This is a genomic window from Actinoallomurus sp. CA-142502 (assembly GCF_050936355.1).
Lineage (GTDB): Bacteria > Actinomycetota > Actinomycetes > Streptosporangiales > Streptosporangiaceae > Actinoallomurus > Actinoallomurus iriomotensis.
Genome location: NZ_JBNJMY010000001.1, coordinates 2,298,007 through 2,410,766, shown reverse-complemented (window position 1 = coordinate 2,410,766; position 112,760 = coordinate 2,298,007). Strand labels below are relative to the sequence as shown.

The 112,760-nt window shown below is 69.5% G+C and carries 106 protein-coding genes and 2 tRNA genes (2 of these 108 only partly in view); 44 read left to right on the top strand and 64 right to left on the bottom strand.

Going from position 1 to position 112,760, the window contains the following annotated elements; genetic code table 11:
- Positions 1–1,137: the 3' portion of a dolichyl-phosphate-mannose--protein mannosyltransferase gene (locus ACQEV1_RS11770; RefSeq protein WP_349497948.1), read on the top strand. 369 nt of this gene lie to the left of the window's left edge; only the last 1,137 of its 1,506 coding nucleotides appear in the window; its start codon lies off the left edge, out of view; the stop codon is at positions 1,135–1,137.
- Positions 1,128–2,108 (top strand): magnesium transporter CorA family protein, encoded by a 981-nt coding sequence (locus ACQEV1_RS11765; RefSeq protein WP_285618805.1) that lies wholly within the window; start codon positions 1,128–1,130, stop codon positions 2,106–2,108. The genes ACQEV1_RS11770 and ACQEV1_RS11765 overlap by 10 nt, the downstream gene beginning before the upstream one ends.
- Here the strand turns inward: ACQEV1_RS11765 and ACQEV1_RS11760 are convergent.
- Both ACQEV1_RS11760 and ACQEV1_RS11755 read right to left on the bottom strand, forming a co-directional pair.
- Positions 2,105–2,617, bottom strand: a complete 513-nt coding sequence (locus ACQEV1_RS11760; protein WP_433405883.1) for a Uma2 family endonuclease — start codon at positions 2,615–2,617, stop codon at positions 2,105–2,107. The two genes, ACQEV1_RS11765 and ACQEV1_RS11760, sit on opposite strands and share 4 nt — an antisense overlap.
- A complete protein-coding gene (locus ACQEV1_RS11755; RefSeq protein WP_433393671.1) occupies positions 2,607–3,521 on the bottom strand; it encodes a threonine/serine dehydratase in 915 nt (304 codons plus the stop codon). The genes ACQEV1_RS11760 and ACQEV1_RS11755 overlap by 11 nt, the downstream gene beginning before the upstream one ends.
- A 159-nt stretch (positions 3,522–3,680) precedes the next feature.
- On the opposite strand from ACQEV1_RS11755, the gene ACQEV1_RS11750 reads away from it, so the two are divergent.
- On the top strand, positions 3,681–4,082 hold the full coding sequence (locus tag ACQEV1_RS11750; protein WP_285618809.1) for a luciferase family protein: 402 nt from the start codon (positions 3,681–3,683) through the stop codon (positions 4,080–4,082).
- Here the strand turns inward: ACQEV1_RS11750 and ACQEV1_RS11745 are convergent, their stop codons facing one another.
- A complete protein-coding gene (locus tag ACQEV1_RS11745; protein WP_433393669.1) occupies positions 4,083–5,189 on the bottom strand; it encodes a glycosyltransferase in 1,107 nt (368 codons plus the stop codon).
- Entirely contained in the window at positions 5,182–8,004 is a 2,823-nt protein-coding gene (locus ACQEV1_RS11740; RefSeq protein ID WP_433393667.1) for a bifunctional glycosyltransferase/CDP-glycerol:glycerophosphate glycerophosphotransferase, read from the bottom strand. Before ACQEV1_RS11740 ends, ACQEV1_RS11745 begins: the two co-directional genes overlap by 8 nt.
- A gap of 119 nt (positions 8,005–8,123) precedes the next feature.
- Here ACQEV1_RS11740 and ACQEV1_RS11735 point away from each other — a divergent pair, with 119 nt between their 5' ends.
- A complete protein-coding gene (locus ACQEV1_RS11735; protein WP_433405881.1) occupies positions 8,124–8,792 on the top strand; it encodes a response regulator transcription factor in 669 nt (222 codons plus the stop codon).
- A 7-nt stretch (positions 8,793–8,799) separates the two neighbouring features.
- On the opposite strand, the gene ACQEV1_RS11730 is transcribed toward ACQEV1_RS11735, so the two are convergent.
- The 3 genes from ACQEV1_RS11730 to ACQEV1_RS11720 form a co-directional block, all read right to left on the bottom strand.
- On the bottom strand, positions 8,800–10,098 hold the full coding sequence (locus tag ACQEV1_RS11730; RefSeq protein WP_433393665.1) for a histidine kinase dimerization/phospho-acceptor domain-containing protein: 1,299 nt from the start codon (positions 10,096–10,098) through the stop codon (positions 8,800–8,802).
- Positions 10,099–10,179: 81 nt separating this feature from the next.
- Complete coding sequence (locus ACQEV1_RS11725; protein WP_285618812.1) at positions 10,180–11,697, bottom strand: LCP family protein; 1,518 nt, start codon at positions 11,695–11,697, stop codon at positions 10,180–10,182.
- A 214-nt stretch (positions 11,698–11,911) separates the two neighbouring features.
- Complete coding sequence (locus tag ACQEV1_RS11720; protein WP_433393662.1) at positions 11,912–13,441, bottom strand: LCP family protein; 1,530 nt, start codon at positions 13,439–13,441, stop codon at positions 11,912–11,914.
- A gap of 233 nt (positions 13,442–13,674) precedes the next feature.
- Between ACQEV1_RS11720 and ACQEV1_RS11715 the strand changes: the two genes are divergently transcribed.
- A complete protein-coding gene (locus ACQEV1_RS11715) occupies positions 13,675–16,395 on the top strand; it encodes a DEAD/DEAH box helicase family protein (protein WP_433393660.1) in 2,721 nt (906 codons plus the stop codon).
- A gap of 9 nt (positions 16,396–16,404) precedes the next feature.
- Here the strand turns inward: ACQEV1_RS11715 and ACQEV1_RS11710 are convergent, their stop codons facing one another.
- The 13 genes from ACQEV1_RS11710 to ACQEV1_RS11650 all read right to left on the bottom strand — a co-directional run bounded on the left by ACQEV1_RS11710 (position 16,405) and on the right by ACQEV1_RS11650 (position 31,076).
- A complete protein-coding gene (locus ACQEV1_RS11710; protein WP_285618816.1) occupies positions 16,405–17,034 on the bottom strand; it encodes a nuclear transport factor 2 family protein in 630 nt (209 codons plus the stop codon).
- A gap of 118 nt (positions 17,035–17,152) precedes the next feature.
- Positions 17,153–18,442, bottom strand: a complete 1,290-nt coding sequence (locus ACQEV1_RS11705; RefSeq protein WP_433393658.1) for a hypothetical protein — start codon at positions 18,440–18,442, stop codon at positions 17,153–17,155.
- Positions 18,443–18,468: 26 nt separating this feature from the next.
- Positions 18,469–19,728 (bottom strand): ATP-grasp domain-containing protein, encoded by a 1,260-nt coding sequence (locus ACQEV1_RS11700; protein WP_285568847.1) that lies wholly within the window; start codon positions 19,726–19,728, stop codon positions 18,469–18,471.
- 27 nt (positions 19,729–19,755) lie between these two features.
- Entirely contained in the window at positions 19,756–21,009 is a 1,254-nt protein-coding gene (locus ACQEV1_RS11695; RefSeq protein ID WP_433393655.1) for an MFS transporter, read from the bottom strand.
- The gene (locus ACQEV1_RS11690) at positions 21,006–22,268 is read right to left on the bottom strand and encodes an ATP-grasp domain-containing protein (RefSeq protein ID WP_433393653.1); all 1,263 of its coding nucleotides are present in this window, start codon (positions 22,266–22,268) and stop codon (positions 21,006–21,008) included. Before ACQEV1_RS11690 ends, ACQEV1_RS11695 begins: the two co-directional genes overlap by 4 nt.
- Before the next feature lie 48 nt (positions 22,269–22,316).
- On the bottom strand, positions 22,317–23,417 hold the full coding sequence (locus ACQEV1_RS11685; protein ID WP_285618822.1) for a hypothetical protein: 1,101 nt from the start codon (positions 23,415–23,417) through the stop codon (positions 22,317–22,319).
- Positions 23,414–24,829 carry an iron-containing redox enzyme family protein gene (locus ACQEV1_RS11680; RefSeq protein ID WP_433393651.1) on the bottom strand — a complete coding sequence of 472 codons (1,416 nt, stop codon included), beginning with the start codon at positions 24,827–24,829 and terminating at the stop codon, positions 23,414–23,416. Before ACQEV1_RS11680 ends, ACQEV1_RS11685 begins: the two co-directional genes overlap by 4 nt.
- Positions 24,826–25,941: a 50S ribosomal protein L11 methyltransferase gene (locus ACQEV1_RS11675; protein WP_285618825.1), complete on the bottom strand. Its 1,116-nt coding sequence runs from the start codon at positions 25,939–25,941 to the stop codon at positions 24,826–24,828. Before ACQEV1_RS11675 ends, ACQEV1_RS11680 begins: the two co-directional genes overlap by 4 nt.
- 49 nt (positions 25,942–25,990) lie before the next feature.
- Positions 25,991–26,383, bottom strand: a complete 393-nt coding sequence (locus tag ACQEV1_RS11670) for a Rieske 2Fe-2S domain-containing protein (protein ID WP_285568834.1) — start codon at positions 26,381–26,383, stop codon at positions 25,991–25,993.
- An 80-nt stretch (positions 26,384–26,463) separates the two neighbouring features.
- The gene (locus ACQEV1_RS11665; protein ID WP_433393648.1) at positions 26,464–27,855 is read right to left on the bottom strand and encodes an iron-containing redox enzyme family protein; all 1,392 of its coding nucleotides are present in this window, start codon (positions 27,853–27,855) and stop codon (positions 26,464–26,466) included.
- Between the two features lie 773 nt (positions 27,856–28,628).
- Complete coding sequence (locus ACQEV1_RS11660; protein ID WP_285568829.1) at positions 28,629–29,102, bottom strand: carboxymuconolactone decarboxylase family protein; 474 nt, start codon at positions 29,100–29,102, stop codon at positions 28,629–28,631.
- 413 nt (positions 29,103–29,515) lie between these two features.
- Positions 29,516–30,133, bottom strand: coding sequence for a hypothetical protein (locus ACQEV1_RS11655; protein WP_433393645.1), 618 nt, complete (start codon positions 30,131–30,133; stop codon positions 29,516–29,518).
- Positions 30,134–30,194: 61 nt separating this feature from the next.
- Positions 30,195–31,076 (bottom strand): hypothetical protein, encoded by an 882-nt coding sequence (locus tag ACQEV1_RS11650; protein WP_433393643.1) that lies wholly within the window; start codon positions 31,074–31,076, stop codon positions 30,195–30,197.
- A gap of 223 nt (positions 31,077–31,299) precedes the next feature.
- Between ACQEV1_RS11650 and ACQEV1_RS11645 the strand changes: the two genes are divergently transcribed.
- A complete protein-coding gene (locus tag ACQEV1_RS11645; RefSeq protein WP_433393641.1) occupies positions 31,300–34,254 on the top strand; it encodes an amidase family protein in 2,955 nt (984 codons plus the stop codon).
- 144 nt (positions 34,255–34,398) lie between these two features.
- Here the strand turns inward: ACQEV1_RS11645 and ACQEV1_RS11640 are convergent.
- The 7 genes from ACQEV1_RS11640 to galU form a co-directional block, all read right to left on the bottom strand.
- Positions 34,399–34,472, bottom strand: a tRNA-Ala gene (locus ACQEV1_RS11640).
- 150 nt (positions 34,473–34,622) lie between these two features.
- A complete protein-coding gene (gene sepX, locus ACQEV1_RS11635; protein ID WP_433393639.1) occupies positions 34,623–35,246 on the bottom strand; it encodes a divisome protein SepX/GlpR in 624 nt (207 codons plus the stop codon).
- Between the two features lie 169 nt (positions 35,247–35,415).
- Entirely contained in the window at positions 35,416–36,030 is a 615-nt protein-coding gene (locus ACQEV1_RS11630; RefSeq protein ID WP_285568816.1) for a GNAT family N-acetyltransferase, read from the bottom strand.
- Between the two features lie 60 nt (positions 36,031–36,090).
- Positions 36,091–36,570, bottom strand: coding sequence for a MogA/MoaB family molybdenum cofactor biosynthesis protein (locus tag ACQEV1_RS11625; RefSeq protein WP_285620113.1), 480 nt, complete (start codon positions 36,568–36,570; stop codon positions 36,091–36,093).
- Entirely contained in the window at positions 36,570–37,064 is a 495-nt protein-coding gene (gene moaC / locus ACQEV1_RS11620; protein ID WP_285620114.1) for a cyclic pyranopterin monophosphate synthase MoaC, read from the bottom strand. The genes ACQEV1_RS11625 and moaC overlap by 1 nt, the downstream gene beginning before the upstream one ends.
- Positions 37,061–38,269 (bottom strand): molybdotransferase-like divisome protein Glp, encoded by a 1,209-nt coding sequence (gene glp, locus ACQEV1_RS11615; protein WP_285620115.1) that lies wholly within the window; start codon positions 38,267–38,269, stop codon positions 37,061–37,063. Before glp ends, moaC begins: the two co-directional genes overlap by 4 nt.
- Positions 38,266–39,174 carry a UTP--glucose-1-phosphate uridylyltransferase GalU gene (gene galU, locus ACQEV1_RS11610; protein ID WP_285568808.1) on the bottom strand — a complete coding sequence of 303 codons (909 nt, stop codon included), beginning with the start codon at positions 39,172–39,174 and terminating at the stop codon, positions 38,266–38,268. Before galU ends, glp begins: the two co-directional genes overlap by 4 nt.
- A 111-nt stretch (positions 39,175–39,285) precedes the next feature.
- On the opposite strand from galU, the gene ACQEV1_RS11605 reads away from it, so the two are divergent.
- The 4 genes from ACQEV1_RS11605 (at position 39,286) to ACQEV1_RS11590 (ending at position 43,003) form a co-directional block, all read left to right on the top strand.
- Complete coding sequence (locus ACQEV1_RS11605) at positions 39,286–39,873, top strand: 5-formyltetrahydrofolate cyclo-ligase (protein WP_285620116.1); 588 nt, start codon at positions 39,286–39,288, stop codon at positions 39,871–39,873.
- 94 nt (positions 39,874–39,967) lie between these two features.
- A complete protein-coding gene (locus ACQEV1_RS11600) occupies positions 39,968–40,978 on the top strand; it encodes an NAD(P)-dependent oxidoreductase (protein WP_433393635.1) in 1,011 nt (336 codons plus the stop codon).
- A gap of 104 nt (positions 40,979–41,082) precedes the next feature.
- A complete protein-coding gene (locus ACQEV1_RS11595) occupies positions 41,083–42,564 on the top strand; it encodes a potassium/proton antiporter (RefSeq protein WP_285620120.1) in 1,482 nt (493 codons plus the stop codon).
- A 97-nt stretch (positions 42,565–42,661) separates the two neighbouring features.
- Positions 42,662–43,003, top strand: coding sequence for an FmdB family zinc ribbon protein (locus tag ACQEV1_RS11590; protein ID WP_285620121.1), 342 nt, complete (start codon positions 42,662–42,664; stop codon positions 43,001–43,003).
- Between the two features lie 40 nt (positions 43,004–43,043).
- Here ACQEV1_RS11590 and ACQEV1_RS11585 read toward each other — a convergent pair whose 3' ends face one another.
- Positions 43,044–45,104 carry an MMPL family transporter gene (locus tag ACQEV1_RS11585; RefSeq protein WP_433393632.1) on the bottom strand — a complete coding sequence of 687 codons (2,061 nt, stop codon included), beginning with the start codon at positions 45,102–45,104 and terminating at the stop codon, positions 43,044–43,046.
- A 133-nt stretch (positions 45,105–45,237) separates the two neighbouring features.
- Here ACQEV1_RS11585 and ACQEV1_RS11580 point away from each other — a divergent pair, with 133 nt between their 5' ends.
- Positions 45,238–46,056, top strand: coding sequence for an S-methyl-5'-thioadenosine phosphorylase (locus ACQEV1_RS11580; RefSeq protein WP_433393630.1), 819 nt, complete (start codon positions 45,238–45,240; stop codon positions 46,054–46,056).
- A 240-nt stretch (positions 46,057–46,296) separates the two neighbouring features.
- Entirely contained in the window at positions 46,297–46,881 is a 585-nt protein-coding gene (locus ACQEV1_RS11575; protein ID WP_285620126.1) for an RcpC/CpaB family pilus assembly protein, read from the top strand.
- Here the strand turns inward: ACQEV1_RS11575 and ACQEV1_RS11570 are convergent.
- Positions 46,862–49,009 carry a hypothetical protein gene (locus ACQEV1_RS11570; protein WP_433393628.1) on the bottom strand — a complete coding sequence of 716 codons (2,148 nt, stop codon included), beginning with the start codon at positions 49,007–49,009 and terminating at the stop codon, positions 46,862–46,864. The genes ACQEV1_RS11575 and ACQEV1_RS11570 overlap by 20 nt on opposite strands.
- Positions 49,010–49,212: 203 nt before the next feature.
- On the opposite strand from ACQEV1_RS11570, the gene ACQEV1_RS11565 reads away from it, so the two are divergent.
- Positions 49,213–50,028, top strand: coding sequence for an SDR family oxidoreductase (locus ACQEV1_RS11565; protein WP_433393626.1), 816 nt, complete (start codon positions 49,213–49,215; stop codon positions 50,026–50,028).
- A 127-nt stretch (positions 50,029–50,155) separates the two neighbouring features.
- On the opposite strand, the gene ACQEV1_RS11560 is transcribed toward ACQEV1_RS11565, so the two are convergent.
- The gene (locus tag ACQEV1_RS11560) at positions 50,156–50,515 is read right to left on the bottom strand and encodes a hypothetical protein (protein WP_433393624.1); all 360 of its coding nucleotides are present in this window, start codon (positions 50,513–50,515) and stop codon (positions 50,156–50,158) included.
- 172 nt (positions 50,516–50,687) lie between these two features.
- On the bottom strand, positions 50,688–51,281 hold the full coding sequence (locus ACQEV1_RS11555) for a TetR/AcrR family transcriptional regulator (protein ID WP_433393622.1): 594 nt from the start codon (positions 51,279–51,281) through the stop codon (positions 50,688–50,690).
- 154 nt (positions 51,282–51,435) lie between these two features.
- On the opposite strand from ACQEV1_RS11555, the gene ACQEV1_RS11550 reads away from it, so the two are divergent.
- From ACQEV1_RS11550 to ACQEV1_RS11540, 3 genes are all read left to right on the top strand, one after another.
- Positions 51,436–52,680, top strand: coding sequence for an FAD-dependent oxidoreductase (locus tag ACQEV1_RS11550; protein ID WP_433393620.1), 1,245 nt, complete (start codon positions 51,436–51,438; stop codon positions 52,678–52,680).
- Positions 52,677–53,951: a M24 family metallopeptidase gene (locus ACQEV1_RS11545; protein WP_433393618.1), complete on the top strand. Its 1,275-nt coding sequence runs from the start codon at positions 52,677–52,679 to the stop codon at positions 53,949–53,951. Before ACQEV1_RS11550 ends, ACQEV1_RS11545 begins: the two co-directional genes overlap by 4 nt.
- Before the next feature lie 128 nt (positions 53,952–54,079).
- Positions 54,080–54,289, top strand: a complete 210-nt coding sequence (locus ACQEV1_RS11540) for a hypothetical protein (protein WP_433393616.1) — start codon at positions 54,080–54,082, stop codon at positions 54,287–54,289.
- 90 nt (positions 54,290–54,379) lie between these two features.
- Here ACQEV1_RS11540 and ACQEV1_RS11535 read toward each other — a convergent pair whose 3' ends face one another.
- The 3 genes from ACQEV1_RS11535 to ACQEV1_RS11525 all read right to left on the bottom strand — a co-directional run bounded on the left by ACQEV1_RS11535 (position 54,380) and on the right by ACQEV1_RS11525 (position 58,058).
- A complete protein-coding gene (locus ACQEV1_RS11535; RefSeq protein ID WP_285620134.1) occupies positions 54,380–55,804 on the bottom strand; it encodes an ATP-binding protein in 1,425 nt (474 codons plus the stop codon).
- Positions 55,801–57,435, bottom strand: a complete 1,635-nt coding sequence (locus ACQEV1_RS11530) for an FAD-dependent oxidoreductase (protein ID WP_433393613.1) — start codon at positions 57,433–57,435, stop codon at positions 55,801–55,803. Before ACQEV1_RS11530 ends, ACQEV1_RS11535 begins: the two co-directional genes overlap by 4 nt.
- A gap of 248 nt (positions 57,436–57,683) precedes the next feature.
- Entirely contained in the window at positions 57,684–58,058 is a 375-nt protein-coding gene (locus tag ACQEV1_RS11525; RefSeq protein WP_433393611.1) for a hypothetical protein, read from the bottom strand.
- 61 nt (positions 58,059–58,119) lie between these two features.
- Between ACQEV1_RS11525 and ACQEV1_RS11520 the strand changes: the two genes are divergently transcribed.
- Entirely contained in the window at positions 58,120–59,178 is a 1,059-nt protein-coding gene (locus tag ACQEV1_RS11520) for a D-alanyl-D-alanine carboxypeptidase family protein (protein ID WP_285620139.1), read from the top strand.
- Between the two features lie 274 nt (positions 59,179–59,452).
- Here ACQEV1_RS11520 and ACQEV1_RS11515 read toward each other — a convergent pair whose 3' ends face one another.
- Together ACQEV1_RS11515 and ACQEV1_RS11510 are read right to left on the bottom strand one after the other, a co-directional pair.
- A complete protein-coding gene (locus tag ACQEV1_RS11515; RefSeq protein ID WP_433393609.1) occupies positions 59,453–60,115 on the bottom strand; it encodes a choice-of-anchor P family protein in 663 nt (220 codons plus the stop codon).
- 79 nt (positions 60,116–60,194) lie between these two features.
- Positions 60,195–60,950, bottom strand: a complete 756-nt coding sequence (locus ACQEV1_RS11510) for a L,D-transpeptidase (protein WP_433393607.1) — start codon at positions 60,948–60,950, stop codon at positions 60,195–60,197.
- A 1,019-nt stretch (positions 60,951–61,969) separates the two neighbouring features.
- Between ACQEV1_RS11510 and ACQEV1_RS11505 the strand changes: the two genes are divergently transcribed.
- Complete coding sequence (locus tag ACQEV1_RS11505; protein ID WP_433393605.1) at positions 61,970–62,356, top strand: SCO5389 family protein; 387 nt, start codon at positions 61,970–61,972, stop codon at positions 62,354–62,356.
- Positions 62,357–62,443: 87 nt separating this feature from the next.
- On the opposite strand, the gene ACQEV1_RS11500 is transcribed toward ACQEV1_RS11505, so the two are convergent.
- The 3 genes from ACQEV1_RS11500 to ACQEV1_RS11490 all read right to left on the bottom strand — a co-directional run bounded on the left by ACQEV1_RS11500 (position 62,444) and on the right by ACQEV1_RS11490 (position 65,149).
- Positions 62,444–63,415 carry an ATP-binding protein gene (locus ACQEV1_RS11500; protein ID WP_433393603.1) on the bottom strand — a complete coding sequence of 324 codons (972 nt, stop codon included), beginning with the start codon at positions 63,413–63,415 and terminating at the stop codon, positions 62,444–62,446.
- 484 nt (positions 63,416–63,899) lie between these two features.
- Positions 63,900–64,316 carry a Fur family transcriptional regulator gene (locus tag ACQEV1_RS11495; RefSeq protein WP_433393601.1) on the bottom strand — a complete coding sequence of 139 codons (417 nt, stop codon included), beginning with the start codon at positions 64,314–64,316 and terminating at the stop codon, positions 63,900–63,902.
- Between the two features lie 35 nt (positions 64,317–64,351).
- Positions 64,352–65,149 (bottom strand): TrmB family transcriptional regulator, encoded by a 798-nt coding sequence (locus ACQEV1_RS11490; protein WP_285568748.1) that lies wholly within the window; start codon positions 65,147–65,149, stop codon positions 64,352–64,354.
- Positions 65,150–65,389: 240 nt separating this feature from the next.
- Between ACQEV1_RS11490 and ACQEV1_RS11485 the strand changes: the two genes are divergently transcribed.
- The 3 genes from ACQEV1_RS11485 to ACQEV1_RS11475 all read left to right on the top strand — a co-directional run bounded on the left by ACQEV1_RS11485 (position 65,390) and on the right by ACQEV1_RS11475 (position 70,359).
- Positions 65,390–67,330: a putative Ig domain-containing protein gene (locus ACQEV1_RS11485; RefSeq protein ID WP_285620148.1), complete on the top strand. Its 1,941-nt coding sequence runs from the start codon at positions 65,390–65,392 to the stop codon at positions 67,328–67,330.
- A gap of 178 nt (positions 67,331–67,508) precedes the next feature.
- Positions 67,509–68,921, top strand: a complete 1,413-nt coding sequence (locus ACQEV1_RS11480) for an amino acid permease (RefSeq protein WP_285620149.1) — start codon at positions 67,509–67,511, stop codon at positions 68,919–68,921.
- Positions 68,922–69,033: 112 nt separating this feature from the next.
- Positions 69,034–70,359: a S41 family peptidase gene (locus tag ACQEV1_RS11475; RefSeq protein WP_433393598.1), complete on the top strand. Its 1,326-nt coding sequence runs from the start codon at positions 69,034–69,036 to the stop codon at positions 70,357–70,359.
- A gap of 15 nt (positions 70,360–70,374) precedes the next feature.
- On the opposite strand, the gene ACQEV1_RS11470 is transcribed toward ACQEV1_RS11475, so the two are convergent.
- Complete coding sequence (locus tag ACQEV1_RS11470; RefSeq protein ID WP_433393596.1) at positions 70,375–71,595, bottom strand: cytochrome P450 family protein; 1,221 nt, start codon at positions 71,593–71,595, stop codon at positions 70,375–70,377.
- Positions 71,596–71,813: 218 nt separating this feature from the next.
- Between ACQEV1_RS11470 and ACQEV1_RS11465 the strand changes: the two genes are divergently transcribed.
- A complete protein-coding gene (locus tag ACQEV1_RS11465) occupies positions 71,814–72,773 on the top strand; it encodes a helix-turn-helix domain-containing protein (protein WP_433393594.1) in 960 nt (319 codons plus the stop codon).
- A gap of 20 nt (positions 72,774–72,793) precedes the next feature.
- On the opposite strand, the gene ACQEV1_RS11460 is transcribed toward ACQEV1_RS11465, so the two are convergent.
- Together ACQEV1_RS11460 and ACQEV1_RS11455 are read right to left on the bottom strand one after the other, a co-directional pair.
- On the bottom strand, positions 72,794–73,765 hold the full coding sequence (locus ACQEV1_RS11460) for an aldo/keto reductase (RefSeq protein WP_433393592.1): 972 nt from the start codon (positions 73,763–73,765) through the stop codon (positions 72,794–72,796).
- Positions 73,766–73,836: 71 nt separating this feature from the next.
- Positions 73,837–74,499: a GntR family transcriptional regulator gene (locus ACQEV1_RS11455; protein WP_433393590.1), complete on the bottom strand. Its 663-nt coding sequence runs from the start codon at positions 74,497–74,499 to the stop codon at positions 73,837–73,839.
- A gap of 222 nt (positions 74,500–74,721) precedes the next feature.
- On the opposite strand from ACQEV1_RS11455, the gene ACQEV1_RS11450 reads away from it, so the two are divergent.
- The 5 genes from ACQEV1_RS11450 (at position 74,722) to tsaA (ending at position 79,665) form a co-directional block, all read left to right on the top strand.
- Positions 74,722–75,447, top strand: a complete 726-nt coding sequence (locus tag ACQEV1_RS11450) for a DUF969 domain-containing protein (protein WP_285620160.1) — start codon at positions 74,722–74,724, stop codon at positions 75,445–75,447.
- A complete protein-coding gene (locus tag ACQEV1_RS11445) occupies positions 75,444–76,412 on the top strand; it encodes a DUF979 domain-containing protein (RefSeq protein ID WP_433393588.1) in 969 nt (322 codons plus the stop codon). The genes ACQEV1_RS11450 and ACQEV1_RS11445 overlap by 4 nt, the downstream gene beginning before the upstream one ends.
- An 11-nt stretch (positions 76,413–76,423) precedes the next feature.
- Complete coding sequence (locus ACQEV1_RS11440) at positions 76,424–77,428, top strand: DUF2891 domain-containing protein (protein WP_433393586.1); 1,005 nt, start codon at positions 76,424–76,426, stop codon at positions 77,426–77,428.
- Between the two features lie 81 nt (positions 77,429–77,509).
- Positions 77,510–79,081, top strand: a complete 1,572-nt coding sequence (locus tag ACQEV1_RS11435; protein ID WP_433393584.1) for an MFS transporter — start codon at positions 77,510–77,512, stop codon at positions 79,079–79,081.
- Positions 79,082–79,323: 242 nt separating this feature from the next.
- Positions 79,324–79,665 (top strand): tRNA (N6-threonylcarbamoyladenosine(37)-N6)-methyltransferase TrmO, encoded by a 342-nt coding sequence (gene tsaA / locus ACQEV1_RS11430; RefSeq protein ID WP_433393582.1) that lies wholly within the window; start codon positions 79,324–79,326, stop codon positions 79,663–79,665.
- On the opposite strand, the gene ACQEV1_RS11425 is transcribed toward tsaA, so the two are convergent.
- Entirely contained in the window at positions 79,662–80,600 is a 939-nt protein-coding gene (locus ACQEV1_RS11425) for an NAD-dependent epimerase/dehydratase family protein (RefSeq protein ID WP_433393580.1), read from the bottom strand. The genes tsaA and ACQEV1_RS11425 overlap by 4 nt on opposite strands.
- A 128-nt stretch (positions 80,601–80,728) precedes the next feature.
- On the opposite strand from ACQEV1_RS11425, the gene ACQEV1_RS11420 reads away from it, so the two are divergent.
- Entirely contained in the window at positions 80,729–81,139 is a 411-nt protein-coding gene (locus ACQEV1_RS11420) for a MarR family winged helix-turn-helix transcriptional regulator (RefSeq protein ID WP_285620170.1), read from the top strand.
- Positions 81,140–81,226: 87 nt separating this feature from the next.
- Entirely contained in the window at positions 81,227–82,216 is a 990-nt protein-coding gene (locus ACQEV1_RS11415; protein WP_433393578.1) for a LacI family DNA-binding transcriptional regulator, read from the top strand.
- Positions 82,217–82,237: 21 nt separating this feature from the next.
- Here ACQEV1_RS11415 and ACQEV1_RS11410 read toward each other — a convergent pair whose 3' ends face one another.
- From ACQEV1_RS11410 to ACQEV1_RS11400, 3 genes are read right to left on the bottom strand one after another with little or no spacing between them, the layout of a single operon-like run.
- Positions 82,238–83,065, bottom strand: a complete 828-nt coding sequence (locus ACQEV1_RS11410; protein ID WP_285568708.1) for an ABC transporter permease — start codon at positions 83,063–83,065, stop codon at positions 82,238–82,240.
- On the bottom strand, positions 83,022–83,828 hold the full coding sequence (locus ACQEV1_RS11405) for an ABC transporter ATP-binding protein (protein ID WP_285620173.1): 807 nt from the start codon (positions 83,826–83,828) through the stop codon (positions 83,022–83,024). Before ACQEV1_RS11405 ends, ACQEV1_RS11410 begins: the two co-directional genes overlap by 44 nt.
- 13 nt (positions 83,829–83,841) lie before the next feature.
- Positions 83,842–84,327 carry a MarR family winged helix-turn-helix transcriptional regulator gene (locus tag ACQEV1_RS11400; RefSeq protein ID WP_285568704.1) on the bottom strand — a complete coding sequence of 162 codons (486 nt, stop codon included), beginning with the start codon at positions 84,325–84,327 and terminating at the stop codon, positions 83,842–83,844.
- Between the two features lie 69 nt (positions 84,328–84,396).
- On the opposite strand from ACQEV1_RS11400, the gene ACQEV1_RS11395 reads away from it, so the two are divergent.
- From ACQEV1_RS11395 to ACQEV1_RS11385, 3 genes are read left to right on the top strand one after another with little or no spacing between them, the layout of a single operon-like run.
- Positions 84,397–84,567, top strand: a complete 171-nt coding sequence (locus ACQEV1_RS11395; protein WP_433393575.1) for a hypothetical protein — start codon at positions 84,397–84,399, stop codon at positions 84,565–84,567.
- 11 nt (positions 84,568–84,578) lie between these two features.
- On the top strand, positions 84,579–85,286 hold the full coding sequence (locus ACQEV1_RS11390; protein ID WP_433393573.1) for a pyrimidine reductase family protein: 708 nt from the start codon (positions 84,579–84,581) through the stop codon (positions 85,284–85,286).
- 36 nt (positions 85,287–85,322) lie between these two features.
- Complete coding sequence (locus ACQEV1_RS11385; RefSeq protein ID WP_433393571.1) at positions 85,323–86,093, top strand: glycosyltransferase; 771 nt, start codon at positions 85,323–85,325, stop codon at positions 86,091–86,093.
- On the opposite strand, the gene ACQEV1_RS11380 is transcribed toward ACQEV1_RS11385, so the two are convergent.
- The gene (locus ACQEV1_RS11380; protein WP_433393569.1) at positions 86,061–86,804 is read right to left on the bottom strand and encodes an SDR family oxidoreductase; all 744 of its coding nucleotides are present in this window, start codon (positions 86,802–86,804) and stop codon (positions 86,061–86,063) included. The two genes, ACQEV1_RS11385 and ACQEV1_RS11380, sit on opposite strands and share 33 nt — an antisense overlap.
- A 127-nt stretch (positions 86,805–86,931) precedes the next feature.
- On the opposite strand from ACQEV1_RS11380, the gene ACQEV1_RS11375 reads away from it, so the two are divergent.
- A complete protein-coding gene (locus ACQEV1_RS11375) occupies positions 86,932–87,828 on the top strand; it encodes a helix-turn-helix domain-containing protein (RefSeq protein ID WP_433393567.1) in 897 nt (298 codons plus the stop codon).
- Between the two features lie 52 nt (positions 87,829–87,880).
- Here ACQEV1_RS11375 and folP read toward each other — a convergent pair whose 3' ends face one another.
- Positions 87,881–88,687 (bottom strand): dihydropteroate synthase, encoded by an 807-nt coding sequence (folP, locus tag ACQEV1_RS11370; RefSeq protein ID WP_285620182.1) that lies wholly within the window; start codon positions 88,685–88,687, stop codon positions 87,881–87,883.
- 188 nt (positions 88,688–88,875) lie between these two features.
- The gene (locus ACQEV1_RS11365) at positions 88,876–89,961 is read right to left on the bottom strand and encodes a hypothetical protein (RefSeq protein WP_285620184.1); all 1,086 of its coding nucleotides are present in this window, start codon (positions 89,959–89,961) and stop codon (positions 88,876–88,878) included.
- A 695-nt stretch (positions 89,962–90,656) separates the two neighbouring features.
- On the opposite strand from ACQEV1_RS11365, the gene ACQEV1_RS11360 reads away from it, so the two are divergent.
- The 5 genes from ACQEV1_RS11360 to ACQEV1_RS11340 all read left to right on the top strand — a co-directional run bounded on the left by ACQEV1_RS11360 (position 90,657) and on the right by ACQEV1_RS11340 (position 95,136).
- A complete protein-coding gene (locus ACQEV1_RS11360) occupies positions 90,657–91,064 on the top strand; it encodes a peptidase inhibitor family I36 protein (RefSeq protein WP_433393564.1) in 408 nt (135 codons plus the stop codon).
- Positions 91,065–91,093: 29 nt separating this feature from the next.
- Positions 91,094–92,029 (top strand): hypothetical protein, encoded by a 936-nt coding sequence (locus tag ACQEV1_RS11355; RefSeq protein WP_433393562.1) that lies wholly within the window; start codon positions 91,094–91,096, stop codon positions 92,027–92,029.
- A gap of 83 nt (positions 92,030–92,112) precedes the next feature.
- Positions 92,113–93,234 (top strand): peptidoglycan-binding protein, encoded by a 1,122-nt coding sequence (locus ACQEV1_RS11350; RefSeq protein ID WP_433393560.1) that lies wholly within the window; start codon positions 92,113–92,115, stop codon positions 93,232–93,234.
- Positions 93,235–93,251: 17 nt separating this feature from the next.
- Positions 93,252–93,932 carry an ABC transporter ATP-binding protein gene (locus tag ACQEV1_RS11345; protein WP_433405879.1) on the top strand — a complete coding sequence of 227 codons (681 nt, stop codon included), beginning with the start codon at positions 93,252–93,254 and terminating at the stop codon, positions 93,930–93,932.
- Entirely contained in the window at positions 93,919–95,136 is a 1,218-nt protein-coding gene (locus ACQEV1_RS11340; RefSeq protein WP_433393558.1) for an ABC transporter permease, read from the top strand. The genes ACQEV1_RS11345 and ACQEV1_RS11340 overlap by 14 nt, the downstream gene beginning before the upstream one ends.
- 15 nt (positions 95,137–95,151) lie before the next feature.
- Here the strand turns inward: ACQEV1_RS11340 and ACQEV1_RS11335 are convergent, their stop codons facing one another.
- Positions 95,152–95,586: a hypothetical protein gene (locus ACQEV1_RS11335; RefSeq protein ID WP_433393556.1), complete on the bottom strand. Its 435-nt coding sequence runs from the start codon at positions 95,584–95,586 to the stop codon at positions 95,152–95,154.
- Between the two features lie 433 nt (positions 95,587–96,019).
- On the opposite strand from ACQEV1_RS11335, the gene ACQEV1_RS11330 reads away from it, so the two are divergent.
- From ACQEV1_RS11330 to ACQEV1_RS11320, 3 genes are all read left to right on the top strand, one after another.
- Positions 96,020–96,092, top strand: a tRNA-Arg gene (locus tag ACQEV1_RS11330).
- Positions 96,093–96,397: 305 nt separating this feature from the next.
- Positions 96,398–98,488 carry a GNAT family N-acetyltransferase gene (locus tag ACQEV1_RS11325; RefSeq protein WP_433393554.1) on the top strand — a complete coding sequence of 697 codons (2,091 nt, stop codon included), beginning with the start codon at positions 96,398–96,400 and terminating at the stop codon, positions 98,486–98,488.
- Positions 98,485–99,045 (top strand): ASCH domain-containing protein, encoded by a 561-nt coding sequence (locus tag ACQEV1_RS11320; protein ID WP_433393552.1) that lies wholly within the window; start codon positions 98,485–98,487, stop codon positions 99,043–99,045. The genes ACQEV1_RS11325 and ACQEV1_RS11320 overlap by 4 nt, the downstream gene beginning before the upstream one ends.
- 56 nt (positions 99,046–99,101) lie before the next feature.
- Here ACQEV1_RS11320 and ACQEV1_RS11315 read toward each other — a convergent pair whose 3' ends face one another.
- From ACQEV1_RS11315 to ACQEV1_RS11265, 11 genes are all read right to left on the bottom strand, one after another.
- Positions 99,102–100,517 (bottom strand): tyrosine-type recombinase/integrase, encoded by a 1,416-nt coding sequence (locus tag ACQEV1_RS11315; protein ID WP_433393550.1) that lies wholly within the window; start codon positions 100,515–100,517, stop codon positions 99,102–99,104.
- Positions 100,518–100,768: 251 nt separating this feature from the next.
- A complete protein-coding gene (locus ACQEV1_RS11310; protein WP_433393548.1) occupies positions 100,769–102,316 on the bottom strand; it encodes a YfjI family protein in 1,548 nt (515 codons plus the stop codon).
- Positions 102,313–103,239, bottom strand: coding sequence for a bifunctional DNA primase/polymerase (locus tag ACQEV1_RS11305; RefSeq protein WP_433393546.1), 927 nt, complete (start codon positions 103,237–103,239; stop codon positions 102,313–102,315). Before ACQEV1_RS11305 ends, ACQEV1_RS11310 begins: the two co-directional genes overlap by 4 nt.
- Positions 103,236–103,544, bottom strand: coding sequence for a hypothetical protein (locus ACQEV1_RS11300; RefSeq protein WP_433393544.1), 309 nt, complete (start codon positions 103,542–103,544; stop codon positions 103,236–103,238). The genes ACQEV1_RS11305 and ACQEV1_RS11300 overlap by 4 nt, the downstream gene beginning before the upstream one ends.
- A 167-nt stretch (positions 103,545–103,711) precedes the next feature.
- The gene (locus ACQEV1_RS11295) at positions 103,712–103,984 is read right to left on the bottom strand and encodes a hypothetical protein (protein ID WP_433393542.1); all 273 of its coding nucleotides are present in this window, start codon (positions 103,982–103,984) and stop codon (positions 103,712–103,714) included.
- A gap of 142 nt (positions 103,985–104,126) precedes the next feature.
- Positions 104,127–106,274 (bottom strand): cell division protein FtsK, encoded by a 2,148-nt coding sequence (locus ACQEV1_RS11290; RefSeq protein ID WP_433393540.1) that lies wholly within the window; start codon positions 106,272–106,274, stop codon positions 104,127–104,129.
- On the bottom strand, positions 106,274–107,479 hold the full coding sequence (locus tag ACQEV1_RS11285; RefSeq protein WP_433393538.1) for a DUF2637 domain-containing protein: 1,206 nt from the start codon (positions 107,477–107,479) through the stop codon (positions 106,274–106,276). Before ACQEV1_RS11285 ends, ACQEV1_RS11290 begins: the two co-directional genes overlap by 1 nt.
- Positions 107,476–107,634 carry a hypothetical protein gene (locus ACQEV1_RS11280; protein WP_433393536.1) on the bottom strand — a complete coding sequence of 53 codons (159 nt, stop codon included), beginning with the start codon at positions 107,632–107,634 and terminating at the stop codon, positions 107,476–107,478. Before ACQEV1_RS11280 ends, ACQEV1_RS11285 begins: the two co-directional genes overlap by 4 nt.
- Entirely contained in the window at positions 107,631–108,212 is a 582-nt protein-coding gene (locus ACQEV1_RS11275) for an NUDIX domain-containing protein (RefSeq protein ID WP_433393534.1), read from the bottom strand. The genes ACQEV1_RS11280 and ACQEV1_RS11275 overlap by 4 nt, the downstream gene beginning before the upstream one ends.
- Positions 108,212–108,517, bottom strand: a complete 306-nt coding sequence (locus ACQEV1_RS11270; RefSeq protein ID WP_433393532.1) for a WhiB family transcriptional regulator — start codon at positions 108,515–108,517, stop codon at positions 108,212–108,214. The genes ACQEV1_RS11275 and ACQEV1_RS11270 overlap by 1 nt, the downstream gene beginning before the upstream one ends.
- A gap of 88 nt (positions 108,518–108,605) precedes the next feature.
- Positions 108,606–108,758: a hypothetical protein gene (locus tag ACQEV1_RS11265; protein WP_433393530.1), complete on the bottom strand. Its 153-nt coding sequence runs from the start codon at positions 108,756–108,758 to the stop codon at positions 108,606–108,608.
- A 225-nt stretch (positions 108,759–108,983) separates the two neighbouring features.
- Here ACQEV1_RS11265 and ACQEV1_RS11260 point away from each other — a divergent pair, with 225 nt between their 5' ends.
- Genes ACQEV1_RS11260 through ACQEV1_RS11250 form a run of 3 tightly spaced genes read left to right on the top strand, consistent with a single transcriptional unit; the run spans position 108,984 to position 110,596 of the window.
- Positions 108,984–109,181 (top strand): hypothetical protein, encoded by a 198-nt coding sequence (locus ACQEV1_RS11260; protein ID WP_433393528.1) that lies wholly within the window; start codon positions 108,984–108,986, stop codon positions 109,179–109,181.
- Entirely contained in the window at positions 109,178–109,729 is a 552-nt protein-coding gene (locus tag ACQEV1_RS11255; RefSeq protein WP_433393526.1) for a DUF6879 family protein, read from the top strand. Before ACQEV1_RS11260 ends, ACQEV1_RS11255 begins: the two co-directional genes overlap by 4 nt.
- 9 nt (positions 109,730–109,738) lie before the next feature.
- A complete protein-coding gene (locus ACQEV1_RS11250) occupies positions 109,739–110,596 on the top strand; it encodes a helix-turn-helix domain-containing protein (RefSeq protein WP_433393524.1) in 858 nt (285 codons plus the stop codon).
- Between the two features lie 499 nt (positions 110,597–111,095).
- Here ACQEV1_RS11250 and ACQEV1_RS11245 read toward each other — a convergent pair whose 3' ends face one another.
- From ACQEV1_RS11245 to ACQEV1_RS11235, 3 genes are all read right to left on the bottom strand, one after another.
- Positions 111,096–111,611, bottom strand: coding sequence for a hypothetical protein (locus tag ACQEV1_RS11245; RefSeq protein WP_433393522.1), 516 nt, complete (start codon positions 111,609–111,611; stop codon positions 111,096–111,098).
- Positions 111,612–111,901: 290 nt separating this feature from the next.
- Positions 111,902–112,591 carry a hypothetical protein gene (locus ACQEV1_RS11240; protein ID WP_433393520.1) on the bottom strand — a complete coding sequence of 230 codons (690 nt, stop codon included), beginning with the start codon at positions 112,589–112,591 and terminating at the stop codon, positions 111,902–111,904.
- Positions 112,592–112,602: 11 nt separating this feature from the next.
- Positions 112,603–112,760, bottom strand: partial view of a hypothetical protein gene (locus ACQEV1_RS11235; protein WP_433393518.1) — the end only. Its footprint extends 487 nt past the window's final position; 158 of the gene's 645 nt are visible here — the last part of the coding sequence; its start codon lies off the right edge, out of view; its stop codon occupies positions 112,603–112,605.

Below are 112,760 nucleotides of genomic sequence, written 5' to 3'. Positions count from 1 at the left end.
TCGGTGCTCATCCTGGCCCGGGTCGCCCGCCGGATGACGCGCTCGACCCTGCTGGGCACCGCCGCCGGCCTTCTGCTCGCGCTGGACGGCATGGAGCTGGTGACCAGCCGCACCGCGATCCTGGACATCTTCGTGATGTTCTGGATCCTGGCCGGGTTCGCGTGCCTGGTCATCGACCGCGACCGCACCCGCGCGGCGCTCGCCGCCAAGGTGATGGAGACCGGCAACGAGAGCGAGTTCGGCCCCTTCGTCATGCACTGGTGGCGCCTGGCCGCCGGGCTCTGCCTGGGCACGGCCGTGGCCACCAAGTGGACCGGGATCTACTACATCGCGGCGTTCGGCATCATGGTGCTGATCTGGGACATCGGCGCGCGGCGCGCCGCCGGGGTCCGCCAGCCGTACGCCGGGGGCTTCCTGCTCGACGCGGTGCCGGCGTTCGTGTCGCTCGTGGTGGTGAGCGGCGTCACGTACCTCGCGTGGTGGAGCGGCTGGATCTTCAACGCGGGCGGCTGGGGCCGCGGCCGGGTGTCCGGCAACCCGATCACCGCGTTCGTCCAGGCGATGCCGCGGCTGTGGGACTACCACCAGCAGATGTGGCACTTCCACACGACGCTCACCGTCAAGCACGACTACCAGTCCTGGCCGTGGAACTGGATGTTCCTCAAACGGCCGGTGGCGTTCTACTACACCGAGCCGTCGGGCTGCGGCGCGAGCAAGTGCTCGCGCGAGGTCCTCGGCATCGGCACCCCGGCGATCTGGTGGATCTCGATCATCACCCTGCTGGTCATCGCCGGCTGGTGGCTGGTGCAGCGCGACTGGCGGGCCGGCGCGGCGGTCGCGGGCTTCCTGGCCGGCTGGCTGCCGTGGTTCTACTTCGGCCTCGGCCACCGGACGATGTTCCTGTTCTACGCCACCCCGATGCTGCCGTTCATGGTGCTGTCGATCGTGCTGGTCATGGGCATGCTCATCGGCCCGGCCGACGCGGTGCCGATCAGACGTGTGATGGGTGCGGCCGCCTGCGGGGCGTACGTCCTGCTCGTGCTGGCCAACTTCTACTTCCTGTATCCCATCCTCACCGGCCAGATCCTGCCCTATGACGCCTGGCACAGCCGGATGTGGTTCGACTCGTGGATCTGAACGCCCGCACCCGCGTCTGGCGCCGCGGGAAGCTCGAGGAGGAGAACTTCCCCGCCGCCCGGATCAGCGACTACCTGGCCGAGCCGGACACCGTCGTGTGGCTGGACCTGTGCCACCCGGACGACGGCGGCCTGGACCTCATCAGCGAGGAGTTCGGCCTGGACCCGCTCGCGGTCGAGGACGCCCTCAGCCACCACGAGCGGCCCAAGCTCGACCGCTACGACGGACACCTGTTCTTCAACGCCTACGCCGTGCACCTCAGCGAGGAGAGCGGTGAGCTGGCCACCCACGAGATCTCGGCGTTCATCACCGACCGCGCGCTGGTGACCGTACGGGGCGATGAGGAGTTCGACCTCGACGCGCTGCGCCGGCAGTGGGACTCCTCATCCGACCTGGCCGAGCACGGCGTGGCGTACCTCCTGCACGGGCTGATCGACCTGATCGTCGACGGGCACTTCGCGGCCGTCCAGGCGCTGGACGGCGCGATCGACGACCTGGAGGAGCGCCTGTTCGGCGACGAGGTGCCCACCAGGGAGACCCAGCACCGCGGTTTCCGCCTGCGCAAGAGCCTGACCCTGCTGCGGCGCGTCGTCCTGCCGATGCGCGAGGTCGTCAACACCCTGCTCCGCCGCGACCTGCACGTGGTGCCGGAGCCGATGACGCCGTACTTCCAGGACGTGTACGACCACGTGCTGCGCGCCACGGAGTGGACCGAGAGCCTGCGCGACGTCGTCACGAGCCTGCAGGAGACCCGCATCGCGCTGCAGGGCAACCACCTGAACCAGGTGATGAAGAAGCTGACGGGCTGGGCCGCCGTCATCGCGGTCCCCACGGCCGTGACGGGCTTCTACGGCCAGAACGTCCCGTTCCCGGGCTACGACAAACAGTGGGGCTTCGTGGTCAGCCTCGCCATCCTCATCGTCACCGCCGTAGCCCTGTACACCATCTTTAAAAAGCGCGACTGGCTCTAGATCCGGTTCATCTGCGTGAGATCGATATCAATGTCGAACGGGACCGTGAGCTTCAGCAGGTCGTGGTGAATGCCGGTGAGTGAGTACGACCGAGTGGCGGGGTCCAACTCGTACACGTAGATGGTCGGCCGTCCCTCCGTGTTCTCCACCCTCCAAAAGTGGGCTATCGCGGCAGCCGCGTAGAGCTGCGGTTTCCGCTCCCGATCCCTGACCTCCGAGTCCGGCGAGACCACCTCGACCGCGAGCACGACGTCGGAGGGTTGAAAACTGGTCTTCGTCGTGTCGAGGGCCTCCTCGGTCCTGACCACGACCAGATCCGGCTCAGGGCGTTGACGTTTCCCCAGCGTGATGGTCATCTCCCGACGCACTCGCAGATGCTCGGGGACGAGCGGGCGAAGCGTGGTCTCCAGCAGAGAGATCGCCATCGTGTGGAAGTTGGCCTGGGGGCTCCCAAAGACAAGGCTGCCATCGATTAGCTCTGTGTGACGGTGACCACGGTCAGGTGAGATCGGCGGGGTCGGTGTTGGCGCCGCAGCAGATGACGGCGACGGTCTCGTCGGTGGACGGGGTATAGGCGCCGGTCAGGAGGGCGGCGTAGGCGGCGGCGGTGCCGTGCTCGACCACGATGTGGTGGTCCTGCCACAGGGCGCGGCGGGCGGCGATCACATCGGCGTCGCTCACCAGGATCGACTCCACGGCCGTGCGGCGGGCGACCGCGTACGGGATGTCGCCCACGCGGCGGGCGCCCAGGGAGTCGGCGGCCACGCCCGACACCGGCGCGTCGACCGGGCGGCCCGCCGCCAGTGCGGCGTGGAACGACGGGCAGGCGTCCGGCTCCACCGCGACCACGCGTGACCGGCCCTCCAGCGCCGCCGCGATGCCGGCCATCAGCCCGCCTCCGCCGACCGAGACCAGCACCGTGTCGACGCCGCCCGTCTGTTCCTCCAGCTCCAGCGCCAGTGTTCCCTGGCCCGCGCAGACCTCCGGCTGGTCGTACGGGTGGCCGAACAGGGCGCCCGTGTCGGCCGCGCGCTTCGTCGCGGCCTCGTACGCCTCGGCGTACTCGCTGCCGACCTGGCGTACGGAGGCGCCGAGCGCGCGCAGCCGGGCGACCTTCACCGGGGGCGCGGTCTCCGGGACGAACACCTCCGCACGCGCGCCCAGCTCGCGGGCGGCGTACGCGAAGGCCAGGCCCGCGTTGCCGCCGGACGCGGCGATCACTCCCGCCTCCGGGAGGCCGTCCGTCTCGGCCGCCGCGAGAACCCGGTTGAAGGCGCCGCGCGCCTTGAACGAACCGGTGTGCTGGAGCTGTTCGAGCTTCAGCCACAGCCGGTCGAGCCGGAGTACGGGGGTCCGCAGCACCCGCGAGTCGATTCGGGTCCGGGCCGCCTCCACGTCACCACGAGAGATCACCCATCCACCGTACCGGTCCGCGTAGGGCCGCTTTTCGGACGACCGTCCACGTACGGTCGTCGGCGCGGTTACCAGGAGACGAAAAATGGCCAAGTCCGCTCATAACAATTGGGATGCGGGCTCTTATGAAGAAACAGCGCGACACGGGATGCTGGTGCCGTGAGGGGCCCAGCGAAGACCCGCAGCGCGGCCGAGAGAGTGGCCGCTCAACTGGCGACCTGGCCCGGGCTGTCGGCCGGTCGCCCCTCCTGCGGCACCGGGCGGAGCTTCAACTTCCGCGGCGGCGAGATCCTCCACCTGCACACGGGCGAGGAGGCCGATCTCCGCCTGTCCCGCGGCTTCGTCGAGCGTCTGGACACCGTGCTGGTCGACAGCGGTCAGGTCGTCGTACGGCCCGGCGACGACTGGGTGACCGTGCTGCTCGACACCGACACGGCGGGCGCCATCCTGATCAGCCTGATGAGTCTGGCGATCCGCGCGGCCGAGGAGCCGGTGCCGGCCCGCCCCTGCACGTGGGAACGCACCCGCCCGCGGCCCCGGCTGCGCGCGCCCTGGGGCTGATCAGCGGTCGACCAGCTCGAACATGCGCTCCCAGCGGTCGGTGACCATGTCGGCGGAGAACCGCCGCACCGAGGTGCGGGCCTGACGGCCGAGCTTGGCGCGCAGATCCTCGTCGCTCATCAGGCGGGCGAGCTGTTCGGCGAACTCCGTCGTGTTTCCCGGCCGTACGAGCAGCCCGTCCGACTCATGCGTGATGAGTTCGCGGACGCCCGGCGCGCAGTCGAACGCCACGGTCGGCAGGCCGTAGGCCATCGCCTCCATCACCGACATCGGGAAGCCCTCCATGCGTGAGGACAGCGCGAAGATCGACGCTTCGTTCAGCGCGCCCTCGACGTCGGCGGTCGCCCCGGCGAACTCCACCGTCTCATCGACGCCGAGGTCCGACGCCTGGTGGCGCAGAACCTCCTCGTCGGGACCGGAGCCGTACAGGCGCAGTCGCCAGTTCGGGAAGCTCCGGGTCACCTCCGCCCACGCCTCCAGCATCATGTCCTGCCCCTTCTCGAAGGACAGGCGGCCGAGCAGTTCGACCACGGGCCGCGACAGGTCCGGCAGGGTGGACGGGACGACGTGGAGCGGGTTGGGCATGAAGTCGGCGTTGGACATGTGGTCGCGGGCCCAGGAGTCGGCGTCCTCGGTGCTGAGCACGAGGAACCGGTTCACGTCGGCGAAGTGGCGTTTCACCCGCTGGTACCGCGAGGAGGCCTTGGTCGCCTGGTAGGACTCGTGGCTCATGCCGATGACCGGCATCCCGGCCGTGTCGGCGAGCGCGACCCATTCCATCGCCCACACCTGCGCGGCGATGATGACGCCGCCCGGCCGGGCGGCGCGGAACAGGCGGCTCAGCCTGGCCGCGCCGCGCCGCTGCACCGAGCGGCGGCGCATCACGCGCAGCCGTCCCCCGCTGCGGGACGGCGGCGGGGTGTCGTGCAGGACGCTCAGCTCGTACGGCAGGTCGCGCCCGTAGTCGTGCGGCTCGGCGGCGTGCGTCACGCCGATCACGTGCACCCGGTGACCGCGGGCGGCGAACAGCCCGCCGACGTGGTGGACCCATCGTTGCAGGCCGCCGAGTTCTTCGTGGTTGTTGCAGACGATGAAGATGTCACGCATTGGAATCCCCCGTGAAGAAGCGGTCGACGACCTGCTTGGCGGCGGTACCCCGGTCGTATTCCCCGTACTTTTCGAGAAATTCACGCCTTTTCTTGGCGTACCGGGTGGTGAGGCCGGGCAGGTCGGCGAGCGCGGCGAACAGCTCGTCAGGCTCGCTCAGCACCGGTCCAGGACCCTCTTTGCGCAGGTCGAAGTAGGTGCCGCGGGACCGGACGTAGTCCTCGAGGTCGGGGGCGAAGAACACTGTGGGGCGATCGAGCAGGGCGTAGTCGAACATCAGCGACGAATAGTCGGTGACGAGCGCGTCGGAGAGCAGCAGCAGCGACGTGACGTCGTGCACCGCGCCGACGTCGCGGACCACGCCGCGCAGGCTCGGCGGCACGACCGCGGTGTTGAGGTAGTGCGGGCGGACCAGGAGCACGTGGGTCTCGCCGAGCTCCTCGGCGAACTCCTCCAGGTCGAACGGCATCTCGAACTTCTTCTGCGCCTTGCCGTTCGCCCCGGCGCGGAACGTCGGCGCGTACAGCACGACCGTGCGCTCGTCGCCGGTCAGCTTCAGCTCTTCGGCCAGCTTGGCCGTGTCGCCGCCGTTCACCAGGGCGTCGTTGCGGGGGTAGCCGCTGCGGATCAGCTCGGCGCGCACGCCGAGGCCCTTGGCGAGGGTCCGCGCGTCGTGCTCGGAGCGGATCAGGAAGGCGTCGTAACGGTCGATCGTCCGCTGGAAGCGCGACCGCCTGGCCTTGCTGCCGCGCTTGAGCTCCGGATCGTCGAACCCCATCCGCTTGTACGCCGAGCCGTGCCAGGTCTGGATGTAGGTCGTCTGCGGCCGTTTCGCGGCGTCCTGCGGGAAGCCCTGGTTGTCCACCCAGTAGCCGGCCCGCGCGAGCGCCAGGTAGTACTGCCAGGACCCGCGGCGCACGAGCCTCGCGTCCTTGGGGAAGCCGGCCGGGCTCTTGGCGTACGACCAGATCGCGGTGTGCTTCCCGCCGGACCTGCGCAGCTCTTCGTAGATGTACTTGGGGTTGTCGGAGTACTGCTTGCCGAGGTGGCTCTCGAACACGATCGTGTCGCGCCGGATCGGCAGCCGGACGAACAGCCGGTTGTAGACGGCGATCTTCGTCTTCCGGCGGGTGAAGACGTCACGCCACCGTCGTTCGGCGCGCAGCAGCGCGGTCCACCACCGGCGTCCGCGCCCGGTGGCGGCGAACCTGCGCAGCGTCGCGAGCGTGACGCGGCCGGCCCACCCGTACGCGACGAGACGGAAGGCCATCTCCCCGTTCTCCGGGATGTACGCCTCGAAGTGGTCGCCGGCGAGGCGTGTCAGGCGCGGCCGTACCGGCACCGACATCTCCATCGGCTGGTTCGCGAACAGCCGGATGAACAGCTCCTCGTCGCCGGCCTCGAGCCGCAGGCGCAGGCCCCAGCTCTGGTCGAGGAAGCCGAGCGGCCGCACGTCGCGGCCTGGCAGGACCTCGGCCGTCCAGCGCAGCCGCCCGTCCAGGTGCGTCACCTCGGCCGGCACGGCGAAGAACCGGCCGGTCCGGCTGCGGTCGCGGAACTCCAGCCGTGCGCTGAGCGGGACGCCGGCGCCGATCCGGTCCAGCGGGTTGACGACGTCTCCGGCGAGCCGGAGCACGCGCCCGTCGCGCACCATCTCGGTGACGCTTCCGCCGGGGTTCAGCGACTTGAGGGGCAGCGAGTGGATGCCGAGCTCGGTGACGTCGAGGATCCGGCGGCCCTGTTCGGTGTCGAGGTGGTCGCCGGACCAGTAGATCCGCCCGTCGCGCTCGACCAGCGGCGCGGTCAGCCGTGGCTTGCCGGTCTTGCCCTTGCCGACGTAGTCCGCGGCGCTCACCGCGCCCTCGTAGTCGCCCTGGGCGACCATGAAGCCGATGATCGCCTGGAGCTCGTGGGCCTCGTCGTACGCGCGCGGGTCGATCGTGGCCATGTACTCGCGGGCCAGGGCGAGGAACGCCTCGCGGTAGTCGTCGTCGCGGCTGCGCAGACCCCGGACGTACAGCAGCAGGTCGTGGTTGAGGAACTTCACGTCCTTGGACAGCTTGAGATCGTCGGCGCCGTACCGCGCATAGACCGCGTCGATGCGCCGGAAGATCTCCAGCCGGTCGGAGAAGTTCCGCAGCTCGGCCCGCTGGTTGGTGATCGAGAGGGTCTCGGCCTTCTCGTAGATCATCCAGTTGTAGACGCGGTGCGGGATGATGGCGATCTTCCGCGCGGCCAGGTACGCCTGCGTGCTGAACAGCAGGTCCTCATAGTGCAGGCGTTCGACGAACCGCAGGCCCTCGCGGTCGAGGAAGTCGCGCCGGTAGAGCTTGTTCGTGGACAGGGTGTCGTAGAGCAGCTCGGGGTACTCCCGCACCGAGGCGTACACGCCGCGCTCGCGGTAGACGCCGCGGTACCAGACGCGTTCCTCGTCCTTGTCGGGATAGACGCGCCAGCAGCAGCCGGAGACGAGCTCGGCCTCGTGCTCCTCGGCGGCGGCGACCAGGTTGCGGCAGGCGTGCCGATCGAGCGTGTCGTCGCTGTCGAGGAACATCAGGTACGTGCCGCGCGCCGCGGCGATCCCGTCGTTGCGCGGCTGCCCGCAGCCACCGGAGTTCTCCGCCCGGTGGATCACGCGGACCCGGTCCTCGGCCATCGCCAGCTCGTCGGCGACCGCGGCGGTCCCGTCGGTGCTGGCGTCGTTGACGATCACCACCTCGACGTCACGGTGAGACTGGCCGAGCGCGGAGCGCACGGCGGCCGGCAGCCGATCGGCATCGTTGTAGACGATGACGATCACGCTGACGTCTGTCATGAAGGAAACCCCTCGAACTCCAAGAGAATGAACACATTCCGCGGACACGTCGTAACCGGCTAACGAATGATCGACTTGGGGGGATCCTTAGGATCTGAGATGTGCCGCGTGAACGCATCCTGATCGTCGAGGACGACTCCGTCATCGGGGCCGAGTTGCTCAAGGCCCTGTCCGCGAGCGGCTACGACGCCGCGCTCGCCACGAGCGGCCGGTCCTCCGTCGCCGACGCTCTCGCCCATCCGCCGGATCTCATCCTGCTCGACCTCGGGCTGCCGGACATCGAAGGCGTCGAGCTGTGCCGCCGGCTGCGCGCCGACCTGCCGCAGACCGTGATCGTCGTGCTCACCGCCCGTACGGAGGAGTTCGAGGTCGTGGTCGCCCTCGACGCCGGAGCCGACGACTACCTCACCAAGCCGTTCCGGCTCACCGAGCTGGTCGCGCGGATCCGCGCCCACCTGCGCCGACAGAGCGCGGTGCCGGGCGACTCGGTCGTCTCGGTGGGTCAGGTCCGCGTGGACCTGCCCGCACGCCGGGTGCACGCCGCCGGAGCCGAGGTGCTCCTGCGGCCGAAGGAGTTCGACCTGCTGGCGGCCCTGGTGACGCGCGCGGGCGAGGTGGTCACCCGCGAACAGCTCATGGACGAGGTCTGGGACGAGAACTGGTTCGGCCCGACCAAGACCCTCGACGTGCACGTCTCCACCCTCCGCCGGAAGCTCGGGTCGTACGCGACCATCACGACTCTCCGCGGGCGCGGCTACCGGTACGAACGCGACGCGGACGGGGAGTGATGAGCGGTCAGGACGGTGACTGATGGCGGCTACCGTATCCACCCGCGGGCAAAAGCAAGCTAAATGTGGGGGGCGAAGAACGTCGCAGGATGAGGCGGCCGCCCTCCGCTTCGGCCAAGGAACGGGCAAGCGCGAGCCCGATGCCGTGCCCGTCGGCCGGCGCGCGGAAGACGTCGACGCCGTCGGGCACCCCCGGGCCGTCGTCGGTGACGTCGATCGCCAGACCGGAGCCCAGGTCGGTCGCGGACACCGTGATCGGCGGCCGGCCGTGCGTGACGGCGTTGTCCAGCAGGACCCGCAGGATCTGCCGTACGGCCGCGAGTGAGGCCCGCACCTCCGGCAGCTCGTCCGGCACCCGCACGGTCACGTCCGTACGGGTCCGGACCTCATCGAGCAGGGCCCGCACGTCCAGCACGCCGTGGTCGCCCGCGCTGCCGCGCGACAGCCGCACCAGGTCCTCGATGATCTCCTGCAGGTGCTCGCCGCGATCCAGGGCGGTACGGATCACCGCGTGCGGATCGTCCTCGGCCAGTCCCGCCTCCAGCCCGAGGAGCAGGCCGGTCAGCGGGGTGCGGAGCTGGTGGGAGACGTGCGCGCTGAAGGCGCGCTCACGGTCCAGCACGTCGCCGAGCCGCCGGGCGGTCGCCTCCAGGGCGCGGCTCGCGGCGTCGGCCTCCCGTACGCCGACCGTCCTGGCCCGGATGGAGAAGTCGCCGCTGCCCAGGGCCTGCGCGTCCCTGGTGAGGCGTTCGAGCGGCGCGGCGAGGCGGCCCGCCTGCCGCCGCGCCACCACGGCCGCCAGCCCGACCACGAGGATCGCCAGCGCCGCCATCAGCAGCCACGCCCGCTCCACCCGCGCCGAGATGCGGTCGTACGGCATCGCGACCCGGATCACCGCGACGATGGACTCGTCGGAGGGCACCGGCGCGGACACCGTCAGCAGCCCGTGCTCGACCGCTTCGTGGACGTGGCCGTCGTCCGCGTTCCCGGCGACGGGCGAGTAGTCCGGCCCGCGGCCGGTGACGCGCCGTCCGTCCAGGGTGTAGACGCCGACGGTCAGGCGCCGGGACATGCGGGTCACGATCGGCACCGGCCGGGGGTCGCGCGCGATGGAGTCGGGAACCTCGGCCGAGATGCGCGTGGCGTCGCGTTCGAGCGAGACGACCGCCTCGTCGCGGTACAGCCGCTGGAGCACCACCGCGAGCGGGAGCGCGAACAGCACGACCGCCGCCGCGGCGACGCCGACGATCGCGACCAGCACACGGCGCCGCAGGGGACGGCCCTCCGCCGGGGGGTTTCCGGTCATCCGGTCATTCTGCCCCCGGTCCGGCGGTGCCCCTGCCACCCTGCGGCAGGGGCCGTCTCAGAGGAGCCGGGGGCCGGTGCGTCAGCCGCAGACGTTCTTCAACGACGTCGCGCCCCCGGAGGAGGACGACTTGGCCGAGGGTGAGGCGTTCGCGCCGGCACGCCTGGCCTTCGTGGACGTGCTCGCGCTCGGAGTGCTCGCCGGCGCCGCCGTCGCGGGTTTCGTGCTGTTGGCGATGGCCTTCGCGGCCGCCTGGCGCATGACCGTCAGGCTCGGCTCGTAGACGTGGAACCCGGCGACCTTGCCCGGGTTGTAGGGCATGCTCTGGATGTCGGCGCCCTTCTTGACCGTGCCGGACAGCTTCACCAGTGCGGGCAGGAGCGCCGCGGGAATGTTGGTGGAGATGGTGTTCTTGGCGGCATTGGCCAGCTTCTGGAAGTTGGCGACGACCTTCTGCGGGTCGGCCTGGTCCGCGATGTCCTTCATCAGGCACTTCTGCCGGTCCATGCGGTGGAAGTCGTCGTCCGCGTCGCGGGAGCGGCCGTACCACAGGGCCAGGTTGCCGTTGAGGTGGTGCGTACCGGCCGAGAGCCAGCCCGTCGGCGGCTTCGTCTGGACGCCGTTCACGATCTCACCGCCGATCGGCAGGCGCTTCTCGACGTGCACGGTCACGCCGCCCATGGCGTCGACGATGTCCTTGAACCCGTTGAGGTTGACGAGCACGTAATAGTCGATCTTCAGGCCGGTGAGGTAGCCGATGGCGTCCCCGACCAGGTGCGGGCCGCGCTGACCCCTCTTGTATCCGGGCTCCAGCTCGGGATGCCGCTCGCCCTGGATGTACAGCTCGTTCAGCAGGCCCTCGCCGCCGGGGTGCTGGGGGTTCGCGGCGTCGCCGGTGTAGCCGTAGGGCCACAGCTTCCGCATCTTCGGCGGCACGGGGAACTTCTGCAGGCTGCGCGGCAGGCTGAGCAGCACGGTGTTGCCGGTCTTGGTGTCGATGCTCGCGACCGTCATGCTGTCGGTGCGGATGCCGGTACGGTCGGCGCCGCCGTCACCGCCGAGCAGCAGCACGTTGATGCGCGGCTTGTTCTTCCAGGGGTCGGACGCGTTGACGGCGGTGTTGCCGTCGCCGGCGAAGATGCTCGACAGGGTGTCGCGCAGCACGTACGTCGCGTTCGCCGCGTACACCAGCGGCGTGCAGACCATCAGCGCCATGATCACGACGAGGGCGCCGGAGGTGATCCGCATCGCGGTCGGCAGCCCCGGGGGCCGCACCACCTGGAACGAGCGGATCACGATCACCGCCCACGCGATCGCGAGCACGATGATGCCCGCGATGATGACGTTCAGCCAGGTGTCCTGGACCACCATCTCCTTGAGCTTGTCCTGGAAGGCAAGCCCGACCGTCGCCGCGCTGAAGATGAGGGCCGCGAGCAGTCCCATGAGAGTGAAGCCCGTGGCGCGGCGGCCCGCCCAGATGTGCGCGATGCCCCAGACGACGGCCGAGGCGACAGTGAGTCCCAGGGCGCGCCAGAGGCCGGCGACCGGGATCGGCTCACGGCCGTTCACCGCCCGTCCTCCGTACTGCCGCGGTGCCATGAAGTCTCCTGATCCTCTGCTCGTGGCCGGTCACAATTGTGATGAGCGCGCGATGCAACACCGTGCGAAAGGCAAAGTGATTGAATGGAAGCATTCAGTAACACTTGGCGAGGTTTGATGGATCGTACCGTACGTATGACCACACCTGCCGCGATTGCCCGGTAAGGCCCGCTCACCACGTTCGACGCCGTACGCATGGTCGGTTACGCCTGCCTCAGCCGCACGCCGTCGTCAACGAGACGGCCTTGCTCTTGTGCCGTCCGGAGCTCTTCGAGGCGCTCGGGCTCGTGCTCGGGTCCGCGCTCACGCTCGGGTCGGCGCTCGTGCTCGGGTCGGCGGTGGCGCCGGGGCTGGCGGAAGGAGAGGCGGAAGACGTGCGCCGCGCCTCCTCGCTCTCGGCGATCGCCTTGGCCGCGGCCTGGCGCATCACGCGCACGTCCGGCCGCACGTTCTGGAACTGCGGCGGCACGTACATCAGGCTGGTGATCTGCGCGCCCTGCTTCATGGTCCCGGACAGGCGGACGAGCGCGGGCAGCATCTCCGCCGGTATGTCCGTGGAGATCGTCTTCTTCGCCGCCTCGGCGAGCTTCTGGAACTTGGTCAGCACCCGCTGCGGGTCGGCCTGCTCGGCGACGTCCTTCATCAGGCACTTCTGCCGGCCCATGCGGACGAAGTCGCTGCTCATGGTGCGCGACCGTCCGAACCACAGGGCCTGCTTGCCGTTGAGCCTCCGGTCGCCGGCCTTCAGCACACCGGTCGGCGCGCTGCCGTCCTCCGGCCCGCCGTACGGGATGTCCTGACCGATGTGCACCTTGACGCCGCCCATCGCGTCGATGATGTCGGCGAACCCGAACAGGTTGACCAGGACGTAGTAGTCGATCGGTTGCCCGATGAGGTAGGAGATCTCCTCGCTGACCAGCGCGGGGCCACGGCGGCCCTTGGCGTAGCCGGGCATCATCGACTTGTCGTCCTCGGCGTCCTGGTACAGCTCGTTCAGCAGCCCCTCGTCGCCGGCCGACACCCCGGTGAACCCGCTCGGCCACCGCTTGCGCAGCCGGGGGACCACCGGGAAGTACTGCAGGTTGCGGGGGAGGCTGAACAGCACGGTGTCACCCGTGTGGGTGTCGATGCTCGCGACGGTCATGCTGTCGGTCCGCACGCCGACGCGGTCGCCCGCGCCGTCCCCGCCGATCAGCAGGATGTTGACGCGCGGCTTGTCCTTCCACGGATCGGCGACGTTCTTGACGACCGGCGGCTTCGCCTGGTCGGCATGGAAGATCGTGTGGATGGTGTCGCGCAGGGTGTAGGTGTCGCGGGCCGCCCAGACGAGCGGCGTGCAGACGCCGATGACGAGGACGACCACCACGCCGCCCGCGAGCACCCGCGGCAACACCGACAGGCCGCGCGGCCGCACGATCAGGTACGAGCGGACGACCACGGCCGACCACACGAGCGCGAGCAGGAGGATGCCCCCGATGATCCCGGCCAGCCAGTCGCCCTGGACCGCGACCTGCTTGAGTTCGTCGCGGAAGTCCAGCACGACGATGACGGCGCCGCCGATGACGAGCGCGAGGAGCGCCATGAGGAGCGAACCCACGACGCGTCGCCCCGTCGCCAGGTGGGCCACGCCCCAGACGACGGCGGAGGCGATCGTCAGCCCCAGGGCATGCCAGACGGAGCCCTCCCGCTCTTCCCCGGACGCGCCGTCCACGTCATCGTCGGCGGGGGAACCGACTCGCCCCATATGCACTCCTCTGTCCCAGACCGGGACCATAGGTCTCAACCTGTACGAGACGCGTAAAAGCCCCGTGCAGATTGCGAAGTGAACGAGGCAACACGAACGGTGACCCTAGCGGCTGATCTACGCCGATGCGCACATCCTCGGCGGATGCCAAGGTGTTACGACGATCCGCAATTGTTTTCGTCACTTTTTGGGATCCCTGCGGGCGAGGGCGCGGTCCGCCGCGGACTGCCATCATGACGCGGGTGACCGCCGGCTTCTCCCGTACGCACTGGCCCGGAACCCTCCGGCCCTACCAGGCGACGGCGCTCGACCGGCTCGACGCGGCCTGGGCCGGCGGACGCCGGCGCGCGTGGGCCGTGCTGCCGCCGGGAGCGGGCAAGACGCTCATCGGCCTGGAGGCCGCGCGGCGCCTGGCGCGCAAGGTCGTCGTGCTGGTCCCCAACACCGCGATCCAGTACCAGTGGCTCGCGCACTGGCGGCGGTTCACCCCCGCGACCGCGACGGCGGGCGCGGACCGGTCCCTCGGCGCGGATGTCACCGTGCTCACCTACCAGTCGCTGGCCATCTTCGACCCGGACGCCGAGACCGACGACGAGGGCCGCGCCCGCGGCCCGATGCGGCGGCTGCACGCCAACGGCCGTGAGCTCATCGAGCGGCTGGCCGGCGCCGGGCCGCTCACCCTGGTGCTCGACGAGTGTCACCACCTGCTCGACGTCTGGGGCCGTCTCGTCGCCGAGGTCCTCGAACGCCTGCCCGACGCGATGGTCCTCGGCCTGACCGGGACCCCGCCGGAGTCGCTGTCCCCCGCCGAGGCCGCGCTGGTCGACACGCTGTTCGGCACGCCGATCCTCGGCGCGTCCATCCCGGCGCTCGTCCGCGAGGGCCACCTCGCGCCGTTCGCCGAGCTGGCCTGGCTCACCCCGCCCACCGCGGTCGAGGCGGACCACATCGCGGGCGAGGCCGAGCGCTTCGCCGAGCTGACGACCGACCTGGTCACCTCGACCGGCTTCCTGACCTGGCTGGACGCCCGGTTCACCGCGAACACGCACGCGGTGCCCTGGACGCGTACCGAAAAGGACGAGCCGCGGCTCGCCGCCGCCGCGCTGCGCATGCACCATGCGGGGCTGCTCGGCCTGCCACCCGGCGCACGGATGCGCGAGGAGCACCGGCACGTGCCGTCCGCCGACGACTGGGTGGCACTGCTGGACGACTACGTGACGCGCGCCGCGCCCGGCGCGGACACCGTGGAGGCGATCCGGCGGGCGCTCCCCTCGGTCGGGTACACGCTGACCCGACGGGGCGTACGGGCCGCGTGGTCGCCGGTGGACCGGGTGCTGGCGCGCAGCGCCGCCAAGACGTACGCGACCGTGGAGATCGCCGCCGCCGAGGGCGCCGCGCTCGGCGAACGCCTGCGCGCGCTCGTCCTGTGCGACCACGAGCGCGCCGGGGCGCGGCTGCCCGCCCGGCTGCGCGGGGTGCTGGAGGCGGAGGCGGGCTCGGCCTGGCTCGTGCTCGGCAACCTGGTGGCCGACGAACGCACCGCCCCGCTCGGCCCGATGCTCGTGACCGGCCGTACGGTCGCCGCCGGACCGGCCACGGCGCGGGCGTTCCTCGCCTGGGCGGACCGGCCGGACCTGTCGCTCACCGAGGACGGCGGCGTGTGCGTCATCGGGGGCTCCTGGTCGGCCCGCACCTGGGTGCGCCTGGTCACCGCGTTCTTCGAGGAGGGGCACTGCCGGATCCTCATCGGCACGCGCGCTCTGCTCGGCGAGGGCTGGGACGCCCGCGGGGTCAACGCGCTCATCGACCTGACCTCCGCCACCACCACGACCTCGGTGGTGCAGACGCGCGGGCGCGCCCTGCGGCTCGATCCGTCCTGGCCGGAGAAGGTGGCCAACGTCTGGACCGTCGTCTGCGTCGCCGACGGCCACCCGAAGGGCGCGGCGGACTGGCAGCGGTTCGTCCGCAAGCACCGCGGCTACCTGGCCGCCGCACCGGACGGGGAGATCGTGTCCGGGGTGGCGCACGTCGACGCGGTGTTCTCCCCGTACGCCCCGCCGGCGCCGGGTGAGCTCGACGCGGTGAACGCCGCCATGCTCGCGCGGGCCTCGGCGCGCGAGGCGACCCGCGAGGCCTGGCGGCTCGGCACCGGGTTCCGTGACGAACTCGTGCACACCCTGCGGGTGCGCGCGGCCCGTACGGCGGGCGCGCCGGTACGAGAGGAAGAGGCGGCACGTCCGGAGCCGCCGCCGGTCGTGCCCGCGGCGGCGTGCGCGGTCCCGGCCCCGGCCCGCCCGGTGAGTGCCGCGACGGCGCTCGCCCTCGCGGGCGGCGGCGCGACGCTCCTGCTGCTGACCGTACTGACCTGGGTCGCCGTGCTGCTCGGCCTCCCCCTGCTGGCGACCGGAACGTTCCTGGGCGTGCGCCGTGCGCGTGCGCTACGCCGGGCGGAACGCCTGCTGGAAGAGGCCGCGGGCGATCCTCCGCTGCTGCGGTTCGCCTGCGCCGTGGCGGACGGACTGCTCGCCACGGGCCTCTCCCGCCGCGGGGCCGAGGGCGTCGTCGCGCGGGTCGAGCCGGACGGGTCCTACCGGCTGTCGCTCGCCGACGTCGACACGGTGACCTCCGAACGCTTCGCGCTCGCCCTGGACGAGGTCCTCTCCCCGATCGCCGCGCCGCGCTACGTCATGCCGAGGTACGTCCTGCGCTCCGCTCCGGTACAGGAGTGGCTGGCGGGTGCCGCGCGGGCGGACGGCGTCGTCTACCACGCGGTGCCGGCCGTCCTGGGCCAGAACCGGGGCCGCGCCACCGCCTTCGCACGGGCGTGGAACACCTGGATCTCGGCCGGCGAGCCGGTCTACGCCAACACTCCGGAGGGAGAGGGCGTCCTCGCCACCCATCGGGGTGAGGACCCGCTGTCGGCCACGACCGTGCTGCGCGTGGCCTGGGACTGAGCGAGCGCGTCACCCGTGGGCGGGACCGCCCGCCGCCCGCCGTTCGTCCGGACGCAGCCATGCACGGGCGGCGGCGTAGAGGGCGGCGACGAGCTCGGGCCTGTCGTCGCCGGGGACGTCGTCGGGCAGCCGCCCGTTCCCGCCGTAGGCGAGGAACTGGTAGGAGCGCCGATACGCGGCGGTGTCCTCCGCGGAGATGGCCAGGCGGTCGGCGGGGAACACCGGCCTGATCACGTCCTTCTCGTAGATCGCGTCCATGCTCGCCAGCTTCCACCCCTGCCGCGTCCGCACGACGCGGGACAGCAGGCGCACGCTGATGACCGCGTCGACCCACATGCCGGCGGCCTCGATCCGCAGCTCCACCAGCGCCGGGGTCTCCGCCAGCGCCCGGTCCCCGTGCACGGTGACCACACTCGGCGAGAGCCGGTGCGTGGACGACGCGGAGGGGTCCCAGTCCCGGGTCCGGGAGCTCTCGACATAGTCGTCGATCGACCCTTCGAACCAGGTCACCCGGAGCCGGGCGTCGTCGGTGAACGCCGACCGCATGGCGTCCCACTCGCCGCGGTCGCGCCAGTACCGCTCGCGGCAGACCAGGTCCTGGATGGCCACCATGTCCGACCACACGGATTCGGATCGCATGGCTACGCCCCTCGCGTCAGCTTGCAATTACCTCCACGCTAAATAGTTCCGTCATGGAGTCAATTGCAGGCCGTGCCGCATCTGCGGAGACGGACCCGGGGCCGCCGCCTCAGAGTGGTCAGTAGTGGAACGCCGAGGCCACCTTGGCTCCCTTGCTGCCCAGGTTGACGACGGAGCCCGATCCGGGCGGCACGGCACGGCAGAGCACGCCGCCGTACCCGGCGGGGAAGGCGAAGATCCCCCAGACGGCCCGCCAGTTCTCGACCTCGCCGGTCTCGGGGTTCAGGACCGGTTCCGGGATCGGGTCGACGCGACGCTGCACGATGTGGTCTCCGCCCTGGCAGGCGGCGACCGTCTCGGCCCACTCCCGGTCGGTCTGCTCCCAGCCGACGCGGATGCCCTGGCCCGCCAGGCCCGCGAACGGCTTGAGGATCATCTGCTCGCGTTCGGCGCGTACGAGGTCGGCCAGCTCCGGGGTGAGGGTCCGCGTCCAGGGCAGGATGCGGTCGATCAGCGCGTTCTCCTCCACCGACAGGTCCGCGCGGAAGTCGGGGTCGGAGACGAGCGGCAGGCAGGTCTTGAATGACAGCAGCGCGCTGTTCAGGGGCAGCCAGAGCACGACCTCGCCCTTCTCGTGCGCGCGGGTCACCAGTTCGACGTACTCGTCGTTGCGCGGGTCGCGCGCCACCTGGTTGACCGAGAAGTAGCGCAGCAGCAGGTCGACCGGCCGGTCCCGGAGGTACACCCGGCCGCCCTCGACCCGCACGTCGTCGAGTTCTCCGTACACCGTCTCGACGCCGTACCGCCCCATGGTCTCCTGGAAGGAGCGGTGGAGGGACTCGTAGTAGGCCGACATGCCGCCGACGGCCTCCACCGAGGCGACGACCGGCGACTCCTTCCCCGTGGCCTCGGCGAACTGCCGGGCCATGGCCGCCGGGGTGTCGACGTGCGTCAGGCCGTGTTCGGCCGCGAACTCGGCGAACGGCTCCATGGCGAGCAGTGACCGGTTGATCTCGCTGACGTCGACCCCGCCGAGCTCGCTGCCGACGTTGAACTCCAGCAGCCGGAAGTCCGTGCCGTCGTCGTAGAGGTCGGCCCGGCCGTACAGAGGCTGCTCGCCGGTGAACCGCGTCATCAGGCCGGTGCGCCGCTCGTCGGCGCCGATCGCGGCGCAGTACGCGCGCACGTCGCCGCCGAAGAGCCGGTCCGGCAGCGACACCATCAGGTCGAACAGTCCGGCGACGTCGGCGGCGGCGCGACGGATCCGGTCCTCCGCGCAGAACAGCGGACGCGGCAGGAAGTACTTGCCCCAGGCCGCGTACAACGCCTCGGGGAACTCGGCCTTCGTCATGACCTCGCGCAGGCCCGCGTCCGCCGCGCAGGCGTCCAGGTACTTCTCGGTGACCATCCGTGGCTCCTCGTCGTCGGGGGTGGTCAGGCGTCCGGGGTGACGATCAGGTCCTTCTCGATCTTCCGGATGGCCTCGCGGTCGGCGTGGATCTGTTCGCTGCTCTCGTGCGCGAGGATGATGTAGCCCATGGTCATGCTGGCGAGCAGGTCGGTGCTCGCGTCCACGTGGTCACCGGTGCGCACGACGTGCACCGGCGAGTGGTAGCTGGGCAGCTCGCGGGCCAGGTCGTAGATCTCGGCGTTGCGCACGACCCCCGTCGAGTGCGACATCAGGAACACCGCCATGACGTTGCGCCGGAGGGTGTACCCGGGCGGCAGGTCGGCGCCGAGCCCGCGGCACACGTCCACGATCCGGGTGACCTGACTCCCGCCGGTGCCGATCTCGGTGACGGCGGGGTTGCCGGCGCCCGCGAGCCGCGCGTTGACCTCGACCAGGCGCGGCCCGTCCGGCGTCATCATGATCTCGGTGTGCGCGGCCCAGTTGCGCAGCCCGACCGCGTCCAGCGCGGCGAGCCCATAGTCGATCAGCTCGCCGTAGGCGTCGCGGTCGTACGGCAGCCACTCGACGCTGTCGTAGACCGCGATGCCCTCGCCGAACGGGACCCGCTTGTACTTGATGATGTCGGTGATCGAGTGCCGCCCGTCGTGGCTGACGGTGTCGACGGCGTACTCGGTGCCGGTCAGCTGCTCCTGGACGAGCACCTCATCGGCCACCTCGTCGAGCTTGTTGCGGGTGCCGAGCAGCGCGTCGAACTGCTCGCGCCAGCCGCGCCCGCCCGGCGCGCGGCTCACCCCGATGGTCCCCGCGCTGCTCGTCGGCTTGATCACCAGGTCCCTGCCGGTCAGGCCCTCGCGCTCGATCCAGGCGGCCACCTCGTCCGCGTCGGACGTGCAGATCTGCCGGGGGATCGGCAGTCCCGCGGCGGCGACGGTCTGGTGCATGAGGTACTTGTGCCGCCGGGCGTCCACCAGCTCGCGGACGTTGGACGACTCGGGCGTCAGGGCGTCGGACAGGTCCTGCGCCAGGTGCAGCGCCGACTCCAGGCCGGGGATGACGCCGATGGGGTTCAGCGCCCGGAGCCGTTCGGTCGTCTCGGCCAGGTCACCGTGGTGGTTGACGATCACGTCGAAGTCACCGGGCACGTGGGAGGAGAACAGCGACCCCCACGCCGGGACGGCGTAGTCCAGCACGGCCACCGGGCTGAGGCCCGCCTTCCGCAGCGCCGGCGCGATCATCGCCGCCGAAGTGAAGGGTTGCACGATCGCGACGACTGGTCTGTCCATGGCTTTCACCTTTCTTCTGGGTCTGGTCTAGGCGTCGGCGGAAGAGGCCAGGGCGGGCTCGGCCGCCGCCGGCGCCGGACTCCGGCGGCGCAGCCCGGCGCCGGCCCCGACGAGCACCGCGCCGGCCAGCGCGAAACCTCCGGTGAGCACCCACACGCCGGAACCCCAGGCGTGCCACCCGGCCGTGCCGATCATGGGGCCGGCGGCGTAACCGACCTGCTGCGGCACGGTCGCCGCGCCGATGTAGCGGGCGCGCAGGGCGGGCGGCGCGACCAGACCCGGGTAGGCCATCATCGACGGCGCGGCGACGACCTCGCCGAACGTCCACATCGCCGTGCCGAACACGAGCATCGCCACGGGAGTGGGCCCGGTGTAGATCAGGTGACCGACGCCCAGCATCGCCATTCCGGCCGCCATGGGCACCCCGATCGGCAGCCGCTGCGTCCACTTGGACAGCAGCACCTCGCACGCGATCACGATGAACCCGTTGACGGTCAGCAGGGCGGCGTACACCTGCGCGCTGTGCCCCGTCCCCTTGACGAACAGCGGCAGCGCGGCCGAGCTCTGGATGTAGGCGAGGGCGGTCAGGAACAGGCCGAGCACGACGAGCATGAAACGCCGGTCGGCGAGCACCCGCCCGTAGCCGGGGCGTTCGCCGTCGTCCGCGGCCTTCCCGGCCGGGACCGGCTCGCGGCCGGGCCTGAGCGCCGCGAAGGCGACGACGCCGAAGGCCAGCGAGGTCGTGGCGTCGACGTAGAACAACGTGTCGTAGGACGCGTAGGCCAGCAGGAGGGCGGCCCCCACGGGACCGACCGTCGAACCCACGTTGAACGTGAGCCGCAGCAGCGAGAAGACCATGACGTGCTGGTCCTTCGGCGTCAGCTCGACGATCCACGCCATGGCCGCGGGCCGGTAGGCGTTCGCGGTCAGGCCCGCGCCACAGGCCACCAGGGCGCCGACCCACACGTTGGGCACGTGCACGATGGCCGCGGTCAGCACGGCCGTGCCCGCCATCGAGCCGACGATGACCCAGCGGTAGCCGATGCGGTCCGCGACCGCGCCGCCGATCGCGGACCCGGAGATCCGCCCGACCATCACCGCGGCGAGGACGACGCCGCTCTCCCCCGCGCTGAAACCCCGCCCGGTGAGGAACAGCACCAGGAACGCGTTCAGGAACGCGGCGAGGTTGCTGATCAGGTTGCCCAGGAGCAGGATCCGGACCGGTCCGCTCATGGTCCGCAGCGTCGACAGGACGGTGGGATGCGGCTCCGCTGCACTCATGACGCCGGCTCCAGCGGGGTTCCGGTGAAGGTGAAGAACCGTTCGGTGTCGGCGACGGCCGCGCGGGTCTCCGCGAGCGTCTCCGCCACGGCGATCACGTAGCCGCTGCGGGCCAGGCCGCGCGGTGGCAGCCGTACCTGCGCGCCGGGCTGCGTCCCGACCTGCATCTCGACGATGGGCGGACGCAGGAACTCCCGGTGCGCCTCCGCCGAGGTGACCTCCATGTCGTACGGCGGATAGGCGAACCGGACCGACGCGGCGAGGAGGGGCCCGGGGTGCGACACGTCCGGCGCCCGGCCCGCGACGGCGTCGGCCGCCGCCAGCGGCGCGTCGACGCCGGACGTCAGCCTGCCCAGGTGCGGGATCATCCCGCCGCCGAGCCGCGCGTTGATCTCGACGACGTGCATGGTGCCGCCGGTGAGCTTGAACTCGATGTGGGTGTAGCCGTCGGTGAACCCGACCGCGTCGTGCGCGCGCTGGGCGATGTCGAGCATGAGCGGGTCGGTGAGCAGCGGGTCGTTCGCGTCCACGTCGTGGCCGACCTCCTCGAACGCGAACCGGCCCTCCCCCAGGACCTTGCGCGCCACGATCAGCGGGGTGCAGACGCCCCGGTGCAGCACGCACTCGACGGAGACCTCGGGACCGTCGAGGAACTCCTCCACGATCACGTAGTCCTCGAACTGGCGGATGCGGCCCATCCGCACCCCGTCGGTGAGGGCGAACGCCGCGTCGAGCGCCTCCGGCCGCTCCACCTTGCGCACCCCCATGCTGCCGCCGAGGTTGCGGGGCTTGAGGATGACCGGGTAGCCGATCTCGGCGGCGAACGCGCGGGCCTCCTCCAGGGACGAGACGGGCTTCGAGGCGGGCTGCGGGAGCCCGGCCTTCCGCAGCGCCTCGCGGGTCGCGCTCTTGTCCCGGCAGCGCGCGACCGCGTCCGGGGTGAAGGTGGTGAACCCCAGCGCGCCGCTCAGGTACGCCGCGGTCTCGACGTAGACCTCGTCGTAGCAGTACACCCCGGCGATCTCGTGGTGTTCGGCCACCTCGCGGGCCGCCGCCGTCAGCTTCTCCAGGTCGAGGCAGTCGACCACGGTATGCCCCACGATGTAGGGGTCCTCCCACGTGGGCGGGGCCGGGTTCAGCAGCCACAGCCGGTACCGCGCCGACACCGCCTCCAGGATGTAGGCGCGGTAGACCCAGTAGCTGCTCGCGACGAGGAGGAGGAGCGGGCGGTCGTCGTCCGCCGGCGGGCGGTGTGACATGTGGACCTCGATCGGGGTTGGAGGGAACGGGGACGGCAAGGTCCCGGGCTAATCGGTGAAGTAGTCCTCCGGCTCGCCCCGGCGGCGGACGTCGAGGGTGGCGCAGTGGAAGCCGCCGCCGAACGTGTTGACCGTGCGGAACGGCACCGGGATGGGCGTGAACCCCTCTTTCTCCAGCAGTCGCAGCAGCTCGGTCTCCTGGGCCTCCACGAAGATCCGCTCCTGGTCCAGCATCAGCGTGTTCATCGCGATCCAGCGGCTGCAGAAGTACATCGTCTGGTCCGCCGGGATGGCCGGCTCGGGGCAGACGATCATGTCCCAGCCCCGGAACATCTCCGGTGGCTCCGGCACGCGCTCGGGGTTGATGAGCACCTTGCCCGGCCGCAGCGGGACGAATGTGGCGTTCATGTGCATCGGGTGGTCGTCGACGAAGGCCACCTCGCGCACCCGGAACCGGTCGCCGAGCAGCCGGCGTACCCACTCGATGCCGAACCGGTTCGTCACGTGGCTGCGCTGCACGAGGATGTCGCGGCCGAACCGCATGAAGTCGCCGGCGTCCAGGATCGGCTCGAACTCGGTGATGACCGAGGTCTCCGGCGGGAACGGGTTCTCCTTCGACGGCCCGCCCGCGGGCTTGGCCTCGGCGTAGCGCGGGTTGTAGGACGCGTCGGTCAGCTCCGGCTTGGGCGCGGCGACCCAGCCGGCCCCGCGCCGGAAGTAGTCCTTGAAGATCGTGCGGAACGGATGCGTGGCGAAGTAGTACGACCGCCAGCCCATCGTCGCCTCGACGATCGTGTCGCCCGCCACCAGCGCGATGTCGCGCGGGAAGGTGTGCGACGAGCCGCCGGTGGACTGCCACGCCTGGGTGCCGAAGGAGTGCGACTGGTCCACCGGGTCCGGGCGGCGTACGGTCACGCCCTCGCCCTCGAGGATCCGGGCGAACCCGTCGAGTTCCTCGCGTGCCGCCTCGACCTGCTCGGCCGGGAACGCCCCGCCGCCGTTGCGGCGGTAGAACTCCCAGGCCTCCGGGGGCACGGTCGCCTCGATCGCGGGGTGCCACGGCGGCACGGCGGCACCGTCGATGACCCCGACGATCACCTCCTCCAGCGGGTCCCACTCGTTGTAGGAGCCGACCGGGTTCGTCGTCACGTCAGGTTCCCTTCGAGAGTCCGTACGGCCACGTCGGCCGTTGCCGAGACCACGGTGAGACCGTGCAGCCGCGCGCGCGGCACGAGCAGCGCGTCGCCCCTGCCGAGCCGGTGCGGGCGGTCGGTCGCCCACGCGTGCACGTCGACCTCGCCGTCGGTCACCTCGATGACCCGGTCGGCGTCGTGCACGCGCGTGGTGAACGGGTCGCCGGGCCGCAGCCTGCGGACCTCTTCGTCGTCGCGCGTCGAGGTGGCGAGGGAGGCGCCCAGGCGGGTGTGCTCCTCCAGCGTGTCGGCCCAGCGGATCTGCGCGCGGAAGTCCTCATCGCCCAGGCGCAGCAGCAGCTTGGTGTCCTCGATGCCGCGGACCAGCTCGGGGATGACCAGCTCGCCGTGCGCGCGGGCGAAGCCGAGCAGCAGGTTCTCGTACGTCATCCGGCCGTGGTGGATGTCGATGTGGGCGTGCTCGTCGCAGTACTTGGTGTCGACGCGGTCGCCGAACACCGCGCGCAGCATGGCGCCGGTGTCGGCGAAACCCTGTGCGAACAGCCACTCCAGGTACGTCACCGCGGCCATGTAGCGGAACACGCCGCGGTGGTCCTCGGTGAGCCAGTTGAAGTAGTTGACGCCGACGAGCGAGCTGGTCAGGTAGAAGTTCCAGTACGCGTGCAGGTCCGTGCGCAGCCCGACGCTGGCGAGCATCCCCTTGAAGATCGTGCTGTGCTTGGCCGGGTAGAGCCCGTACCCGAACTCGTCGTTGAAGATCTTGAACAGCTCGGACTGCTCCACGCCGTACGAGCCGCCGAGGTTACGCGCCATCGCCGAGGCCTCGGTCAGCGCGTCGAGGGCGAGCTGGATCAGGTGCATCCCGGCCGCCTCCTCCGCGTGGCGGCACTCGGTGATCGCGCGCATGGTGCCGCTCACCGGCGCGCCCGTGTCGACCGCCGGGTTGTTGCCGGTGTGGTCCGCGGGCGCGCCCGCGCCGCCGACCTCGCCGAGGAAGTACGCCTGCAGCTCCTCCAGCGTCCGTACGGGCGGCACGGTCACCGCGTCGTCGAGGAAGGAGAACGCGTAGCGCTCCAGGCCGGGCCGGATCGTGTCGCGCAGCCCGCGTACCTCGTCGGAGTAGAAGAGGTCGAAGTCCTCCTTGGCCGTGGCGAGCCCGGCGGGAGGCAGCAGGATCATGTCGCTCTCGTACGCGTTGCACAGGATCCGGCCGGCGACGAGCTGGCGGTACCCGAGGAACTCCGCCTCCGTGGCGGGCGTCGAGAAGTCCAGGTCGCCCACGCCGGTCGAGCCGACCGGCCGGCGGTAGGGGTTGCCGGTGATGTAGACCTCCGGCCCCGGCCGGAACACGCGCTGCGCGCAGTAGGCCTCGATGGGGCCGCCGTCCACCCCGGTGGTGATCGTCATTCCGCGCCTCCGTCCATGGGGGTGCGCACGCCGCTGGCGACGGCGGTGAAGTGCATGTGCACGCCGTCGTGCCGGGCGTCGAGCAGGAGTGGTTCGTCCGGCTGGACGTGGATGGGAACGGGCAGGCACTGGATGGCCTGCTTCCAGTGGGTGTTCGGCGTGCTCGGGGAGTTGGTGAGGCTGATGCCCGGCACCAGGTCCAGCTCGAACCAGAACACGACCGCGTGGCAGGTGCCGGCCGCCGACGGCGGCACGACGAACTCCGCGCGCCGCGGCTCGGCGGTGTCGCGGTAGAAGTCGAAGCGGAAGACCTCGATCGGCTCCGACAGCATGCGGTGCTCGTGGTGGCGCAGCCGCGAGTCGAAGTACTCGATCGAGGACAGCTGGTTGAACTCGGTGAGGTCGAAACCGTACAGCTGCCCGACGTGGTTCTTGCGGTACAGCGACGGGCTCTCCACGAGCTGGGCGAACACGCGCCCGCCGGACGGCAGGATGATCGCGTCGTCGGTGAGCAGGTGGTCGCGGGCGTGCGCGATCGTGGGCAGAATGCCCTCGCCGAGCAGCGCGCAGTCGACCGTCTCGGTGACCAGCACGTCGGCGCGGCGGGGCAGGTCCTCGGGCACGCGCATCCGGGTGGACATCTTCGGCACGACCGTGATCACGTCGTCGTGCCCGGCCTTGTGGATGACCCGTCGCGCGACCTCGGCGACCGGGTGCTGGGCCTCACAGGCGACGATCTGCCGGGCGCCGGCGCGCGCGGCCATCATGGACAGCAGCCCGGAGCCGGCGCCGACGTCGAGGACCAGGTGCTCGGGCGAGACGACGTGCCGGATCGCCTTGTCGTACAGCTCCGAGCGCAGCTCGTCGTGGAGCATCTCCCAGTGCCAGCGCGGCACGCTGCGACGGATCGCCCGGTTGTGACCGATGAGCGCCCGCCAGTTGCCGCCCTCCACGCCGAGGACGAACTCGAACGCCTTGGCCGCCTCGTCGTACCGGCCCTCCTCGTACAGGGCGCGCCCCCAGTCGATCAGGCCCTCGACGTTCGGTCTCCCCGCCTCCCGCCGAGCCTCGGCGGCGTCGATCAGGCTCCCGGCCTGGACGTCGTCTTCCATCTTCGATCACCCGTTTTCTCTGCCGTTGACCCGGCGAATCGTCGATCGGCTACTCGTGTACGCCCGCCGCCGCCGGCGGGCAGGGCACCGTCTTCGCCTGCTCGGCCTCCGGGGGCAGGTTGGCCAGAATGCGCTTGTGGATGACGGTGATCGGCGTGTCGGCGTCCACGTCGGGAAGCATCACGACCGCCTCGTCACCGCTGCGGACCATCGGCACGGAGGTGCGTTTCACCGCCGCGGTGCCGACCTTGGTGCCGTGCCAGGGACAGACGAGCCGGCGGCCGTCGGGGGTCTGGCGGCTCAGGCTGAGCGGCCCGCCGCGGTGGGGACACCAGTCGCGGACGAGCAGCGGCCGCCCGTCCGGCTCGAACACGAAGTACCGGTGGTGCCCCACCAGCACGGTGTTGTGCCTGCGCAGATCCATCACCACGACGCGACTCATCGGCTCCTCTTCTGTGGGCGTGGGGGCATGCTCGGGCCGGGTCATGCCGGTCGGCATGACCCGTGAGGGGAACCCGGGGCTTATGTCGTGGGCTCGTCGACGACGGGGTGCAGCAGGTAGCGGCACTCCGGTGACACGGCCTTGATCCCGTACACCCGGCCCGCGAGGATCAGCACGGCGTCGCCGCGTACGAGCCGCTCCGGCTCGCCGGTCGCGCTGGTGACCAGGTCGGCCTCTCCCGCGTCCAGGGCGAGGACCACCGCGCCGTCGTGGCTGCGGGTGCCGAAGGGGCCGTCCGCGTTCGCGCGTACGGACCGGGGCTCGCCGGTACTAGCGGCGGCGGCGAGTTCGCGGTGGCGCGGGATGTCGTCGGCCCACCGGATCTGGGCGGCGGTGTCCTCCTCGAACCAGCCGCCGACGAGACGCGCCTCGGCGATGCCGCGCATGAGCTCGGGCACCACGCCCGGCCCGTGCTTCTCGGCCAGCGCCAGCAGGACCTGCTCACGGGTGATGCGCCCGTGGTGCTCGTCGATGTGGGCGTGCTCGTCGCAGTAGTGCAGGTCGACGTCGTCGCCGAAGATCTCGCGATAAACCTTGATCATCTTCACGAACGCGGGCGCGAAGACGGCCTCCGCGTACGTGACCGCGCCCGCGTAGCGGAAGAACTTCGCGTGGTCGCGGGAAAGGTAGTAGTAGAAGTTGTTGGTGGCGAGCGGCCCGGACAGGTAGAAGTTCCAGTACGCGTGCACGTGCGTCGCCATGGCGCGGCTGCGCAGCATCTTGGCGAAAATCGTCGTGTGCTTGGTGTCGTGGACGCCGTAGCCGAACTCGTCGATGAAGATCTTGAACAGCGCCGACTGTTCGGGGCCGTACGCTCCGGCGAGGTTGCGCGACATCGCGGACGCCTCGGTGAGCCCGTCGAGCGCGAGCTGGACGAGGTAGGTGTCGGCGGCCACCTCGGGCCGCCGGGCCGCGGCGATGGCGTTCAGCGCCGGCGACTCTCCCTGTTCGGACTCGTCGGTCACGTGCTGGAAGTAGGCGTCGAGGACGTCGACCGTGCAGTTTCCGCTGACGTCCACCTCGTCGGCCAGGCAGCCGAAGGCGAACCGCTCCAGGTCCGAGATCGTGGCCTCGCGCAGATGACGGAGCCCGGTGCCGTAGAACTCGTCGAAGTCGCCGCGGAGCTCGGTCAGCCCCTGTTCGGGCAGCAGCACCGTCTCGGCTTCGTAGAACGTGCCGAGGAGCCGATGCGCGGCCAGCGACCGGTACGTGGCCCAGTCCCGCGCGGTGAGCGCACGGGCGAAGTCGATCTCGGGAAGCGTTTCCGGCGCGAGCATCCGCCGGTACGGGTTGGGCCCATGCAGCACGTGACGGTCGCCGCCGAACAGCGGATTTCGTGCGAATGTCAGGGCACGCTCGGAAAGGGTCTCGGTAACGGCGCCCACCGGTACCGAGACATGCTGAATTGTCATTTATCGACCGTCCAACAAGTCTAAATCGGTGTGGATTAGACGATGATCGCGTCTGTCGAGGATCGCCCCACTTAACGCGAGACAACGACCTTCAGCTCGGGCGCGGCGCAAACATAGTTGCGCTGCGCAATGGATGTATTACCCAAGGAGGGATCCACTCCTTGGCTTGACCTGGCGGGCAGATTAACACCTGAAATGAGCTCGTCGGTATAACGTTCCGGAAACGCAAAAAGGGGGCATCTCGGCATCTTTCGGACGTACTTCACATATCCGGCAAAGGTTCCAGTTCCGGCGTTACGCGGTGGGAGCTCGCCCCGGCGGACGGGCGGACGCCGAACGGGCGCGAGGCTGACGAAAGCAATGACCAGCTGGTCAGAGGCAGAGTCGAGGAAGGTCGAGCGCCTCACCTGCGCGAATTCGAGGCGCCGTCGGCCGGCGCGACGGAACGGAGCGGTTCCGCGGCCACCGTACACCCGTGGTCAGGCACGCTGACCACCATGGTCAGGTAAAGAAATCAGGAACCCGTGAGGCCATTGAACGCGCCACAGGCAAGGGAAGGATTACGGGAAACGGTGGCCATATCCGGCCGACGCCCGCCCTTACCCGCGCGTCCGGAGCCGGTAAAACCCGCACCGAACATGTCGTGACGAAACTTTCACGGACGGCACTCTCATATCCATTCCGTATAAGCGTCGTCACAGAATGAAAAGTGCGGCGGGATATGCCGGGCCGACTCCAGGGCCGGCCCGGCCTGCCGCGGGACCTGCGACGGCTCAGCCGAACTGGCCGGGCTGGTAGTCGCCCGCCGGCTGCTGGACGATGACGTTCAGCCGGTTGTAGGCGTTGATGAGGGCGATGAGCGACACCAGGGCGGCGAGCTGCTCCTCGTCGTAGTGCTTGGCGGCGTTCGCCCAGGCCTCGTCGGTTACGCCACCGGCGGCGTCGGCGAGACGGGTGCCCTGCTCGGCGAGCTCCAGGGCGGCCCGTTCGGCCTCGGTGAACACCTTCGCCTCCCTCCACGCCGCGACCAGGTTGAGCCGAACCGAGCTCTCACCCGCGTGCGCCGCGTCCTTGGTGTGCATGTCGAGGCAGCCGGCGCAGCCGTTGATCTGGCTCGCGCGGATCTTCACCAGCTCCTGCGTCGTCATCGGGAGCGGCGAGTCGGTCAGGACCTTGCCCGCCGAGTTGATGTACTTGCCGAACTTCATCGCGACGGTGCTGCCGAAGAGGTTGAGACGGGCTTCCATGGTGATCTCCTTGCCGTTCTCGGACTACACGTGGTTGACGGAACGGCGCGCCGAGATGTGACACCGCCACGATGTGACCCACGTCTCCCCTGGCTCTTTGGCACGTCTGCCGGATGTCGGGACGCGGCCGGCCTCGGGCGACGGGGTCGCCGTGCACGCGCACGGCCACCGCACCGGCCGGCCCGTCATAGGCGCGGGTTCTCGGCACTCGGAGAACCGGACGTGCCGGACCGGGCGACAGGCGGTGTTGGTCTCCGGGGGTTCTCCTGACAGAAGAAATCTCTTCTCACAGAAGAAGCCCGCCAGCGGCTACCCCTGCCTCCGGCGCGTGATCCACAGGCGGTGACGCATCACCAGGGATCACACGTCCAGGAGGCGGTCCTCCCCGCCCGCTGAAACGCTTCTCGCCGGCGTCAGGCCGTCATGGCCAGCCGGGCGGCGAGCAGCGCGCGTCCGGTGGCGATCAGGCGGTCGGTCTCCTCGACGTCGTACCAGTCCCCGTACGGGTGGCCGGCGACGCCCAGTTCGCAGAGCAGGGTCAGCCCGCCGATCTTCCGGGACAGCTTGTGGCACGCCCACTTCACCGAGGTCTCGGCGTTCGCGTCGGCGAACCCGGACGGGGCCTCGGCGACCTCCGCCGCGATGTGGTCGCGGTTCGGCGCCAGGCCCGGGTCCGCCATGAGACGCGACACGGGCGCCGCCGCGCCGGCCTCGTCACCGTCCAGCCGGCAGATGCGCGCCTCGAGCGCGTTCATCGTGACGACCGGACTCCAGACGTTGTAGTTCGGCAGTCCGGCGCCGCCCGGCGGGGGGACGACCGAGGTCACCGACCGCAGCACGTCGAGAGCCTCCGTCTCGCGGTCGAGCGCCCACAGGTAGCGCGCGAGGTCGGCCTGCTCGTACAGCTCCTTCATCCGGGTGTGCGACCACCGACGGGCCAATGACGTCTTCACCTTGGCGAGGTATCGGTTCTCCTCGTGGGCGGGCAGCGCCGCCCGCGGCGGCGCCACCGCCGTCTTCGCCCGTGCCATGACCGCATTCTCCCTGAACCGGCCTTATGGACGTCGCGGCGCGGGCCGATCGGGTGAGCCGTCAGGTCGTCAGCCGCAGGCAGGCCTCTTCCCACGGCCGGATGACCTTTTCCTCAAGGCAGGCCACGATTATCGGGTGCGCGAAGAAGGTCCGGTACCACTCCTTCACACCGATGTCGATCGCCTCGAGGGCGATGTGACGGTCTTCCGTCTCATAAGTACTGGGCAGCTTTCCGCTCTTGACCAGATTGTAGACGGCCACGGCCACCGAATTAGGTGGCAGAACGATCTGCTTCACTCCTTCGTCGAAACCCTTCGTCCCGATGTCCACCTTGACTTGCTTGAGGTCGAAACCGACCTCGACCGGCTTGTTGAGTCCCCTGTCCCACTTCGTCTTCATCTTCGGGCCCATGAGCCCGGACTCGGCCCATGCATGGCCCTCTACGTCCCTGATGGCCTGGATGACCGGGGTGACGGCGTCCTTGGTCTGCATGGTGGGGCCGGAGTACAGCCTTCCGTCGAGCGTGTTGGTGTACAGGGCGCCGGCCACGCCGGAGATCCGGACCCCGGTGATCCCTTTCTCGCTGAGAGCGGTACGGATACGGGAGACGAGATTGTCGTCCCCGGTGCGCCCGGCCGCCGCGAAACAACTCCACAGCAGCACCTCTGTGTCGGGGCCGACACCACGCTCACCATCGGCGAGATCCGCGATCAGCTGGCTGGCGTCGACCTTGAGGAGTTCGCCACCGGGGTGTCCGTGGCCGAGGAACAGTACCCTCTCGCGACCCCGGAAATTCGTATGCCCAGGGACGTACCGTTCCTCAGGACCCTTCGCGACCTCCCGCGCCATCGGCACACAGGCGATCGTCAGCGGGTCGTTCCACAGATCCTCGGCAGTAACGATCATTTTCGAATTCCCCTCGCTCTCCGCATCGGCCTCCACACTTTGGATCGCCGGACTTTTCCTCACAACTTACTTTTTGGGAAGAGTCGCCTACCCAACAGCGGCATCGGTTGGGCCATCACGAGCGGCTGTACCGAGCGAGCGTTCATGACGCCTGCGATTATTTCCTCCACTTTTGGGCCATGGCGGTGGCCCGCACCTGCTGATTACCGTGGCTTAGCAAAATGTGATCTTGGTGGAGCGGCGGTCGGCCGGTTCCACGATGACGCAGCGGGAAGGCGGCGGCTGGAGGCTCGGGGTGGAGGGATTCGCTGTCGCTGCGGGGACCTGGGTGGAGGCGGGGACGAAGATCCGTGACGCCGCGGAGGTCCTGGCGTGCGGGCGTCGGGCCGGGGAGGGTGTTGAGGCGTTCTGCCGGGCGGTGGGAGGGCCTTCGCGGTTCGGCACCGATGATCTGGGGCGAGCGTTGTTCGAGGGGGACCGGGAGTCGGGCGCGCCGGGGTTCGCCGGGCTGCGGGACGGGCTCTTGAAGGACCTGACCTGGACCGTGAACCTTTTGCGGGCGATGGCCGCGGGTCTGGTGGTGGCCGGGGGGACGTACCGGGAGGCGGACGGGACGATCGTGGAGGGGCTGGGCGGGCCGGGCCCGGCCGGGCAGGATCCGCCCCGGTGGGCACGGATGCCGGAGTCCTATGTCCTGCCGCCGGTCCCGGGTGGCCTGCCGGCCGCGGCGCCTGCGCCGGATGTGTGGGCCTGGGCCGAGAAGGTACTGGGGTGGTGCGGGGTACCGGTCGCGTGGCCCGAGGGCGACCTGACCGCGCTGGCCGATCTGCGCGATGCCGCGCTGTCGATGAAGAGCGTGCTCGACGAGGTGGCCGAGGAGGTGGCCGGGCACGCCAGACGGGTCGGTGACGGATCCGGTGCGGCGACCGAGGCGTTCGCCGCGACCGCGAACGTGGTGCACGGCGAATCCGGCCTGCTGAGGTCCCTCGCGCACCGGTGCGGGGAACTGGCACGCTACTGCGACGACAGCCGGCGCGCGATCATCAGCGCACGGTGGCAGTGCGTGGCCACGGCGGTGTTCGTGGTGGCGCTGACCCTGCTCGCGGGTGCGCTGGGCCGCTGGGTCCAGGGCCTGGTCGCGCGGTTGATCAAGCTGGAGGGCGCGGCGCTGTGGATCGCGCTGCGGGTGATCCGGGACGCGGTACTGGGAATGGCGTTCACGGCCGGGACCGGGGAGATCGGTCTGCTGTTCCACGGCGACGGCCTTGATTTCGGTGCGCTCGCCCGCCTGGCGCTGGAAGGACTCCTCGTCGGGGGGCTGACCGGCTTCGCCGTCCACGGGGCGCTGCCGGCCCTGCTACGGCGGTCCCCGGCGCTGGAATGGCTGTCGCGGTGGAGCCGGTCCCCCGGCGCACGAGGAGTCACCACCCGGTACGCGCTGTCCGGAAGCGCCGGCACCGCCGCGATCTGGACCGCCGGAGGACTCACCGGCCACGGCTGGGGTCTCGACCAGCTCCAAGACGCCGCCAAATACGGCTTCGGCATGGCTTTGACCGGCGCCGGAACCGAACTGGCCGGCCACCTCTTCCACCACTCCCCATCCGCACCACCGGCGGGACCGGTCCACAGCACGGCACCCGGTCCGCTCGACGGCCCGGCCACCGTGGGGCTCGGCGGCGTCCACGACCACCCGCTGAGCGCTGGCCACGATCACGTGGTGAGCCCCGGCGACCTCACCGCCAGACTCGATGCCGGGGGCGGAGCCCCCCATCTCCGCGACGTCCCACCGGCCTTCCCGGAGACGATGACCGTCCAGGACCTGCGAACCGAGATGGCCGCCGGCCGGCTGACCTCAGAAGAACTGACGCAGCGGTGCCTGGCCCGCATCGACGCGATGAATAAGGAACTGGGCGCCGTCATACCGTCCTCGCTGAACCGGGACGCGGTCCTCGCCCAGGCCCGCGAGGCCGACCGGGTCCGCGCCTCCGGCGTCGACCTCGGCCCGCTGCACGGCATTCCCGTCCTGGTGAAGGACAACATCGACACCCGTGATCTGCCGACCACGGCGGGTTCCTTCGCCCTGCTGCACAACAAACCCTACGCGGACGCCAAGGTGGTCACCCGGCTCCGCGACGCCGGCGCGATCATCCTCGGCAAGACGAACCTGTCCGAATGGGCCAACTTTCGTTCGGACACCCCCCGGCACGGCTGGAGCGCGACCGGCGGCCAGACCAGGAACCCCTACGTCCTCGACCGCAGCCCGTCCGGGTCCTCCAGCGGCTCCGCGGTGGCGGCCGCCACCGGCATGGCGCCCATCACCATCGGCACCGAGACCGCCGGCTCCATCGTCTCTCCCGCGGCGATGAACGGCGTGGTGGGTTTCAAACCTTCTTTGTGGCGAGTCAGCGCGCACGGCGTCGTGCCGGTCTCACTCTTCCAGGACACCGCCGGGCCGATCACCCGGAACGTGGCCGACGCCGCGGCGGTCTTCGAAGCCATCGCGACCACGTCCGAGCCGATCCGCCTGAGCCCGGACCTGCCACCAGGAACGAGGATCGGCGTGTGGAGCAGGCCCGGAAATCATCCCGAGGTGGACCGCGTCCTCGCAGAGACGGTCGAAAGCCTCCACGAACTGGGCGCCACCACGGTCACCGTCGACGTGCCCATGCCCGACGCATCGGCCCTGCTGCCCCACGAGTTCAAGCAGGCCATCAACGCCTACCTGGCCACGACCGGCGGCGAACACCCGCGGGACCTAGCCGAGTTGATCGCCTTCACCCGGGCTCACCCTGGAGAACGCTCGTCGGAGTTCGGGCAGGGCATCTTCGAAAAGGCCCAGGACTCGGACACGCTCCGCTCCCCGCGCGAGTGGAAGGAGGAGCGCGAACGGATCACCGAGCAGGCCCGTCAGGACCTCGACCGCATCCTCGACACGCACCACCTGGACGCGATCGTCGCCCCGACCATCGCACCCGCCGACAGAATCCTCGACAAGATCCAACCTCTCAGGCGCCCAACCTGCGACCCTCCGGCCGTCGCCGGATACCCGAACATCAACGTCCCGGCCGGCTACGCCGAAGGCGAGCTCCCCATAGGCGTCTCCTTCATGGGACACCAGAACGCCGACGAGAAGATCCTCAGCCTGGCCTACGCCTTCGAACAGGCCACCCAGTCCCGCCGCCCCCCGAAATACCTCCCCACCCTCCCAAAATAGGAGAGGCAGCACTGAGACCCCAGCCCGAGGGGGCGTGGGGGGCGCCAGCCCCCCACATCGGGGGGCATGGGGGGTCGTCCCCCCAAAAAAAATAGCGGGCCACCGGAAAGGCGCCAAAAGCGCCGAACACGATGGCCCGACTCGTGGAGCTGAGGGGATTTGAACCCCTGACCCCCTCGATGCGAACGAGGTGCGCTACCGGACTGCGCTACAGCCCCAACGACGCAGTAAGGCTAGCAAACATTCGGCACTGCTCGCGCATCCGAGGGGGCTCGGAGACCCCGTGAATGACATCGCGGGCCGCCGGGACGCGCCGACGGCACCGGTCCGGTGGCCCGCCTCGTGTCGCGGTCGGCCGTACGGAGGGGTCAGTCGCCGACCGCGCGGCGGTCGGTGTACTGGTCGTAGACCTCTTCGTGCGCCCAGGCGGGGAGTTCGATGACCTCCGCCGTACGGGCGGCCTCGGCCTCCCGCTCCTGCTGTTCCTCGGCGGCGCGCCTGGCCGCCGCCGCGCGGGCGGCCGCGGCGCGGCGGCGCATCTCCTGGCGGCGGACCTGGTCCATGCGGACGGCGACGCGGAGCAGGGAGAGGTGGCCGGCCAGCAGCAGGACGGGCGGGATGGTGAACCACCACGGCGCGGCGTGCGACGCGGCGACCACGATCGCGGTCAGGGTGAGCAGGCTCAGGCCCAGCGTGCGGCGACGGCGGCGGGCGATGACGGCGCCCCGGGTGACCCGGCGGCGCCGGGTCTCACGAGCCACAGAGGCCTCAGGAGCCACAGCGGCCTCATGGGTGGACGGCGCGTCCGCCTCCGGAACGCCCTGCTCCGCCTCGGGCTCCTCGTACGCGAGGTCGTCGGACGCGAGCGCCTCGGAGTCGGTGCGACGGTGCAGGAGGCGGCCGATGCCGTCGCCGTCGCGGCGGAGCCACATCGGCACGAGAACGACGCCCCAGACGGCTACGATCGCCAAATAGAGGACTGCACTGCTCATCAGCCCTCCCCATTGCCGCGTCCAGGCCCGCGCCGACCTTGGATACGCGCGCGCTCACGTCCCGCACGCTAGGACCCACAGTCAGTGGTTGACGAGCATTCGGGGCGGTGTGTCGCGAGATCGGGCCGCACATAAACGTCGGGATACCAATCTTTTGCGATCCGCCGGTTCAGCGGGGAAAAGCCTGCCGCATGCTGGCTCGCCAGCGGGACATCAGTCCGCCGGGTACATCTTCGGTGGTCAGGGCATAACAGATGTGGTCACGCCAGGCTCCGTCGATGTGCAGATGCCGCTGGCGGACGCCTTCCTCGCGGAATCCGAGCTTTTCCACGACTCGGCGGCTCGCGGCGTTCTCCGGCCGGATATTGGCCTCGACGCGGTGGAGCCCGACGTTGAAGAAGCAGTGGTCGACGGCGAGGGCCACCGCGGTCGGCATCACGCCCCGGCCGGCGACGGTCTTGTCGACCCAGTAGCCGATCTGCGCCGACCGCGCGGAGCCCCACACGATCGCGCCGATGGTGAGCTGACCGGCGAAGTCACCGCCGTACGTGACCACCCAGGGCAGGGCGAGGCCCTGACGTGCCTCGCGGCGCATCGTCTGCGCCATGCTGAGGTAGGGGCCGATCCCGCTGCGGAACAGGGGCGTCTCCGGGTTGGTGGGTTCCCAGGGGCGCAGCCATTCGGCGTTGCGGATCCGCACCTCGCGCCAGATGGAGGCGTCGCGAAGACGCAATGGCCGGAGCCCTACCGGGCCCTCGGCCAAGGTGGCGGGCCAACCCCGCATACGATCCACCCCTCCATGATTCCCCCGAGACTCGCCGCGCGCCACCATCGGCCGGGAGACTCAGGAGGTGCGGGGGTGGTCGCCGCCGCGGATCTGGTCGACCGCGTGCCGCAGAATTCCGGCGAGTACCGCCATGCCGTCCTTCACTCCCCCGGCCGAGCCGGGCAGGTTGACGATGAGCGTGCGGCCGGCCACGCCGGCGAGGCCGCGGGACAGCACCGCCGTCGGCACCTTGGCGAAGCCGGTCAGACGGATCGCCTCCGCGATGCCGGGCACCTCACGTTCGATCACCCGGCGAGTCATCTCCGGCGTCAGGTCCATCGGCGTGAGCCCGGTGCCGCCGCTCGTGATCACCGCGTCGTACTCCGCGGCGACCGCCTCCCGCAGCGTCTTCTCGACGGACTCGCCGTCGGGGATGACGACCGGATCGCCGGCCTCGAAGCCGAGCTCGCGCAGCCCGGCGACGATCAGTGGCCCGGAGGTGTCCTCGTAGACGCCCGCCGACGCCCGGTTCGACACGGTGACCGCCAGGGCCCGCATCAGCGCTCCTCTCCGCCGGGCCGCCGCCAGTGACCGGTCTTGCCGCCGGTCTTCTCCTCGACCCGGACATCAGTGATCACCGCGGCGGGATCGACGGCCTTGACCATGTCGATCAGTGTCAGAGCCGCGACGGAGACGCAGGTGAGCGCCTCCATCTCCACGCCGGTACGGTCCGCGGTGCGCACCTGGGCCTCGATGGCCACGCCCTCGTCGCGTACGGCTAGGTCCACGGTCACGCCATGGATGGCGATCGGGTGGCAGAGGGGCACGAGGTCGGGGGTGCGCTTGGCCGCCTGGATACCGGCGATGCGGGCCACGGCCAGGGCGTCGCCCTTGGGGACGTCTCCGGCGCGCAGGGCCGCGACGCAGTCCGCCGACAGGCGTACGAAACCGCTCGCGGTGGCGGTGCGGGCCGAGATCTCCTTGGCGGAGACGTCGACCATGCGGGCCGCGCCGGACTCGTCGAGGTGGGAGAACCCGGAAGGATCCGTCATGGCAGCCTCAGAACCTCGACCCGGTCGCCCTCGGACAGCTCCGTGACGTCCTCCCCCACCACGATCAGGCAGTTGGACGCCGAGAGCGCGAAGATCTGGTGTGACCCCTGGCCCTTCGCGGGGCTCACCTCGTAGTCGCCGTCGCGGTAGCGGAGATCGCCGCGCAGGAAGTGCCGCAGCCCCGAAGGGGACCTGACCGGCGAGGTGAGGCGCGCCGCCACGGTCGGCAGCGGCTCCGGGGGCAGGCCCTGCAGGGCGCGCAGCGCGGGCCGTACGAAGATCTGGAAGGACACGAAGGCGCTGACCGGGTTGCCGGGCAGTGTGAACACCGGCGTGCGGTCATCGAGCAGGCCGAACCCCTGCGGCTTGCCCGGCCGCATCGCGATCTGCTCGAACCTCATCGTGCCCAGGCCCGACAGGACCTCCTTGACCACGTCGCGGGCGCCCATGCTGACCCCGCCGGAGGTGATGACCAGGTCGGCGAAGCCGAGCTGTTCTTCAATGCCGGCGAGCACCCGGCGCGGGTCGTCGCCGATCACTCCCTGCCGGAAGCCGACGGCTCCGGCCTCGGTGGCGGCGGCGGTCAGCGCGAAGCCGTTCGCGTCCCAGATCTGGCCCGGACCGACGGTGCCGCCGGGTTCGACGAGCTCGCTGCCGGTGGACAGCACGACGACGCGCGGGCGCGGCCGTACGGAGACGCGGGCCCGGCCGACCGCGGCGATCATGCCGATCTGGGCCGCGCCCAGGCGCGTGCCCGCCTCCAGCACGGTCTGGCCCGCGGTGACGTCCTCGCCGCTGCGGCGGATGTAGCGTCCGGCCTCGGCGGCCTGCCGGATCGAGACCTTGGCCGTGCCGCCGTCGGTCCACTCGACCGGCACGATCGCGTCGGCGCCGGCCGGCATCGGGGCACCCGTCATGATCCGCGCGCACAGGCCGGGCCGGATGGCGTGGGTGTCCTGGTCGCCGGCGGCGATGTCGCCGACGACCGACAGAGTCACCGGCGACGTCTCCGACGCCCCGGCGACGTCGGAGGAGACGACGGCGTAGCCGTCCATGGCGGAGTTGTCGAACGGCGGCAGGTCGACGGGCGCGGTGACCGGCTCGGCCAGCACGCCGTGCACCGCCTCCAGGAGGGCGACCTCCAGAGGCGGCAGCGGGCGTGTCGCCGCCAGGATGTCGGCGATGTGCTCGTCGACCGTCTTCATGACTCGTCGTGCTTGGCCGTGAACTCGCGCAGCCACGGCAGGAACTCCGCGGCCAGGTCGGGCCGGTCGGCGGCGAACTGCACGACGGTGCGCAGGTAGTCGAGCTTGTTGCCGGTGTCGTAGCGGCGGCCGCGGAAGAGCACACCGTGCACCGGGCCGCCCTGCGAGCGGTCGCGCTGCGCGAGGGTCATCAGCGCGTCGGTGAGCTGGATCTCGCCGCCACGGCCGGGCGGGGTCTTCTCCAGCACGTCGAAGACGGCCGGGTCGCAGACGTAGCGGCCGATGATGATCCACCGGCTCGGCGCCTCACCGGGCACCGGCTTCTCGACGAGGTTGGTCACCCTGACGACGTCGTCCTCGTCGGTGGGCTCGATCGCGGCGCAGCCGTACAGCGACACCTGCTCGGGCTCGACCTCCATCAGCGCGACGACGCTGCCGCCGAACTGGGCGCGTACCTCGATCATCCGCTTGAGCAGCGGGTCGCGCCCGTCGATGAGGTCGTCGCCGAGCAGCACCGCGAACGGCTCGTCGCCGACGTGCTGGCGGGCGCAGTGGACGGCGTGCCCGAGGCCCTTGGGCTCGCCCTGGCGTACGTAGTGAACGTTGGCGAGCTCGCTGGACTCGCGTACGGCCGCGAGGCGCTCGGGGTCGTCCTTGGCGCGGAGCGCCTCCTCCAGCTCGTACGCGCGGTCGAAGTGGTCCTCGATCGGACGCTTGCCGCGTCCGGTGATGAGGAGGACGTCGTTCAGGCCGGCGCCGACGGCCTCCTCGACGACGTACTGGATCGCCGGCTTGTCGACGATCGGCAGCATCTCTTTGGGAGTCGCCTTCGTGGCAGGCAGGAAGCGGGTTCCAAGGCCGGCCGCCGGGACGACCGCCTTGGTTACGGATTCGTGGTCGACCATGGGAAGACCCTAGTGCCGTGCCGGTCAACGGTTGCCTCGTGGGTGCGATGGATCTGGTTGATCTTCGCTGGACAGGCGCACCCCGGTCGCGGAGGGCGGGAGAATGGATCCGTGCGTGACATCGCCGAGGACAAGACGACCCTGCGGGCCGGGCTGCTGGCCGCGCGCGCCGGGATGAGCGAGGACGAGCGCGCCGCCGCCGCGCGGGCCGTGCGCGACACGCTTCTCACCCTCCCCGAAGCCGAGATGGCCGGCACCGTCGCGGCGTACGTCTCGATCGGGGACGAGCCGGGCACGCACAGTCTGCTGTTCGCGCTGTGGAAACGCGGGACGTACGTGCTGGTGCCGAAGCTGCTGCCCGGCGGCGATCTCGACTGGGCCTCCTACGAGGGCCCGGACTCCCTGCGGCCCGGCCCGTACGGGCTGCTCGAGCCGGTGGAGCCGCCACGCGGCGTCACGGCCGTCCGCGGGGCGGACCTGATCATCGTGCCGGCGCTGGCGGTGTCGTCCGCGACCGGCACCCGTCTCGGGCGTGGCGGCGGCTCGTACGACCGGGTGCTGGCGCGCGTCGACCCCGGCATCCTGACGGTCGCGGCGGTGTACGACGCCGAACTCGTCGCGTCGGTGCCCACCGAGCCGCACGACCAGGCGGTCCGCGCCGTCGTGACACCCTCGCGGGGCATCGCACGTTTCACTTGATCACAAAAGAGGCGCTGATCACACTCTCTCGGCGTAGCGGAGATGCCTCCGGTACAGAAGAATCGGACTGAACACCCCGATTCCCGAGGAGATGATGAGTGCGCCGGACGACCGGAGCGGTCTCGTGAACGGCACGCCGTGGCGATTGCTCGCCCTGATGCCGCTCGACGAGGAGGTGAACCGCGGTCTCTTCGAGCCGCTGGGCGCCGAGGTGAGCGTTCCCGCCACCCGCGACCGGGACGGACTGCGCGCCGCACTCTCCGAGGCGGAACTGGTCGTCGGCGACTTCAGCGGCACGCTGGCGATGGACGCGGAGGCCGTGGCCTCGGCGCCGCGCCTGGCGTTCGTGCAGATGCCGTCGGTCGGTGTCGACTCGTGCGACCTGGACGCCCTGACCGGCGCGAACGTGCCGGTGGCCAACGCGGCCGGGGCGAACACCCGGTCGGTGGCCGAGTGGGCACTCGCGGCCGCTCTCGACCTGTCCCGCCGCCTCACCTGGTCGGACCGGCGGATGCGCGCGGGCGGCTGGCCGCAGCTGGAGGCCGCCACGCACGGCGCGGACGAGCTGGGCGGCAGGCGCGTCGGCATCCTCGGAATGGGCGCGATCGGCGCGGAGGCCGCGCGACTGTTCGCCGCGATCGGCTGCCCGGTGGCGTACTGGTCGCGCCGGCGCCGCCCTGACGGGGTGTACAAGGAGCTCGACGAACTGCTCGCCACCTCCGACGTGCTGGTCGTCTGCCTTCCGCTGACCGCCGAGACGCGCGGGCTGCTCGGCCCCGAACGCCTCGCGCTGCTGCCGGACGGCGCGCTGCTGATCAACGTCGCGCGGGGCGGGATCGCGCCGGATGACGCCGTGCTCGCGGCGCTGGACGGCGGCCGGCTCGCGGGCGCCGCGCTCGACGTGTACGACCAGGAGCCCCTGCCCGCCGACCACCCGCTGCGCGGCCACGACGACGTCCTGCTGTCGCCGCACGCCGCGGGCGGCACCCGGCGGGCCCAGAGCAACATCATCACCAAGGTCATGGACAACGTACGGGCCGCGATCGAGGGCCGGCCGGTGTCGGACGTGGTCAACGGTGTGGACGCGGTGATCCGGCGCCGCTAGAGGCGTGGCGCGCCGTTTCGCGACGGCGCCACCGAGGCAGGGGCACGTTGAGGGCCCGGCAAATGCGGTTTTGACCTGGCAGAAGTCACAGTGAGGGGGGAGCGTTGAAACTCGATCTGTGGCTGCTGCTCGGCTCCCTCGTGCTCATCACGGCCATCGTCGCCGTGCGGGTGGCGCACCGCACCGGGCTGCCCAGCCTGCTCCTCTACCTCGCGCTCGGGCTGCTGCTCGGGGAGGCCGGGTTCGGCATCCACTTCGACGATCCGGCGCTCGCCGAGACGCTCGGGCTGTCCGCGCTCGTCCTGATCCTCGCCGAGGGCGGGCTGACCACCCGATGGGCGGACGTACGTGAGGGCGTGCCGGCGGCCCTCTCGCTGGCCATCGTCGGTTCGGCGGTCAGCATCGCGGTGGTCGCCGCCGCCGCGCACTGGCTGATCGGCGCCGAGTGGCGCAACGCCGTGCTGCTGGGCGCGGTGCTGGCGCCGACCGACGCCGCGGCCGTGTTCTCGGTGTTGCGACGGCTGCCGCTGCCGGCACGCCTGTCCGGCATTCTCGAGGCCGAGTCCGGCTTCAACGACGCGCCGGTGATCATCCTGGTGCTCGCGCTGACCGCCCGGCGGGTCCCCAGCACCCTCACCATGGCCGGTGAGCTGGTGGCCGAGCTGATCATCGGCGGCGTGGTCGGGCTGGTCGTCGGGTGGATCGGCGCGTTCGCGCTGCGGCGCCTGGCGCTCCCGGCCTCGGGCCTGTACCCGATCGCGGTGCTCTCCCTGGTGGTCGGCGCGTACGGCGAGACCTCCGTGATCCACGGCAGCGGGTTCCTCGCGGTGTACGTCGCGGCGCTCGTGCTGGGCAACAGCCCGCTGCCGCACCGCCCGGCCACCCGTGGCTTCGCCGAGGGACTGGCCTGGCTCGCCCAGATCGGGCTGTTCATCATGCTCGGGCTGCTGGCGTCGCCGGCCGACCTGCCGGCGCAGGTCTGGCCGGCGCTGGTGTGCGGCTTCGCGCTGGTCCTGGTGGCGCGGCCGTTGTCGGTGCTGGTGTCCACCCCGTTCCTGGGGCTGTCCTGGCGGGAGAAGGCGTTCCTGTCATGGGCGGGGCTGCGCGGTGCGGTGCCGATCGTCCTCGCCACGGTGGCGATGACGGCCGGCCTGAGCGGCGCGGACGAGCTGTTCGCCCAGGTGTTCATCATCGTGGTGGTGTTCACGCTGCTGCAGGGCCCGACGCTGCCCTGGCTCGCCCGCGCGCTCCGCATCACCGTCTCCGACGCGAGCCGCGAGATCGACGTCGAGGCCGCGCCGCTCGAGGAACTGCACGCGGATCTGCTGACCATCCGCATTCCGCCGGACTCCCGGCTCGACGGAGTGGAGATCTTCGAGCTGCGGATGCCGTCCGGCGCGTCGATCACGCTGGTCGTACGGGACGGCAAGAGCTTCGTGCCCGAGCCCAGCACTCGCCTGCAGGCGGGCGACGAGTTGCTGGTCGTGGCCACGAGCGAGGCCCGCGGCCCGGCCGAACGGCGCTTGCGCGCGATCAGCCGGCGCGGCAAGCTGGCCGGTTGGTACGGCGAACGAGGGGATGGATGAGCCCTGGTCGGGAATGATCCGGCGCCCCGTACACTTAGCAGTCATCAGGTGAGAGTGCCAGGTTGCCCCACGTGGCCTGTGCAGCAAGGAGGATCTCGTGCCGACGTATCAGTACGCTTGCACGGAATGCGGTGAGCCGCTGGAGGTCGTGCAGAAGTTCACCGATGACGCGCTGACCGAGTGCCCCGCGTGCGGCGGGCGACTGAGGAAGATCTTCTCCCCCGCCGCCATCGTGTTCCGTGGCTCGGGCTTCTATCGCACCGACAGCCGGTCGGGCTCCGGCGGGACGAGCACCACGTCCAAGGAGACCGCCAAGAAGGACGACGCGAAGACCAAGAGCGAGACGAAGACCGAGACCAAGACGGAGTCCAAGTCGGAGTCCAAGTCGTCCGGCTCCGCGTCCTCGAAGTCCAGCGGCACTTCGGAGAAGGTGGCCTGACCGGGCCCGGCGAGACCGCCGGACCCGGTCGGTCTCCCGCTCAGCCGACGGACGCGCGCGCCCGCGGCTCGCTCTCACGCCGCGGCGCGGTCCGCAGCCGTCCCGGCCACCACAGGCCTGCCCCGATGTCGCAGGCCAGCGCCGGCACGAGCAGGGACCGTACGACCAGGGTGTCGAGCAGCACGCCGAACGCCACCGCGAAGGCCATCTCCACCAGCCCGGTCAGGGGCAGGGTGGCGAGCGCCGCGAAGGTGGCGGCCAGCACCACGCCGGCCGAGGTGATCACGCCCCCGGTGACGGTCAGGCCGCGCAGCACGCCCCGCCGGGTCCCCAGCCGCCGCGCCTCCTCGCGTACCCGGGTGAGCAGGAAGATGTTGTAGTCCACTCCCAGGGCGACCAGGAAGATGAAGATCTGCAGCGGGAACCCGGAGTCGACGCCCTCGAACCCGAACACATGGGTGAACACCAGTCCGCACACGCCGAGTGACGCGGCGAAGGACAGCACCACGGTGCCGATGAGGAGCAGCGGCGCCACGACCGCCCGCAGCAGCAGGACGAGGATCACGAAGACCACGCCGAGCACCAGCGGGATGATCACCTTGCCGTCGTGGACGGCCGCGCGTTGCGTGTCCACGTTGATCGCGGTGGTGCCGCCGACGCGACCGCCGAGGGGATGTACGGCGGCCCGGAGCCGGTCGACGGTGTCGCGCGCGGCCGGGCTGTCCGACGGGTCGGCGAGCGTCGCCTCGTACTGCGTGTAACCGCTCCCGGCGATGGGGCGGCCGACCTGCGCCACACCGCGGGTGTTCGCGATCGCGTCGTGCAGGCCGGGCGAGGTCGGCGCGATCACCACGGCGGGGTCGCCCGTGCCGGCGGCGAAGTGCCGGGCGATCACCCGTTCGCCGGCGACCGAGTCCGGGGTGCCGACGAACTGGCCGGCGTTGGACACCGGACCGACCTTCAGCGACATCAGGCCGAGCGTCAGGGCGCCGAGCAGGACGGCGGTGCCGATCCAGATGACGCGTTGCCGTTCGCCGACGAACCGGGCCACGGCGGCCCAGAGACCGTGCCCGCCCTCCTCGTACGCACTGTCGAACCGGGGCACGGCGGGCCAGAAGACGCCGCGCGGCAGGACCACGAGCAGAGCGGGCAGCAGGGTGGTCATGGCGGCCAGCGCGCAGACGATGCCGGCGGCCCCGACCGGGCCGAGGCCGCTCGTGGAGTTGAGCTCGGCGACGAGCAGGCAGAGCAGGCCGACCGTGACGGTGGCGCCGCTGGCCAGGACGGCCGGGCCGGCGCGGCGCAGGGCCAGGCGCATGGCCTCGTGCTTGTCCTCGTGGCGGTGCAGTTCCTCGCGGTACCGGGCGATGATCAGCAGCGCGTAGTCGGTGCCGGCACCGAAGACGAGGACGGCGAGGATGCCGGTGCTCTGCCCGCTGACGGTGAGGCCGGCGCGGGCGAGCAGGTACACCACGCCCTGCGACAGCGTGTACGCCGAGCCGGCGGCGACCAGCGGGACGATCCACAGGAACGGGCTGCGGTAGGTCAGCAGCAGCATCAGCACGACCACCGCGAGCGTCACCATGAGCAGGGTGCCGTCGATGCTGCCGAACACCTTGACCGCGTCGGACAGCCCGCCGGCGGGACCAGTGACGCGGACGTCCAGCCCGGGCGGGGCCCGTTCGACGGTGTGGCGGATGGTGTCGACGGCCTTCAGGACGGCGTCTCCCTCGCCGGTGATCGGCACGAGGAGTTGCATCGCCTGGCCGTCCCTGGCCGTGAGCGGCCCGGTGACGGCGCCGAAGTGGGCGAGGTTCGCGGCGGCCTGCCGCGCGTTCGCCCGGTCGGCGGGGGTGATGCCGCTGCGGCGCTCGTACGAGACGACGGCGAGCATCCCGTCTTCCTTGTGCACCTTGTCCTGGAGCCTGATGACCTGGGTGGCCTCGGCACTGCCGGGCAGGTAGGCCTCGGCCGTGTTCTGGGTCACGCTCTGGAGCCTGCCGCCGAGCGTGCCGCCGGCCATGAGCAGGACCAGCCAGACGCCCAGGACCAGCCACTTCGTACGGCGGCCCGTGAGGAGCCGTAGAAGCCTTCGGTTCATATTGGTTACCATCCTCTCGTTTAGCGAGAAGATATTACGCGTTTGAGCGGCGGTCAAGATATGTCGCGTTCCTCGTCCACAGGGGGTGGCGTGGTCTCGCGTGATGGTTCGGCGGGCGGCTAGGGTCCCGCTCATGCATGCAGAGATCGGTGTGATCGGCGGCTCGGGCTTCTACTCGTTCCTCGACGACGTCGAGGAGATCGAGGTCTCCACGCCCTACGGCCCGCCCAGCGACCCCATCGCCATCGGCACGCTGCCGAGCGGTCACCGAGGCGCGGGCCGGCCCGTCGCCTTCCTGCCCCGGCACGGCCGCGACCACCGCTTCCCCCCGCACCGGATCCCCTACCGCGCCAACCTCTGGGCGCTGCGGTCCCTGGGGGTGCGCCAGGTGGTGGCGCCGAGCGCCGTCGGGTCCCTCACCGCGGCGTACGGGCCGGGCACGCTCTGCGTCCCTGACCAGCTCATCGACCGCACGAGCGGGCGCGCGCAGACCTACTACGACGAGGGCGGCGCGATCCACGTGTCGTTCGCCGACCCCTACTGCCCGGCCGGCCGCCGCACGGCCGTCGAGGCGGCGACCGCCGCGGGCTGGCCCCCGGTCGACGGCGGCACGCTCGTGGTCATCGAGGGTCCGCGCTTCTCGACGCGAGCCGAGTCCCAGTGGTACGCGGGACAGGGCTGGACGCTGGTCGGCATGACCGGACACCCGGAGGCCGTGCTCGCCCGCGAGCTGGCGCTCTGCTACATCCCGGCGTGCCTGGTGACCGACCTGGACGCCGGCGTCGAGGAGGGCGAGGGCGTGACGCACGAGGAGGTGTTGCAGGTGTTCGCCGAAAACGTCGACCGCCTGCGCGGCCTCGTCGGCGACATCGTCGCCGCCCTGCCGGCCGAGCGCGACTGCCCGTGCCCGCGGACCCTCGACGGGCTGAAGCCGCCGTTCGACCTGCCATGACATCCCCCCGGGCGGGCCGGGTGTCCGTCGGCTCGCCCTGGGGTGTTCCTTCGACCGCTCCCCCGGTGCGTGCCGGTGAGGTCCCACAGCGACACCGGCCCGACGGCCGAAGGGCCCTCACCCCGGCGGACGGGACCTCCCTGGAGGCGACCAGATGAGGACGACGCTGAGCCGACACCACCGATCCGACGACCGAAGGACCCTCACCCCGGCCGGCGGGACCTCCCCGAAGGCGATCAGATGAGGACGACGCTGAGCCGACACCGCCGGCTGCTGGCCGCGGTGTTCGCCGCGGCCGCGGCGGCTCTGGGCCTGGCCGCCGCCCGGCCGCACAGTGACGGCGTACGCGTGTGGGTGGCCGCCCGCGACCTGCCCGCCGGCGCCACACTGACCGCACGGGACGTGGACGCGAGGTCCCTACCGCGGGCGGCGGTCCCGTCCGGCCTGGTGCGCGCGGCGGCGGGCCGGACCCTGTCCGGCCCGATCCGGCGAGGCGAGCCCCTGACCGACGCCCGCCTGCGGTCGGCCGGCCTGCTGGACGAGACCGACCCGGCCGCCGTCGCCACCCCGATCCGCCTGGCCGACGCGGCGGTCGCCCGCCTCCTGCGTCCGGGCGACCGCGTGGACGTCCTGGCCGCCCGCTCCGACAACCCCATGCCCGCCCGCACGGTGGCCTCGTCCGTCCCGATCCTGGCCGTCCCCAAGCCGGCCCTCGACCCGGACGAGGGCGCCCTGATCGTCGTACGGACCGACCGCCCTCAGGCCGCGGCCCTGGCCAGAGCCGCCACCGACTCCCGTCTGTCCATCACCATCCTCGGCCGGTGACCGGCTCGAGCGCGCGTACGGCGGCGGCCAGGGCGAGGGGGACCGCGATGGCCAGGGCGATCCCCGGGACGCTGATCCCCGAGTCCTCGACCAGAAATCCGATCATCGAGGTGGCGAAAGCACCGCTCAGGCCCGCGCGCAGCGCGGGTGCCCGCCCATAGGCCAGTTCCAGAGCACCGGCACGCCACCGGGTCGGGCGGATGAGCGCCAGCCACAAGAACAGCAGCGCCGCCACGGTCAAGATCGTGAGTTCCGGGGAGTGACCGACGCTTCGCAGCATCGCGCCGGCCTTGCGGCTCACGACCGTGGCGGCCTGCCCGTTCAGTACCTGGCCGGCGAACTCGCCGAGGTGCGTGCGATGCGCGGGAGGCCGCAGGTGGTCGACGAACGCCGAGGTCGCGATGACGGCCACACCGGCGACCACGCACCCCACGACGTGCGCCGGTGCGATCCGGCGACCGGCGACGATCAGGGCGGTGATGACGATGCCGGGGACGAAGGCGATGGTGCCGCCGAATTTGGCGCCCCAATCCGGCCACGCGGTCACCACCTCGGCGGCCGCGCCGAGTGCCAGCACGACGAGCACGGCCCCACGGCGATGTCCGCGGGTGACCAGAAGGTGAGCGAGGCCGGCGGCAGTGAGCAGAACCGCGGTGGCGTAGGCGGCGAAGGCGATGTTCGCGAAGCCGTAGAAGCGTCCCGCGATGATCGGGTTGTAGCCGGTCACGCTGTTCCACTGCAGCCGTGCGCCGGTCATCACGTCGGCGGCGAAGGTGACCATGGTCAGGGCTGCGATGATCGTGCCGGGCGCGATCACGTCGCGCCGCCACCGGCCGGCCAGTGCCGCCGCGACGATCAGGATGTCGAAGCCCGCGACGCAGGCGAGCATCGTGGTGACCGGATGAGGGGAACGCGACCACGGCAGCAGGTTCACCAGATAGGTCGCCAGCGGTCCGGCCGCCCCGCACAGCGCGACCGTCCGGGTCGCCGCCAGAACGCGGCGCCGTCGTCGGCCCTGCCAGTCGCGCCGCAGCGCCAGTGCCCCTGCCGTGTACAGCAGCAGTTGCCCGGCCATGAAGGCGATCCAGAACGGCGTCATGGAGTGCTGGCTGATCTCGGCGACGCGGTTGGCGTCGCTGAGCGAGGACGCCGCCGCGGCCACCGTGACCGGCTCGCCGTTCGGATGCCAGGCCCTGCCGACCACGGTGCCCGGAACCGGGACGCCGGCGGCCGACAACGCGCCGGCGGTCAGGTCGGTCAAGGTCACCAGACCCTGCCGGCGGGTCGAAGCGGAGGTCAGATATCCCGGCCGAGCGGCCGGAGCCGCCAGGACGACGTGCAGCGAGTTCCGCCGGGAGGTATCGGACACGCCCGCGACCAGGACTTTCGCCGACGCCGGAAGGGCGGTGAGCACGATGCCGATCCGGCGGTCGGCCTGGCGCACGGCGGCCGCCCGCCGCGTTCGGGTGATGTCGACCGATCCGGCGCTCTGGATGTCCTCCACATCCACCACCGCCAGCCGCGCCGAGGCCCAGGCGGCGCGGGGAACGGCCTCCGGCGCCGACGCGTAGAAGTCGACGCGTCCCTGGTCGTCGGCCGCGGCGAACGCCGCCCCCGGCCCGGCCGCCATCGTCAGCCCACCGGATCGGTGGATCGCCGTGCCCAGCGAACCGACCGATGCGGCGTACTCGCCCCGCAGGTTCCGGGCACGGATCCCGGCGAAGCCGGGCAGGACCGCCCCGGACCCGCTCGCCGACGGCGACGGAGGCAGGCCGCACTCCCTTGGGGCGCCACTGCCGAAAGATGCGCGTTGACCTGCTGAGACCGTCAGCCAGCCGTCCACCGGGCAGGTGACACCGGAGACCGTGTAGGTGGACATGTTCGCCAATTCCGCGCGTCCGGCCAGGCGCCACAGGTTCGGGGTACCGCGTGGGCTTAGGTCGTCCCACCGCAACCCGGGCACGCCCACGACCACGACCGGCCCGGCGGTGTTCGTCCTCGTGGCGGCGTGCGCCGTCCCGGACCCCGGTGCACCTCCGAACAGTGCGACCAGGAGAACGAGCACCGGCAGGCGACGCCACGGCCACCCTGCGATCGGCCACCGCGCGCCGGAACAGCTCAGCCGCATGCCCGCGAGCCTCTCACAACGGATCAGCCGAGGCGGTAACCGGTCGTTCCAGAGACCCGCCGACCGGAGCTCGCCGGTGACTGCTGGATGAGATGCCGCGGCGCGCGAGGGAGGTCATTCACGCCGCCGTGAAGACGCGGAGCTCATCGCGTACGCGGAAAAACCGGTTGCCGCTCCTCCGCCGCGCGTTCAGGCTGGCGAGCATGAGCGCTGCCGGCTCCACCCCATCGCGCACGTTGCGCGGCAGGGTCGCGCTCGTCACCGGGGTCAGCCGCCGGGCCGGTATCGGGTTCGCGGTCGCGCGGAGGCTGGCCGTGCTCGGGGCCGGGGTGTTCCTCCACCACCACGTTCCGCATGACGTCGAGCAGCCCTGGGGTGCCGATCCCGGCGGGGTCCAGGCGGTGGTCGACGGTGTCCGTGACGTCCTCGCCGAAGACGCCTCCGTTCACCACCTCGGGCTGGACCTCGGCGAGCCCGACGCGCCCGAGCGCCTCGTCGACGCGGCCGTGGCGGCGTTCGGCCGTCTCGACATCCTCGTCTGCAACCACGCGCGCAGCGGAGGCGACGGGCCGCTCGGCACGCTCGACGCCGCCATGCTCGACGCGCACTGGGCCGTGAACACCCGCTCCACCATCCTGCTCACCCAGGCGTTCGCCGCCCGGCACGACGGGCGGGCGGGCGGCCGGGTCATCCTCATGACCTCCGGGCAGAACCTCGGCCCGATGCGCGACGAGGTCGCGTACGCCAGTGCCAAGGGCGCCCTCGCCGCCATCACCCCGACGCTGGCCGACCACCTCGCCGACCAGGGCATCACCCTCAACGCGGTCAACCCCGGGCCGGTCGACACCGGCTACGCCCCGCCCGCCGCCCACGAGGAGGTACGCCGGCGCTTCCCGGCCGGCCGCTGGGGAACACCGGACGACCCCGCCCGCCTCATCGCCTGGCTCGCCACTGACGACGCCGCCTGGATCACGGGTCAGGTCATCAACAGCGAGGGCGGCTTCCGCCGCTCGGTCTGAGCCGTCGACGATCAGGCGTCGCCGGCATCCTCGGTGAACGCCCGGTGTCGCCCGGCTCGGACCGTAGTCGCAGGTCGCCGCGGTGTTCCTTGGACCACGCGGTTCTTGCTCGTGGCCGGCTCCTCCGTCAGCTCTGGAAGGCGGCGGCGTGGTCGGCGACCCACTCGGCGTACGTCCGTGCGGGACGACCGAGGATCTTCTCCACCTCGTCGGTGACCGCCTCCGCCGGCCCGGCGCCCCGGGCGTACCTGGCCAGCAGTGCCTCGACGAACGGTGCCGGGAAACCTCGCTGGACCATGGCCTGCTTCGCCGCCTCCGCCGGGACCTCCTGATAGCGCAGCGGCCTGGCCAGCACCTCGCCGATGATGGCCGTCATCTCCTCGTGAGACAGGGATCGCGGCCCGGTCAGCCGCACCCGCCGGCCCGTCAAGTCATCGGTGAGCAGCGCGCGGGCGGCGACCCCGGCCAGATCCCCTTCATGGATCACCGCTTCGGTGAAGGCCGCGTACGGCCCCCGTACGACGTCACCCGCGTCGGGCCGTGGCGGGTCGCCCGCGACGACCTCGGCGTCGGCGGGCAGACCGGCGGTCCCCGGCTCGCGGGTGACGGCACGGACCTTACATCCACCGCAGGGTCACCGAATGCCGGAGGGCGTACGGTCAGGGCCTCGCCGCAGGGAGGATCACGCGGTCGACGATGTCCTCGAGGTGGGACCGGGGCGGCACCGTCCCGTACATCAGCAAGTGCTGGAACAGCAGTGCGGGCCCGGCCCTGGCCAGGAGGGGAACCGCCGCCTCGGCGCGGATCTCACCTCGGCCGACTCCTCTGAGCAGGACGTCGAGGACCAACTGCAGGCGAGGCTCGAGGACCCGGTCGCGGATGACGGTGACGAGGGCGTTGTCGGAGGAGTCGTGCAGTTCGGCGGCGACGGCTTGGAGTGCGAGCCGGCCGAGCCCGTCGAGAAGCCGGTGCATCCGCTCGAAACAGATCAGCAGGTCCTCGCGCACGCTGCCGGTGTCCGGCGTCTCCTCCATCGGCGGGAGCGCATGGGTGACCGCTTCGGCGACGAGGTCCTGCTTGCTCGACCAGCGCCGGTACAGCGACGACCGGCCGATCTTGGCTCGCTGGGCGATCCGGTCCAGGGCGAGGTCGGCGTAGCCGGCCTCGGCCAGTTCGTTGAGCGTCGCGGCGTAGATCGCCCTTTCCAGGTCGGCGCCTCTGCGACGTGTGGAGCCGGGAGCCTTCTCCGTCACCGTCGCTCCTTTCTCTGCGAGGTCATCGACTCTACTGTGGTCGGCTACTCGTCTTAGGGTACAGATCTCTTCACAAAAACATCCCCCATAGCCAGTGCGTTTGACTGTTTAAGGTACACACTGTCTACTACTGGAGATCGAACGAGGAGGGCGCATGGACGCGAGATCGGACTCCGCCGAGGAGGTAGTGATCGTGGGCGCGGGACCGACCGGGCTGACGGCCGCCCTCCGGCTCACCCAACTCGGCGTTCCGCACGTGGTGCTCGATGCCGCCGCGACGCCGACACAGACGTCGAACGCCGCCCTGGTCCACGCGTCGACCCTCGAGCTCCTCGCCGAGCTCGGCGCCGCCGACCAGTTGATCGAGGCGGGTGGCAAGGTCGTCCGTATCGTCATGGTCGACCGGGGCAGGGTGCTGGCACGCATCGGACTGACCGGCGTCCCGAGCCGCCATCCCTTCGCCCTCAGCGTGCCGCAGAGCACCACGGAACAGGTCCTCCTGAGGAGACTGGGGGCGTCCGTACGGCGCGATCACCGCGTGACCGCGGTCCGCGAGGACGGAGACGGTTACCTGGTCACGGGCACGGCGGGCTCCCCGGTCGGGCCGGTTCCCTTCGAGGTGAGGGCCCGGTACGTGATCGGCGCCGACGGCTCGAACAGCGTGGTCCGATCCGCTGCCGGTCTGGACTTTCCCGGGGAGACCTATCCCTCACAGTTCGTGCTGGCCGACGCCGAGCTCGCCGGCCGACCGTTCGCGGACGACGAGGCCACCATCAACCTGTCGGCCCAGGGAGTGACCGTGATCGGCCGGTTGCCCGGCGGCACCCACAGGATCATCGCGACGGTGGCCCCCGGATTCGACGTCCCGCGGGCGCCCGGCAGGGCGTACATGGACGCCCTGCTCAGTGAGCGCGGCATCGACGTGAGACTCGCCGCCGTCCCGGTGTGGTCATCGCGTTTCCGGGTCCATCACCGGGTCGCGGACCGGTTCCGGGTCGGTGGCGTGTTCCTCGCCGGGGACGCCGCCCACGTACACAGCCCGGCGGCCGGCCAGGGCATGAACACCGGGATCGCCGACGCCTACGACCTGTCGACCAGGCTGGCAGCGGTGCTCAACGGGCTCGCCGCGGAGCCGGTCCTCGACGGTTACGAGACCGAGCGCAGGGCCGCGGCGCTGGAGGTGCTCCGCTTCACCGACCGGATGACGAAGCTGGCGACGCTGAACGGCCCCGTCACCCGTACGGCGCGCCGCGTCGCCGTCGGAACCGGGAGCCGGATCGGACCGCTCCGGCATCAGGTCACCATGTGGATCACGGGCCTGAAACGCAGCCCGCTGCGAAGTGACCTGCCCTTGGTCACACCCCGCCGCGCCGAGCCGACGCGTGAGGAGTCCCGGTGATCGACTTCCCCCGGCTGTCATTGCGTGAGCGGGACCGCCGCTGGGCGCTGGCCCAGCGGCTCATCGAAAGCCGAGGCCTGGCGGCCCTGCTCGTCTACGGCGAGCCCGAAGGCGCCGGGGTCCCGCACTTCGCCGCCGACAACTACTTCACCGGTGACCGCACCGGTGGCGTCGTCCTGATACCGAACGGTGAACCGCCGCAGTTGTTCGCGCCGGTCCATCTCATGGTCGGCGGCCACCATGAGGCGGTCCGGCGCGGTGACGACACCTGGCTCGAACCCGGCCAGTTCATCACTCACGCCGAGCGCCGGCCGGCCGGCGCCGCGAGGGGCGGCGCGTTCATCGCCGAGTGTCTGCGCGAACGCGGGCTCGCGACGTCCACGATCGGTGTCATCGGTCTCGGCGCGGCGGCGTTCCATCCGGACGGCATCATCCCGGCGGGAACCTGGCGCGAGCTCACCGAACGGCTCCCCGACGCGACGCTGGTGCCCGTCGACGCCGAGTTCATCGCGGCGACCCGGTGCCTCAGCGACGAGGAGCGCGACCTGGTGCGCTGGTGCGGGCGCGCGGGAGAGGCGATGTGCGCCGCCATCATCGAGGCCTCGGCCGCCGGCGTGCCGGAGAACGTGCCGTACGCGGCCGGCATCGCCGCGAGTCTGCGGGCCGGCGCGCACAACAGCGGCAGCGTGTTCGTCGTCGCGCCCGGCGGCGAGAGCGTGGAGTGGGGCCCGCCGAGATGGACCTACCGCGCCCAGCCCCCGCGCGTCCTCGCCGGCGGTGACGTGGTGCTCGCCGAGCTCTTCCCCATCTACGGGATGCGGGAGACGCAACAGCAGCTCACCGTCGCGATCGGGGAGACGCACCCCGGCACCGACCGCGCGGCGGCCGCCGCCGAGGCGAGCTACGACGCCGCGATCGCCGCCATCCGGCCAGGCGTCACCTTAGCCGAGGTCGTCCGTGCCATGAACGAGCCGGTCGAGGAGGCCGGAGGCTGGAATCTCACTCCGCTCATCCACACGCTGAATCCCCTGGACGCCTTCAGCAGCTGCGGACTTCCCGGCGAGCAGGTCCCGGCCATCGACAGGTACGGAGCGGTGGGAGGCGTGTCCACCGTGGGCGGCGACTTCGTGCTGAAGGCGGGCATGACCCTCGCGCTGGAACCCAACTGTGTTCTCGGCCGCCGACGGGTCAACATCGGCGGCACCGTCATCGTCACCGAGGACGGGGTCGAGGAGGTCAACACGCTCCCGAGAGTCATGCACCGGGTCTGACGCCATTTGGACCATGCAATTCCGAGTGAAAGGGAATATCGAATGCGCCTACGCTCCACAGCCGCGGGTATCGGCATCGCCGCTCTGGCGGTCATCGGAGTGAACACTCCCGCCCACGCACGGCACTGGTGAGCGTGGGAATCGCCGCCACATCCATCATCGGAACGGTCGGAACGGCCTCCACCGCCCACGCGGCCAGGTGGTACCCGGTCGCCGAGTTCGGCTATTACACGGACTGTGTGAACATGGGCCAGGAGTACGAGCGTGAGGGCTGGAGGTACTGGTGCCAGCACAGCCCGGCCGCCCCTGCCAAGTGGACTCTCATGATCTACCAGTAGGTTCCAGCCCGGCCGGGCGAACTCCGTCCGGTTGATCACTTGAGCCGGTTGGCCGCATGGCGGCCGACCGGCCTTGGTCTCAGACCTGGGTCAGTCCTCGTCCGAGCCTTCGGTGAACGGCAGCAGCACCTCGAACCGCGTGTCCCCCGGCTCGGACCGTACCCGCAGGTCGCCGCGGTGCTTCTTGACCACGATCCGCCACGAGATGTCCAGGCCCAGCCCCGTGCCCTCGCCCACCGGCTTGGTCGTGAAGAACGGTTCGAAGATCCGCTGGGTGAGGTCCGCCGGCACGCCCGGGCCGGTGTCGCCGATCTCCACCAGCAGCCGGTCGTTCTCCCTCGCCGTACGGATCGTCAGCCGCCCGTCGCCGTTCATCGCGGAGACCGCGTTGTCCACCAGGTTCGTCCAGACCTGGTTGAGCTCTCCCGCGTACGCGGGGATCTGCGGCAGGGACCGGTCGTAGTCCTTGACCACCTCGATGTGCCCGAGCTTGCCGGAGAGCATGATCAGCGTCGAGTCGATGCCGTCGTGCACGTCGATCCACTGGTACGGCGCGCGGTCCATCTGGGAGTACTGCTTGGCCGCCGCCAGCAGCGTGGAGATCCGCGTCGTGGCGTCCTCGATCTCGCCCATCAGCGACTCGGTCTCCACGGCGTACCCGAGCCAGCGCAGGGCCGCGTTGAGGAACTCCTCGCCCACCGCCGCGTGGACCTCGTCCAGGCGCTCCACTGTGATCCCGGCCGGGACGAAGACCGCGGCCAGGTCCCATCCGTCGGTGATGTCGTGGTCCTCCAGCCAGTCGGACAGCTCGTCCTCCCGGTCGCTGGTCTGGATCGCGGTCAGCTTCGGCGCGTCCGCGACCTGTTTGACCAGCACCTCCTGCACGTCGATGAGCTGTTCTAGGAGATTCGGGTCGATGTCCTTGCTGGCGAGCAGCGCGAGTTTGTGCCGCATTCCGGCGACGCGTTCGCGCAGCGAGGACGTGGCGCGGACGGCCGCGGCGGCGGGGTTGTTCAGCTCGTGGGTCAGACCGGCGGACAGCGCGCCGAGCGCGAGCAGGCGTTCGCGCTGGCCCACGACCGCGTCGGTGTTGCGCCGCCCGAGGAACATGCCCTCCAGCAGGTGCGCGGCCATCGGGAACCACTCGGCGAACTTCGCGCCGAACTCCGCGGCCGGCAGCAGGAAGAACGCCGCGTCGGTCAGCGCGTGCACCGAGGCGGAGTACCGCTGCTCGCCGCGCTGGCCCATGAGGAACTGGGTGGCGCCGGCGTACGCCCCGCGCTGGTCGCTGCGGACCATCTCCAGCTCGTCGCCGTGCACCACCCGCGTCATCCGCAGCGTGCCGGACAACAGCACGTAGAAGCAGGTCGCGGGATCGCCCTCGCTCAGGACCTTGGTGCCCTCGGCGTACTCCTCGACCTCGCCGTTCGCGCTCACCCAGGCGAGCTGGTCGTCCGTGAGCTTCTCGAAGAGGAAGAGCGTGCGCAGTTCGTCCGGGGAAAGTCGCGTGCTCATCGCTCCTCCAGGTACCGGTGCACGAGAGTGACCGCCATCGCGCCCTCGCCGACCGCCGAGGCGACACGTTTGACCGACTGTGAGCGTACGTCTCCGGCGACGAAAACGCCCGGCACCGACGACTCCAGGTACAGCGGATCGCGGTCGAGTGGCCAGCCCTGCGGGCGCCGTCCCTCGGCGAGAAGGTCCGGGCCGGTACGGACGAAGCCGTGCTGGTCGCGCAGGATCGACTCGCCGAGCCAGTCGGTGTACGGGGCCGCGCCGATGAAGACGAACAGGTGCCCGCACGGCACCGTCTCGGTCGTGCCGCTCTCCCGCTCGCAGAGCGTGATGGACTCGAGATGATCGTCGCCGTGGGCCTCGACGACGCTCGTGCCAACGCGTACGTGCACGTTCTCGATGGCCCTGAGCTGCTCGATCAGGTAGTGCGACATCGACTGCTCCAGCGACGCGCCCCGTACGACGAGGGTGACGGACCGGGCGTGGCGGGAGAAGAACACGGCGGCCTGGCCGGCGGAGTTCGCGCCGCCGACGATGTAGACGTCCTCGCCGCTGCACGCCTGCGCCTCGGTGGACGCCGATCCGTAGTACACGCCGCGGCCGGTGAGGTCGCCGCAGCCGCTGGCCTCCAGCGACCGGTACGCCACGCCGCTCGCCAGCACCACCGCGTGGGCCGCGATCTCGCTGCCGTCGCTGAAGGTGATCACCCTGGCCGAGCCGCGCGCCTCCAGGCCGACCACGTCGCGCGCGGTGAGCACCTCGGCGCCGAACTTGCGCGCCTGCCGGCGGGCCCGCTCGGTGAGTTGGCTGCCGGACACTCCGTCGGGGAAGCCGAGGTAGTTCTCGATCCGGGAGCTCTGACCGGCCTGCCCGCCGGTCGCCTGCCGCTCGACGAGGACGGTCCGCAGGCCCTCCGAGGCGCCGTACACCGCCGCGCCCAGGCCCGCGGGCCCGCCGCCGATGACGATCAGGTCGTAGAACTCGGCGGCCGGCTCGGTGGACAGGCCGACCACGGCGGCGATCTCCGCTCCGGTCGGCGCACGCAGCGCCTTGCCGTCCGGAGTGATCACCACCGGGATGTCCCCCGGCCCGAGACCGGCCGCCTCGAGCAGCCGGCAGCCCTCCGGCTCGTCCACCGAGTACCAGCGGTACGGCACGGAGTTGCGGGCCAGGAAGTCACGCACCTCGTACGTCGGGGCCGACCACCGATGGCCGATGACCTTGGTCTCCTCCACGGGCCGGTCACCGACCGCGCGCCAGGTCTCCACCAGCGCGTCCACGACCGGATAGAGCTTCTCCTCCGGCGGGTCCCAGGGCTTGAGCAGGTAGTGGTCGACGTCCACCACGTTGATCGCCTGGATGGCGGCGTCGGTGTCGGCGTACGCGGTGAGCAGCGCCCGCCGCGCGTGCGGGAACAGGTCCATCGCCTGCTCGAGAAACGCGATGCCGTCCATCTGCGGCATGCGGTAGTCGGCGAGCATCGCCGCGACGGTGTCACCGCGCAGCTTGATCTCACGCAACGCTTCGAGCGCGTCCTGCCCCGAGTCGGCTCGTACCACCCGGAATTCCTGTCCGTACCGGCGTCTGAGGTCACGGGCCACCGCCCGGGACACCGACGGATCGTCATCCACGGTCAACAAGATCGGCATCCCCATAAACAGCGAGTATTCCAGGCGAGTGCCGTCCGGACGAGAGCAGCCCGGCGGGTGGCCTCCGGCCGGCTACGGCGCTGACCTGGTAACCCACCGGAGTGGAAGCGCGACGGGGCGTTCCTCGCTACCCTGCTCGGCGTGAATCGGCGACACAGGTGGACTTCGGTTCTGGTTCCGACCGTCATGGCGCGCCGTCTCTGGGCCCGGTTCGAGGTCGTTCCGTTCCGCTACGGCGTGGCAGCGCTGGCCGGCACCATCGTGGCGGCCGGCCTGCTGGTCGCGGTGCTGACCGCCGGCGGCGGGTCGTCCGGAGACGCCGCCGCGCGCCCCCGGCCGAGCCGCAGCCCGGTGGAGGCGGCGCCGCCCGCGCCGACCTGGGGCACGTACGTACCGCCCCGGCCGGAGCCGACCCCCGTACCCGCGCGGCCCCTGGTCACCTCGGTGCCCTCCCATCCCCGGGCCACCCACGCGCCCTCCCACTCGAGCCCGGCCACGGCCTGCCCGACGAGCCTGAAGAAATGGCCGTGGGTCTGGGAGGTGTGCAGGCGCAGATCGAACGGATGAACCCGTGTCCCGGCCGTCACAGACAGGCGTCGGATCACACTGGCACCTGTAGTACGGTCGAGCAGCGTCACACAGTCGCCCGCCCCCGGAAGGATCCCCGTGCGAAGCCCTCGTCCGGTGGCGCTGATCGCGGCGGTCTCGGTGTTCATGTCGTTGTGGGTGACCGGTGCCTCGGACCGGTCCTCCGCCTCTCAGACACCCTCGCCCAGCAGCGTCGAAGCTCTCCGCAAGCAGGCCGACAAGGCCAGTGCGGAGCTGGCCAAGGCGACCAAGACGTGGGAGGACCGCAACAAGAAGTTGAAGGCCTCCGAGGAGAAGCTGAAGCAGACCCTGGCGGACCTGGGCGTCGCCGACGAGCAGCTCAACCAGATCCGCGAGCCCCTGGCGCGCCTGGCCGCCAACACGTACAAGGATCCGGGGGCGCTCGGGATACCGGCGCTGATCGGCGGCAAGGACCCCGACCAGGACCTCGCGGCGGCGACCGACCTGACGATGTTGTCCAACGACCAGAAGACGCTCATCGACAAGGGAAACCAGCTGCGCAAACAGCATGAGCAGCTGGCCGCCACGGCCCAGGATCTGCAGTCGCGGAACGCGATCGAGCAGACCCGGCTGCAGCAGGAGGTCAGCGGCCTGAAGTCGCGCGCCGCCGCGCTGACGGCACAGCTGACCGCGGCGCTCAAGAAGCTGGACCCGAGCACGCGGCTCCGGCTGACCTGCAAGAAGAGCCTGGTCTCCGAGGCCCGCAAGTTCCCGAACGGACTGATCCCGGCGCGATACCTGTGCAAGCTCCCGCAGCCGGGCCGGTCCCTGCGCGCCGACGCGGCGCTGGCCTTCTACAACCTGAACGACGCGTACAAGCGCCGGTTCGGGGTGCAGATGTGCCTGACCGACTCCTACCGGCCACTCGCCGAACAGCAGCGCATCTACGCCGACCGCCCGGGCATGGCGGCGGTGCCGGGCCACAGCAACCACGGGTACGGCACGGCCGTGGACCTCTGCGGCGGCGTGCAGAGCCAGGGTTCGGCGGAGTTCAACTGGCTCCAGGCGAACTCCAAGAAGTACGAGTTCTTCCACCCGTCGTGGGCGTACAGCAGCCCGTTCGAGCCGTGGCACTGGGAGTACACGAAGGAGAACACCCCGACCAGCAGCGACTGACCCGGGGAAACGCCCCTCCTCCGCTCCCGCCGCGGCGAGCCGACGAGCGAGCGAAGCCGCCGGTGAGGAACGAGCCGCCCGCGCAGCGCATGAGAAACGGACGCGACCGGCCAACGCGCGGCAGACCCACGAGCGAGTGGAACGGCCACGCCGCGGGTAAGGGCGAGCGTGGCCGTGGATCGTCCGAGCGGTTCGAGGGCCCCGCGCCGGTGGCGGCGCGGGGCCCTCGAACGTGTGCTTGCGGCGGCCTGGTCAGGGGCCGCCAACCGGTGGGTCAGCCGGTGACCGGAAGGTCGCTGGGCACCGGGGTCGGCTTGGGGGCCTCGCCGGACGACTGGCCGGCGCAGGTCGCGGACGAGATGGCGATCGTCTGGCTCTTGCCGAGCGCCTGCACCGCGAGTTCGAGCGCGGTGACCGTGATGCTGCCGTCAGCGTTGTGGACCTGCTTGTTGACCGTGACCTGCACGCCGCCGAGCCCCTCGACCGGGACGGTGATGCGGCTGTTGGGGGACGTACCGGCCTGGATGGCGCGTCCCGCCAGGCGTACGTCCACGAGGCGGGAGGAGCCGGCGCCGTCGTCACAGCGGGCCGAGATCAGCTTGGCGGACAGGACGGCCTTGGGGCTGATGGCGGCCTTGGCGACCTTGAGGTCGGCCACGCTGGCCTCCGCGTGGCCGGGGACGGCGCGCGTGTGGATCACGGACAGGTGGACCAGCGGGCTGGCCGGTACGGAGACGACGCTCCGGGACCTGGGCCCGGACTCGGAGGACACCACGGGCGTCCGGGGGATGTTCACCAGGCCGACGGCGGAGATGCCGAAGGCCGAGGACGGACTGCCGCCGCCGGTCGCGGAGGCCGCCGGCACGATGGCGGCGGCAGCGGCCACCGGAGCCGCGATGACGCCCGCGATCACGCCGTATCTCAGTCGTTTACGCATTGTTGTCTCTCTCCTAATGGGGGTGATGGCTTCCCGAGGAAGCCAGGACGGCACGTCGTGCCGATGTGACCGGTCTGAGCTAGCCGGAGATCTGCACCGGCGTGCCGAGCGGGACCTTGGACAGCTGCCGCAGGGCGTCCGCCGGCACCCGTACGCAGCCGTGCGTGACGGCCTGCCCGAACACCGACTTCTGCGGCCAGCCGTGGAACGCCACGGTGCCCGGCCCTCCGCCGAACGTGTCGAGCGAGTCGGAGTGCGCGCCGACCGGCAGGATCAGCGGGCTGTAGGTGGCCTTCGCCGGGGCGAGCGAGGCGAGGATGAACGTACGCCCGGTGGGCGTCGGGGTCTTGGGCGCACCGACGGCGACGGTCCAGGTGCCGAGCGACTTGCCGGACTTGAGCAGGGTGAGCCGACGCGCGGAGGTGTCGACCTTCACGTCGTACGGGCTGTGCGCCGTCTCCACCTTGCCGTTGCCGGAGGGGATCCAGCCGGCCGCGCCGTTGGGACGGCTCGGCAGCAGCACGCGCTCCCAGCCGGGCTTGGTCTCGACGACGGGAACCCAGGTCGGCCCGCCCAGTTCCTTGGCCGGCAGTGTCGCCACCGGCTGACCGCCGGGGGTCGCGGAGACGGGCAGCGCCGCGGTGGGGTGGACGACGGTGCCGTCGGCGGACGCGAGCGCGGCGGTGTCCTTGGGGATGTTCTTGAGGGTCGTGAAGGTGGTCGCCTCCGGCAGCTTGCCGGCCGGAGCCGAACTCCCGGCGGCCGAGGACGTGGAGGGGCTCTTGCTCTTCCCTCCACAGCCCGTCACGAGCGTCGCGATGGCCGTCACGGCCACGGCGCCCACCATCAGACTGCGCGAGCCCCCGACCGGCGAACACACCGAAACCGATCGCCCGAGCCGAGCCCGCGTGGAGCGATTGCGCACGAAAACTCCAAAGATCACGAGAATTGGAACATGAGGGGTGGGGGATCTTGCGAGCCCTTAATCTCGCAGGAGAGTCACATAACTACCACATGTAACGATGGACTGTAGGCGGAGTGGCACAAAGGGGTTGCGACGCTGTCGGATTACATCTGACTTGTTACGTAAATCCCTGAACGTCCCGTGTGTCCGACGTCGGCCGCCGTCGTGCTCGCCGCCCCGACGGCGGCGTCGCGGACGCCGTGACAGTGGGCCTCACCGACCGGGCGAGCATCCGCGCGGCACTCGACCGCGTCGAGGAGGTGCACGGCCGGCTCGGCAGAGGACGACCAGGGTCACGCGCTGGCGGCCGGTGCACCGCGAGGCGCCCACGAACTGGAAGGCGTTGTCGAGCATGCGGGCCTCGCGGCCCGGACAGCGTCCAGCCAAGACACGGTCGCGAACGCCGTGGGCGAGGACCGCACGGACACGAACGGCCGGCCCGAACGGCGCGGACTAGAACACCGTGGGCGAGGACCGCGCAGGCACGCACGGGGCGGCCCGAACGACGTAGCCGAGAACGGCGTGGGCGAGGACCACGCGCGCACGCACGGCACGACCCGAACGGCGTAGGCGAGAACGGCGTGGGCGAGGACCGCGCAGGCACGAACGGGGCGGGCCGAAGGGCGTAGGTGAGAACGGCGCGGGTGAGACGAGCGCCTGGGCGAGGTCCGCCGCGTCGCCGAGGGCGATGCAAGTCGCCGGCCATGACCGCTGGACCGCCGTCCGTCGCCGTTCGGGGGAGCATCGGGTGATCCCACGAACGACGGCACGACCCGGCGGGCGGCTGGAACCGTCCGTGATCGGACGGCTCTGGCTGTTGATTTCTCTGGGATGGCTATGGAAGATGAAAACCGTTCCCGAAAAGCGTGGCCGACCCGACAGGAGAATCCATGTCGTTGACCGTGTCCCCGCAACTTGTTCAGCAGGCGCAACGTGGCGAGGTCGATGACGCCGCGTTCCTCGACTGCGTCCGAGACTCCCTGCCGTACGCCTGGAAGGTCGTCACCGGCCTGATCGACGACCTTCGGGTCGGCGATGCCGACTTCACCGACAACCAGACCCCGCCCCCCGACGAGGTCGCCCGCGGGCAGCTCCTGCGGATGATGGCCAGCGACGCCATGCGCTCGGCGATCGAGCGGCACTTCGACGTACGCCTCGCGTTCCAGAACTGCCACCGGGTCGCGGCCTTCCGGCCGAGTGCCCGGCAGGCATACGACGACTTCGTCACCGCACGCGAGCAGATCCTCAACCAGAAGCCCGAACTCGTCGACTGCTGAGGGATCCCCCTTCCCGGGTGCCCGGACCGCCTTCGCGGCGTCCGGGCACCACCACGTTCGGACACGACCCGGCGGACGGCCCGCCCGTCAGAGCGGGGCGGGGGTGGCAGTGTGCGACGGACCCAGGACGAAGCCGGGGTCGATCTGGGCTTCCAGGTCTTGGCCGGTCGCGGCGTTGGCCCAGGCTCGGGCGTTCTTCACGTGGAACTCGATCGCCTGGCGAGTGAACTTGTCCCAGTCCTTCGCCTGGCCGTCGACGGCCGCCTGGAGGCTCGCCAGCGCCGAGCGGTCGTCCGGGGACAGGTCGGAGATGCTCATGGGGCGGCCCTGCTCCATCGCCCGTACGGCGGCGGACTGGCCCACGCAGCACAGCAACGCGTCGCCCACGCTCTCGCGGAGGAACGCCACGTCGTCGGCGTCGTGGACCTTGTTGCCGATGACCCGCAGGGCGACGTCGTAGTCCGCGGCGTAGTCGACCCACTGGCGGTAGACGGCGACGCCCTTCCTCGTCGGCTCGGCGACGAGGAACGTCAAGTCGAAGCGGGTGAACATGCCCGACGCGAACGACTCGGCGCCGGCCGTACAGTCGACCACCGCGTATTCGCCCGGGCCGTCGACCAGGTGGTTGAGGTACAGCTCGACGGCGCCCGTCTTGGAGTGGTAGCACGCGACGCCCAGATCCTCGTCGGTGAACGGCCCGGTGACCATGAGCCTGGCCCCGGCCACCTCGGTGGACAGTTCGGTGTGAATGGGGTCGTCGCCGCCCAGCCGGAGCAGGCGTGAGCCGGCGCCGGGCGGAGTGGTCTTCACCATGGACGCCGTGGAGCCGATGCGGGGATTGGCTCCGCGCAGGTACGTCTTGATGTCGGACAGGTGCTCCCCCATCGCCGGGATCGTGGCCGCCGCCTCCTCCGACATGCCCAGCGCGACCCCGAGATGCTGGTTGATGTCGGCGTCGATCGCGACCACCGGCGCGCCCGCGGCCACCAGATGCCGGACGAACAGCGAGGACAACGTCGTCTTTCCGCTGCCGCCCTTACCGACAAAAGCGATCTTCACGGTCCCTCCCAGGACGGACGGGCGCCGACGGGTGGCCGGCACCGGCACAGCGCTCCGTACAGCGCTTCCGCTGACAGAGCGTTGATCTGGTTGCTACATAGAGTGACAGCACCACGACAGGCGGGGGTAGCGGTGACCGCCGGCTGTGGATGACCGCCGGGAGAAACTCTACCGATAGTGAAAACCGTTTTCATGCTTTCCAGGCCGACGGGCCTGCGGCGGCGGCAGGGACAGGGGGGCGCTAGCCCGGGAGGCCGCGGGCTCAATTGGCGCAGCCGTTGGGGACAGGGATGGCTACCGCGGATCCACGGGAAACGTACTCAAGCAGCCACGGGCCCCGAGGGCGCACGGCTCAAGTGGTCACGGACTCGGGTGGCCCCGATACGGACAGGGGATGGCTACGGCAGAGTCGCGATCGTCGGGCTCACACGACCGCGGCGGGCGGCCTCGGCGAAGGTCGGTCGCGGGTGGCGGCGCCGGGTTCTCACTTCGCCGCGCAGGCCGGGCACAGGCCGAAGATCTCCACGGTGTGGTCCACGTCCACGAAGCCCGCCTCCGCCGCCACGCGGTCGGCCCAGAGTTCGACCGCTCGGCCCTCCACCTCCACGCTCCGTCCGCAGGAGCGGCATGTCACGTGATGGTGGTGTTCGCTGGTCTCGCAGCGGCGATAGAGCGTCTCGCCGTCCTCGTCGCGGATCGTGTCCACCGCGCCGTCCTCGCTCAGCACCATCAGATGCCGGTACACCGTCGTCAACCCGATGCGTTCGCCGCGGCGGCGGAGCTCCGCGTGGATGTCCTGGGCGCTGCGGAATCCGGCGAGGCCTTCCAGGGCGGAGGCCAGTGCCTCCGCCTGCCGTGTTCCGCGGACCCGGGTGCCCCGGACCGGCTGCGACGCGCTCACCCCCGCACCGTAGCAGCGCCCGCCCCGCCAGGCCGTCACACCGGTGACGCTCCCTCCCAGATCGCCTCGAAGGCGTAGGTCAGGCACTGGGCGAGCGCCGGGTGTTCGATGAGGACGTTCGTCGTGGACGAGGAGTCGGCGACCGGGTCGCGCAGCGACATGACCACGCGTGTGCCGTCCACGATCCACATGCGCATCGGGACGGAGGCGGCGATCCGGGCGTGCTCCCCCGCCGCGGCGTAGCGCCGGATGTCGGCCAGCATCTCCGAGTGGACCAGCGCGTCGCCCTCGTAGATGCAGCGGACGGTGCCGCCGGCCTGGGTCAGGCGCCGGATGGTGGCCAGGCCGGAGGTGCTGTCCCCGGTCAGGTACGGCAGCTTGGCCATGGCGAGGATCTCCTTCTTCGCCTCGGCCTGGATGTCCTCCAGCCGTTCGGAGAGCATCTCGCGGTCGCGGAGCACCTCGACGTAGTCGAGCGGGTCGGTCTCGTCACGGCCGTGCGACCAGGCGGGGACGAGCGCCTCGACCAGGCGGGCCGTGGCCTGCTCCAGCTGGCTGAACTGCGCGCGGTGCGCGGCCAGGAGCCGCTCGATCGCCGACGCGGGATCGACGGCGGTGTAGCGCGCGACCTGACCCGGGAGCGCCCGTACGAGGCCGCGCTCGGTCAGGCCGGACAGCACGTCGTAGATCCGCTGGCGGGGCACGCCCGACTCCCGGGCGACCTGGGCCGCCGTGTAGCGCGAGCGGTTGACCAGCGCTAGGTAAACCCGCGCCTCGTACCCGGTCAGGCCGAGTTCGGTGAGCTCGCGCCGCCATCGATCCAGATCACCCATCTCCGACACGTTATCGGGCGAGACACCGATCGCAGTCCAGATCCGGACGTGGCGGTCAAGAGAGAGTAAAGGCATATTGACCCGTTTATGGCATATGCCTATCGTCCGCAGGCATGCACCACTGACCGTGGTGTCACAGGCCCGGACGCGTCGGAACCCCCGCCCCGTCGTGCCCCGGCCTCCCGCCAGAAAGGGAGCAGGATGTCACCCCCAGCCCTTGCTCGACGGACGCAGCGCCGCATGAGACGTGCCGGACTCACCGTGCTCGCCTCGGTCGCGCTCGCCGCCGCCTCCCTCGTCACCACCGCCCCCGCGCACGCCGCCATCCCCGCTCAGGCGAAGACGGCCGCCGCCCCGGTCGAGCGCGCCTGCGCGACCCCCACGCACAAGAACGAGATGGCCTGCCTCTCGCTCGTCCGTACCGACGTGCAGCCGCGCAAGGGCCTCCAGCCGCAGGTCGCGCCCTCGGGTCTGGGCGCCGCCGACCTGAAGAGCGCCTACGCCCTGCCGTCGGGCGGCTCGGGCCAGACCGTCGCGATCATCGACGCGTACGACGACCCGAACGCCGAAGCGGACCTGGCCACCTACCGCAGCCAGTACGGCCTGTCGGCATGCACCACCGCCAACGGCTGCTTCAAGAAGGTCAACGAGACCGGCGGCAGTAGCCTCCCGAGCGCCGACTCCGGATGGGCCGAGGAGATCTCGCTCGACCTCGACATGGTCTCGGCCGTCTGCCCGAGCTGCAAGATCCTGCTCGTCGAGGCGAGCCAGCCGAGCATGGACGACCTCGGCACCGCGGTCAACACCGCGGTCAGCCTGGGCGCCAAGTTCGTCTCCAACAGCTACGGGGGCAGCGAGGACTCCACCGATCCCAGCTCCGACTCCTCCTACTTCAACCACCCGGGCGTGGCGATCACCGTGTCGTCGGGCGATGACGGGTACGGCGTGGAGTACCCGGCCGCGTCCCGCTACGTGACCGCGGTCGGCGGCACCAGCCTGTCGCGTGCGTCCAACACGCGCGGCTGGAGCGAGACCGCCTGGAGCGGCGCCGGCTCCGGCTGCTCCGCGTACGACGCGAAGCCGACGTGGCAGACCGACACCGGCTGCTCCAAGCGGACCGTCGCGGATGTCTCTGCGGTCGCCGACCCGAACACCGGCCTCGCGGTGTACGACACGTACGGCGTCGGCGGCTGGGTGGTCGTCGGCGGCACGAGCGCCTCGGCGCCGATCATCGCGGGCGTGTACGCGCTGGCCGGAGCGCCGGCCGCGGGCTCGTACCCGGCGTCCTTCCCGTACGCCCACACCAGCGCGCTGAACGACGTGACCTCCGGCAGCAACGGCTCGTGCAGCCCGAGCTACCTCTGCAGGGCCGCGGCCGGGTACGACGGGCCGACCGGGCTGGGCACGCCGAACGGCGTCACGGCGTTCGGCGGCGGCTCCACCGGCGGGAACACCGTCACGGTCACCAACCCCGGCAACCAGACGAGCACCGTCGGCACGGCCGTCAGCCTGCAGATCCAGGCGAGCGACTCCGCGTCGGGCCAGACGCTGACCTACAGCGCGTCGGGCCTGCCCGCCGGGCTGTCGATCAACGCCTCGACCGGTGTCATCTCGGGGACGCCGACCACGGCGAGCACCTCGACGGTGACCGTCACCGCCCAGGACACCACCGGCGCGTCGGGCTCGGCGAGCTTCACGTGGACGGTGAACCCGGTCGGCGGCGGCTGCTCCTCGACCGGCAACAAGGTCACCAACGGCGGCTTCGAGTCCGGAACCTCACCGTGGACGACCACGTCCGGGGTCGTCTCGGCCAACGGCAGCGGTGAAAGTGCCCACTCCGGCACGCACTTCGCGTGGTTCGACGGCTACGGCACCACCCACACCGACACCGCCACCCAATCCATCAGCATCCCGTCCGGATGCCACGCATCGCTCACGTTCTACCTGCACATCGACACGAACGAGAGCGGATCCACCGCCTACGACAAGTTCACCGTCAAGATCGGCGGAACGACCCTCGCCACCTACAGCAACGCCAACGCCGCCTCCGGCTACACGGCCAGGACCTTCGACGTGTCCTCCTACGCCGGCCAGACGGTCACGTTGTCGTTCAGCGGCACCGAGGACTCGTCCCTGCAGACCAGCTTCGTCCTCGACGACGTCGCGGTGAACGCGTCCTGACCCGTACGGCCTGAAGGGCCGCGGGGGACGACGGCGTCCCCCGCGGCCCTTCTCGTCCGACGGCGAAGTGATCACCTCGGTGGAGTTACCGGCCCCCGACGTTTGGGTATCGGCGGGCTGACTGATTTCGGACTTTTGCCACGCTTGGAAGCCCCCCGAAACCAAGGAGCTGCTCCGAATGCCCCAGGCCGGAAGCACCGGAACACCCGAGAAGAGCCTCAAACCGGGGCTGAAGAACCGTCACGTCGGGATGATCGCCATCGGGGGTGTCATCGGCGCGGGCCTGTTCGTCGGCTCCGGCGCCGGCATCCACGCCACCGGCCCGGCCATCCTGCTGTCCTACGCGCTCGCCGGGCTGCTCGTCATCCTGGTCATGCGCATGCTCGGCGAGATGTCGGCGGCCTCACCGGACACCGGGTCGTTCTCCGCGTACGCCGACCGCGCGATCGGGCGGTGGGCCGGCTTCACGATCGGCTGGCTGTACTGGTGGTTCTGGGCGGTCGTGCTCGCGGTCGAGGCGACGGCGGGCGCGAAGATCGTGCACGGCTGGATCCCGTGGATCCCCCAGTGGACGCTGGCGCTGATCCTGATGATCCTGCTCACCGCGACGAACCTGTTCTCCGTCGGGTCCTACGGCGAGTTCGAGTTCTGGTTCTCGGCGATCAAAGTCGCCGCGATCGCCGTCTTCATCGTCCTGGGCGTCCTGGCCATCTTCGGCCTGCTGCCCGGCACCGACTCCGTGGGCACGAGCAACCTCACCGGCCACGGCTTCTTCCCGCACGGGTACGGCGCGATCATCACCGGACTGCTCACCGTGGTGTTCTCCTTCATGGGCAGCGAGATCGTCACCATCGCGGCCGGGGAGTCCCGCGACCCGGGCCGGGCCGTGACCAAGGCGGTCAACAGCGTGATCTGGCGGATCATCGTCTTCTACCTCGGCTCGATCGCCGTCATCGTCACGCTCCTGCCGTGGACCTCGACCAGCAGCTCGACGAGCCCGTACGTCGCGGTGCTCGATCGCATCGGCATCTCCGGCGCCGGCACCATCATGGACGTCATCGTGCTGACCGCCGTGCTGTCCTGCCTGAACTCCGGGCTGTACACCGCGTCGCGGATGGCGTTCTCGCTGGCCGAACGCGGCGACGCGCCGAAGGCCTTCGCCGCGACGACCGCACGCGGCGTCCCGCACGTCGCGATCTGGGTGTCGGTCTCCTTCGGCTTCCTCGCGGTGATCTTCAACTACACCAGCCCGGACACCGTGTTCCTGTTCCTGCTGAACGGCTCCGGCGCCGTCGCGCTGTTCGTCTGGACGGTCATCGCCGTGTCGCAGCTGCGGATGCGCCGCCGCCTCGAACGCGAGGCGCCCGAGCGCATCGTCGTCCGGATGTGGCTGTACCCGTACCTGACCGTCGCCACGATCCTCGGCATCGCCGCCATCCTCGTGGTGATGCTGTTCGACCACGACGGCCGCCCGCAGGTGCTGTGGTCGGTGGCGGTCGCGGCGGTGGTGCTGATCGCCGCGTTCATCCGCCACGGCCGGTCGCGCGCCACCGAGCCGGTCGCCCACGACCCGCTCCCCGCCGACCGCTGACGAACCCCCGTACTACCTGAGAGCGACACCGAGGTCGGCTCTCCAGGACGACGAGGCGGCGGCCGCCCGGTCACTAGCTTCTCCTCCGTTCCCGCCGAACGGAGGAGAAGGCATGTTGACACATGGAGTGCTCGCGGCGGCCGTCGCGCTGACGCTGAGCCCGGTCGCGGCCGCCGCCGCGCCGTCGGCCGACGGCGTCTGGCGCACCGACGGCTACGGGACGGTCATCGCCGTCGACCACGGTCACCTGCGGAGTTACGAGACCACGGCGATCAGTTGCCTGCCGGGCTTCACCGCCGACCGCACCGCTGAGGACGGGACTTACGTCACCGACGACGGCGACACCGTCACGGTCCGGCCGGGGCGGATGAGCTTCGCGGGCTCCCCCGGCGTCCGTCTGCTACGGCGGATCCCCGCGCTCCCCGCCGCGTGCGGTCGCACGCCGGCGAAGGACCCGCTGACCGCCTTCGACGTCTTCTGGCGGACGTTCGCCGAGAACTACCCGTTCTTCGCCGCCAAGGGCGTCGACTGGCAGCAGGTCCGGCACCGGTACCGCCCGCTCGTGACCCCGGCGACGACCACCTCACGCCTCGCCGAGATCTTCAACGAGATGATCGCGCCGCTGAACGACGCGCACACCTGGGTGAGCACCGGCGGCCCGCCCGTCCCGCACCTGCGCCCGGGCACGGTCCTGCCCTCCCCCGACTACGACCAGCGCGTCAAGACGTACGTCGAGCGCCGCGACCTGCACGGCGCGCTCACGGAATACGCCCAGGGCCGCGTCGGCTACGCCGATCTGCCCGGTGACCTCGGTTACCTGCGGATATCCGGCTTCGGCGGCTACACCGAAGCCGACGACTACGCCTCCAACGCCGCCGAGCTGACCCGCGCCCTCGACGCCGTCTTCACGCCGCGACGTGTCGGCACGCTCCGCGGGCTCGTCGTCGACGTCCGGGTCAACGGCGGCGGTTCGGACTCGCTGGGGCTCCAGGTCGCCTCCCGGCTCACCGGCCGTCCCTACCTCGCGTACGCCAAGCGCGCCCGGAACGACCCGCGGGACCCGGCCCGGTTCACCGCGCCGCAGCCCATCGAGGTACGGCCGCACGCGGATCCCTACCTCGGGCCGGTGGCGATCCTGACCGGCGGGTCGGACTTCAGCGCCGGGGAGACCTTCATCCAGGCCCTCATGGACCGGACGCCGGCGCCGGTACGGATCGGCGAGAACACCCAGGGCGTGTTCTCCGACGTCATGGAACGCTCGCTCCCGGACGGCCTGGTCTTCGGGCTGCCGAATGAGGAGTTCCGCACCCGTACGGGCCGCACGTTCGACGGCGCGGGCATCCCGCCGGACGTGCGCGCCCCGGTCCTCACCGACGAGGAGTTCGCCCACGACCGCGACTCGGCCTTCGACCGCGCGGTCGAGCTCCTGCGCCGCTGACCGCCCGGCGAACGGTCAGGACCGGGTCGCGCCCAGGTTGATCGGCAGCGACAGCGGGCCGATGGTGAAGAACGACGGCGAGTAGGGAATGTCGTCCGGGTCGATCGCGAGGCTGAGGTCGGGCAGCCGCCGGTACAGCGAGGCGAGCGCGAGCCGGCCCTCCAGGCGGGCCAGCGGCGCACCGATGCAGTACCGCGGGCCGTGACCGAAGCCCAGGTGGCCGACGGCCCGGCGGGTGATGTCGAAGGTGTTCGCGGTCTCGCCGTACTGCTCCGGGTCGACGCCGCTCGCCTGGTAGACCACGCCGACGGCGTTGCCCTTGGGGATGTCCACGCCCGCGATGGTCACGTCGGCGGCGGTGAAGCGGAAGCTGGTCATCATCACCGAGTGGCGGTACCGCAGGGTCTCCTCCACCACGTCGGCCCAGCGGTCCCCGGCCCTGGCCAGCCCCAGCTGGTCGGGGTGCTGGGACAGCGCCACGATGGCGTGTCCGAGCAGGTGGACCGTTGTCTCGTGGCCGGCGATCAGCATCAGCCACAGCACGGCGACCAGTTCGTCGGTGGTGAGCTTGTCGCCCTCGTCGCGGGCCTGGACCAGGCCGCTGGTGAGGTCGTCGCCGGGCTCGGCCTGCTTGCGCTCGACCAGTTCGTACAGGTACCTCATGAGCGCCTCCTGCGTCGCGAACGCCTCTTCCGGAGGGGTCGTGTGCGACAGCAGGGCGGCGGTCCACTTGCGCAGCCGCAGGCGTTCCGGCTCCGGCACGCCGAACAGCTCGCAGATCACGGCCATCGGCAGCGCCTCGGTGAGGGCGGGGACCAGGTCGACGCCGTCGCCGGCGGCGACCACGTCGTCCAGCATCCGGTCGATGATCTCTTGGACCCGCGGCTCCATCGCCTGGACCCGGCTCGGGGTGAACGCCTTGCCGATCAGTCCGCGCAGCCGCCGGTGGTCGCCACCGTCCTTCGTGGACAGGTGGTCGCCCTGGACGATGGTCCGCAGCGGCCAGTCCTCCGGGATCGACCCGTCGTGCAGGGCGGGCCAGTGCTTGGGGTCCCGCAGGAACGTCTTGTTGTCACCGGCGAGGATCTCGCGCACGGCGTTGTGGCTCAGCGCCAGGTAGGCGGGCACGCCGCCGGGGAACTCCACCTCGACCACGGGCGCGATCTCCCGGAGCCGGATACAGGTGTCGAGCGGGTATTCACCGATGACGGGAAATGCGGGAAGGCCTGTCGTCATGAAGTTCCCCTTCGGCAGCAAGCCCATCAACGGGCCGTCCGGCGAAAAGTCTCCGACGGCGCGGGCCCGCGGGAAAGACGTGCCCGCCGTTCCTGCCCCGGAACGGAAGCCGAATGTCACGAGAACAGAAGACCGGCCAACGATCAGCGACGGCGCTTGACACACCGCGCGTCGCTGCGTCATAGCTACCATCAGCGAGCCGAGGCGGAGGTGGGCGCTTGAGATATCACTCCTGGACCACGGTGAGAACCGATGAGTGGCGGGAGCTCTCCGACGGCATCCTTCCGATGGACCACCGTTTCCGGTCTCCAGGAAACTGGCGCGCGGACCTCACCGTCCAGGAGAGCAGCGCCTATGTGCTGCTGCACTGGACACAGCGCACCGACCGGATAGCGGTCCGCACGCCCTCGCACATCCGCGCGGTCCCCGGCGACGAGCACTACTGGATCGTCGTTCCGCAGCAGGGCGTCTACACCGTCCGGCACGGCGAACACGAGACGCGGACACCACCCGGATACGCCTCTGTGATGGGCATGGACGAACACTGCCGGCTCACGATCCCGGCGTCCCGGGCGTACGCGATCCAGGTTCCCCGCACCGAGATCGACCGGAACGTCGGAGCGCCCCGGCCCCTGCGCGTCGTCCTCAGCATGAACACCGGCCTCGGCCGCGTCCTCGGGAGCCTGATGAGCAGCCTGCACGCCGAACGGGACAACCTCTCCGACCAGGAGTTCCACGCGGTGTGCGATCGGATGGCCGAGCTGTTCTGCCTGATCGCGCTCAGGGACACCCGGCCGCCGGAGGACCACCTCGCCGAGGTCGCCCAGGTCGTACGGCGCTACGTCCGGCAGCGGCTCGGCAGCGGCAAGCTGCCGCTCACCGCCGTCTCGCGTGCGCTCGGCTGGTCACCGCGGCAGCTGCGCAACGCGCTGCGGAGCGCCGGCACCACGTACCGCGACCTCCGGCACGAGGAGACGCTGCGGGCGGCCCGGGACATGCTCCAGAACCCGGACTGCGCCGAACTCGGCGTCGGTGAGATCGCCGCCCGGGCCGGCCTGACCCCCACCTGGTTCTCCTCGGCGTTCAGGAGCCGCTACGGCGAGAGTCCGCGGGAGTTCCGCCGCCGCAGGTTCGACGAGATGGCCCGCGAACCGGGCGGGCCGCCCGGCTCTCCGTAGCGGCCCGCCACGGCGGGGTGTCAGCGGAAGCCGGCCACCGGGCGCGGGGAGTAGTGCTTCTCCAGCGCGGCCACCTCGTCGTCGGTCAGCTCGACCGACAGCGCGGCGATCGCGTCCTCCAGGTGCTGCGACCTGCCCATGCCGACGATGGGCGCGGACACCGCCGGGTGACGCAGGACCCACGCGAGGGCGACGGCGGCGCGCGTCACGCCCCGTGCCTCGGCGACCTGGCCGACCGCGTCCACGATCTCCCGGTCGCCCTCCTGGTACAGGGACTTGCCGAACTCGTCGGTCTCGGCGCGCGCGGTCGTGGTGTCCCAGTCGCGGGCGAGGCGGCCGCGCGCGAGCGGGCTCCACGGGATCACGCCGATCCCCTGGTCCAGGCAGAGCGGCAGCATCTCCCGCTCCTCCTCGCGGTAGACGAGGTTGTAGTGGTTCTGCATCGTGACGAACCGCGTCCAGCCGTTCAGCCGGGACGTGAAGAGCGCCTTGGCGAACTGCCAGGCGTACATCGAGGACGCGCCGATGTAGCGTGCCTTGCCGGCCTTGACCACGTCGTGCAGCGCTTCGAGGGTCTCCTCGATCGGGGTGCGGGGGTCCCAGCGGTGGATCTGGTAGAGGTCGACGTAGTCGGTGCCCAGCCGGCGCAGGCTGGCCTCGATCTCGCTCATGATCGCCTTGCGGGACAGGCCCGCGCCGTTCGGACCCGCGTGCGTACGGCCGTGCACCTTGGTCGCGATCACGACCTCGTCGCGGCGGGCGTACCGGGCCAGGGCCCGTCCGGTGATCTCCTCGCTGCTGCCGTCGGAGTAGACGTTGGCGGTGTCGAAGAAGTTGACGCCGGCCTCGATCGCCTGCCGGATGAGCGGAGCGGCCTGCTCCTCACCGAGCGTCCACGTGTGGTTGCCCCGGTCGGGCTCGCCGAAGCTCATGCACCCCACGCAGATCCGAGAGACGTCCAGGCCGGTCGATCCCAGTTTCACGTAGTCCATGGGGCCCAGTCTCTCCCCGTCACGCACCGTCGCGGAGGCGGGCTCGCCCCGGTGCGGCCGAGCCGCTGGTGTCACCGTCGCGTGTCTCGCGTCCGTTCGGCGATGCCGCCGAGGAGCTGGGCCTCGGCGTCGTCGAGGTAGGCGGTCAGCGCCTCGGCGGCCTCCCGCGTACGGCCCTGTTCGATGAGTGTGGCGATGGCGGCGTTGCGGTGCACGTACGGCTCGTGGAAGCGGTGCGGGTCGGCCATCACGTGGAAGACCAGGCGCAGCTCGGCCAGGAGGCGGCGCGTCATGTCGTTGAGGCGGCGGCTGCCGGCGAGCGCGACGATCGCGGAGTGGAACCGCAGGTCGGCCGTTCCCACGTCGTGCCAGCGCGACTCGGCGACCGCGGCCTCGGCGGTCTCCACCGCGGCGCGGATCTCGGCCACGGCCCGGGGCGGCGGCCCCTCGGTGCGGACGGCGGCGCACTCGACCAGGCGGCGCGTGGTGTAGATGTCGCGGACGTCGTCGGCGTCGAGGGTGCGCACGAACACGCCCCGGTGCGGTTCGTGGATCACCAGACCCTCGTGCGCGAGCAGCCGGAACGCCTCGCGCAGCGTGTTGCGGGAGACGCCGAGCTCCTTCGCGGCGGCGTGCTCGGCGAGCTGCGTGCCGGGCGGCAGCGCGCCTTCGATGATCTGCGCGCGCAACGCGTCGGCCAGTTTGGACACGGTGCTCGTACGGTCGAGCAGCACGCGCGCGCCGGACAGGCCGGCGAGCGGTGAGGTTCCTGAGTTACCGGATCCTCCGGCGTCGCCGGAATCCGGTCCGGCAGAAGAGCCGCCTTGTGACATCTCGCCCCTTTACTGCTCTGGTTGACATTGCCCTCTTGCCGGATTGCTCAACAATACGTACGGTACCCGCAACGGCTGCACCCTGTCTGCCCCTCGGTCCCCTACTCGGGAAGGAGGGCGGTCGTGCTCGTACTCATCGGCGTGCTCCTCGTCGTTCTCGGCTTCGCGCTACGACTCAACCCCCTCGTCGTCGTCACGGTCGCGGGCATCGTCACCGGATTCCTCGGTCATCTGTCGGTGACGGCCATCCTCAACGCCTTCGGCAACGGCTTCGCGTCGAGCCGATCGGTCACCCTGTTCGTCCTCGTCCTGCCGGTCATCGGCCTGATCGAACGCTTCGGCCTGCAAGAACAGGGCCGGCGGCTGATCGCCCGGCTGGACGGGCTCACCACCGGCCGGCTCCTGGTCATCTACCAGTTCATCCGGCAGGTCAGCTCCGCGCTGGGCCTCGCCTCGATCAACGGCCCGGCGGCGCTGGTCCGTCCCCTGATCTACCCGATGGCCGAGGGCGCCGCCGAACGCCGCTTCGGCCGCGCGCTCCCCGAGCCCATGCGCGAGAAGGTCAAGGCCTTCTCGGCCAGCGCCGACACGGTGGGCCAGTTCTTCGGCGAGGACATCTTCGTCGCGATCGGCTCCATCCTGTTGATCACCGGCTTCGTCGACACGACGTACCACCTGAAGCTCGACGCGCTGGACGTCGCGCTGTGGGCCATCCCCACCGCGATCTGCGCGTACGTGATCCACGGCACGCGGCTCTACCTGCTGGACCGCCGGCTCGGCCGGATGGCCGAGGCGGCGGGCCTCTCCGGTCGTACGGACCGGGCCGAGGCGCGGGAGGCCGGCCGATGATCAAGGTCGAGTGGTTCTACTGGCTGTGCGGCGCGATCTTCCTCGCGGTCGCCGTGCTCACCCTCGCCGACCGCACCAACGCCAAGCGGTACGGCAGCGCGGCGTTCTGGGGCCTGCTCGGCGCCGCCTTCGTCTACAGCACGTTCGTCGTCCACAAGACCGCGCCCGCGTGGGTTCTGGGGCTGGCGGTCATCGCGATGGCGCTCCTGGTCGCCACCGGCCGGCTCGGCCGTGGCACCACCCCCGGACCGACGCGTGCCGAGCAGGAGGCCGGCGCCGACCGCTTCGGCAACCGGCTCTTCGTGCCCGCCCTGACCATCCCCGTCGTGGTGATCATCTTCGCGGTCGGCCTGGCGAAGATCCATACGGGTGGGGAGCCGCTGCTGGAGAAGTCCTCCGAGACGCTGATCGGCCTCGGAGTCGCCGCGATCGTGGCCGTGCTCATCGGGTTCGTCATGCTGCGGCCGAAGTCACCGCTCGCGCCGCTGAATGAGGGCCGGCGGCTGCTGGAGGCGATCGGCTGGGCCGCCGTGCTCCCCCAGATGCTCGCCACGCTCGGCCAGCTGTTCGTCGCGGCCGGCGTCGGCACCCAGGTCGGCCGGATCACCGAGAACGTGCTGCCCGGCAACTCGCTCATCGGCGGCGTCATCGTCTACTGCGTCGGCATGGCGCTGTTCACGATCGTCATGGGCAACGCGTTCGCCGCGTTCCCGATCATGACGGCGGCGATCGGCTATCCGGTGCTGGTGCAGCACTTCCACGGCGACGCGGCGGCGGTCTTCGCGATCGGCATGCTGGCCGGATTCTGCGGCACCCTGTGCACGCCGATGGCCGCCAACTTCAACATCGTCCCCGCGGCGCTGCTGGAGATGAAGGACAAGTACGGGCCGATCAAGGCGCAGATCCCCACCGCGATCCCGCTGCTGGCCTGCAACATCATCCTGATGTACGCCCTGGCGTTCTAGAGGAGGTGACGATGACCACGATCGGTGAGGTGGCCGCCCGCTACGCGCGCGTCGCCGTACGCAACATCGGCACGGAGTTCCCGCACGCCACCCAGCAGGTGGTGCGCTGGCCGGGCGCGGCCTCACGGCCCCGCGAGCTGCACCCGGCGTTCCACGGCGCGTACGACTGGCACTCATGCGTGCACATGCACTGGCTCGCGGTCCGGCTGCTGAGCGACCAGCCGGGCGAGGTGAACCCCGAGCAGATCCGCGGCACCCTCGACTGCACGCTGACCGCGCGAGCGATCGAGGCGGAGGCGGCGCACCTGCGCTCGTTCCCCGCGTTCGAGCGGCCGTACGGCTGGGCGTGGGCGGTCGCGCTGGCCGCCGCCTGCGAACGCTGCCCGGACCCGGCCGCGCGGCCGTGGGCGGCGGCGCTGCGCCCGCTCACCGACACGATCGAGGAGCTGGCCCTGGGCTGGCTGGACCGCGCCGTCGCACCGGTCCGGCACGGCGTGCACACCAACACGGCGTTCGCGCTCGCGCTGCTGCACGAGAGCGGCACCGCGCTCGGCCGCGACCGGCTGGTCGCCACGATCGGCAAGCGCGCGGCCGACTGGTACGGCGACGACCGCGACTACCCGGCGAGCTGGGAACCCAGCGGCCAGGACTTCCTGTCCCCGGCGCTGTGCGAGGCGGACCTGATGCGGCGGGTGCTGCCCGCCGAACAGTTCCCCGGCTGGCTGACCGGCTTCCTGCCGGGCCTGGACGACGGCCGGCCGCGGGCCCTGTTCACCCCGGCCCAGGTCAACGACGCGAACGACGGCCACCAGGCGCACCTGTACGGGCTGAACCTGTCCCGCGCGTGGCAGTTCCGCCTGCTGGCGGCCGCCCTCCCGGCGACCGACCCACGCGTCGGCCCGCTACGTGAGTCGGCCGCCCGGCACCTGGACGCGAGCCTGCCCCATGTGACGGGCAAGGGCTTCGTCAGCGACCACTGGCTGGCCACGTTCGCCTTCCTCGCCCTGACCGCCTGACGCCGTCGCCGGAGAGGCCACGAGCGGCGCGGTCAGCGGGTGGTGCGCGGACGGTCAGCGGGCGCGGCGACGCTCGGGGACATGAACTCCTTCGCCCCCGTGGGGACCGCCCGCAAGTGGGCCACGCTGTCCCTCTGCTGCCTCGCCGTACTGGTCCTGTCCGTCGACCTGACCGCTCTTCACCTGGCCATCCCCAACCTGATCAGCGACCTGCGGCCGTCCGGCACCCAGATCCTGTGGATCGCCGACGTGTACGGCTTCGCGCTCGCCGGGCTGCTCGTCACCATGGGCGGGATCGGGGACCGGATCGGCCGCAAGAAGCTGCTGCTCATCGGCACGGCGGCGTTCGCGGCGGCCTCGGCCGTCACCGCGTACGCCACGAGTGCCGCGATGCTGATCGCCGCGCGTGCCCTCCTCGGCGTCGCGGGCGCCACGATCATGCCGTCCACGCTGTCGATCACCCGGAACGTCTTCACCGACGCCAAGGAGCGCACGATGGCGGTCGGGATCGCCAGCGGCGTCGGCGCGCTCGGGGTCGGGCTCGGGCCGATCATGGGCGGCGCGCTGCTGGACCACTTCTGGTGGGGTTCGGTGTTCCTGATCAACGTGCCGATCATGGCGGCGGTGCTCCTCGCCGGGCTGTTCGTGCTGCCCGAGTCGCGCAACCCCCGGCCCGGCCGGATCGACGTGCCGAGCGTGCCGCTGTCGGTCGCCGGTGTCCTGGGAGTCGTCTACGCCGTCACCGAGGCCGGGCACATCGGCCTGTTCCACGCCAAGGTCGGCATCGGTCTCGTGGTCGGCGTCGCCGGCCTGGCGGCGTTCGTCTGGCGGCAGGCGCGCCTGTCCGAGCCGCTGATCGACATCGCGCTGTTCCGCAACGCGGCCTTCTCCGGCTCGGTCGGTGCGAACCTGTTCGCGATGTTCGCCCTGGTCGCGCAGTCGCTGGTGTTCTCCCAGTACTTCCAGCTCGTGCTGCACTGGTCGCCGCTTCGGGCCGGGCTCGCCGGGCTGCCCGGCGGTGTCGCCGCGGCCGTCGGCGGTGCCGTGCTGGCCGCTCCGCTGATCGGTCTCGTGGGACGCGCCCGCACCGTCGCCCTCGGCCTGACGGTGTCCGCCGCCGGGTTCGCGCTGTACGCCCTGACCGGGACCGAGTCGAACTACATGACGCTGCTGGCGGCGATGATCCCGTGTGCGCTCGGCATCGGCGTGGCCCTGACCGTCACCGGCGACACGATCCTCGCCTCGGTGCCGAAGGACCGGGCGGGGGCGGCCTCGGCGATCTCCGAGACCGCCACCGAGCTGGGCGGCGCGCTGGGCATGGCCGTGCTCGGCAGCGTCCTGACCGCCGCGTACCGTACCCACCTCGACCTGCCCGCGGGGCTGCCGGCGGGCGCCGGCCGGAGCGTACGGGACTCGATCGGCTCCGCGCTGGAGGTCGCCGCCGCCCTGCCCGGGCGGCTGGGAGCCGAGGTCACCGGCGCCGCGCGGCACGCGTTCGTCGACGGGATGCACGCCGCGGTCTTCTGCAGCGCCGGGCTCGCCGCGCTGACCGGCCTGGCCGCCCTGTTCGCCCTCCGCAGCGTGCCGAAGGTGATCCCCGAGCACGTCGAGGAGGCCGACCCGCTCCCCGAAGCACCGGCACGGATCCGTTGACCGTTCATCCGGGAGGCCCGCCGCCCCGGCGTGCCTCCCGGCCGTACGATGATCGCTGCCGACTGTGGAGGGAGACCGCCGTGACCGACGGGACGTTCGCCGTGGAACCGATCGGACGGGTCGAGTCGTCTCTCGTGGACCTGGCCGAGGCGCCGCGTCACGAGTGAGCCCGACCGAGCGAGCGGAGTGGATCGCCGAGGTACGAGGTGGTCCGCGGAGCGAGTGAGGAGGGCGAGCGACCGGTGACCGCCGACGAGGGCACCCCCGAGTCGTGGCTGGTGTTCGTCCCGGAGGTGGCCGAGGGCCTGCGGGGCCTCCGGCCCGGGATGGACGTGCTCGTGCTGACCTGGCTCGATCGCGCGCGCCGCGACGTGCTGGTGGTCCACCCGCGCGGCGACACGGCGCGCCCCGCGACGGGGGTGTTCGGCACGCGTTCACCGAGCCGCCCGAACCCCATCGGCCTGCACCGGGTGACCATCGTCGCCATCGAGGGCACCCGCGTGCGCGTACGCGACCTGGAGGCCCTCGACGGCACCCCGATCGTCGACGTCAAACCGGTGCTCGGCGCGATCTCCGAACGCTAGCGTTCGTTGCCGGCGCGCAGCCAGGCGACGTAGTCCGCCACCGCGCGTTCGACGTCGTAGCGGGGCCGGTAGCCGGTGTCCTCCCGGATCCGCTCGGTGTCGAGGCAGACGGTCGCGCCCGGTCCGGCCGGATCGTGGCCGGTGGACAGGTCCACGCGCGCCTCCGGGACGACCGCCCTGATGGCGGCGGCGACCTCGGCGTTCGTCGTGGCGTACCCGTTGCCGACGTTGTAGGTGTCGTGGCGCAGGGTGCCGGTGGTCTGGAGCAGTGCGATGGCCCGGCCGCAGTCCTTCACGTAGCACATGTCGATGCCGTCCTCGGCGTGAAGCGTGCCCGGGTCCTCGCCGTTCACGGCCGCGTGGACCAGGCGGGGTGTGGCGAAGAAGGGTGAGGCGGCGCGCCCGAGCGGGCCCCAGATCGCCGCGATGCGGAAGTTCACCACCGCGAACCCGGCGTCGGCCGCCGCGCGCAGGGCCAGGATCTCCATGGCCTTCTTCGCCGCGGGGATCATGTGGGGGCTGGCCGTCGGCAGCGGGGCGTCCTCGCGGAGCCGGTCGCCGGGCACTCCACCGTACACGCCGATGGTGCTGGCGATCCCGACCCGCGGCACCTCCCAGACCTCGGCCGCGCGCAGCACGCTGAGGAGCCCACGGGTGTTCTCGGTCAGGGCGTCGAGGGTTCCGCCTGCGCCGATCCCGGCACCGGCGAGGTGCACGATGCCGCTGACGGTGTGCCGCTTCCCCAATGCCAGGAGCGCGTCCTGGTCGGTGACGTCGACCGGCTCGACCAGGAGCCGCCCGCCCGCCTCATCGGCGAGGAACTCCGGAACCCGTGCCGTACGGCGCCGCGTGACCACGCACGTCTCGCCGAGATCGAGAAAGGCCCGCGCGACGTGGGAGCCGATGAAGCCGAGCCCGCCGGTGATGAGGATCATTCGCCGTCCTTGAAGGTCGCTAGTGAGCTAATGACACCTAAGCATCAGAGTCACTAGCATGCAAATGAGTTGGCCGCGTGTAGTGTCGGGACGCCGGTGATCGGGCGGACGGAGGAACAGGAGACGGCGTGGACGACCTGCTCTACCTGTTCGTCCGGGCGAACAAGCTCATCCACACCGCCGCCGACGAGGCGATGAGCCGCCACGGCGTGCGCGTCGGCCAGAACCGCGTGCTCGCGGCGCTCTGGGAGCGCGACGGGCTGACGCCCGGAGAGGTGGCCGCCCGCGTGCACCTGAGCACGCCGACGGTGGTCAACACCGCGACCCGCATGGAGGAGGCCGGCCTGCTCACGCGCGTGCGCGACCCCGATGACGGCCGGCTCGTACGGCTCCACCTCACCGAACGCGGCCAGGCCGCGCGCGAGCCGGTCGAGGAGGAACGGCGGCGTCTCATGGAACGGGCCACGGCGACGCTCACCGACGAGGAGCGCCGCCACCTGCGGAGTGCGCTCACGAAGATCGTCGACCGGCTGTCCTGAACCCCTCCCGCCGTGGTGCGGCGAGCCTTCCCCGGCGTGTGTCTCGTAAGGTCGACTCGTCACGACGTCACGACAGGGCGGAGCCAGATGAGGCGACCCACGCTGGAGGCGGTGGCGGCGCGGGCCGGCGTGTCGCGTGCGACGGTGTCGCGCGTCGTCAACGGCGCCGAGAACGTCAAGCCGCACCTGCGGACCGCGGTGATGCGCGCCGTCGAGGAGCTCGGCTACATCCCGAACTCCGCGGCCCGCAGCCTGGTCACCCGGCGCACCGACTCCATCGCCCTCGTCGTCTCCGAACCACCGTCACGCGTCTTCTCCGACGACCCGTTCTTCTCCGCCGTCATCCGGGCGGTGAGCCAGGAGCTGGAGGCCGCCGACCGGCAGGTCATCCTCATGCTGGCGTCCTCGGCGGCCGGGCACGCGCGGGTCGAACGCTACGTCGCCGGCGGCCACGTCGACGGGGTGATCATGCTGTCGATGCACGGCGCCGACCCGCTGCCGGCCTCGCTCGGCCGTTCACGGGTGCCGATGGTCTCCCACGGCCGCCCGGTCGCCTCGCTGCCGGTGCCGTACTGCGACTGCGACAACCGCGGAGGCGCCCGCGCCGCCGTCGAACACCTGGTCTCCCGCGGCCGCCGGCGCATCGCCACCATCGCCGGTCCGCCGGACATGACCGCCGCGCAGGACCGGCTCGACGGCTACCGGGAGGCCATCGAGGCCGCCGGCGTACGGCCGGTCGTGGCGACGGGCGACTTCACCCGCGAGTCCGGCGCGACCGCGATGCGGCAGCTGCTGGCCGCCGAACCCGGGATCGACGCGGTGTTCGCCGCCTCGGACCTGATGGCCGTGGGAGCGCTGGGCGCCCTGCGCGCCGCGGGCCGCCGGGTGCCGGACGACGTCGCGGTGGCCGGCTTCGACGACATCACCCTCGCGAGGTTCAGCGAGCCCCCGCTCACCACCGTCCGCCAGCCGGTCGCCGAGGTCGCGGCCTGCATCGTACGGATGCTGCTGAGCGCCGAACCATCGTCCGATCCGGTGATCCTCCCGACGGAGCTCATCGTCCGCGAGTCGGCCTAGCCGGTGCGGGCCGAGCCGGTGTCAGCGGACCAGGCGGCCGAGCAGCGCGGACGCGGCGGTGATGCCGGCCGCGGCGGCGACCACGAGGACGCCGAAGTCCAGGAGCAGGTGGCCCGGCGTGCCGATGAGCAGGTGCCGGAGGGCGTCGACCTCGTAGCTGAGCGGGTTGACGTGGCTGATCACGCGTAGCCACGTCGGCATCAGGTCGACCGGGTACAGGGCGTTGGAGCCGAAGAACAGCGGCATCGTGATCGCCTGCCCGATGCCCATCAGGCGGTCGCGGGACATGGCCAGGCCGGCGATCGTCATGGACAGGCAGGAGAAGAACGCCGTGCCGAGCATCACGATGACGATCACGCCCAGCCAGCGCAGCGGGTTCAGGGTCAGCGTCACGCCCAGGATGGCCGACAGGACGAGGATGGCCACGGCCTGGGTGAGCGCCCGCGTGCCCGCCGCGAACGCCTTGCCGGTGATCAGCGCGGCGCGCGGCGTCGGCGTGACGAGGAGCTTGGCCAGGACGCCGGCGTCGCGGTCCCAGATGATCTGGATGCCGTAGAAGATCGCGATGAACAGCGTCGACTGGGCCAGGATGCCCGGCGCCAGGTAGTCCAGGTAGGGCACCTTCCCGGTCGGGATGGCCCGCAGGCGTGAGAACGTCTCGCCGAAGATCAGCAGCCACAGGGCGGGCTGGATCGCCCGCGTGTACAGCTCGGTGCGGTCGTGGCGGATCTTCTGCAGCTCGACGATGCACATCGCGACCACGCGGGCCGGCAGGAGGCGCCAGGTGGTCCAGGCGGGCGGGACGTCAGCCGAGCCGGCTGGCGGTACGGCGGGTGCGGCGTGCGTCACGGAAGTCTCCTGATTCTTCGAGTTGGTCACCGGTGTAGGCGCGGAACACCTCCTCGAGGGTGGCGCCCGGTTCGAGGCCGGACTTGAGCTCGTCCGGGGTGCCCAGGGCGCGGATCCGGCCGCGGTGCATGAGCGCGATCCGGTTGCAGTACTGGTCGGCCTCGTCCATGTAGTGCGTGGTGACCAGCACGGTCATCCCGGTCGCCCGGCGCACCTCCTGGATGCGCTCCCAGACGCCGTCGCGCGCCACCGGGTCCAGGCCGATCGTCGGCTCGTCGAGGATGAGCAGCCGCGGGGAACTGATCAGCGCCTGGGCGAGCTCCAGCCGGCGGATCATGCCGCCGGAGTAGGTCTGCGCGCGCCGTTCGGCCGCCTCCTCCAGCCCCACGGCGGCCAGCACCTCGCGTACGCGCTCTCTCCGCTCGCCCCGCGGCACGTCGAAGAGGCGGGCGAACAGCTCGACGTTCTCGCGTCCGGTCAGGGAGCCGTCGGCGGACAGCTGCTGCGGCAGGTAGCCGATGGTGCGGCGGACCGCCATCCGATGGCTCGCCACGTCGAGGCCGAAGACCTCGACCATGCCGGCCCCGGCCGGGAGGAGAGTGGTGATCAGCCGGATCGTCGTCGTCTTCCCGGCGCCGTTCGGCCCGAGGAGCCCGAAGATCTCCCCTTCGACGACGTCCAGGTCGATGTCGTCGACCGCCACGGCACTGCCGAACGCGTGCCGCAGTCCTCGGCAGACGACCGCGTACTTCTCGTCACTCATGGGTCCCCCCGTCTCAGGTGGTCGTGCGGGTCGGGGTGTCCTCGGCCGGTCCGGCCTCTTCCTGCAGGCTCGCGAGGAGGCGGCCGAGCGCGGGCAGGGCCGCGGCGATCGCCGTACGGTCCTCCTCCGCCAGCTCGTCGATGCGCGCGCCGATCATCCGGGCCCGGCGGTCACGCCATTCGGCCAGGCGCCGCCGCGCGTCCGGCGTGAGCTCGAGCCGTACGGCCCGCCGGTCGTCCGGATCGGTCTCGCGGCGCAGCATCCCGGCCGCGAGCAACTGGTTGACGAGGGTGCTCACCGAGTTGTCCGCGAGATGCAGCTCCCGCGCGGCGGCGGCGACGCTGATGCCGGGACGGCCGCCGACGACGATCATCAGCTCGACCTGCGCCGGCCGCAGCCGTGGCGGCACCTGCTCCCGCAGCCGCCGCCGTACGAGCCGGCGCATCGCGGTGTTGACGGACATCAGCTCGGCGGCGAGGCGTACCCCCTCATCGGTCACCAAATCAGAATACCTCTTAATAAGAGGTAATTAATAGGTACCTGGTGGCGGGCCCGTACGAAGCCGGTCGTGGACCGGGTCGAGAGGGTCATCGGGGTCCGCGGCTGGACACGCGGGCAGGAGCGCGCGCCGGCGTACCCGTTCCACAAGCTGTTCGACAAGGGCGTGCTGGGCGTGACGGCGGTCCGCCGCCTGACGCGAAGGGGTGACCGTGCCGGCATGCGCGGAGATGGCGGCTAGGGTCCTTTCTCGTGGATGGAAGCAGACTCGCCGAAATGTACGCCTACCCGCGGACCGGCCCCTGGCTGCGGGCGAACATGGTGACCAGCCTGGACGGGGCCGCTTCGTACGAGGGGAAGGTCAGCCCCCTCGGCAGCGAGGTGGACCAGCAGGTGCTCTCCTTCCTTCGGGGGCTCGCCGATGTCGTGATCGTGGGAGCGAACACCATCCGGGTCGAGGGGTACGGGCCGATCCCGCCGCAGGACTCCTGGGGCGACATCCGGAAGGGGCGGCCGCCGGCGCCACCGCTGGCGATCGTGTCCGCGCGGCTGGACCTGGACTTCGACGCGCCCGTGTTCGCCGACGCCTACGTACGGCCGATCCTGATCACGTGCGCGAGCGCGCCCGAAGAACGCCTCAAGGTGGCCGAGCGTCGCGCCGACGTCCTCGTCTGCGGTGACCTCATCGCCGACATCGGTACGGCGCTCGACGCGCTCGCGGAGAGAGGGTTCACCCGGCAGCTGTCCGAAGGCGGTCCCCGGCTGCTCGCCGAGATCGCGGCGGCCGGCCGTCTCGACGAGCTGTGCTTGACACTGAGCCCGCGGATCGTGGCGGGGAACGGACCGCGGATCGCCAACGGGCCGCTCATCGAGGACCTGTCGATGCGGCTCGGCCACGTCTTCGAGGAGGACGGCTTCCTGTTCACCCGGTATGTCCGCGAAGACGCCCACAACGGTTGAGCGCGCACCGGCGAAACGACCCGAAAGGACAGGTCCGTGCCGTTGATCTCCGTGATCACCGCTGTCCATGAACCGGTCGCCGGATACCTGCGCGAGGCCGCGGACAGCGTCGCCGCGCAGCGTCTGCCCGCCGGCTGGGAGCTGGAGTGGCTCGTCCAGGAGGACGGGGACCGGCCCGCCGCGCGGGACCTCGCGGCCGGAGCGCGCTACGAGGCGAACGGCGCCCGGCTGGGGACCGCGACGACACGCAACATCGCGCTCAGCCGGGCACGCGGGCGGCTCGTCGCGGTACTCGACTACGACGACGTTCTCCTCCCCGACGGGCTGGCCACGCTCATCCAGGACTTCGACCGCCATCCCGGGATCGGCTGGGCGGTCGGCCAGGCCGACGACCTGATCGACGGCGAACGCGTGCCGTTCGAACTGCGGTATCCGTGCGGCGTCGTACCGGCCGGGCAGGTCGGCCGGCTGTACGAGCGGACCGGCCTGTGTCAGGTCGCGTGCGCCGGTCTGGTCATGCCGACCGACGTCGTACGGGCCTTCGGCGGCTGGGGAGCCATACCGCGGGCCCAGGACGTGGCCCTGCTGATCGCCCTCAGCGAGGTCTACGACGGATACCAGGACCCCGCGGTCACGTGGCTTTACCGCAAGCATCCCGGGCAGACCACGCACCCGGCGAAGGTCGACGTCTGGGGGAAACAGCAGGACCGGTTCATCCGGCAGCGGCTCGACGCCGTACGTTCGGGAGCGCTGGCCGGACCCGGCCGGGGCTTCTCAGCGGTCAGGCAGCGTGTTGAGCGCCTGTGACCTCCGTTCCAGGAGTTCGGCGTAGGTACCGTCGCGTTCGGCCCAGCGGTGCATGAGCACGCCCTGGACGAGGATCTCGTGGGCCGTCGGCTCCGTCGCCAGCAGTTCCATGACCTCGTCGAGGTACGCGTCGAGCGGCAGAGCCGCCGGGTTGACCTTCTCCTGTCCCGCGGTGGCGACGGCGGGCGGCACGAGCTCGGCCACCTCGACGCCCGTCCCCGCGAGCTGCGCCCGGAGCGATTCCGTGTAGGCGTGCACGCCGGCCTTCGAGGCGCCGTACGCGGGCATGAGCGGGAACGGGAGGAAGGCGATTCCCGAGCTCACCGTGAGGATGGTTCCGGCGCCACGGGCGATGAGGTGCGGAGTGAAGGCGTCGATGACACGGATGGTGCCCAGAAGGTTCGTGGCGATCGTCGTCTCGGTCGCGGCGATGTGCGCGGGGTCGCGCAGGTCTTCGGTGAGCATGACGCCGGACATGGTGACGACGACGTCGAGGGCGGGATGCGCGTCGAGCACGTCGTCGCGGGCGCGGAGGATCGAGTCCGGATCGGTGACGTCGATCTGGACGGTCTCCAGCCCGTCCTGCGGCTCAGGACTCCGTCCTCCGACGATGACCGTGCTGCCGGCATCCACGAATCGCCGCGCGAGTCCACGCCCGATTCCCGAGGTGCCGCCGACGATGAGGACCGTGCGGTCGGTGATCTCCACCATGGCCTCCTTATGGCTCTTGGGTCGGTGAGCAGGTTCTCTCGGGTGTCCGGAGGCGGGAAGGTCCCTGCTGGTCCGGGGAGTGACAGGACCCCCTGTCCGGAGAGAACGCCGGGCTAGCGTGGAGTTGATGAACCACGACGAGGAGACGAATCGGCTGGGCGCGTACCTTCGCGCCCGGCGTGGCCTGGTCACCCCGGAGCAGGCCGGTATTCCGGCCGGGCCGAACCGCCGCGTCGCCGGCCTCCGGCGCGAGGAGGTGGCCATGCTGGCGGGGATCAGCGCCGACTACTACCTGCGGCTGGAGCGCGGGCGCGACAGGAACCCGTCCGCGCAGGTGCTCGCGGCGCTCGCGCGTGTCCTCCACCTCGACGACGTCGAACATCAGTACCTGCTCGAGCTCGCCGAGCCGTCACGCCGTGCGCGCTCCCGCAAGCGGGCCGAGCGTGTGCCCGCCCGGTTGCATCACCTGCTCGCCGCCCTTGAGGTGCCGGCGTTCGTCGAGGGCCGGGCGTTCGACGTGCTCGCGTCGAACCCGCTCGCGCTCGCCTTCTCTCCCCGGCTGCGACCGGGCGAGAACCGGTTGCGGTCCCTGATGCTCGATCCCGAGGAACGTGAGTTCCATGCCGACTGGGACGCGGCCACCGCGGAGTTCGTCGGATCGTTCCGCGGGTCCATCGGCGGGGACACCGACGACGCGCGCACTGTCGAGCTCGTCGGGGAACTGTCCCTGGCCAGCGCACGGTTCCGTACGCTCTGGGCGCGCCACGACGTCCGCCGGCTCGAGGGCGGCACGACCGTCGTGAATCACCCCGTCGTCGGCAGGCTGCACCTCCACCGCGACAAGCTCCCCGTCGACGGCCTGACCCTCGTGTTGTACTACGCCGACGTGGGCAGCGACAGCGCCGAGAAGCTACGAGTGCTGGCGTCGCTGGCCACGACCACCGCGAACGACGAGGCGGACAGTCGGGTTATCCACAGCCCCCTGGACGGCCTTCCGCCGGCGGACGAGGGGGCTGGACAATGAAAGTGGGCTGGAGCCCCCCGGGCGGGTGGGGCACACCACGGGCGGCTCGGCCTCAGACGGCGTTGTGGCGAATGACGGCCGGCGGGCGCCAGCCCAGGATGCTTTCCACCATTCGTACGGCCGGCACGATTTCGGCGACGTCGTGGACCCGGACGATTCTCGCGCCCTGGAGAACGCACACCGACACGGTCGCGATGGTGCCCACCAGCCGTTCATTCTGCGGCAGGTCGAGGGTCTCGCCGATGAAGTCCTTGTTGGACACCGCGACGAGCGTCGGATAACCGATCCCGGTGATTTCCGGCAGGCGGCGGGTCAGTTCCAGCGAGTGGTGGGTGTTCTTGTTCAGGTCGTGGCCGGGGTCGAGGATGATGCGTTCCGGCGGCAGGCCGCGGCTGATCGCCGCGTCCGCCCGGTCGCGCAGGAAGGCCGCGACCTCCCCGGCGACGTCCTCGTACGTGGGGCGGGGAAACGGCGTACGCGGCGCGGCGAGGCTGTGCGTGATGATCAGGTTGGCGTCCGCCTCCGCGACGACGTCCGCCAAGGTCAGGTCGTGCAGGCCGGTCACATTGTTGATCACATCGGCGCCGGCGGCGAGGACCACCCGGGCGACCTCGGGCCGGTAGGTCTCGACGGAGATCACCGCGTCGGTCCGCTCCCGCGCCGCCTCCACGACCGGGACGACACGATCGATCTCCTCGCGCACGGTCACCTCGGGACCCGGCGCGAACGGAACGCCCCCGATGTCGATCCAGTCCGCCCCGTTCGCGATCGCGTTCTCCACCGCCTCGACGGCCTTGGAGAGCTCGAAGGTGCGCCCACGATCGTGGAAGGAATCCGGCGTCCGATTGATAATCGCCATGACCGCGACCTGGCGCGAGAAATCGAACGCCCGGCGTCCGATGGTCCGCCGCGGACTGATGAAGTCAGGACAGAAAATCTGAGAATTCGCTTCCATGCGCCCGACCTAGACGAAGAGGGGTATGACATACCGGCCGTGCCAGCATAACGGCAGCTCAGCGAGCCATCGGCCGAGCTGATCCGCGGCCGTCAGGACGGCCGGCGACGTACGTGCGTGACGAGTCTCAACAGGCCGAAGAACACCAGGGCCCCCACCACCACGACGGTCATCGCGACGGCGCGCTCGGAGAACGTCTTGGACTTGACGAGCACCGCCCCGGAGCCGATCAGGAACCCGAGCAGTGTCACGAAGAGCCCGAGCACCTCGACCATCTTCAGCAGACCTTCGGAGACCAGCTCCTGGGCGAACGAGACCCGCTGTGCCAGCCGCTGCGACGCCTCGTCGATCTTCTCTTCGAGAGCCGCGGACGCCTGGTCGATCCGCTCGTCCACCCGGGCGGCCATCTCGTCACCGAGCCGGGCGGCCTCCTCGGCCGCCCCCCGGCGCATGTCCCGCGTGTGGATGATCGTCCGCCGCTCCTGCGCGTACTGCTCGTGCACCAGCATGTTGCCGACGCCGAACCGGTCGATCGCCAGATCGATCTCCGTGAGCGCCTCGTCGTACCTGCCCAGCCGTCGCAGGGCGGCGGCGCGCCGGTAGTGGATGTTCGCGTCGTCATCGCCGCGCGCCATCATCTCGTCGGAGAGGCGCAGCAGCATGTCCGGCTGTTCGTCGAGATGATCGGCGAACCAGATGGCGGTCAGGGCCACCTGACGGCTCTTGCGGTCCGCGTCCGGTGCCTGGACCGCCCTGTCGTACAGGTCGAGCCCGTTCAGCGCCCGCGAGCCGAGCCCGCCGAAGGCGGCGAAACTCCGGATCAGGGCATCGTCGTGGAACTCGGTCAGCCACTCGTTGCAGCGCGCCAGGATCTCCCGGAACCGGTAGTCGAACCGCAGCCGCTGACCGTGCACGTACGCCAGGACGAGCCGCTGCGTCCGCGAACCGGTGACGCCGCGGGCCGCACCCCACTCCAGATCCCCGGGGTACCGCTGCTCCCCCACGCGAGCCATCCAGGCGAGATCCGTGGCGGCCCGCCGGATCTCCGGAACGTCGAGCCCGTACCGCTCCACGTACCGAGCCAGCTCCGCGATCCAGTCGAGCCCGTCGGACGAGGTACGCGACGCGAGCCGATCGACCAGCACGGCGGCCCGCTCGTCCACCGGCACGAGCCGCATACGCTCATCGAGACCGTCTTCTCCCGGTAGCGGCGGAGCACCGTCCACGGATCGCCCCTGCGCGGGGACGGCACCTTGCTCCATGATCCTCCTCGCCACCACCGAACACGGGACCCGCGCCCGGCTCTGCCCGACCGGCAGTCTAGATCCCAGGAGCCGAGAATGATCAACAGCGCGGTACGGTGCGCTCACCATGCGGCTCTGCGGCAGCACGTGATCAGCTCGTTCCGACAACGACCAGCCTTGATGGCCGGCCCCTGAGCCCGCTATCGGGACGCCATAAAACCGATTTCAGTCGGACGCTTATTCGACTAACGAACCGGGAGGAGCAACTGGCCGGTCCAGAAGCCTTTGATTTGCGACAATGAACCCCGCTTATCCTTCGAAGGCGCTGGCCAGTGGGTAAACATGCCGTCACTGACCGCATCTGGACTGGGCAGGGCGACAAGTTCGCGGGCCGTACATCGAGGGAGCGGTATACGGGGTCGACGACTTGGCGCGGGCGCAGAAGAGAGATGCATTGACGAACGCACAGAACAGCAACACCCAGTTACGTAACGAGTGTATAACGGCCACAGCAAGTCCATTGTATTCCATTACTCCGAGATGTTCTTATTCGAGGGCAATGCCCATATGGGGCGGCTAGGGGGGCGGCTCGGCGCTCGTGATGGGCGCCCGATAGAAGGGGTAGTCACATGTCACATCGGTTAAAGTCCCTTGGCGCCAAGCTTGCAGGTGTCGCTTCGCTGGCCGTGGCGGTTCCGCTCGTCGCGGCCGTCCCGGCTCACGCCGACACGTCATGCGGGTCGGGCCTGTTCTGTATATGGGTCAACGAGCAGTATGGCGGCACGGCCTATAGGCCCGTAGGGAATGACCCTCAATGGTCGGACACAAGCAACCCCGCCTATGCCGTGTGGGATGCGGACTCGTCCTGGAAGAACCGCTATCAGTCATGGTATTGGGCATGCGTCTACGACCTAAAGGGCTACCAAAACGTTACTGTCTGGGTGAGCCAGGGCCAGAGCATCCCGGCAGTGCCCTCGAACATGTGGGCCAACCGCGGGGCAAGCAACCAAGGTCTGTACTCGGGTGACACGTGCTGAAACGCCGATTCTCGAGGAGCGTCAGCGCCGTGGTCTCTGTGACCACGGCGCTGGCCGCCGCCGCGGCGGCAGCCGGCTGTGGCGCCGATCACGACCAGGCCGCGAACCATGGTGCCGGAGCGAACACCGCTTGGGCGCTTCCCGCCAAGCCCGATCCTGGCGTACGAGAAGCCATGAACGGCCTATTCAACGGTGAGAGCGTGCGCGCAGCAGCCCAATACGAGTACATCTACCGGTGTATGGCCACTCACGGGTTCCACTACATCAAACCCCCGGTCGGCTCCAAGGACGTCAATCCCACAATGCCTGACCAGCAGGGCTATGGGATTTCGGTCGCCGAAGCGCGAAGCCACGGATACGGCAGCAAAGGCCACTCGGACAATGCCCGGACTGAGATCGATCAGACCGCAGGGTTGTCAGCCGCACAGAAGCAAGCATGGGGACTAGCATTCTTCGGCAGAGAAAACGGCCCGACCGTCCGCGTGAACCTTCCGGGCGGTGGGCAGATCGAGGAGAACGCCGAAGGCTGTCTAGCGGAAGCCCGCATCAAGATCTATGGATCCCTAGAACAACAGATGCGGCTACAAAACCTAGCAGGCAACCTACCCATTATGGCTCGGCAGCGAGCGGACGCGGATCCGACCATGAAGAAGCTCAATTCCACATGGTCGGCCTGCATGACGGGGAAGGGCTATAAGGGACTAGCGGCACCGAAGGATGCCAGAGCAAAGGCGAGCGAATTTCATCAGAACATTCCAGAAGCCGAGGCAAGTCAGCAGGAGATCCAACTGGCCGTCGCTGACGCGAGCTGCGAATCGGCCGCCCGCTACGCTCCACAGCGACACCTACTTGAGGATCGCTACTATACGGCAGGCCTACACTATTTCGATGGCGAGATAGCCGCACTTCGCGAGCTGAACGAAGAAAGCTTGAAGCGAGCTCGTCAAATCCTTCAGAATGGTTGATCGTAATTAAGACTTATGATAGGCGGGGGCGCAGCCTGTTCCGTGTTGGCATGGCCTGCTGTGCCGCTATCACCGTCAGCGGTGTGACCTGGGGTCTGGCCGCGAAGGCCCGGACCCCGGACCAACTGGCAAGTAGAGCGAAGCCTCCACCGCCGTCACGTATCACCGTCGCGGTCAGATGGGAGCGGCTAACGCGTTCGGTACATGTTCAATGCACTACGGAGGCGACGAGTCGTGTTTCTATACCGATACCTCCCTCGGCAGAGAATATTGTTACCGGCATCCCCACGAAAAGGGGAAACAGCATCGCCGAAGGAAAGCCCGTTCTGGAGATCGCCAGTAGGCCTGTCATCGTCGTCCAAGGCGTTTTGCCCGCATTCCGAGATCTTCAGCCCGGACTAACAGGGCCGGACGTCAAGCAGTTTCAGCGCGCTCTCGCACGTTTGGGGCTGCTCGAATCAGGGCAGGTCACGGGGGTATTCGATAAAAAGACCAGCCTAACAGTGGACGATTTCTACAAATATGCCGGATATCCACCACCTAGCCAGTCACAGGGAATCCGCCAGCCAGACACGGCGTCGACGGATACTCCTCGCGCTGTCACCGTCCCACGCCAGGAAATACTGGTGGTCCATCACCTGCCGGCGCGCCTGGGTGTTCTGAAGGCAAAGCTAGGCTCTAAGCTGCACGCCGGCGACGCCGTTGTGGAGAGCGGGCGACTGAGGCTTCGCTGCCCGATAGTCGCCGACGGGGACGTCAAGTTAAGGGCCGGTGAACCGGCTACCGCGGCTTCTCCCCAGGGTAAGTCGTTTCGAGCCGAGGTCGACAGCGTTCGTAAATCCACACAAAGCGACACCCAAAAGCCTGCGGACCAGTCGCCCAGCCAGGTGAGCGATAAGGAGCCGTCGAGCTCGCCTATTGTTTACCTTCACACGGCGAACGAACTCAAGCAATCTGGCACCTATCAGGCCGATATTGTCGTCGAACAAGCCGAACATACTGGCGCGGTAGTACCGGCGTCGGCACTATGGGAGCGTCCTGGCGGTCACACGGTCGTCATCGTGAGGCGTGGAGATCAGGAACACGATGTGACCGTTGAGACTGGAATGGAGATCGATGGAGAAGTCGAGATTACAAGCGGAGACCTTAGAGAAGGAGATCACGTCGTGGTCTCCGATGCTAATACCGGAACCAACTCGCCGTGACTTCGAACGCGCATCAAATGCCTGTCATTGAAACAGTCGGCCTTTCTCGGACATATGACTCTCCTGCGGGCCCCGTCCCTGCATTGATAGACGCAACGCTTTGTGTGCATGCCGGAGAGATGGTTTCGCTGATCGGTCCATCTGGATCCGGTAAGTCAACCTTGATGAACTTGCTCGGCCTTCTTGATCGTCCAACGTCTGGCCGTTATCGCCTAAATGATCAGGATACCGCTTCTCTCGGTGAGAAGGAACGCACGCGGGTCCGGTCACATACCATCGGCTTCGTGTTCCAGGCGTTTCATTTGATCGGCCATAAGAATGTGACCGCGAATGTGGCCCTGCCTCTCATGTACGTCCGCCACAAAAGAAGCGCACGTCGGCCGCTGTCCGAAGAGGCGCTCTCCCGCGTGGGGCTCAGCCATCGTCTGCAAGCGATGCCCCACACGCTGTCCGGCGGAGAAAAACAGCGTGTGGCAATAGCCCGGGCCACCGTTCACCGGCCAGCGTTACTGCTGTGCGACGAACCTACTGGAAATCTAGATACCGTTACCTCGAACACAGTAATGGGAATACTTGCCGACCTGGCTAAAGACGGCCTGGCGATCGTCGTCGTCACCCACGACCACGCGGTAGCAGAACTCACCGATCGGACTCTCGTCGTCAGAGACGGAAAGCTAAGCGATCATGTCTCGACATGAGGGATTGCGGGATCTGATCACAGAGGCGGCAGAAGCCGTGCTCGGTCGCCGCGCCCGGAGCCTGCTCACCATGCTCGGTGTAAGCCTTGGCATAATCGCACTCGTCGCCACCATTGGTCTGGTTGGAACGGCTGCGGCTCAGGTTTCTGCGCGATTCGACGCGTTGAAGGCGACATCGGTCTCTGTAGAGGGCTTTACTCCCGCGCCGTCGACGCCGACCTCCGCTCTTCGACCTCCAGCTGTATCCGATGAGGCAGTGCAGCGTGCCGCCATGCTTCATGGCGTGATCGCGGCTGGGGTCGTCTCCACAACCAGTTCCAAATCTCCCCTTGTCAGCAAGTTCGGCCACCGGGGTACTGCCGTAGCCGTCGAGACGCCGGTTATGGCCGCCTCAGTGTCCGCGCTCGATGCCCTGCGCGTGCATGCACTATCCGGCCGCTTGTACGATGCGGGACATGAGAGGCGACACGAAAAGGTCGCTCTTCTCGGGTCAGTCGCCGCACGCGATCTCGGCGTAGATCTTGCTGATGGCAATACGGTTATCACCATCGCCGGTAACCGCTACCTGCTGCTCGGCATCGTAACCACGCCGGAATTCGACTCACAGGCGCCGTTGGCCGCAATCGTTCCTCAATGGGTAGCACGCGACCCAAGAACAAATATTTCCTTCGACAGCTCAAAAGTTGTAATTCGCACTCGGCAAGGCGCCGCACAACAGGTTGGAACCGAAGCAAAGGTTGCGCTTCATCCAGAGGATCCAGACAGCCTCCTCGCCGAAGTCCCACCAGATCCCAAGAAGCTCCGAGCGGACGTCGAGACGGACACTCGCAATCTTTTTCTCCTGTTGGCTGCCGTGTCATTGGTAATCGGTGCAATCGGGATCGGCAACACGACACTGGTATCAGTCATCGAACGTAGGCATGAGATTGGGTTGCGACGTGCGATTGGGGCGTCACGCCGAGCCATTCTTGGTCAATTTCTCCTCGAGAGTAGCCTGCTGGGCCTACTCGGCGGCATCGGCGGCACCATAGTCGGGGTGGATCTTACTGTCGTCGTATCACTCGCAAAGAGCTGGACCGCGGCGATTCCCGTATGGCTGGTCGCAGCTGGACCTGTCACCGGTATCTTGGTGGGTCTCCTCGCCGGCATCTATCCAGCCGCAAAGGCCGCTCGTGTTGAGCCGATCGCAGCGCTCGCATCGTAGAACTTCTTCGCTGCATCAACCCCACAACCATCCCGGGCTGATAGGCGAAAAAAGATGGTCCCCTGCCCTGGGATGAATTCCGGGTCGCCGTTCGCCATCCAGCACGGGTGCCATGAGATTGGGCTCGGTGGCGCCCGAAACAGCGACGGTGGTCGGTGACGGCCCAGGAGCGTTCAAATGGGCGGCGATTACGAGGTCTCGTACCGCCCACACGGCATCCAGCCGTGGTCCTGGGTGATCCAGCAGTTCAATCATCAGTTGCAACTGAGCTGCCGGGACGCCCGGACGAACTCCTCGTTGGTACGCGCCAGATGCCGGGCGAAGAGTCTCGTCATCGGCGAACACCGCGCCGCCGTACCCGTCTCGACCGCCGAACAGGCACCGCATGTAGTCGTTGAGCACGTGACCCACCACGTCGTGCACGTCCCAGCCAGGGCGAAGCGTCCGCATGTAAGTTTTCCTTTGGCCGGGCACCGCCCGGTCGACCGCAGCCGCGTGGGGGACACTGTCGCCAGAGGTTGACCGCCTCGATGGTTCACGCACGTGGTCAGGTCGAGATGCATCACCGCCGTCCGGAGCCGAGGCGCTAACGGCAGTGACCGCAACGAAGGCAGGCGCCGCCGGATGATCACGGCTTCGTGCGCACCGCGGTCGACGTCGGCCCGAGGCTTGATCGCCTGGACCGTGATCGAGCTGATGAGGATGCGTCGGGTGGCAAGCCTTAGCCTCGGGCACCCATCAGCTGCGGCCGAGGCCGCGGCGTCCGAGTACGGGTTAGGCTTGATCCGACACTGGCAGGGCGGGCACCAAGATCCGGAACACCGAACGCGCGTTAGTAGGGCGCGGAGGGTGGGCAGCCTCCGCTAGGCTCTACCAGCGACAAGCCCTCGTAGCTCAGGGGATAGAGCAACGGTTTCCTAAACCGTGTGCCGCAGGTTCGAATCCTGCCGGGGGCACCCCTTCCACACAGCCATCCCCCGTGCCTGACCAGGATCGGCACTAGTTGGGCTCGGGGTGTTCGTGTGCGAGCTGGTGCCCGTCGATGCCAGCGGACGCCGCTGTGCCTGGGTACAGCGTGGGTACGTTGCCAGCGGCCGGCGTCTGGTGCCCTGCGACCGCGCACCCAGTGACGCCTGGCTCGGGTGCCACCAACGAAACGGATGCCACAGCTCAAGCCGGCAGCGATTGCGATGCCACCTGGCCAGATGGTGCCATGCGGGCAAATTCGCTGCGCCAGAGACTGACAGCAAACCACAGCGCTGTGACAATACTGGATGTGGAATCATCTGCCGAGGGTCAAAAAACGGTACCTCAGATTCGTCACCTGAAGTCCGGGGACACGGAGCTCCTAAGGGATGTCGTGGCTCTGGCGGATCGCTGCAGCAAGACGCTCGGGTTTCTCACACCTCCCGTCTTCGAACAGGCGGCGGATCAAGGGACGCTTGCAGTCGCGCTAATCGAGGGCAGGCTCGCCGGATATACCCTCTACTCACTTCCGAGGCAGGTCGTACGGCTGAAACATTTGTGTGTCGCGCCCGAATTTCGAGGTCATGGACTTGCGAGCGCCTTGGTCTCCGAAATCAGCGAAAGGCGAAAAGACCGCTTCGGCATCGTACTTCGTTGTCGGAGCGACTATAAAGAGAACGCCATTTGGCCTCATCTCGGATTCGAAAGAATGGGAGAGATTCCCGGTCGCAGCAAAAAGAGATTGCCTCTAACTGTCTGGCGACTCGATCATGGCCATCCCGACTTGTTCTCAGCTACTGACTCGACGGCGGTTCTCAAGGTAGCTATTGATCTTAACGTTTTCCTAGACCTTGAAGTCAGACTTTCACAAGCAGGACTAGCTACCTCACAGGTACTCAATCAGGATTGGCTCGCTGGGCAGCTCGAGCTGGTGGTTACATCTGAGCTTCTCCATGAGATCGACCGACTTCCTGACGGCCAATCCAAGGAACACCAGAGCAAAATTGCGCGACGTTACCCGGTAGTGCAGGGTAGAGCGGAAACCGTTCACGAGCTATCTCAACAGATAACCGACCATGTAAAGAGTCATCATGGCGTCGACCTATCCTTGAGTCATAGCGATAAATCAGATGTGCGGCATGTTGCCCAAGCTTCGGCGGCCGGCATCTCGGTATTTGCAACGCGAGATGAACGCCTCCTGAGCTGGGCCGCTACGGCAGTCGATGTTTGCGGTGTGCGTGCTCTGCATCCATCAGACGTTATCCTCCATGTAGACGAGCTCACCAGAACTCAGGCATATCAGCCAGCCGAGCTGCAGAGAACTGAGTACAAGCTAACGCGTACCCGAGCCGGCTCCGAGGGGCTCCTTACCACATTCTTGCAATCTGAGAGCGGAGAGCGACGCGCTGATTTCCTGAAGCGGGTACGCCAGTTCTCGGTCGAGGCGCAACAGTGGGACCGCCTGCTATTGCAGGACCCCTCTGGTAGCTCAATTGCGTTCTACATCACCGGGAATCGCAAGCCAGAACTGTCAGTTCCTATATTTCGCGTGCGATCTAGCAAGATCGATGACACTGTCGCCCGGCAGACGCTCTTTGTCATGCGCCAACACGCCCGGTCGCTCAAGGTGCCGATTATTCGAATAACTGATCAATATTTGTCTAAGCCCGTCTCCACGGCCATACAAGACGAAGGATTCATCCGGCACGATGATTCATGGATTGGACTTTGCATCGACAGATGTGCCGATGCGGCAGCGGTCGAGCAGCTTACAACCAGTGTCGCTGACTCAATTGACCTCCGCTTGCCGGCACTCAGGCCGCGCCTTTCACCCGTCGTTGCCGCCGGACTGGAGCGAGCGCTCTGGCCAGCAAAGATTCTTGATTCCGAACTTCCCACATTTGTGGTGCCGATCCGCCCTGAATGGTCAGCAGAGCTTTTCGACGTTCCGCAGACTCTTACACCCCGACCTAACAGGCTCGGTATCAGCCGAGAGCACGTGTATTACCGTAGCGCGCGCCGGCAGATTGAGCACGCGCCCGCCAGGCTGTTGTGGTACGTAACCGAGACTGGCAACGGTGGACTTGGGGCAATTATCGCCTGCTCACGCCTTGAAGAAGTAGTGATAGATGGGCCTGCGACTCTATATGCACGCTTCCGCCACCTAGGGGTATGGCGCCGCCATGACATACAACAGTCCGCTCACCAAGGCAAAGCATTAGCGCTCAGGTTTGTCGATACAGAACTATTTCCTAGGCATATTCCACTTGGGAGATTCCGCCGCATGGCCGACCGGATTGGCCATAGACTCGTACTACGATCACCTCAGAAGATACCCTCAGAGCTGTTCGAGGCCGTGTACCAGGAGGGCTGGAACCAACGATGAGCGAACACGAGCGGGCACTACTCCTATCGCTACATCCTCGCTTTGCTGAATCTATCCTACGAGGAACTAAGTCAGTAGAAATTAGACGTAAGCGGCCATCAGCAAAGCCGGGAACACTAGTGATAATTTATGCCACGATTCCCACAGGTGCAGTTATCGGTACTGCGCGAGTGGTTGACACACATACTGGCGACCCCTGCGAAGTTTGGTCACAGCATCACGCTGATATAGACCTCTCCCGCGAGGAATTTTATGGTTACTTGTCGGGGGCATCCAAGGCGTCTGCCCTTGTCCTGTCTGACGTGGAACGTCTTGAGCGTCCGGTTTCACTAGCCGAATTGAGGGCGACCGTACCATTCCACCCACCCCAAGGATACCGGTATCTGACGCCTGACACGCTTCGGCAGATTCTTAATGGTTCACCTGAGGCGCCGAATATTCTTGCCCGCATGTCCGCGTCAGGTCGCACTGCAGGAGTGAGTGACGCGTACCTGATTTCGGAAAGTGACGTACACAGCAAAACCCCTATCCGACCAGCATGGTTGCTGGACAAATAGGGGTTAGCGACGTGCTGCTGGTGCGGCTGGCCTAAGCAGGTGCAGCGTAGCTGCGCTCAGGAAACCCCTTCCAGATCAGAGTCCTGGCCGAGAACCCGGTCAATCTTCGTGAACCACGTCTCATCGAAGCCGTCGAGGACCTTGGAGTAGATCCGCTGGAGGACTTCAACGCTGTGGCCGGCCCACTCGGCTACCTGCTTCGGCGGTACGCCAGCGTATAGCCGTACGGAGATACCCGCGTGGCGGAGGTCGTACGGCGTTGAAAGCAAGGGTGTGGGTTGGGCGACAGGTGGCATTCCCAGCGCGCGGGCGCGCTTCCAGACACGGGAGTACGTCGACGGGTGGATCGGGTTGTTGTTGACGCTGCGGAACAAGTGGCCGTCTGGCCCGACGCCGTATCGCTCGACGTGGCCGCGGAGCAGACGCACGAGTTCTGGCGGGATGGGCACGAGACGGGTTGCCTTGCGGGATCGATGCTTGAGACCGCGGTCGTCGTGGACGTCGCCACTATCAGTCCATGCGCGGCCGGCGGCGGGTTTCGTCTTGGCCAAGATGAGTCGCCCCCATCCCTCGTCAGGTAGTACACAGTGCTCGCGTCGGAGTCCAACAGCCTCTTCGGGCCTCATCATGGCGTAGAAGAGGCAGCCGAAAAAAGCGAGGAAACGGGGCCCTTGGTGGCGCCCGAGGTAGCTGACGGCGGCAAGCATCTCCATGACTTGCTCTGTGCTGCCAACGCTGCGGGGGTCGACCTCGTGGTCTACCTCCATGTCGCTGGGGCGCTCCCAGTTGAGTTTCGGGTCATCGAGGGGGTTGGCCGTCAGTCGTTCCTCGCTGACGGCGTACTTGAGCACGTTGTAGAAGACCTGTCGGCGCCGGGCGAGATAGTTGGCGGCGGCTTGTTTGCCATCCAGGCGTAGCGCGCAGGCATCCAGGACGTTGCGCACGTTCTTAAGGTCGGCGAGTGCGGTGAGAGGGGGTGATTCCGCCTCCGCCCACTTGAGTGCCTTCTCGACGTCCGCTGGTCGCGGGGTGTCGCGGTCGCGCTTGTTAAACGCCCAGCGAAAGACCGCGTTGCGAACGACTTTTTCCTCCGGGCGTCCGCTTCCCGACTGTGGTAGCAGAGCGCACGTGATGGTGACGAGCGTTTCTGCGACGGAAACGCGAGCGGTGGCAGCCAAGCGTGTCCACTTATAGTCGACATACTCGGTTGCGTGCTGATACCAGGTTGCGCTTTTGGCTTCCTGCTCTCGCTCCCGGAGTTTGGAGAGTGGTAGGCCGCTCTCCACGTCGAACGCTTCGCCTTTCCGTGCGGCTTGTGTGAGTTCCGCCTTGAAACTCTCCGCCAGCGCGGAGGTTGCGAAGTACGCGTCATGCGCCCTACCTCCGGCCGTCCAACGCACGTTATACGGCCGTCGTCCCGCTCTTGGGTGGACACGAGTCTTGCGCAACCGGACATCGTACGTGAGGCTCACGCGACCTCCTCTAGTGAGTCAAGCCACTTTTCGTAGCTGACTCGATTGATGCGGAGTTCCCCGTTGGGAAGTCGCTTGCACTTCGGCGCGCGACCCAATTCGCGCCACCGCTGCCACGTGCGGCGCGGGATATCGAGGTCATCGAGAATGTCTTTGACGGTCAGCCACTCACGGCTTTTTCGAGCAGCAGCCACAGTCAGCCCTTCGTGATCGGTTGGCACAGGCAGATATCCGGCGTCGTGCTTGGTGGCTTATGCGCCGGGCTGGTGAATGCGTGGGTGGGTGACGTAGGTCGGGGATGGGGGGCGCCCTGGCCCGTTGCGGGGCGGTTCGGCTTGGCGGCGGATCCAACCGTGTTGCTCCAGCAGATCTAGCGGGGGTTCGAGTGAGCCGACTCTTTTGAATCGGCTTCGGGGTAGCACGGTGAACAGTTCCCGGACGGTGAATCGTTCGGGCTGGTTGTTTTCCAGCCAGGTGAGTACGGTGCGGGCGTTGTCGACGTCGGGGTCTGCGCCCATGGCGTCGAATGCGGCGAGGGCGTGGGCGATGTAGTACTCGCCGATTCGGGTGGCGTTGCGCATGGTGTCGACGTCGATTGGGCGGCGCCATCCGTCTTGCACGTGGGCGGCGAGGTGGAGGAGGGCGGCGATGCGGGCGACGGTGCCGTCGTATTTGCTGGCCCAGTCGGCGATGTGCGCGAGATCTCCGGAGTTCGGCCGTAGGCGCGGTTCGGTGCGGCGGCGCTGGTCGGTGAACACGGCGTCGGCTTCTGGGGAGAGGGTGAGCCGGGCGGGGTCTTCCCATCCGTACATGACGGTCACGAGTTCTTGCAGGTTCGCGTCGTATCGGCTCGTCACCTGCGGTGGCATTGGTGCGGGTTTGGTCTCGCGGTATCCGATGTTGTTGGGCGGGAGCGCGTACAGGATGCGGCCGAGTAGTCCTTTGCCGCGAAAGCCGGGACCGCCGGCGATTTCGGTGATGACGTCGGGTTGTACGGCCAGGCCGAGCGTGAGAGCGGCGTGCTCGACGTACTCGGTGGGACGTCCGTGCCGGTCGACGATGAGGGTGTCGCCGGCGTGGCCTTTGAGGAACAAGTCCAGGTTGGCGACGCCGCTGTAGCGGCCGGCCAGGGTCGCGAAGATGCCGCCTTCGGCGGACAGCACGGCCAGGCGCCCGCCCTGTTCGGCGAGCAGGGTGGCGGCTTTCTCGGGGGTGATGTCGTCGGCGATCAGCCGCGGTTTGACGGGTACCTGGATCGCGTCAACGGCGAGGGCGGCGGAGGTGGCTTCGGCGAGCGCGTCGGGGCTTCCGCCGCTGCGGGCTGCGGCGGCGGTGTGTGCTGCACGTTCGGCGGTCTCGACGGCGATTCTGCGGGTTTGCTCGGCTTCGATGATCTGTGGCTTCACCTGCTCGGTAAGGGCGGTCTGTGCGGCTAGGAGGGGAGCGATCATCGCCCGGAACACTGGGGATTTGCGGGAGCCGGGCGGCATCGCGACGACGGTGAAGATGTTCACCGGTTCTATCCAGGCGTCCCACACGTTGACGATCGCGCGCCCGCCGGCCGCGGTGGACAGCGCGGCGAGCGCGATGGATCCCGCTAGGTCAAGCGGGGTCTGGGTGAATTCGGCGACCGCGGTCACCTGGTCGGCTACCCAGCCGGGGAGCGCGTCGGCGGGGAAGGTGGGCAAGGTGGCGCGGGTCGCGAGCGGTACCGGCTCTTCCCACAGCGGCGCGTCGTGGTGGGCGTTCAGGGCGGCGTCGGCGCCCATAGCGTTAAGGATCTGGTCAGCGTCGGTCATGCCGCGGCCCGTGGCTTGTGCGCGCCCGAGCGCAGGCCGCTGCGGATCGTGGCGTCGCACTCGCGCGGCGACAACCCGATCTGTCGGCCGGCGGTGAAGAGGCAGTCGTAGACGAGGGTGTCGGGCAGGCGCCCGCCGGCGGCGAGTTGCCCGAGCGCGAACGCGGCTTGGTTGAGTGTGTGGTTGCGGTTGCCGGGGACGGCGTCGAGGACGTGTTGCACTTCGTTGCGGAGTGCAGCGCTGGCGTACCCGGCGGCGCGGCCGACGCTGGCGCGTGCGGCAGCGGGTACGTGAGTCGCGGGTGCGCGCGTAGGTGCGGGTTCGGTGAGGAGAAGCGCGAGCCAGCCGGGCAGGGGCGCGGGCGCGATGCCGTGCACGGTCTCGTACGGGCGGCCTGCGACGGTGCTGCCGGCGGCTACGACGTACCCGCCGTTGGCGCGGGTATCGATCAGCCAGCCGAGTCGGCCGCTGGTGTTGCGCAGCTCGACGCCGGTCGGGGCGGTGAAGTACAGGTGGAATCCGCCGGATCCGGTGCGGACCATGTGCGTGTCGAACGGGATCGGCTGGCCGTGGCGTTCGGCGAGTGCGGCGAGCACGTCGGCCCCCTCGTTGACGCCGGGCGCCTGCCACTCTGGCGGTGGCGTTTGTCCGGGCTTGGGCGTGTCCAGGTCGACCACGACGAGCCCGGAGGGGCCGCAGGCGATCCCGATGTTGTACGGCGCGTGCGACCAGCACCGGTAGACGCGCTGCGGGTCGGTGATGGCGCGTTGCTCCCATCCTTGGTGGCCGTTCCCGCACACGCCGAGCCGCGGACAGGAGGTCTCGCCGTGTATCGCGGGTCGCTTGTCGCCGGGGCGGAGCGGGAAGACGTGCCAACCGTGGGCGAGCGCGGAGTCGAGCAGCGGGTTGGGTTGGGTGCTCATGCGACCCTCCTGCTCGCCGTGGTGGTGATCTGGTCGGTGAGGGTGCGGGCGTTGGCGTAGGAGATGTGGAGGCGCCGGGCGATGGTGATGGGGGTTCCGCCGGCGGCGAGGATGTGCGCGGCGGCGAGCCGGCGTTCGGTCGGGGTGAGCCGTACGCGGCGGGTACCGGCGGCGCTCACGGCGACGGCGACCGGATCCACGATGCCGTCCTCGGGCAACAGCCACGGGTTGGGGCGATGGCGATTGCCGCGCCCCGATGGCCGGTTCGCGCCGTTGCCCTGCTGCGGATCACGAGGGTGAGTCATGATGGTGATGCCTTCCTTTGTGGCCTCGTTCGGGGCCGTGATCGGTTGGGAGGTACGCGGTCCCGGTGTCGTGCTTGGTGGCTTGTGCACCGGGACCGCTTGAAAGCTAGGGGCGGATTGGTCGAGTAAGTCCACAGCTGTGGACATATGGCTAAGTGTGATCCAGGTCACTGGGTACCGCGGTCGTGAGTGCGGGCCAGGTAGCTCCATATGCGCCGGCCGACGCGTACTTTGGCGCCGGAGCCGTTGCAGCGTCGGCAGGTACGCCAGGCGCGGCCGGAGGGCGAGCGGAAGCGTCCGAGACCGTCGCATTTTGTGCAGGACCGGAACGGCCAGATCGCGCACGCTGCGAGGTAGAGGACGGCGGCGATCAGGGCTCCGACGATGAGGGTTCCGGGGCCGCCGTCGTGGTGGCTAGCGGCGGCGATCACGGGTGTCATGGGTGGCCTCCGGGCACGGTTGAGGGGTTCGTGCAGGTGGGGGCGCTAGGCGCTTGATCGCTGGTCAGGAGCGGGGTGGGTCGCTAGCGGGGCCGCTAGGTCTAGCGGGTGGGGGCGCTAGACCTAGCGGCGCCGCTCAGGGTTACCGGGTGGCGGGTTTGGTGTCTTCGGCAGCATCGGCGATGTGGGCGCGGATGATCCCGCGGCGGTTCGCGCCCTTGCCGGTTTCGTCCTGTCCCCAAACCTGGCCAGTCGTGATGCCGTGGGGCTTGAGCGCGTCGGCGAGACCGGTCGCGGTCCATCCGCCGTACAGGTCCGGGCGCAGCTCCGCGAGTCGGGCGATGATGGTCTCAGACCAGATCTTGTCTTCATCGGCGCTGGTCACCGAGAGGATGTCGGTGATGAGGGAAACCTTGACGTCGCTGATCTCGATGTCCTCGCCGGCGGCGTAGCCGGACAGGGTGCCGGCGGCCTTGCGGAGCGCGCGAGCGCGGTCACAGATCAGGTCGGCGCCGGGGTTGTCGACGTAGTACGAGCGGGTGATCTGGGGGTCGTCCTCGTCGCCGACGAGCCACCCGATGCCCTTGTCGCGCTTGGCGAAGGTGGTGGCCTGGATCCCCTTCTTGTACATCGAGGTGCCAAGGATCATGTCGTTCTCGACCTGGCCCATGACCCGCAGACACAGCCGGATCCCCACGTTCGCGCTGATCGCGGTGGGCAGGGAGTCCTTATCGGGCCGCTGGGTGGCCAGCAGCAGGATCACGCCCAGGGCGCGGCCCAGCTTGATGATGGTCGTGCACAGCTCGCCCGCTTCCTTGCCAAACCGCGGGTGGGAGAACAGGTTCTGGCACTCGTCGATGATGAACACCAGCGGGAACAGGCCGAGCGACTTCTTGGCGGCCAGTTCGGGCGTGACCTTGTTCTCCGGGCAGATGTCCTTGGGCAGCTCCCGGATCACCTTCGCGCGCCGCTCCAGGTCCTTGACGACCTCCCGGAGCGACTCCACGCACTTGGCGAGGGTCTCGTCATCCTGGCCGGACCCGTAGTGGTGGGCGACCTTCTCACACGCCGACAGGTCACCGGTACCCTTCAACTCGAACACCCGCATCTGCGCGAGCACGTCGAGGGCGGCGGCCAGGGCGAGGATGCGCAGCGCGAACGTCTTGCCCATGCCGGGCATCGCGCCGATCAGCGCGTTCGCGTACATCAGCGTGAGGGCGACCTGACGGCCGCGCGGGTCGGTGCCGTAGGCGAACGCGTCGAACAGGCTGACCTTGCCTGCCTTGGCGAGCGGCCAGGCTGCGGGCTTGACCTGCGACATGTCGCGGTCGCCGACCCACAGCGCCATCCGGCCGGGGTGCTCGTCCGGCACGCTCTCGGGCCACACACACCCGAGCGGGCGCCGCAGGCCAGAGGCGAGCTTCTCGCGGCGGTCCATGATGTCGGAGACGGTCACGCCGTACGGCAGCTCGACGTCGGCGCGCCATCCGGGGCCGTCGCGGGTGATGGGTGCGGGGAAGGTGATGCCTTCGCCTCCCCTGGCCATGGCCTTGTTGATCTCCCCGATGCCGAGCGCGGCCAGTGCCCGCATGACGATCTCGGACGTGAGTTTCTGGACCCGCGGGACGACCACGGCCACGCCGAGAAGCGGCTTGTCCGCCGGGGACCCGTACCAGCCCAGCGCGGTCACCACGACGGAGGCGGTGAGGAGTTGGGCCAGGCCGGGCAGGGCGAGCAGTACGAGGGCGGTCACCAGGGTGGCCACGATCCCGCCGCCGAATACGATGCGGCGGTAGACCACGCGGGCGTCGCGCATCCGCATCAGCTTCATGTACGTCTCGGGGTCGTTCTTGGCGACCGCTTGCAGCCGAAGCGGCATCGCTTCGGCGTCCGAGGCCCACCGGCTTGCCTTGGTGATGAGCCGGACGGCGCCGCGCGGCGACCGGACCGCCAGTCGCGCGCCGTAGAGCGGGAGGCGGGCGCTGTGGTAGCCGATGGTGTGTCCGATGTGGCCGGCCGTCCACCGGGCCATGTCCTTGAATTCGGCGCGGTCCCGCAGCCACGGCGCGACGATCGGGCGCCGCTGCGCCGTACGGGACGCTAGGCCCGCGGCGAGCTTGCCCGGCTCTGGGCCGGACGGGGAGTCAACGAGCAGACCCGCCGTTTCGACCTCGTCCCCGCCGTCGTCCGGCGTCGTCGGCGCGGGCGGCTCGATGTGGTGGTTCTGCTCGACGTCGGTGCGGGTGGTCGGGAAGTCGATGACGTCGCCCATGGGCTTGATCTCGCTCATCAGATCTGGTCTCCGTCCGTGACGTCGGGCGACTTGGAGGTGTCGTTCTTCAGGCGGTTCAGCAGGGCACCGACGCGCTCGTTGCCGGCGGACTGTCCGGCCTCCCGCAGGGCGGCGGCGAGGGTGTCGCGGGTGAGTGGCGTCCCATGCTCGTCCGCGTCGGCGGCGATGCGGCGTCCGGTCTCCATGAGGTCATCCACGTTCGGGACGGTCCGGCGCTTCGTCTTGGCTCGCGTCCGGGACGAGGTGCTCGTGCGTCCTGTGGACCGTCCGCGGTTGGTCGCGGTGCCCGTCCGGCGGCTCGTCTGCCCGGTGTTGGTGGACGGCTTGGGGGCTTCGATCGCGGGACGGTCCGGTGCCATGGACGTGGCGGGTAGTGCGGGCAGGTCGGCGGCGGGGGTGAGTTCACCGAGCTTGTACAGGGCCTTAGTTCGGCGGGGTGCCTTCCACCGCCATGCGATCGGACCGTAGGTGTCTTTGAGATCGGTGAGGGCCAAGACGCGGTCACGCTCGCGCATGAGCGCGGACGGGTAGGAGCGGGGCTCCCACAGCACCATCCGGCGCCACAGGCGGACGGTCGGCGCCGGCGCGAGGAACCACCGGGACAGGCGGATGGAGTCCATCCGGGTTCCGGCGGCCAGGCCGGCGCGGGTGCGGACGACGTGCGCGGCCACCTCGACGGCGGCGACCCATAGCGCGGGCAGCATCGCGTGGGCGACGATCGCGAACGGCGACGTCTCGCCGGCGACGTTCAGGTACACCGTGGCGCCGGTCAGCGACCACGGGATCAGCCGCAGCCACCGGACCCGCATGTCCAGACGGGCCAGCACGATGTCCAGTGCGGAGAAGACCGCGATACCGAGGTCTACGCCAACGGGCAGGGTGTAGGCGAGCACGCCGAAGGAGGCACGGGCTGCCGCAGCGACGCGAGCAAAGCTGTTGACGAACCCGAGCAGGCCCAGGACGGCGACCATGGCGCCGACCACGGCCACGGCGGTGTGTTCGTGCTCGGTCAACTTCCGCGTCCGCTCGTCTGTGGCCGGCTCGACCGGGGCGGGTACGGCCGTGAGCCGGGGCATGTCTCCCGAGGGCGCGTCGGGGTGGTGGGCATCGTTCGGAGTCGTGATCGGTCGGGTGGCGGCGGTCCCGGTGTCGTGCTTGGTGGCTTGTGCACCGGGCGCGCTGATCGTGTGGTGGATGGTCACGGCTGTTCTCCCTCCTGGTAGATACGGGCGATGAGGGCGGTAAGGCGGTCTTCGACGCCTTCGAGGCAGTACTGGAGATCGCGGTCGCCGTCCCAGATGGCGCCGATCTCGTCGGTGACGGCGGTCAGCGCGGCGGCGATGTCGTACGGGCTCATGCGGCACCGACCTCGGGGGTGAGGGATGCGGCCAGGTCGTCGATGACAGCCAGGTCAGCCGCGCTGCAACGGATGGCGCCCGCGTCGGTGAGCCACTGGACCCAGACCGGCTCGATACCGGGGCGAGCGGCGAACTCCTGTGCGCTCACCTGGTAGGGCTTAGGGACGACGCCGGCGACAGAGCGGGCGTAGTAGGACGTCCAGGCCGACAGGCTCTGGAGTTCCTCACCGGCGATCCACCGGGCGTTGCGCGTCTCCCGCGCGGAGGGTGCCAAGGTGCCGGTGACGGTCGCGTTGAACACCTGCCATTGGTGGCCGATCCCGCGCGGCCCGGCGGCGCGGCGGCACCGGTTGGGCCGCCATCCGCCCGTGACCAGCTCCAGGGAGGCGACGGTCAGGCCGAGTTCCTCTGTGACCTCGGCACACGCCGCCTCGGTGTAGCCAGCGTGGTCATCGAACACGTGACCGGCGACGGGCGCCACACCCACCGGAAACGTGTTCCGGTCGAACATCAACAGGCCTTGCGGGCCGGTGATGATGACACCCACCGAGGCGTTGTCGCAGCGCTTGACCGTCATCAGGCGACCTCTTCCAGGTACGGGCGGCTGTCGGCGAGGCGGGTGATCTCCTCGGCGATGTGACCCGCCCACATCCCGTGGTCGGGGCGGACGCGGGCCGCGTACGCCAGGCACATGTCCCGGACCGGGCAGCCCTGGCAGATCTCGCGCGCCACGTCCTCACGGGCGGCGCGGGCGTCCGGGCGCTCGATCGTCGCCAGCGGGTCCGGCCCGTCGTGCAGCTCCGGGTCGAAACGGCACTCGGCGCCGTCGAGCAGCTCGTCTCGCAGCTCGAACAGCGGGAGCCTGCTCGGGTGGACGTTCATTCGTGCTCTCCGTTCGGTCGGGACGTGATCGGTTGGGAGGCGGCGGCCCGCGTCGCGGCTGGTGGCTTGTGCGCGGGTCGCCGGCGGGCTAGAGCCCGACGTTGAGAGCGGAAGCGAAGCAAGTGATCGCCGTGACCGTGTGATTGACCAGGTGAGCGGCACCGGTCGGGTTCTGGTACAGCACGATCACGACGACGATCCCGGCGAGCACTCCGGGCCACTTGCGCGGTTGAGGGAACATCTTGCGGACCTCCTCGGCCGTTGCCGTGCCCTCATGCTGGGCCCACAACATCGCATAAGTCAAGCATTGCGCAAAAAATGCGCGAGATCGAGGTAGTGTGGTTGAGGTCAGATCGCGCATCGTGCCAGCTGAGCCCCCATGGCCTCGCAATCAGACGGCCACATTGCGGAAGACAGCGCAACTTGCGAGCATGGGCTCGGCGATGCGAGCACGAAAGGTGTCACCATGAAGATCGAGTCCCTCTGGAAGGACTCCCAGCCGGGCGGCGGCTGCCCCGCGATTTACGAGGCTCCAGGGGGCTACGTCGTCGAGGGCAAGCACCTCGGCGAGACGTCCCGCGCGCAGCTGCGCCAGCTCGCCACCAGAGAGAACGCCAGCTTTGAACCCGAGAGCGTCCGCGACAGACTCAAGGACCTGGGATGATCCCGGCTCGATCCCTCACCAACACCGAGTTCGGTGAGGCCATCCACCAGTTCAGCCACACAGCGTTCCGTCTCGAACTCCAGCGCAGCTACCTCGAGCCCGAGGAAGCCCCGATGTTCGAGGCGTTCCTCCGCGGCGAATCACCCAAGCCGTACACAGTCCCCGAACTCAAGGAGTGGTACTCCAGCGTCCGGGAGCACGTCCGGCAGGGCAAGCGCGTCGAACGGGTACGCGTCCAAGAGGACCCACCCACCGACTACCAGAGATTCGAGCGGTCGCTCGACTACTGGAACCAGACGGCCGGCGAGATGATGCGATATCTCACCCGGGAGCGAGCCCACGAGATCGGGCTGCTGCCCGCAGCGGGCAACACCGACTGGTGGCTCCTCGACTCCTCAAAGCTCGTCGTCATGCACTTCGACGATGAAGGCCACCGCATCAAGAATGAACTGATCATCGACCCTGAGGTTGTGACTCAGGCGGAGGTGTGGCGCGACCTGGCAGTCCACCACAGTGTCCGGTCATCGGACCGGACTGCTACCGCCTAGAAAAGGAAGATGATGGAATCCCTCGAAGAGTGGCTCACCCAGCCGGAAGGGATCGCGACCCGCCTACGCGCCCTGCGCGCGCAAGCGGGCCTGTCCGGAAAGCAATTCGCCGACGCCAACGACTGGGCGCAGTCAAAGGTGTCGCGTATCGAAAACGGCAGGCAGATGCCGTCCGTCGCCGACATTGAAGCGTGGGCCCGAACCTGCAACGCCGCGTCGGAGATCGAAGACCTCCTAGAGCGACGACGCGACGCCCGCATCGCTCACGCGACATTCCGAAAGCGGATGCGTAAAGGGCAGACGCGTGTCCAGGAGAGCTACAACGACCTCGTTTCCAAGTCGGCCACAGTCCGTCACTTTGAAACCGTGTACGTCCCTGGGCTACTCCAGGTCGCCGACTATGCGCGCCGCGTCCTTACCGAGATGATTCCTCTGCACGGTCTCCAGCGGGACGACGTCGACGCCGCCGTACAGACCCGGCTACAGCGGCAGCGGATGCTGTATGACTCCGACAAGAACTTCGAGTTCCTGCTCGCCGAACCGGTACTCCGATGGCTGATCTGCCCACCGGCCGTCATGCGCAGCCAACTCGACCGTCTCCAGACCGTCATCGGGCTGGAGCGGGTCCGATTCGGGATCATCCCGATGGGCGTGGAGCTCGCAACGACTCCTCAGAACAGCTTTCAGATCTACGAGGGCGACAACACGGTCGTTGCAGTCGAGACGTTCATCGGTGAGACGTTCCACCGCAACGAGGAGGCGGTCGCGTACGGCCAGGCACTCGACCGCCTGTGGGATGAGGCGGTGACGGGCGAGGCTGCCCGCCAGCTCATCATCTCCGCGACGCAGGCCCTCGGCGAGGTCTAAGGAAACATGGCCGATGCGGCGCGACGTGCAAACGCTCGCCTGCCACGAGACGTCTAAAACGCCTGGGGGATCTTGGGACCCTGGGCGGCGAGCGAATACGGGACATCGTTCACGAGGCTTGTAGAGCCCGACTACGTACCGGCAGGGTGACGACGGACACCCTGCCACGACCTTTCACCCGATGAGGGGGCGGCAGGTGAAACTCGCCGCAGAATCCGCGGAACTCACAGAATCCATCTCTCGATGGCGTTTCGCCAAGTCAGCACCAGTGGCGCGGGCCTGAACGCGGAGGCTGCAATATTCCGCAGAATCGCCGCACAATCCCCGTAGGCTCGACCAGAGGAAACCGCCAGCCGAACGTCCTAGTGAGATCGCGGGTAATTCTGCGGGCATTCTGCGGAATATTGCGGAGGTTGATCAAGCTAGCGCGATCACGTGCTCTACCTCGGCAAATCCCGCCACTCAGGGGTTCTGCGGATTCTGCGGGTTCTGCGGGGGTTCAGGCGCCGGGGCCGAGCATGGCACGCAGGGCGCCGGCGAGCGCTGTCACATGGTCGCGGGACGCCACCTCTCCGACCTTGTTAACGAGGCGGTCGCAGCTCATGCTGTGCAGCCAGTCGACGTGCGCAACGCTGTGCGGTCCGACGTCGACCGCGAGCGCCAACGTCTTCCCGGACCCGGGCTGGCCGCCCAACAGCCAGTTGCCGTACATCAGCGAGGCGTTCACGACGTCCATGTGCGGGGTGGTCGCGAACGGGAACGGCTTGAACACATCCACCCGGCTGCCCTTCAGCAGCGGCCATGCGGACTGGCGCATCTGGGAGGCGTGTTCGGACCCTACCCACAGCGCCAACCGGCCGGTGTGGCCGGGGGCGGGTTCGGGCCAGACATAGTCCAGCGGCAACCTGAGTCCGGACGCGAGCCGGCCGCGGCGGGCGGTGACGTCGGACGCCTCGACCCCGTACGGCAGATCGATTATGGCCAGGTGGCCGGGGCCGTCGCGGTGGATCTCCACGATGGACTCAGTTCCGTAGTCCCCCAGGAGCCCATCAACACCACACTGAGTTCTTATAGCAAGCCAGAGAGCGTGGCAGATCGCCTAATCGAACCGGCCATCGAGCACGACGGAGCGGACAACATCGCCCTGATCGTCATCGATATCACGGTGTCCGTAGACCCAACTCGGCCATAGCGCGTGAGCGCTATGTGCGCCCAAAGCGGGCCCGAATCGACACTTTTCGCGCCAAGGGGATATCTGTCCTAGGACTTCTCACTAGCGAACTGGTCTGGAGAATTCATGGGCTGTCACGGCCGAGGCGGATTCCAGTGAGTGGAGAAGGGGTCATACGCATCAAGATCGGGATCATTGCGCATGGCGGCACCCCTGGTCTCTTCTGCGGCGAGCATGGCCCCCAGGCACACGAGAAGACTCACGACAGAAATCGCGAGGCCAGACCAGGATCTCCAGGTCTCCAGACCTCCTCCGGACCAGAAATAAAGACCTACTGAACCGATAGCCGGAATAAAGAAGACAAGCCAGCGGGATTTATCCAACGCAAAAGCATATTTTTGAGGCCGCGGCCGCAGTCGCTTGTAGACTTCCCACTGCCATATGCCCGTTCCCAACAAGAGGGAAAATTTGCGACGAAGGTGGTTGTCAATGTAGTCGGCCAGTCTGACGATGCGCACGGCTCGGTCCGCGAAGAGACAGGAGAGAAGGGCATACATAGCGGGGACGTAGAGCAGGATGCTGAGCGCCTCATCATTTTTTAATGATTTTCCGTAGAGGCCGCGAGTAAACGCTATTATCGCCGCACCCAACACAAAGGCAAAGTTGATTATCTGCGTCTGATGATCCTGGTAACGTCCGATCTCTCCGCGAAGTACATTATACTCAGCGATGATGCCCGCACTAGCCGACTCCCCATCGTTGGCTTCTGGAGGTGCGATATCACCGGCACGGATCCGCCTTTTTGCATTCCGCCAGGGAGCCATTATCACTCCTACTAGTAAAGAAGATTACGGTCGATCATAATTGCATCCGACTCCGAAGTCATAGCCTTTTGGAACTGAGCCTTTGTGAAACTAGTGAAAGTCATAGTCCGCATTTTAGCTCTGCGTATGGTGTTACACAGTCCCGGATTCGCGAACCAGGAGGGAAGTG

Excerpts from the sequence above, each read along its gene's own strand:
- ACQEV1_RS11745 (WP_433393669.1), bottom strand. The coding sequence starts at position 5,189 with ATGCGTGACATCTTCATCGTCTGCAACAACCACGAAGAACTCGGCGGC.
- ACQEV1_RS11740 (WP_433393667.1), bottom strand. The coding sequence starts at position 8,004 with ATGACAGACGTCAGCGTGATCGTCATCGTCTACAACGATGCCGATCGG.
- ACQEV1_RS11730 (WP_433393665.1), bottom strand. The coding sequence starts at position 10,098 with ATGACCGGAAACCCCCCGGCGGAGGGCCGTCCCCTGCGGCGCCGTGTG.
- ACQEV1_RS11725 (WP_285618812.1), bottom strand. The coding sequence starts at position 11,697 with ATGGCACCGCGGCAGTACGGAGGACGGGCGGTGAACGGCCGTGAGCCG.
- ACQEV1_RS11720 (WP_433393662.1), bottom strand. The coding sequence starts at position 13,441 with ATGGGGCGAGTCGGTTCCCCCGCCGACGATGACGTGGACGGCGCGTCC.
- ACQEV1_RS11715 (WP_433393660.1), top strand. The coding sequence starts at position 13,675 with ATGACGCGGGTGACCGCCGGCTTCTCCCGTACGCACTGGCCCGGAACC.
- ACQEV1_RS11710 (WP_285618816.1), bottom strand. The coding sequence starts at position 17,034 with ATGCGATCCGAATCCGTGTGGTCGGACATGGTGGCCATCCAGGACCTG.
- ACQEV1_RS11705 (WP_433393658.1), bottom strand. The coding sequence starts at position 18,442 with ATGGTCACCGAGAAGTACCTGGACGCCTGCGCGGCGGACGCGGGCCTG.
- ACQEV1_RS11700 (WP_285568847.1), bottom strand. The coding sequence starts at position 19,728 with ATGGACAGACCAGTCGTCGCGATCGTGCAACCCTTCACTTCGGCGGCG.
- ACQEV1_RS11695 (WP_433393655.1), bottom strand. The coding sequence starts at position 21,009 with ATGAGTGCAGCGGAGCCGCATCCCACCGTCCTGTCGACGCTGCGGACC.
- ACQEV1_RS11690 (WP_433393653.1), bottom strand. The coding sequence starts at position 22,268 with ATGTCACACCGCCCGCCGGCGGACGACGACCGCCCGCTCCTCCTCCTC.
- ACQEV1_RS11680 (WP_433393651.1), bottom strand. The coding sequence starts at position 24,829 with ATGACGATCACCACCGGGGTGGACGGCGGCCCCATCGAGGCCTACTGC.
- ACQEV1_RS11675 (WP_285618825.1), bottom strand. The coding sequence starts at position 25,941 with ATGGAAGACGACGTCCAGGCCGGGAGCCTGATCGACGCCGCCGAGGCT.
- ACQEV1_RS11670 (WP_285568834.1), bottom strand. The coding sequence starts at position 26,383 with ATGAGTCGCGTCGTGGTGATGGATCTGCGCAGGCACAACACCGTGCTG.
- ACQEV1_RS11665 (WP_433393648.1), bottom strand. The coding sequence starts at position 27,855 with ATGACAATTCAGCATGTCTCGGTACCGGTGGGCGCCGTTACCGAGACC.
- ACQEV1_RS11660 (WP_285568829.1), bottom strand. The coding sequence starts at position 29,102 with ATGGAAGCCCGTCTCAACCTCTTCGGCAGCACCGTCGCGATGAAGTTC.
- ACQEV1_RS11655 (WP_433393645.1), bottom strand. The coding sequence starts at position 30,133 with ATGGCACGGGCGAAGACGGCGGTGGCGCCGCCGCGGGCGGCGCTGCCC.
- ACQEV1_RS11645 (WP_433393641.1), top strand. The coding sequence starts at position 31,300 with ATGACGCAGCGGGAAGGCGGCGGCTGGAGGCTCGGGGTGGAGGGATTC.
- sepX (WP_433393639.1), bottom strand. The coding sequence starts at position 35,246 with ATGAGCAGTGCAGTCCTCTATTTGGCGATCGTAGCCGTCTGGGGCGTC.
- ACQEV1_RS11630 (WP_285568816.1), bottom strand. The coding sequence starts at position 36,030 with ATGCGGGGTTGGCCCGCCACCTTGGCCGAGGGCCCGGTAGGGCTCCGG.
- ACQEV1_RS11625 (WP_285620113.1), bottom strand. The coding sequence starts at position 36,570 with ATGCGGGCCCTGGCGGTCACCGTGTCGAACCGGGCGTCGGCGGGCGTC.
- moaC (WP_285620114.1), bottom strand. The coding sequence starts at position 37,064 with ATGACGGATCCTTCCGGGTTCTCCCACCTCGACGAGTCCGGCGCGGCC.
- glp (WP_285620115.1), bottom strand. The coding sequence starts at position 38,269 with ATGAAGACGGTCGACGAGCACATCGCCGACATCCTGGCGGCGACACGC.
- galU (WP_285568808.1), bottom strand. The coding sequence starts at position 39,174 with ATGGTCGACCACGAATCCGTAACCAAGGCGGTCGTCCCGGCGGCCGGC.
- ACQEV1_RS11600 (WP_433393635.1), top strand. The coding sequence starts at position 39,968 with ATGAGTGCGCCGGACGACCGGAGCGGTCTCGTGAACGGCACGCCGTGG.
- ACQEV1_RS11585 (WP_433393632.1), bottom strand. The coding sequence starts at position 45,104 with ATGAACCGAAGGCTTCTACGGCTCCTCACGGGCCGCCGTACGAAGTGG.
- ACQEV1_RS11580 (WP_433393630.1), top strand. The coding sequence starts at position 45,238 with ATGCATGCAGAGATCGGTGTGATCGGCGGCTCGGGCTTCTACTCGTTC.
- ACQEV1_RS11575 (WP_285620126.1), top strand. The coding sequence starts at position 46,297 with ATGAGGACGACGCTGAGCCGACACCGCCGGCTGCTGGCCGCGGTGTTC.
- ACQEV1_RS11570 (WP_433393628.1), bottom strand. The coding sequence starts at position 49,009 with ATGCGGCTGAGCTGTTCCGGCGCGCGGTGGCCGATCGCAGGGTGGCCG.
- ACQEV1_RS11565 (WP_433393626.1), top strand. The coding sequence starts at position 49,213 with ATGAGCGCTGCCGGCTCCACCCCATCGCGCACGTTGCGCGGCAGGGTC.
- ACQEV1_RS11550 (WP_433393620.1), top strand. The coding sequence starts at position 51,436 with ATGGACGCGAGATCGGACTCCGCCGAGGAGGTAGTGATCGTGGGCGCG.
- ACQEV1_RS11535 (WP_285620134.1), bottom strand. The coding sequence starts at position 55,804 with ATGAGCACGCGACTTTCCCCGGACGAACTGCGCACGCTCTTCCTCTTC.
- ACQEV1_RS11515 (WP_433393609.1), bottom strand. The coding sequence starts at position 60,115 with ATGCGTAAACGACTGAGATACGGCGTGATCGCGGGCGTCATCGCGGCT.
- ACQEV1_RS11505 (WP_433393605.1), top strand. The coding sequence starts at position 61,970 with ATGTCGTTGACCGTGTCCCCGCAACTTGTTCAGCAGGCGCAACGTGGC.
- ACQEV1_RS11490 (WP_285568748.1), bottom strand. The coding sequence starts at position 65,149 with ATGGGTGATCTGGATCGATGGCGGCGCGAGCTCACCGAACTCGGCCTG.
- ACQEV1_RS11485 (WP_285620148.1), top strand. The coding sequence starts at position 65,390 with ATGAGACGTGCCGGACTCACCGTGCTCGCCTCGGTCGCGCTCGCCGCC.
- ACQEV1_RS11480 (WP_285620149.1), top strand. The coding sequence starts at position 67,509 with ATGCCCCAGGCCGGAAGCACCGGAACACCCGAGAAGAGCCTCAAACCG.
- ACQEV1_RS11475 (WP_433393598.1), top strand. The coding sequence starts at position 69,034 with ATGTTGACACATGGAGTGCTCGCGGCGGCCGTCGCGCTGACGCTGAGC.
- ACQEV1_RS11470 (WP_433393596.1), bottom strand. The coding sequence starts at position 71,595 with ATGACGACAGGCCTTCCCGCATTTCCCGTCATCGGTGAATACCCGCTC.
- ACQEV1_RS11460 (WP_433393592.1), bottom strand. The coding sequence starts at position 73,765 with ATGGACTACGTGAAACTGGGATCGACCGGCCTGGACGTCTCTCGGATC.
- ACQEV1_RS11445 (WP_433393588.1), top strand. The coding sequence starts at position 75,444 with ATGATCAAGGTCGAGTGGTTCTACTGGCTGTGCGGCGCGATCTTCCTC.
- ACQEV1_RS11440 (WP_433393586.1), top strand. The coding sequence starts at position 76,424 with ATGACCACGATCGGTGAGGTGGCCGCCCGCTACGCGCGCGTCGCCGTA.
- ACQEV1_RS11435 (WP_433393584.1), top strand. The coding sequence starts at position 77,510 with ATGAACTCCTTCGCCCCCGTGGGGACCGCCCGCAAGTGGGCCACGCTG.
- ACQEV1_RS11425 (WP_433393580.1), bottom strand. The coding sequence starts at position 80,600 with ATGATCCTCATCACCGGCGGGCTCGGCTTCATCGGCTCCCACGTCGCG.
- ACQEV1_RS11415 (WP_433393578.1), top strand. The coding sequence starts at position 81,227 with ATGAGGCGACCCACGCTGGAGGCGGTGGCGGCGCGGGCCGGCGTGTCG.
- ACQEV1_RS11405 (WP_285620173.1), bottom strand. The coding sequence starts at position 83,828 with ATGAGTGACGAGAAGTACGCGGTCGTCTGCCGAGGACTGCGGCACGCG.
- ACQEV1_RS11380 (WP_433393569.1), bottom strand. The coding sequence starts at position 86,804 with ATGGTGGAGATCACCGACCGCACGGTCCTCATCGTCGGCGGCACCTCG.
- ACQEV1_RS11375 (WP_433393567.1), top strand. The coding sequence starts at position 86,932 with ATGAACCACGACGAGGAGACGAATCGGCTGGGCGCGTACCTTCGCGCC.
- folP (WP_285620182.1), bottom strand. The coding sequence starts at position 88,687 with ATGGCGATTATCAATCGGACGCCGGATTCCTTCCACGATCGTGGGCGC.
- ACQEV1_RS11365 (WP_285620184.1), bottom strand. The coding sequence starts at position 89,961 with ATGCGGCTCGTGCCGGTGGACGAGCGGGCCGCCGTGCTGGTCGATCGG.
- ACQEV1_RS11360 (WP_433393564.1), top strand. The coding sequence starts at position 90,657 with ATGTCACATCGGTTAAAGTCCCTTGGCGCCAAGCTTGCAGGTGTCGCT.
- ACQEV1_RS11345 (WP_433405879.1), top strand. The coding sequence starts at position 93,252 with ATGCCTGTCATTGAAACAGTCGGCCTTTCTCGGACATATGACTCTCCT.
- ACQEV1_RS11340 (WP_433393558.1), top strand. The coding sequence starts at position 93,919 with ATGTCTCGACATGAGGGATTGCGGGATCTGATCACAGAGGCGGCAGAA.
- ACQEV1_RS11335 (WP_433393556.1), bottom strand. The coding sequence starts at position 95,586 with ATGCGGACGCTTCGCCCTGGCTGGGACGTGCACGACGTGGTGGGTCAC.
- ACQEV1_RS11320 (WP_433393552.1), top strand. The coding sequence starts at position 98,485 with ATGAGCGAACACGAGCGGGCACTACTCCTATCGCTACATCCTCGCTTT.
- ACQEV1_RS11310 (WP_433393548.1), bottom strand. The coding sequence starts at position 102,316 with ATGACCGACGCTGACCAGATCCTTAACGCTATGGGCGCCGACGCCGCC.
- ACQEV1_RS11305 (WP_433393546.1), bottom strand. The coding sequence starts at position 103,239 with ATGAGCACCCAACCCAACCCGCTGCTCGACTCCGCGCTCGCCCACGGT.
- ACQEV1_RS11300 (WP_433393544.1), bottom strand. The coding sequence starts at position 103,544 with ATGACTCACCCTCGTGATCCGCAGCAGGGCAACGGCGCGAACCGGCCA.
- ACQEV1_RS11295 (WP_433393542.1), bottom strand. The coding sequence starts at position 103,984 with ATGACACCCGTGATCGCCGCCGCTAGCCACCACGACGGCGGCCCCGGA.
- ACQEV1_RS11290 (WP_433393540.1), bottom strand. The coding sequence starts at position 106,274 with ATGAGCGAGATCAAGCCCATGGGCGACGTCATCGACTTCCCGACCACC.
- ACQEV1_RS11280 (WP_433393536.1), bottom strand. The coding sequence starts at position 107,634 with ATGAGCCCGTACGACATCGCCGCCGCGCTGACCGCCGTCACCGACGAG.
- ACQEV1_RS11275 (WP_433393534.1), bottom strand. The coding sequence starts at position 108,212 with ATGACGGTCAAGCGCTGCGACAACGCCTCGGTGGGTGTCATCATCACC.
- ACQEV1_RS11270 (WP_433393532.1), bottom strand. The coding sequence starts at position 108,517 with ATGAACGTCCACCCGAGCAGGCTCCCGCTGTTCGAGCTGCGAGACGAG.
- ACQEV1_RS11265 (WP_433393530.1), bottom strand. The coding sequence starts at position 108,758 with ATGTTCCCTCAACCGCGCAAGTGGCCCGGAGTGCTCGCCGGGATCGTC.
- ACQEV1_RS11260 (WP_433393528.1), top strand. The coding sequence starts at position 108,984 with ATGAAGATCGAGTCCCTCTGGAAGGACTCCCAGCCGGGCGGCGGCTGC.
- ACQEV1_RS11255 (WP_433393526.1), top strand. The coding sequence starts at position 109,178 with ATGATCCCGGCTCGATCCCTCACCAACACCGAGTTCGGTGAGGCCATC.
- ACQEV1_RS11250 (WP_433393524.1), top strand. The coding sequence starts at position 109,739 with ATGATGGAATCCCTCGAAGAGTGGCTCACCCAGCCGGAAGGGATCGCG.
- ACQEV1_RS11240 (WP_433393520.1), bottom strand. The coding sequence starts at position 112,591 with ATGGCTCCCTGGCGGAATGCAAAAAGGCGGATCCGTGCCGGTGATATC.